Genomic DNA, 114,669 nt, shown 5'->3' with positions numbered 1-114,669 from the left:
TTACGTCAAGGCCACCGGAATCCGTCTGGTCACGGTCGACGTGCGCGAGCAGTTCCTGACCGCCCTCGAGGGCGTGAGCGATCCGGAGACCAAGCGCAAAATCATCGGCCGCGAGTTCATTCGCACCTTCGAGCAGGCCCAGGCCGAGCTCATCAAGGAAGCCGCCGAAACAGACGGCGATCCGATCGCCTTCCTCGTGCAGGGCACCCTGTACCCCGACGTCGTCGAATCCGGCGGCGGCAGCGGCACCGCGAACATCAAGAGCCACCACAACGTCGGCGGCCTGCCCGAAGACCTGCAGTTCGAACTGGTCGAACCGCTGCGCACCCTGTTCAAAGACGAGGTACGGGCCATCGGCGCCGAACTCGGCCTGCCGGCCGAAATCGTGCAGCGCCAGCCGTTCCCCGGCCCCGGCCTCGGAATTCGCATCGTCGGCTCGATCACCCAGGAACGCCTCGACCTGCTCCGTCAAGCGGATGCCATCGTGCGCGCCGAGCTGACCGCCGCCGGCCTCGACCGCGAGATCTGGCAGTGCCCGGTCGTGCTGCTCGCCGACGTGCGCTCGGTGGGCGTGCAGGGCGACGGCCGCACCTACGGCCACCCGATCGTGCTGCGCCCGGTGTCGAGCGAGGACGCCATGACCGCCGACTGGACCCGGCTGCCCTACGACCTGCTGGCCAAGATCTCGAACCGCATCACCAACGAGGTCGACGGGGTCAACCGCGTGGTGCTGGACGTCACGAGTAAGCCGCCGGGAACGATTGAGTGGGAGTGATCCCCAAGTAAAGAAGGGCCGGCTCTCGTGAGCCGGCCCTTCTTGTGTGCCCGGCACCGGCATCCGCTCGTGGCCGCGCCCGAAACGGGTGCGCGCTACGGTAACGGGCGTAGCGGCCACCCGTTTTGGGCGCGCTCATGCGTTTCTGGGGCGCTGGCCTACCGGGCGGCGGGCGGAACCGGCGGCCGACCCGACCGCGCGGCGCTCAGCGGGCGGGCCACGTCGCGGGCGACTTCGACCGGATGCGCGAAGGTCTCCGTGCCGACGGTGACGAGCGCGCCCTCGTGGAGCAGCATCATCCGCTTCGCCATGCACCAAAGCGGATGCCGTCACCCCCTCCTCGGCGCCCGAGGGGATCCCGGCCCACTGAGCAAAAATATGCAAAGTGCATCATAGTTGAGCTAATGTGCCTCCATGAGTTCTCTCTTGCAGATTAGAAATGTGCCCGATGATGCTCGTCGTGCGCTGAAAGCGCGGGCCGCTGATCGCGGTGAGTCACTGAACTCCTACCTGCTCGACCTCCTCGACCGAGAGGTGGCACGGCCGACCGTTGGTGAGGTGCTCGCTCGTGCGGCCCGACGGGCTGAGCGGGCAGAGGTATCGGCACTGGAGACGCTCGCGAGCGCCCGAACCGAGCGTTTGGGTCAGCTACAGGAGCGGCCGGGCGCGTGATCGTGGTGGATTGTGCTGCGGTGGTTGACGTATTGACCATCACCGCCGTCACCGATGCGCTTGACTGGGCAGATGACGCGCACACTCAGTCTTGCCCGCGAGATGGGGGAGCGGCCCGTGGCAGAACGCAGATCATGACCAGCCCTGACCTTGGCGACTGGCAGCCGAGCGACCCACGATTTAGCCGATCGGAAGTGTCGGGGGTCGTGGGACGTGGTGACGCGGTCTGGGAGCGCGCCGCCCGGGATGTGCTTCGGTGGCGGGTGAAGACCGCGAGCAGGTTTGCGGTGGACTCACCGGGTGCGGTGTCGCCCGGCGACCGGGTAATCGTCACGGCACGCCTGGTCCACCTGACCGTCGTCGAGCCGGTGGAGGTCGTGGTCGTCGTCGACGAGCCGGACCGGGTCGGGTTTGCCTATCGAACCCTGCCCGGGCATCCGGTCAGCGGTGAGGAGTCGTTCATCGTGCACCGCCATGGCGACGAAGTGCATCTCACCGTGCGCTCGCTCACGAGGGCGGCGCCGCAGCAACCGTGGCGAGCTCTCTACCCGCTGCTCAGAGTCGCGCAGCTGGTCGCGCGCAGGCGGTACTTGCGTTCGCTCCGTTGATCGAACGGGGCATCATGTCCAGGTCGTGCTTCGCTGTCGCCGAATCAGATACTCGTGAAACTTCGGTGCAGTGTATTCGTAGAGACCTTTTTGTAGCCGGTAAACCACACCCTGATCCGCCAGCCTGCCCATCAAGACGTTGACGTTGACGTTGCCCTGCTTGCGAGAGGTGACTTGGTGTATGTCGGCCGTCCGTAGCGGAGGATACTCGCACGCGCCGGCCAGCAGGAGAAGGTCCTGCTCGGCAGGCGTGAGCGCGTCAAGCCGGGGCGCATAAAAATCGTGGTCCAAGCGCCTGAATATCGCCTCGCGGAGCCCTTGAAGTAACTCCACGGTCAAGACGTTCGATGAGGAGTCGATCGCATCCTCCCAGAGCTCGGCACCCCACAACTGAACGAAATACGGATACCCTTCTACGTCGTCCAGTACGGCGCTCACGAGGTCCTCGGTGGCTACTTTGCCAGTGCCATCCAGCGGACGGAGGAACGCTTCACGGGTCTGGGCGCGCGTCAGGCGGCCAACTTCTTCACCGCGGAACATTCGCTCGCTGTAAGTGCGAGCCGGGAGAAGGTTCGCAATCAGGGTAGGCAGGCCGCAAAGCACGAGCGCGATTGGAACCTGCTGCTCCTGAAGCGAGTTGATAGCGGCAACGAGCAGTGAGAGCGGATGCTGCCCATCACGGTTTTTGTCGTCGACGAGTACTTGCGCTTCGTCGAGCATGAGGACAAACCCGCCCTTACCTGATTTCACGGCGATCCGGGCCGTTTCCAAAGGTCGGATGCAAGATGGGACTCCTTCGGATTAGCCGAACCGCCCAGAGATACGGTCACGTCCTCAAACGCGGTGGTCTCCGGCGGCATCTTCCGCGAGATCAAGCCCCGCGAGCGCCTGGTTTTCACCTGGGGCGAGCCGCACGGCGACCCGGATGACACTCCAATCGTCACGATCACCATCGAGCCCGTTGACAACGGCACAAGCATGACCTTCGATCTGCGCGGTGTCGACGGGTCCAAGGGCGATGGATTCTTCTACGACGGATGGCAGGACGTGCTCGATTCGCTCGGGCGCTACCTGAGCTAATCGCGCGTTGCCGCAGCGTTGATCCTCTGCAACAGCCCCACGAGGATCGATTGTTCCTCGATAGTGAGAATCGCGGTGATGGCTCGCTCGGTCTCGACGTGCGGGGCCAGGGCGGCATCGATGAGCCGCTTACCGGCATCCGTCAGCGCGACCAGAGTGCCGCGGCCATCGTCGGGGTTCGCCTCGCGGCTGACCAGACCTCGCGTCTGCAGTTTGTTCAGCCGTTGGGCCACCGCGCTCGTCGAGATCATCGCATCGCGGGCCAGCGCCGCCGGGGCGATCCGGTAGGGCGCACCACTCCGCAGCAGCGTGGCGAGCACGTCGAAAGAGGATGCGTCCAGGCCGTACCGCGTAAAGGTCGCGGCCAGGCGGGTCTCGATCGCCAGAGCGGTGCGGCTCAAGCGGCCGATGACGGCCATCGGGGAGACATCGAGGTCGGGCTTCTCGGTGCTCCACTGCTCAAGGATTCGATCAACCTGGTCTGCCATGGTTCCAGCCTAGCAATTGCTAAGCACTTAGCTATAATAGCTAAGTGCTTAGCAACCGATTCCTGCTGTTGGCGACCACAGCCCTTGCCCCCATTCTCTGGGGCACCACCTACCTGACGACGACGATGTTCCTGCCCGCCGATCGGCCCCTGCTCGCAGCATTCCTGCGCGCGTTCCCCGCAGGGCTGCTGCTGCTGATTCTCTGCCGCCGGTTACCGCACGGCGACTGGTGGTGGAAATCCTGGGTGCTCGGCGTGCTCAATATCGGGGCGTTCTTCGCCCTGCTCTTCATTGCGGCCTACCGGCTGCCCGGCGGAGTGGCCGCCATCGTCGGAGGTCTGCAACCGCTCGTGGTCGCAGTGCTCGCCAGTCGAGTAGTGCACGAGCGCCTGACCGGGCGCGTGCTGGCGGGCGGTGCGGCCGGAGCCTTCGGAGTGAGTCTCATCGTGCTCCAAGCGCAGGCGAGGCTTGACGCTATCGGAATTCTGGCCGCGGTCGGCGGCACGCTGTGCATGGCATCCGGGATCGTGCTCTCCAAGAAGTGGGGGCAGCCCGCGCCGCTGCTCGCGACAACTTCGTGGCAACTCATCGCCGGCGGACTCAGCCTCCTGCCCGTCCTGCTCCTGCTCGAGGGCCTCCCGACCACGCCGTTGACCGCGCCCAACCTCCTCGGCTACGCGTATCTCTCCGTGGTCGGCACCGCATTCGCCTACGTCGCCTGGTTCCACGGCATTGCGCGTCTGGCGGCGAGCACCATTGCCTTCCTCGGCCTGCTGAGCCCGGTCGTTGCGATCCTGCTCGGCTGGGCGATCGCCGGAGAGCACCTTGCCCCGATTCAGATAGCGGGAATCGTCATCGTTCTGGGCTCGATCTCGGCCGCCATCGTTGCCAGGGCCCCAAAGCCTGCCGGTCTTCCACGCAACCTCAGAGGGAGGGGGGTCAAGCGTGGCTCATCGTTCCTTCGGCCGGCTGATCTCGGTGCCGGCCGCGAGTCTGGCGGCATTCCACGAGAGCCCGTCGACAACGCCGGGATCGATGCCGGCGGGGGCGGTGAGCGCAGATTGCGCTTCCTGGAACCTGTGAATGGTGCTGTAGATGGTGGGCTCGATGACGTCTCTACGCAGCACTGACCACGATTGAGCCTCATTGACCAGCCGCTCGACCGTGATCTTACGGTGATCGAACACGTTGTCGATTGCCATCGCCAGATCCCAGTTGATCCGGCCACGCTGGAAGAGGTTCGGAACGGCGTCGTAAATTTGCGAGATGCTGGTGCCATCACTGTCGTGGATAAGTCCGACGTTCTTGGCGTGGGCATCATTGTTTCCAATGAGAACGTGAGAAACCAGTTGCCGCAACCATTGCGTCGTGGCAGTCGCTGATTCCCGGAAGGTTCCCGTCAACTCGGCGATGCGCAGTGCGCTCGGCCTGTTCTGGTTCATGGGCGACCGGGCATCCTGAAACTTCACGTCGGAGTCGCGCCAGTCCAGGCCCAGGGCTTGGGCGACATCCTCCTGATGTACGAGGGTAACGTTTCGGCCAGAGACCCGACGGTCGAATCGTTCGATAGCCAAGAACGTGGTCTGGCCCAGGGCTATTACCTCGCTGCTGAATTGAGAGAGCCCCATGTGCCGGGCGAGTTCATGGCTATAGAACTCGTTGTAGATTCCCCCGGGCCGGGCCGGGATTGCAGTTGCGGTTTGAGGATGTGCGTCGAGTGGGCTCGACCGTGAGGCTCGTGCCAATCGGAACCAAATCGCGCTGGTTGCCGTCCGGCGCATAGCCGCCGAAAAAGTTGGAGACCAAGGTGGCGTCTGGGCGAGTACCCGGAAGAGACGCGAACGATTCGGTCAGGGTGATCAAGCCAGGCCGGTAGTCGCTGTCCCAAGTGAAAATGATGCGGTGCTTGTCGTGCTGCCGGCCGCTCCGATAGGTTTCCACCACGCCGAGATAGTCCTCGTGGAGGAAGACGGACAGTGCGTTAGACATGATCGTCGGTCTTGTCACTGAGAGTGTATGAAATGGTGATGGTGATGCCGAGCGTGTTCAGGGCGCGAAAGAGCCGGGTGATATAGAGGTTGGGTCGTCCCTTCTCCAATTCCTGCAAATATTGGCGGGAGATGGCGAGGTCCTGAGCGAGGTCGTCTTGGCGGATGCCTCGGGACTCACGAACGGCCTTGATCACGGCGCCGAGGTCGCGGAATTTCGTCACCGCCACGGTATTCATTTCAGGCCTCTCGTTCGCGGGGCCGGTGGTAGCCCCTAGCTATGTAGGCATATTCTTGCATACATACATGGAAGAATAAGCTTGCATGCAGGTATGTACGGATATTCTTGCACCGGGTGGCCGCTTGTTTAGCCTTTGGGGGCCTTGATGTATTTGCGGATAGCGCGGATGACTACAAAAGCCAGCCCGAGGAGCACGATGGCGCTGCCGATGTAGCCTAACGTTGCGGTCATGCCGGTGGCTTCAAGCGGGAGCAACGCGTGCAGGTCTGTGAAACTCATTACTTAAGCCAACCACAGTGTGGCGTGCGTGGGGTACGAAAAAGCGCCCCCGTTCCGAAAGAACGAGGGCGCCTGATCAAGCGGATGCCGCTACTCGCGGGTGAGCACGAAGATGCGCAGCATCTCGACGTAGAGCCAGACGACGGTCATGATGATGCCGAAGGCTCCGGTCCAGCCGTACTTGCGCGGCAGACGGTTGTTGACACCCTTCTGGATGAAGTCGAAGTCGAGCACGAGCGAATACGCGGCCAGCAGCACAGCGAGAAGACCGATGAGGATGCCGAGCTTGATGTCGAAGCCGAGAATGCTGATGCTCGCACTGCGCATGCCGAAGGCCTGATCACTGCCGCCGAAAATCATCATTCCCACGTTGATCAGCGAGAACGCGGCGTAGCCGATCATGGCGATCAAGAAGATCTTGGTGGCCTTCTTCGAGGCGCGAATCTTGCCGCTCTTGAACAGTGCGAGCGTGACGCCGACCACGACGAGAGTGGCGAGAACCGCCTGCATCACGACGCCCCCATAGATGTCTTCAAAGACGCGGGAGATGCCACCGACAAACAAGCCCTGGGCCCCGGCGAAGGCGAGGATCAGCGGAGCCGACGGCTCCTTCTTGAAGGTGTTGACCAGACCGAGCACGAAGCCGGCGATGGCGCCCAGAATGAACAGGAACGGCAGCACCGGGGTGGCGACCCAGGAGATCATGGCAGCCACGAGCAGCAGCGCGAAGCCGAGGCCGGTCTTGGTGATGGTGTCTTCGTAGGTCATGCGTTCGGTGTCTTGTGAACCGGCGGCGGGCCGGTTGTACATCGACTGCAGATCGTTGTCAGAAAGGGCCTGCGACGACGCCACTGCGCCACGAGCGCCGAACGCTTCGTTGCGGGAGAAAGCGGGGTTGGAGGATGCCATGGGTTGCTGTACTCACAATCAGCTGATGGGTCATTCGGGTGCGCGCGGGCGAACCGACACGCAGCGCCTGGTGCGGCACTGCATTAAAGGTACCCGAGAGCGCATTCGAATGTGCTGGGGATCAGCCGATTTGCAGCAATTCAAGCCGTGATCTGGTACCCGTTTCGCTGCAGGCGGATGCCGGCCCCCAGCATCCGTTCTGCTGGCGCGGTTAGCCTGACACCATGCAACCGATCGTCATTGGCCACCGCGGGGCAAGCGGCCACCGGCCCGAACACACGCGCTCAGCTTTCAATTTGGCCTTCGCGCTCGGCGCCGACGCCGTCGAACCCGACCTGGTCGCCACCCGCGACGGCGTGCTCGTCATTCGCCACGAAAACGAAATCTCCGGCACAACGGATGTCGCCACTCGCGCCGAATTCGCCGCTCGCCGCGCCGAGAAAGTCGTTGACGGCAAGGCGATCACCGGCTGGTTCACCGAGGACTTCACCTGGGAGGAACTGCGCACCCTGCGCGCCCGGGAACGGCTGCCAGCCCTGCGACAGAGCAATACGACCTTCGACGGCCAGCGCCCGATTCTGCGCCTGCGCGACCTGTTCGACCTCGTCGACGCCGCGGCCGAGCAGAGCAACCGAACGCTCGGGATCGTCGCCGAGATCAAGCACGCCACCTATTTCGGCGGGCTCGACCTGCCGCTGCCCGAACTGTTCGCGGCCGAGGTCTCCGCGGCCGGCTGGAACACCGACCGGCTCACCGTAGAGAGCTTTGAACCGAGCGTACTCGCCCAGGTTCGGGCTCAGGGTGTGCGTGGCAAACGCGTCTTCCTGCTCGAAGACGAGGGGTACCCCGTCGACCAGGTCGCGGAGTACGGCGCCGGCGCGCTCAGCTACGCCGACCACCTCACGGCCGACGGCCTCGCGAGCCTCGCCGCTGGCCGCTCGGCTGGCGGGTCCCGCAGCAGTATGAACTCCAGTACCGCTACGAGTGATATCGGCGTCGATGGCATCAGCGTGCCCAAATCGCTCATCCTCGAAACGGATGCCGCGGGTGACGTGACCGGGGCGTCCGCTCTGGTGGACGACGCCCACGCTGCCGGGCTCGAGATCTACTGCTGGACCCTGCGGCCGGAAAACAAATTCCTGGCAAAATCCTTTCGCAGCGGCACCCGCAAGCGCGACTTCGGACACTGGCAGTCGGAGTTCCGCGTCATTCTCGGCTCCGGCATCGACGGGGTATTCGCCGACCACCCGGATCTGGCCGTGCACGTGCGCGACGCGTTCTGAGCGGCTGCCAGCGTCTCGTAATCCATGTGTTCCGACACGCGTAGGTTTCGAGACACCACAAACACGAATCGAATTGAAACGCGCGCGCTGCGCGGTGCTTTAGGGCTCAGAGTGGCCCGGGAGCCGCATCCGTTACGGGACGGTCGCGCACAATTGTCGCGTGCCGGGCGACGCGCGTTGAGGCTGGATGCGGGATCGCTCGGTGCCGCCCGAGACGGGTGCCCTGAGGAAAGATTGTGGAAACCCAGCGGACAGTCACCGACACCTGAGGAACCTGAGTTGGGTCTCAGAACTTCTCAGGTCGGAGTACCTCGACATCGCTCACGAAGAGGATCATGGCGTAGTCGTCGTAGTAATGCTCCTGAAAATGGGCGGCGATTTCTTCAGCCGTCGCTGCGTCGCACACCACCTCGATGCGGATGTTCCCATTCGTTTCCCAGCCGGCGTTGCGAGTACCACGACTCCCCTTGCCACGAGCGTCAGTGATGGTATACCCGTGGGCGTGAAGCCGATCGATATCCCGGACAAGAGTGCCTTCGAGGGCGGCTTCGGTGACAACGGTCAACAGCTTACGGGTATGGCTTTGCATCGGGTTCAACCTTTCGCGAACGTATGAGCCCACACGGCGAGCGCGTGGTACAGCGGGATCCCGATCAGGACATTGAACGGAAATGTTATCCCGAGCGCACCGGCCAGGGAAAGGGTGGGGTTGGCGTCGGGTACAGAGATGCGCATGGCTGCCGGTACCGCGATGTAGGACGCACTGGCCGCCAGAGTCGCCAAGATGGTCGTTCCTCCGATGGAGAGGCCCAAAGACAACCCCAGCCACGTTCCCACCAACGCCGAAAAAAGCGGCATTGCGATGGCAAAGACCACCAGAAATGGGCCGTGTCGGCGCAGGCTTCCCATCTGTGTGGCCATAATCAAGCCCATCTCCAGCAGAAAAAGAGCGAGAATTCCCTTGAAGAGATCCACGAATAACGGTTGGATGGACGACAGCCCGTCCGGGCCAGCTACCCAGCCGATGAGCAGTCCGCCCAGGAGCAGCACGATGCCTTTCCCCAGAAACACTTCATGGGCGATCGACTTCCACCGCGTCTCGCGCGAGATGCCTCGCGCGAGAACAATTCCCACCAGAATTGCTGGCACTTCCAGCAGCACCAGAAGCAGCGGCATGTGTTCTTCGAACGAGACCTGCTGGCTGCCGAGGTAGGCGACGGCCACGGCGTAGGTTCCCACGCTCACGGAACCGTAATGGGCGGCGATAGAGGCCGCATCCGCTCGCTTGAAACGGCCCAGATAGCGCAGCACCGGGAATGCGACCAGGGTGAGGCCAAAACCCATGGCCACCACGGCGAGCATCTGCGGCAACAGACTGGCGAAAGGCTGCCTGGCGAGTTCCACGCCGCCTTTGAGGCCAATGGCCAGCAGTAGCACGATGCTGACGAACTCGTAAATCGCCGCCGGAAGACGCAATTCTGAACGCAGGAGGCCGGCCACGGCTCCGAGCAGGAAGAAGAGAATGATGGGATCGATCACATTGTGGCTCTCTGATTTACTCTGCTCGAAGTGTGAAGAAGCGGCGCGACTCCATGGTGACCAACCCCGTCAATGCACGCTGACCAATACGTGCTAAGTATAGCGTGCATTGTGGAGCGTGTGTCGGCTATGGTGAGATGATGGCCGACTGGACCTTTCTTACTAATCACGCACACGTTTTGCTCTGCGTTTCTCAAGACCCCGGCATGCGATTGCGCGATATCGCAGTAGAAGTGGGGATCACCGAACGCGCCGCCCAGCGAATAATCGCCGAACTCGTCGCAGATGGCTATCTCACGCGTCAACGCGACGGGCGGCGCAACAGTTATCAGCTCTACCCAGACTTACCGCTTCGACATCCCTTGGAACGCCACCACCAAATTGGTGAGCTTCTCAGAGCCCTTGGATCCGTCGACCGTGAGTAGCCACCGCGGTCGAAACCGCCAGCCGCCTGCGGTGTGGCCCGGTCGACGAACAGTCTGTGCCAACAGCTCGTGCTCAGCAGGGCAGGTGAGTTGTGGTCTGCAATGATTCAGAGAATTCGGACTCGAGCTCCATCTACTCCGGTAAACGGGTCGCTCTGCTGACCCAGCATGGTAAGGAGCGCGTGGTCGGTCCTGTGTTGGAGCGGGAGCTTGGTTGCCGCGTCGAACACATCGTGGGCTACGACACGGATCTACTCGGTACTTTCACCCGCGATATCCCCCGCTCCGGCACGCAGCTTGAGGCAGCACGTAAGAAAGCGCGCGTGGGTATGGAATTGTCGGCATTACCCCTGGGCCTTGCCAGCGAGGGGTCGTTTGGTCAGGATCCGTTCATGGGGATGTTCCCCTGGAACGTTGAATTCCTGATCTGGATCGACCGTGAGCGCGAGTTGGAGGTCGTCGGCGTGGCGCAAGGCAAGGCGAATTTCTCCCACCTGCTGACGGCGGACTGGGCAGCCGCCGAAACGTTCGCCCGCAAATCGAGGTTCCCCGAACACCACGTGGTCGTACGCCCGGAAAGCGAGCACGACCCTCGCATCCGCAAGGGAATCGCCGCCTGGGCGGAACTGGAAATCACCTTTGCGTGGGCGCTGGCGCAATCGGAAAACGGCCACGTGTTTCTCGAAACGGACGTGCGCGCCCATGCCAATCCGACGCGTATGGAAAACATCCGTCTCGCGGCCGAAGACCTCGCACAGAAACTACGTTCCCTGTGTCCAGCCTGCGGCACCCCAGGTTTCTGGAAGGTAGAGCGGGTGGCAGGACTGCCCTGCAGCGACTGCTACGCGCCCACGAACGAGACCCGTGCTGAAACGCATGGATGCCTCATCTGCCCGCATCGCCACACTCGCGAGTTCACCGACCGAAGCTACGCCGACCCGCGTTTTTGCGACAACTGCAACCCGTGATGTTGCCCATGCCCTCGACACGCTGGTCGCGCACATGATGTGCGGCAGGCCAGCCACGAGAGCCGCATGGGTTTTCGGATCGATACCGTTCAGCTAAGCGTTTGAATGGTGATTTCTGGGGCGTGGAGGGGTTGCGGCCATTGGGCGTGGCGGAAGCGGCCAAAAGAAGAGGGAGATAGTCCTCCTCCGCGGTGATGTCGTCGACAAGCTCGACCTCGTCAACGTCTGCGCGGTGGGGTTCACGGTTGTCGGCCCTGCGATCATCCATCCAGTTGACTCGATCAGCAAACGTCGGGGCGTCGCTAAACTCCACAGCCCGACCCGCCCGCGTGTCAGGGGCCTCGCCTACACTGGAAATCGACATGATCACACCTCTTAACGCGGAATCCGCGCCCGCCACCGCCGGCCGCTCGGCCACGCCGATCATTCTTGATTCCAATGGGTATGCGGGCACCGGCAGCGCCCAGCAGAGCCCGCTGCTCGACGGGCTCAACCCGCAGCAGAAAGAAGCCGTCGAATACCGCGGCCAGGCGCTGCTCATCATCGCCGGCGCCGGGTCGGGCAAGACCAGCGTGCTCACCCGTCGGGTGGCGAGCCTGCTCGAAACGCGGGATGCCTGGCCGAGCCAGATTCTCGCGATCACGTTCACCAACAAGGCGGCCGCTGAAATGCGCGAGCGGGTGCGCGCCATCCTCGGCCAAGCGTCCGACGGAATGTGGATCAGCACCTTCCACTCCTCCTGCGTGCGCATTCTGCGCCGCGAAGCCGAGAAGATCGGTCTGTCGAGCACCTTCAGCATCTACGACTCGGCCGACAGCAAGGTCACGCTCAAGCGCATCATCAAGGGTCTCGACGCCGACACCTACGGCTTCACACCCGGGTCGGCGGGCGCCAAGATCTCCAAGCTCAAGAACGAACTCGCCGACGCCGATTCCTATGCCCGCAACGCGAACATGAGCGACCCGCAGGAGGTCATGTTCGTCGAGATTTTTCGGCAGTACTCCGCCCGGCTGCGTGCCGCAAGCGCGCTCGACTTCGACGACCTCATCGGTGAGACCGTCTACCTGTTTCGTGCGTTCCCTAAGGTCGCCGCGCTCTACCGGCGACGGTTTCGGCACCTGCTGGTCGACGAATACCAGGACACCAACCACGCCCAGTACGCCCTCGTGCACGAGCTCACCCGGCCGGTCACGGCCGAACTCGCTCAGGAGATGGAAGACGACGGTGTGCACGTGCGCAATTTGCGCGACGGCAGTGGCGCCATTCCCGGCGCCTCGCTCACCGTGGTCGGTGACTCCGACCAGTCCATCTACGCCTTCCGTGGCGCCGACACCCGCAATATCAGCGGCTTCGAGCGGGACTACCCCGGAGCGAAGGTGATTCTGCTCGAGCAGAACTACCGGTCGACTCAGAACATCCTCTCAGCGGCGAACGCCGTGATCGGCCACAACTTCGACCGTACCGACAAAAAATTGTGGAGCGCGGGCGGCGACGGCGAGAAAATCGTCGGTTTCACGGCGTATTCCGGGCACGACGAAGCCCAGTTCGTCTCCGACGAAATCCAGGTGCTGCACGCGGCCGGCATGGCCTACCGCGACATGGCCGTGTTCTACCGCACCAACGCGCAGACCCGAGCGCTCGAAGAAATCCTGGTGCGCTCGGCCACACCGTACCGGGTGGTCGGCGGCACCAAATTCTATGAGCGGGCCGAAATCAAGGATGCCCTGGCCTACCTCATCGCCGTCGCCAACCCGGTCGATGAACTCGCCCTGCGCCGCATTCTGAACACCCCCAAGCGCGGTATCGGCCCGGCCACCGAGACCGCACTGTCGAGCTTTGCCGACGATAACGAGCTCACCTTTCGGCAGGCGATGCGCAATTGCGCCGCACTGGGTCTCGGCCCGAAGGTGACCGGCACCATCCTCAAACTGGCCGAACTGCTCGATGCCGCCGCGCTCATGCTCGTGCCGACGTCGGTCACCGATGACGGCGTGCCGGTCGGCGGCTCCAACGTCTCCGACGTGCTCGAGTTTCTGCTGGGCGGCAGCGGACTGCTGGCCGTGCTGCGGGGCAGCCGTGACCCGCAAGACGAGGTGCGGGCCGAGAACATCGAGGAGCTCGTCGCCCAGACCAAGGACTTCAACAAGGAGAACCCCGACGGCGGTCTTGTCGACTTTCTCACCCAGGTGTCACTCGTGGCCGCCGCTGACGACCTCGACGACGCGTCGGGAACGGTGTCGTTGATGACGCTGCACACCGCGAAGGGCCTCGAATACGAGGCCGTGTTCCTCACCGGCGTTGAGGAGGGGCTGCTGCCGCATCAGATGTCGGCGAACGAGCCGGGCGGTCCCGCTGAAGAGCGCCGCCTGTTCTATGTGGGCATCACCCGCGCCCGCAAGCGGCTTTACCTCTCACTTGCCATGACCCGGGCCCAGTTCGGCGATATCAACGTGGCGATGCCGAGCCGCTACCTGCAGGAGATCCCGGCCGAGCTGATCGACTGGAAGCAGTCGCCGGGAATGGCCAACTCGCGCGGCGGCACCCAGCCGCGCGCTCTGAACGCGCGCCGCGATGGCGGCTTCGGTGGCTTTGGCAACTCTTTGACTAGTTCGAGCGACGGTTACGGCGGGCGCAGCAGTTACGGCACCAGCGCGAAGCCGGCCGGCCTGCCGCCGGGCAAGCCGAAGACGGAGTGGGCGAACAAGATCACCGGAACGGTGCGCGACAACGGCAGCCTCGAACTGGCGGCGGGCGACCGCATCCGCCACCACGACTTCGGCGAGGGCCGGGTCAACCAGGTCACCGGCGAAGGAACCAAGCGCATCGCGCACGTGCAGTTCGACACAGCGGGCGCCAAAAAGCTGTTGATCAAGATCGCTCCGATCGAAAAGATCTAGCGTGGAGCCCGCCAAGCCCGAAAGCTTGCGGCAGTGGGCGCGCTCCCTGCGCAGCTTCCAGTTCGAGGTCGCCACCCGGGCCGCGGTCGCCGCCGCGCTGCCGCTGAGCGTGCTCGTCCTCACCGGCCAGCTCGACTGGGCCGCCTACGCGGCGTTCGGCTCGATGACGGCGCTGTTCGGTCGCAACGAGCCCTATCGGGTGCGGCTGCGCACGGTCACCGTGGCGGGTGCTCTCATGCTCGCGATCATCACCTTCGCGCTGCTGCTGGCCCTGATCGACGCGCCCCTGATCGTGCTCACCGCCGGACTGGTCGTGGTGATTGCGGCTGGAATTCTGGTCGCGTCCACGGCGGGACTGTTTCCGGCCACTCCCATCTTCTTCGTCTTCGGTTACGCCGTGATCGCGCAACTGCCCACCCCCGGCACCGAGTTCTGGCCGCGACTGCTGGTGGCCGTGGCCTCGGCCGCGTTCGCCTGGCTGCTCACCATGTCGGGCTGGCTGCTGCGGCGGGTCGCCGGGCGGCACGAGCGCGACCTGTTCAAGAACCTGTTGCGCGGCGCGTTCGTTCGTCCCGGTGCGATCCGCGACCGTCAGGTGTGGGTCTCGATCGCCCAGAACGTGGCCGGCGCGCTCGCCGCCGGTTCGCTCGCGCTCGTGGCGGGCATCGGGCATCCGTATTGGGCCGTGGTCAGTGTCGTTGCGGTCTTGCCGCCGCCCGGCGCGAAGCACTCCGTCTCGCGGGCATTTCACCGCATGATCGGCACGACCCTGGGCGTCGTTGTGACCGCGCTCGTGCTGTTGCCGGGCCCGCCGGTCGCCGTGCTCATTCTGGTCGTCGCGCTCGGTCAGTTCGGTGCTGAGATTCTGATCGGCCGCCACTACGGCGCCGCCCTGCTGTTCGTGACCCCGCTCGCCCTCACCGTGGTGCACCTCACGAGCCCGGTGCCGGTGCCGGCGTTGCTCGTCGATCGCGTGTTGGAGACAGTACTCGGCAGCGTCGTCGCCCTGGTCATTGTGCTGCTCGTGCGCGCGCGGGCCCGGAGACGACCGGCGCTGCCGGGGTAGTCAATAACGGGGCTGTCGGCATCCGCTCAAAGCGACCGTCGCCCCCATTTACCCCGGGAAAATGAGGCATAGACGACACACAGACCGTTCACAGGTCATCGATAGCCCATCGATGGGCAGTGGCTCGATGCTCTACTCATGAGCCTCGACACGCGCACCACTCGCACCGGCCCGGCGCTGCTGCATCCTGCCTACAAAAAGCGGATGCGACTGGCCGACACCCTGCAGATCCTCTGCGTGGCGTCGGTCGCCATCGTCATCGCCATCTTTCTCGCCGACGGGGGAGCCGCCCGCTTTTCGACCCCGGCCGACGCGTTCACCTCGCTCGGAATTGTCGCGGGCCTGGTCGGCACCGACCTGCTGCTCGTGATGCTCGTGCTAGCCGCGCGCCTGCCTCCGGTCGACCGCGCCTTCGGGCACGATCAGGCGATGGCCGTGCACCAGTCGCTCGGCAAGCCCGCCCTTTACCTCATCCTCGGCCACGCCGTGCTGCTCATCACCGGTTACGCGCTCGCTGAAAATGTGAATGTATTCATCGAGACATGGAACATGTTCACAGGCCTGCCCGACATGCCGCTCGCCTTTCTCGGCCTCGCGCTCATGATCGGCGTCGTCGTGACCTCGCTCGTCGTGGTGCGCCGAAAGTTTCGCTACGAGGCCTGGCACGCTGTGCACCTGCTGGCCTACCTCTCGGTGCTCGTCGCCATTCCGCACCAGTTAAGCGTCGGTGGCCTGCTCAGCGAGGGTGCCATCGCCCGCTACTACTGGCTGGCCCTGTACGTTGCGGTCGCCGGAAGCATCGTCGTGTTTCGCTTCCTGCTGCCGGTCGTGCGCTCACTGCGGCACCAGCTTCGGGTGGCTTCGATCGAGCAGGTCGCACCCGGTGTGGTCTCGATCACCCTGACCGGACGAAAGCTGGAGCAGCTGCGCGCGACATCAGGACAGTTCTTCATTTGGCGGTTCTGGGCGCACGGACTCTGGTGGCAGGCGCACCCGTTTTCCCTGTCCGCAGCCCCGAGCGGGCGGGGCCTGCGCATCACCGTGCGCGGTCTCGGGGACGCCTCCCGGCAGCTGCCCCAATTGGCGCGCGGCACCCGGGTGAGCTTCGAAGGCCCGTATGGCCTGTTCACCGAAAACGCCCGCACGTCGCCGCGGGTCGTGCTGATCGCGGCCGGCATCGGCGTGGCCCCCATCCGCTCCCTGCTGGAAACCGTCTCGTTCGCGCCGGGCCACGCCACCGTGCTGCTCCGCTCGCACTCGGTCGGCGACACCTACCTGGTCGACGAACTGACGGACCTCTGCCGGGTGCGCGGCGCCCAGCTGCGCGTCATCGCCGGTAAACGACCCAAGGGAGTCAGCACCTGGCTGCCAGCGGATGCCGCCAAAGCCGGGATCACCCTGAAGAAGATCGTGCCGGAACTGACCAGCAGCGACATCTATATCTGCGGCCCCCGGCCGTGGACCGACGCCGTCGTGCGCGACGCCCGTTCCGGCGGGGTTCCCAAGAAGCAGATCCACTACGAAAGGTTCGACTGGTGAGAGCACGTGCAGTAGCCCTGGCCACCCTGGCCTCCGTCTCGATCGTCGGCATAGGCTGGCAGCTGGGCTCCCAGGCAATCGACGCCTCGCAGAGCCTGACCGCCTCCACCGGCGGCACCGCGACGGCTGCGACAGTGACCGCCACAACGGATGCCGCGGCGCAGGCCGCCGCCACCGCCAAGGCGGCCGCTGATGCCGCCACCGCCGCGGCGAACGCTGCCGCCACAGCCCAGGCTGCCGCGTCAGCCGCTGCCGCGTCAGCGGCCGCGCAGTCCGGAACCTTCACCGGCGCGGTGGTGCAGACCCAATTCGGCAACATGCAGGTGTCGGTGACCATCGCCAACGGCGCGATCACCGAGGTCACTCCGCTGCAGCTGACCAACCGCGGCGGCCGATCGGTCGCCATCAGCAACCAGGCCGCGCCGATTCTGCGATCCGAGGTGCTCGCCGCGCAGTCCGCGAACGTGCACAGCGTCAGCGGCGCCACCTACACGACCCAGGGCTACCTGCGGTCCCTGCAATCCGCCCTCGACACGGCGGGCTTTTAAACGTGGCCGCCATCGGATCCGATCACGAACGCACACTCGCCGGCTCGCCGGTGCGTCCCGCGCCCGTGCTGCCGCACGCGGTGGAGTTCGCCCGTGTGGCAGCCCGCACGGCCGCCCGCGCATCGGTCGATCGCACCTGGCCAGCGCTGACTTTCGAGACTATGGGCACGATGGTGAGCCTGCGGCTGGCCCATTCCGATGCGCACACAGTGGGGGAGAGCGCTCGGGTCGAAGCCGCAGAACTCGCCAAGGCGATGTTTCGGCGCTGGGATGAGCGGTTCAGCCTGTACCGGGACGACTCGGAGCTGAGCCGGATCGCCCGTGGGAACATCCGTTTGACGGATTCGAGTGCGAGTGTGCGGGACGCTTACGCGCTCGCGCTGACCTGGCGCGACCGCACCAATGGCGTGTTCACACCGCATCGCGCCGATGGTGTGATCGACCTCTCCGGGGTGGTGAAGGCGCTTGCGATAGCTGAGGCCGGTGCGGCGTTGACCTCTCGGGGCCTGCTCAACTGGTGCATCAATGCGGGCGGCGATGTTCTGGTCAGCGGCGAGCCGGAAGGTCGGTTTGAAGCATGGGAGTCCGGCGACGGCGCGATGTCGACCGGGCACCGGGTCGCCGCTCCGGCAGTGGTCACCGAGCATCCCGAGTGGGTCGTGGCGATTGTCAATCCGGCCGACCGCGGTGACGTGCTGGCCAGCGTGCCGCTGCGGCATCCGCTTCGCGCGGTAGCGACGTCGGGCAGCGCGGAACGCGGCGAACACATCTGGACGGCGCTGAACGGGAAGGTATCGCCGTTTCGTCAGGTGAGCGTGTTCGCCGCCGACATTGTCACGGCAGATGTGCTCGCGACGGCGATCGTGGCCGGCGGCGAAGCGACGCTGAACGAGATGACCGCGCGGTTCGCCATCGACGTGCTTGCCGTGCTGCGCGACGGCCAATTGCTCGCGACACCGGGGCTGCGCCGTGCCGAGTAGACCGGCCCGGACAGCTGGCTCGCCCTGCTTGAAGCCCCATGGGCGTGGGGTGCCGTGACTTGCGAAATATCCGCGCTCACGTCAAAGAGAGGCAGCTCATGGGCGACGCCAATGAGTTCTGGAGCGACGAGAACCGGCAAATCGACGATCTGGACCGTGATCTGGACCGGGAGAATGACGACCCGGATCTGGCGGGGCCGGATACGGATGACCGCAGTATCGACCTCGATCTTGCCCCCGACCTGTACCCTGACATCGACATCGACTTCGACAACGACGACAGCTACTGACCGTCAGTCCGTATCGGCACCGGCAATCACGTCAAGCGGATGCTCCAGCTCATCCTGCGGCAGGCGAAACAGGAGCGTCGCGGTCGGTCCTGGCTCCTGGCTCCTGGCTCCGAGAATACTCCCGGCCGCCCCTGCCGCCTATCGCGCAGCCATGTGAAGGAGCCGACGAGACCTCTGGGGTACGAGACGGCTGGGGTATCAGGCCGGGGCGGGCATCCGCTTGCGAGAAGTGCGACGTACCAGCGCGGCGATGGCGCGCCAGCCGAGCAGGAAGGCGCCGAGCACGATGGTCGTGACGATCGCGAAACTGAGCTGAACGCCCTGGCCGTCGGCCAGGCGCAGCAGGAGGCCGCCGGCCACCGTCGCGAGCCAGATGCCGAGGCCGGTCCAGACCACGCTGAGCGGGTGGCGCCAGGCGCGGAGCAACAGCCAGCCGATGATCAGACCGCCGAGGAACGGCCAGGCAGTCACGCCCAGGCCGGCCAGAGTCTCGCCGTGGCTCAGTCGACCGATCGCGGCGAACAACAGCACGAGGGCGGCGTCGAGCACACCCGCGGTGACGATGAATTGTCGAGACATGGTTTCAGCCTAGGTGCGCTAGACGTTGCCGCCGATCAGTGCACCGATGACATAGGTGACCGCGAGGGCGAGGATGCCGCCGATGACGATTCGGGCGATCGCGCGCGGCTTCGGGCTATTGCCGAGGTGCGCGCTGAGCCAACCGGTGATAACGAGGGCGATCAGCACCGCGACGAAGGTGGCCGCGATGCGCCATTCGGCCGGGGGCAGCAGTACGGCGAGCAGGGGGAGCGCCGCGCCGACGGTGAAGGCGATAGCGGATGCGTATGCTGCGTGCCAGGGATTGGAGACGTCCTGTTCGGTGATGTGCAGTTCAACCTCGAGGTGCGCGGCGAGGGCATCATGCTCGGTCAGTTCGACCGCGACCTGCTGGGCAGTCTGGGGCGACAGGCCCTTGGCCTGGTAGAAGCCGGCGAGTTCGGCGAGTTCCTCGTCGGGCTCGTTTTCAAGTTCCCAGGTTTCCTTCGCGATCAGGGCGCGTTCGGAGTCGCGCTGGCTGCTCACCGACACGTACTCCCCGAGCGCCATCGAGATCGCCCCGGCGAGCAGGCTCGCGACACCGGCGATGAGGATGACGTGGGAGTTCGTAGTCGCGGCGGCGACACCGACGACGAGGGCGGCGACAGAGACGATGCCGTCATTCGCGCCGAGAACTCCGGCGCGCAGCCAGTTCAACCGTGAGGCGAGGCCGGCGGCGTGTGGTTCCACCACGTGAGACAAATTGGTCATGAGTAAGGATAGGCAGGGTGTCGAGGCCTGGTCCAGCAAGGTGTGGCTAGCCTTGCGCGGGCGGTTGGCGTGGGCGGACGCGGATTCAGGGTGCGACCCGACGCCTGATTCACGCGATAGAGTTTCAGATGGTCGGTATGTCTTGATGTCGAGCTATTTTGCGGCAACGACTGCTGTCACCAACAATCTCAATTACCCATCATCATGTAGCGATCTACCGGCACCGGCAGGTGATCGCCACGACGCGGATTGGAAGAGCAGCGTGGACCTTTACGAATACCAAGCGAGAGACCTCTTTGAGGAATATGGTGTACCGGTTCTGCCGGGCATCATCGCCGACACCCCCGCCGAAGTGCGTGCAGCGGCCGAGAAGCTCGGCGGCGTTGTCGTCGTCAAAGCGCAGGTCAAGGTCGGCGGCCGCGGCAAGGCCGGCGGCGTCAAGGTAGCCAAGACTCCGGATGACGCCGAGGCCGCAGGCCAGGGCATCCTGGGCCTGGACATCAAGGGCCACACCGTGCACCGCGTCATGGTGGCGGGAGGCGCCCGCATCAAGCAGGAGTTCTACTTCTCCGTGCTGCTGGACCGGTCCAACCGCTCCTACCTGTCGCTCGCCAGCTACGAGGGTGGCGTTGAGATCGAAATTCTCGCCGTCGAGAAGCCCGAAGCGCTCGCCTACACGGCCGTCGACCCCGCGGTCGGCATCGACCTCGCCGTCGCGAAGCAGATCGCGATCGACGCAAAGTTCCCGGCCGAGCTCGTCGACAAGGTCGCGCCGGTCTTCGTCAAGCTCTACGACGTATTCAAGGGTGAAGACGCGACCCTGGTCGAGGTCAACCCACTCGTCCTCACCGAAGAGGGCGACATCATCGCCCTCGATGGCAAGGTCACGATCGACGAGAACGCCGATTTCCGTCACCCCAAGCACGCCCTCCTCGAGGACGCTGCCGCGGCTGACCCGCTCGAAGCCAAGGCAAAGGCCGCCGGCCTCAACTACGTCAAGCTCGACGGTGAAGTCGGTATCATCGGCAACGGCGCTGGACTCGTCATGTCAACCCTCGACGTTGTCGCCTACGCCGGCGAGAACTTCGGCAGTGTCAAGCCGGCCAACTTCCTCGACATCGGGGGCGGAGCATCCGCTGAGGTCATGGCTGCCGGCCTCGACGTCATTCTCGGTGACCCGCAGGTCAAGAGCGTGTTCGTCAATGTCTTCGGCGGCATCACCGCCTGTGACGCTGTCGCCAAGGGTATCGTGGGCGCGCTCGCCGAGCTCGGAAGCGCCGCCAACAAGCCGCTCGTGGTGCGCCTCGATGGCAACAACGTCGAGGAGGGTCGTCGTATCCTTGCCGAGGCGAACCACCCGCTCGTAACACTGGCCGCCACCATGGACGAGGGCGCCGCCAAGGCCGCCGAACTCGCCCACGCAGCGAAGTAAGGGACAACAATGTCAATCTTCCTCAACAAGGACTCCAAGGTCATCGTTCAGGGCATCACCGGAGGTGAGGGCACCAAGCACACCGCCCTCATGCTCAAAGCCGGTACCCAGGTCGTCGGTGGCGTCAACGCCCGCAAGGCCGGCAGCGTTGTCGTGCACGGCAACGTCGAACTCCCCGTCTTCGGCACGGTCAAGGAAGCCGTCGAGAAGACCGGCGCCGACGTGTCGATCATCTTCGTACCGCCGGTGTTCACCAAGGACGCCGTTATCGAAGCGATCGACGCCGAGATTCCGCTGCTCGTCATCATCACCGAGGGTGTCCCGGTGCAGGACTCGGCCGAGTTCTGGGCCTACGCCATCAAAAAGGGCAACAAGACCCGCATTATCGGCCCGAACTGCCCCGGCATCATCACGCCCGGTGAAGCACTCGTCGGCATCACCCCGGCCAACATCACCGTCAAGGGCCCGGTCGGACTCGTCTCCAAGTCGGGCACCCTGACCTACCAGATGATGTACGAACTGCGCGACCTCGGCTTCTCCACCGCGATCGGTATCGGTGGCGACCCCATCATCGGCACCACGCACATCGATGCCCTCGAGGCCTTCGAGAACGACCCGGAGACGCTCGCCATCGTCATGATCGGCGAAATCGGCGGCGACGCTGAAGAAAAGGCCGCCGAGTACATCAAGGCGCACGTCACGAAGCCGGTCATCGGCTACGTGGCCGGTTTCACCGCCCCCGAGGGAAAGACCATGGGCCACGCCGGCGCCATCGTCTCCGACGGAGCCGGAACCGCCCAGGGCAAGAAGGAGGCCCTCGAGGCCGCCGGAGTCAAGGTCGGCAAGACGCCGAGCGAGGCTGCGACCCTGCTGCGCGAGGCACTTGCCGCACTGTAAGTAGAACGTTTGAGGGGCTCGCCGGGTGACCGGCGGGCCCCTTTTTTTTGCCGGTGGGCGCGCATAACTGCGAAGATTTTGAGCGGATGCCCGGTGCCTGCCCCGAAACGACGCGGGAGTTCCCGCGTGTGCCAGACCGGGGCTGGGAATCTCCGCAGTTCTGCACGGACCAGGTGCGCACGGTGACTGGGCGTGGGCGCGTGCTGGCAGGCATTGTCACCGGGGCGATATAGGCTCACAACGGATGAACCGCATAACGACCGCCCTGCTCGCCGCTCTTGAGGCATTACTTGTTGTCGCCATCGGCATCGGCATCGCCATGGTGCCGCTCACCGTACTCTGGGCCGCCCACTTCGGCCTGTCCGTCGAATGGTTCGTGTTCTGGCGGGCCGCGGCCGATATCTGGCTGCTCGGCAACGGTGTCGACCTCATGGTGCAGCTCGGCCCGGACATGACGGCCGCGCTCGGCCTGGCGGGTGCCGACACCCCTTTTCTGGTCACCGTCGTGCCGCTCGGCTTCGCCATGCTCTCCGTGCTCATGGGCATGCACACCGGCCGTCGCGCCGCCGAAACCCCGCACCGCTGGACCGGCGTCGGTGTCGCCGTGGGCACCTACGCCGTCCTCGCCGCGCTGGTGACCCTGTCCGCCGTCTCGGAGACGGTCACGCCCAACCAACTGCAGGGGCTTCTGCTACCGACGCTCATCTATGCGGTCGGCGTTGTGGTCGGGGCGGAACTGGGGCGGCGCCAGACCGTGGAAGTGGCGGAGCGTCTGGATCCGGTGAGCCGGCGCATCCGCTCGTGGTATCGAAAGCTGCCGCAAACCACCCGCATCGTGATCGCCGGGTCCCTGCGCGGCGGAACCGCTGCCGCCGCGGGGGTGCTGATCGTGTCGGCCGCGACCGTGGCCGTGCTTATCGCTCTCAACTATGCGACCATCATCGGGCTGTACGAGGCGGTGCAGGCCGGGGTATTCGGCGGCGCCACGATCACCCTCGCGCAGCTCGCGCTCATTCCCAACCTCGTCATCTGGGCCGCAGCCTGGTTCATCGGCCCGGGAATCGCGATGGGAGTCGGCACCAGTGTCTCGCCGATCGGCACCGTGGTGGGCACCTTGCCCGGCCTGCCCATCTTCGGCGCGCTGCCGCAGGGCACGCCGGCCTACGGATTTATCGGGCTGCTCGTTCCGGTGTTGATCGGCTTCGCATTCGCCGTCGTGACCCGGCAACGGCTGGATCTCCCCGATGTGCCCGAGCGACGTGTGGCCGAACGAAGCGCGATCGAACACATTCTCACCGGCCTCGGCATGGGCGTGGTCGCCGGAGCGCTGCTCGGGCTGCTCGCCTGGTGGTCGGCCGGCGCGATGGGCCCCGGCCGCCTCGTCGAGGTCGGCCCGAATCCGCTGCTGGTCGGCGCGCTCGCCGCAGCCGAAATCGGTGTCGCTGCGGCCCTCGGCATGCTTGCCGGCCGGGTGCGAGTCCCGTCGGGGCTCCCGGTCAAACGGTAAGCTCAAACGGTGCTGTCTATTGTCGTGCTGATCTCCGGCGGAGGATCCAACCTGCGAGCCCTGCTCGAGGTGTCCGAAGACGCCGAATTTCCGGCGCGAGTCATCGCGATCGGCGCCGACCGCGACGCCGACGGGCTGGAGCTGGGGATCGAATTCGGAATCCCGGCCTTCTCCGTTCCCTTCTCGTCGTTTACAGACCGGGCGGCCTGGGGCGACGAACTGCTCGCCCAGATTCAGCAGTGGCAGCCCGACCTGGTCATACTCAGCGGCATGATGCGACTGCTGCCGCCGCGCGTCGTCGCCGCGCTGTCGCCGAACCTGATCAACACGCATCCGGCCTATCTGCCCGAATTTCCGGGCGCCCACGCCGTGCGTGACGCCCTCGCCGCCGGCGCCGTGCAGACCGGCGCGAGCATCATCGTCGTTGATAACGGCGTCGACGAGGGCCCCATTCTCGTCCAGGAACGCGTCGATATCGAGCCCGGCGACACCGAAACTTCCCTGCAGAATCGCATCAAGATCGTCGAACGACGCCTACTCATCCAGGCCGTGCTCGACATCGCAAACGGACATATGAACCTCAAGGAGAACTCCAAAGCATGAGTGGACACACCAACGCGCCCAGCACATACCGTAACCGGGACCAGATCACCATCGAGCGCGCACTCATCTCCGTGAGCGACAAGACCGGCCTGCTCGACCTGGCCGCCGCCCTCAAAGCGGATGGCGTCGAAATCGTTTCCACCGGATCCACCGCGGCCACGATCCGCGCCGCCGGCTACGACGTCACCGACGTGTCGGCCGTCACCGGGTTTCCGGAATCACTCGACGGCCGGGTCAAGACCCTGCACCCGGGCGTGCACGCCGGCATCCTCGCCGACCTGCGCCTCGAAACCCATGAAGCGCAGCTGGCCGAGCTCGGCATCAAGGCCTTCCAGCTCGTCGTCGTCAACCTGTATCCGTTCGTGGAAACCGCCCTGAGCGGTGCCGAACCGGCCGATGTGATCGAGCAGATCGACATCGGCGGACCGGCGCTCGTGCGAGCATCCGCTAAAAACCACGCCAACGTGGCGATCGTCGTCGACCCGGCCAGCTACGGTGAGATCATCGAGGCCGTCGCTGCTGGCGGTTCGACCCTCAAGCTGCGCCAGAAGCTCGCCTCGCTCGCCTTTGAGCACACCGCCGATTACGACCTGAGCGTGTCGGCCTGGTTCACCGAAAACGTGTACGACCAGTGGCAGGACGACGTCGAGGCGCTCGATGAGGACGTCGAGTTTGCGGCGGCGGCCGACGACGACGAGGACGAGGAGGAGGCGCCGTTCCCCGAGGGGCTCGGCATCGAGGTCACCCGCGAAGCAATTCTGCGCTACGGCGAGAACTCGCACCAGGCCGCCGCGCTCTACGTCGGCGAGGGTGGCCGCGGCATCGCCCAGGCCCGACAGCTGCACGGCAAGGAAATGTCGTACAACAATTACGTCGATGCGGATTCCGCGGTGCGGGCCGCCTTCGACTTCAGCGAGCCGGCCGTCGCGATCGTCAAGCACGCCAACCCGTGCGGAATCGCCATCGCCAAGCCCAACGCGCCGGACGGGATCGCTTCAGCCCACCTGCGTGCGCACGCCTGCGACCCGATCTCCGCGTTCGGCGGCGTGATCGCTGCGAACCGCGTCGTCACGATCGCCATGGCTGAAACGGTCAACGGAATCTTCACCGAGGTGCTCGTCGCCCCGGGATTCGAGCCGGCTGCGGTCGAGCTGCTCACCCAGAAGAAGAACATTCGCCTGCTCGAGCTGCCGGCCGACTACGAGCGTTCCTCGCTCGAACTGCACCAGATTTCGGGCGGGCTGCTCGTGCAGCAGACCGACAGCTTTGAAGAATTCAGCTCGGCCGGCTGGACCCTCGTGGCCGGCCCCGAAGTGGATGCCGCTACTCGCGCCGACCTGGAATTCGCGTGGAAGTCCTGCCGTTCCGTGAAGTCGAACGCCATTCTGCTCGCGCATGCCGGGGCATCCGTCGGGGTGGGAATGGGCCAGGTCAATCGGGTCGACTCCTGCCACCTCGCCGTGAGCCGCGCCGGCGAGCGGGCCGAAGGATCGGTCGCCGCCTCTGACGCATTCTTCCCCTTCGCTGACGGCCTTGAAGTTCTGCTCGCCGCCGGAATCAAGGCCGTCGTGCAGCCCGGCGGATCGGTGCGCGACCCCGAAGTCATCGCTGCAGCCACCGCGGCCGGCGTCTCGATGTACTTCACCGGAGAGCGCCACTTCTTCCACTAGATCGCGCGCAGAGCACCCTGAATCTCGCAGTCAGGGTGCTTTTTGCGTACCCGGGCCGCGCAGGTGTTCCCCCCGCAGCGCGTGCCAGTTATCCTGTTCGAGGCGGTGCCACATAACGGCGCCACCGCACTCGGCTCACAAGGCCCGACACAACGGAGTTTCCATGACCCTCACGCACCCAGCCGCCGCCCTCGATTCCCTCGCGCAGATTCCACTTTCCCACGAGAAAGTGCTGATCACGACGGGAGAACGCTCAGGACTCCTGATCACGGTTGCCGTTCATTCCACCCGGCTCGGCCAGGCCCTCGGCGGTGCGCGCCTGTGGCAGTACGCCACCTGGACCGACGCCGTAGCCGACGCTCTGCGCCTTTCTGCCGCCATGACCCTCAAGAACGCGGCCGCGGGCCTCAATCTCGGCGGCGGCAAATCGGTCATCTACTTGCCGCTCGGCACCGTGCTGACCGATGCCGAGAAGCGCCTGGCGATGCTCGATCTCGGCGACGCGATCGAGAGCCTGAACGGCGCGTACATGACCGCCGAAGACGTCGGCACGAGCGCCGAACTCATGGCGATCGTCGCCGAACGCACGAACCATGTCTGCGGGCTGCCCGCCGCGAGCGGCGGCGTCGGCGAACCGGCCGATGCAACGGCGGCCGGCGTCTACGCGAGCATCGAATCCACCCTGGAGGCGCTCTTCGGCAGCCGGGAGGTACGTGGCCGCCACCTCGTCATCTCCGGACTCGGCCAGGTTGGCGGACGCCTGGCCCGGGCCCTCGCCGCGGCCGGCGCCACGCTCACCGTCACGGATATCAACCCCGACAAGCACGCCCTGGCCGAAGAGCTCGGCGCGAGCTGGGTGTCGGTCGCTGACGCCCACCGCGTGCACGCCGACCTGTTCGTGCCGTGCGGCCTCGGCGGCGTGCTGACGTCCGGCGTTATCGCGGAGTTGAACGTGCTGGGTGTGTGCGGCGCCGCCAACAATCAGCTCGCGGTGCCTGCCGGAGCGGCCCAGCTGGACGCGCGGGGCATCCTCTGGGCACCGGATTTCGTCGTCAACGCCGGGGGAGTCGTCTACCTCGCCATGGCGAGCGAGCCGAACGCCGACCTCGGCCAGATCACGGCCCGCGTCGCTGCTATCGGCACCGTGCTGACGCAGATCTTCACGGATGCCCGCGCGAGCGAGATCACGACGCTCGCGGCCGCCGAGATGCTCGCCGCTGCACGCCTGCACGCCGCCCGGTAGCCTCGTCAGTCCCTGGGTGTTTTCAGGACTGCGCCCGAAACGGGTGGCCGCTACGCCGGTTACCGTAGCGGCTGCCGATATCGGGCGCGGCCACGGGCGCGGCGCGGTTTCCGGCCACGAACGGGCCTGCGGCCGGCGCCGCCGGCGACTACTCGCGCAGGTCGGCCGGGATGGTCGGTAGCACCCGCGCGGCAGCCCGGCGCTCCTTGAGCGTCGTGCGGGCAGCCTTGGCCAGCTCCGTGAGAATAGGAATGCCGGAGAGCAGAATGATGCCGATGATGAAGAACTCGGAGTACTTGGCGACGAATGCGAACTGGCCGAGGAAGTAACCGACCAGGGTGAGGCCGACGCCCCAGGCGAAGGCACCGATCGCGTTGTAGGTCACGAAGCTGCGGTAGCGCATCTTGCCGACGCCGGCAGCGACCGGCACGAAGGCCCGAAATATGGGCAGAAACCGGGCCAGAATGATCGACTTGCCGCCGTGCTTGGCGAAGAAGGCGTTGGTGCGCTCGACGTTCTTCGGGTTGAAGAATCGGTTCTTCTCCCGCGAAAAGACCGCTGGCCCCGCTTTTCGGCCGATGACATAGGCGAGCTGATCGCCGGCGAACGCTGCCACGAACACGACCAGACAGGTCACCCAGATCGGCAGCGGCACCACCCCGGTCGCGGTGAGTAACCCCACCGTGAACAGCAGCGAATCACCCGGCAGGAACGACAGTACGATGAAGCCGGTCTCGACGAACACAACCACGGCAACGCCCAGAAGCACGAACGATCCAAACGAATGGATCAGCCACTCAGAGTCGAGAAAATCGATTCCGAACAGGGTGGGCAGCATGAAGAATCCTTCCGGGACTCGCGATGGCACAGAAATTGGCATGCCCGCGATAGACGTTGCACCCAGACTACGGGACACCCACCTGTGAATTGCCGAGTGGGCGACGCGCGGCAAGCGGATGCTGCCGCACCAGAAAATCCTTGCCTTCCGCCCCCGGGTTCCCATATTCTGGAAGGCTGCCTGATCCGGGGGGCATGAGACACACATAACTTTCAGGCGCCCAGGAGGCAGACATGACAAAGACAGCACCGATCACGCTCGCACTGGTTGCGAACGACGGCGCTCACTTTGGCGCCGGTGCCCCGGTCCCCGCCGCAACTGCGTCCCTCGTCGACTAGCCACCTTCTCGTCGCGCTCGGCCTGGTGCCGACGCCTGCATCGATCTTGTCCCGTCAGCATCCACTCATCACCGCCGCTGGGCACCCCGCTGACGCGTTCGTAGCGCCGATAAGTGTCGTCGTTTGCAATTTTCCTGTCGCCGGTACTGTTTGGTCTGGCGACCACAGTCATTCGCTGCACCGCGCACTCTGAAATTCGGGGGCGCGGGGCGCAGCCGCATCATCATCAGGACTGGACCATGACCACCACCGTTCCACTCGTACCGCCGTCCGAAGCAGACGTCCCAGCAGGCCGGGCCAACACGTTCCGCAGCCTGCAACGGCTCTACCCCTACGCCAAGCCGGCCCTGCCGCGCATCTACCTCGGTATGGTCTCGGCACTGCTGGCCGGGCTCGTGGCCCTCGCCATTCCCCAGGTGCTGGCCGGGCTCGTCGACGGTCCACTGAGCCAGGTGGGGAGCGGCGGCAGCTCCTCACAAATTTGGACAGCGGTCTGGATTGTGCTCGGTCTCGGTGTGCTCGAGGCGATCATGATCGCCCTGCGCCGCTGGTTCGTGCTGACCCCCGGCACCCACATCGAGGCGCGCATGCGCAACCACCTCTATGCCCGGCTGCAGGACCTGCCGGTGAGTTTTCACGACCGCTGGCCGAGCGGCCAGCTGCTCTCGCGGGCCGTGAGCGACCTCAACCTCATTCGCCGCTGGGTGTCGTTCGGACTCGTGCTGCTCGTCGTCAACTTTCTCACCATCGTCGTCGGCGTCGCCATTCTGCTCTGGATGCACTGGCTGCTCGGCGTGATCTTCGTCGTCTGCTCCATTCCGATCTGGATCTACGGCTACGTCTTCGAGGAGAAGTACTCGGTGATCGCGCGCCGCAGCCAAGATCAGGCCGGCGACCTCGCGACCGCCGTCGAGGAGTCGGTGCACGGCATTCGCGTCCTGAAAGCGTTCGGGCGCGGCTCGTTCGCGCTGAAGAACTTCGCCTCGCAGGCCGAAAGTCTGCGCGGAACCGAGATCGAGAAAGCGCGCGCTATCGCCGGAATTTGGCTCTGGCTGCTGCTCGTTCCCGACGTCGCGTTCGCGCTCTGCCTCGTGACCGGCGTCTGGCTCACCAGCCAGGGCGACCTCAGCGGCGGCGAACTGCTGGCGTTCTTCGCCACCGCAACCGTGCTGCGGTTTCCGGTGGAGTCGATCGGGTTTCTGCTGTCGATGACCTTCGACTCGCGCACCGCAACCGACCGATTCTTTGACATTCTCGATACCCCGAACGAGATCACCGACCCCGACAAGCCGTCCACCCTGACCGCGCCGCTCGGCCGACTCGCCTTCGAGAACGTGCACTTTCGCTACCCGGATTCGCCGGAGCGCTTTCCCGACCTGCTCGACGGCATAGACCTCGTGCTCGAACCGGGGGAGACTATGGCGCTGGTCGGGCTCACCGGCTCCGGCAAGAGCACCCTGACCGCGCTCACGACCCGCCTGTACGACGTGACCGCGGGCGCTGTGACGCTCGACGGCGTCGACGTGAGGGCACTCAGTCGCGAGGAGTTGCGCAGCCACCTGGCCATGGCATTCGAGGATGCGACGTTGTTCTCGGCATCCGTGCGGGACAACGTTCTGCTCGGGCGTGCCGACCTGTCCGAAAACACTCCCGAAGCGGATGCCGCGCTCGCGCAGGCCCTGCAGATCGCGCAGGCCGGTTTCGTGCACGACCTGCCGCTCGGCGTGGACACCCTGGTCGGCGAGGAGGGCATGAGCCTGTCCGGCGGGCAACGGCAGCGCCTGGCGCTGGCGCGCGCGGTCGCGGCGCGGCCATCCGTTCTGATTTTGGATGACCCCCTGTCGGCGCTCGATGTGAACACCGAATCGCTCGTGGAGAACGCACTGCGCGAGGTACTCGTCGACACCACGGCGCTCATCGTGGCGCACCGTCCGTCGACGGTCATGCTCGCCGACCGGGTGGCGCTGCTCGAGAACGGCCGTATCACCGCGGTCGGCACGCACTCGGAGCTGCTGCGCACCAGCCCGCACTACACCTTCGTCATCTCCAGCCTCGAAGACGAAGAACGCAGAGAATCGAACCGAGCGGGAGGATCGCTGTGAGTGTCAGCGGCGTCAAGGGCGAGGAACGCCACGACTTCACCAAGGCCGAAAGCAAGCAGATTCGGGCTCGTTCGCTGCGGCTGCTTGGCTCGTTGCTGTTTCCGGTGCGCGCCAAGGTCGTGCTCGCCATTTTGGTCGTGGTCGTCTCGACCGCCGCGCAGGTGTCCGGCCCGGCGCTGATCGCCTTCGGCATCGACCGCGGCTTGCCCGCATTGCTCAAGCAAGACTGGATGCCGCTCGCCGCGACCGGCGCCATCTATCTCGTCGCCGGGGTTCTCGGCGCGCTGCTCATCGCCTGGTACACAGTGTTGAGCGCCCGGGTGAGCCAGGCCGTGCTGATCGACCTGCGCAAGCGGGTGTTCCTGCACACCCAGAAGCTCAGCCTGGAGTTTCACGAGTCGTACACCTCGGGCCGCATCATCTCGCGCCAGACCAGCGACCTCGACGCCATTCGGGAGCTGCTCGACTCCGGCATCAACCAGCTGGTACAGGGCATCCTCTATATGTCGTTCACCGCGATCGCGCTGGTGCTGCTCGACGGCACCAGCGGACTCGTGCTGCTCGGCGCGCTGCTGCCGCTGGTGATTCTCACCCGCTGGTTCCAGGTGCGCTCGCAGAGCCTGTTTCGACAGTCCCGGGTCGCCTCGGCGAGCCTGATCGTGACGTTCGTCGAGACCATGACCGGCATTCGCGCGGTGAAGGCGTTTCGCACCGAAAAGCACAACGAAACGGTGTTCGGCAAACTCGTCGAAAGCTACCGCATGGTCAACGCGCGCGTGATTCAGCTGTTCGGAGTGTTTGATCCGGGGCTCGTGCTGATCGGTAACGTGACGGTCGCTGTCGTGCTGCTCGTCGGCGGATTTCGGGTGGCCGATGGCCAGCTGGCCATCGGTGCGCTGCTCGCGACGCTGCTCTACACCCGCCGGTTCTTCGATCCGATGGAGGAGATGGCGATGTTCTACAACTCCTATCAGTCGGCCGCGGCGGCGCTCGAGAAGATCTCGGGTGTGCTCGAGGAGAGCCCGGGCGTGCCCGATCCGGTCGCCCCGGTCGACCTCTGGGAGGCTCGCGGGCGGGTGCGCTTCGACAATGTGCAGTTCGCTTACCAGGTCGATCGGGAGATTCTCCCGCACTTCGACCTCGACATTCCGGCCGGGCAGACCATCGCCCTGGTCGGATCGACCGGAGCCGGCAAATCCACCCTCGCCAAGTTGATGAGCCGCTTCTACGATCCAACGGATGGCCGGGTGCGGCTCGACGACGTCGACCTGCGCGACCTGCACCCCAAGGACCTGCGCCGGGCGATTGTTATGGTCACCCAGGAGGCCTACCTGTTCAGTGGTTCGGTCGCCGAGAATATCGCCATCGGCAAACCGGATGCTTCGGCGACAGAAATTCGCGCCGCAGCACGAGCCGTCGGTGCCCACGACTTCATCGAGAACCTGCCGAACGGGTACGACACCGACGTGAACAAGCGCGGCGGGCGGGTGTCAGCCGGGCAGCGTCAGCTGATCTCGTTTGCCCGGGCCTTTCTCGCGAACCCGGCGGTGCTCATCCTCGATGAGGCCACGTCGTCGCTCGACATTCCCAGCGAACGGCTCGTGCAGCAGGCGCTGCAGACTCTTCTGGCCGATCGCACGGCCGTGATCATCGCGCACCGGCTGTCGACGGTCGCGATCGCCGACCGGGTACTCGTGATGGAACACGGCCGCATCGTGGAAGACGGCACCCCGAACGACCTTATCTCGGGGACCGGCCGCTTCGCGACGATGCACGCCGCCTGGCGAGACTCCCTGGTGTAGCGGCTAGTCGGGCAGGGGGCCGAGTAGTTCGGGGGCACCGGCCGGGAGCGGATGCGGAGCGGGTTCCTTGAGCTCCACGAAAGTCGTGTGCGTGGCCGTTTCGCCGGTATTCGCCCCGGAATGCTCCTGGGCGGGGAGCCAGCGCGCGACGCCCTCCGGCAGATCGACGTCGATGAATCGGCCGCCGGAGGAGAGACGTCGACGGAATGCGGTCAGGGTGAACATGACGCTGTCGGGATGCCGATGCGGCGTCGATTCGTCGCCGGGTCGGTCCAGATATTCGAGGACGCGTACCCGCTCATTTTCGAAGATCACGCGATAGAACTGCGGGTTGGTGACGACCGGATCGCTCTGCATGCACGCACGTTAGCACCGCGCCAGCAGGGTGCACAAGAGCGGACCACACGGCTTCTTTTTGGATGCCCGAACGGCGATCGGACGGCGCTAACCACCGCCGAACCCGGATCTTGGAAGCGACTACGGCGTGCCGACCGCGGTTCGGTTCGACATCGCCACCCTGCGGCCGCAGGCGAGCAACGTCGCAACTGACCACCTCGACCCCGTGCTCGCGCGCGGCCTGTGGCTGATCAAGTGGCTGCTGGCCATTCCGTACCTGGTAGTACTCACGGTGCTCGCCGGCGGCATGTCAGCCGGAGCTTCTCCGTGGCTGGCGACGCGCAAAGAGGCAACGGCGGAACCACCGACGAGTACCCGCCGTTCCGGCTCGACCAGGGCCCGACCGAACCGGTCCCTGAACCCGTCGCGAAGCGGCTCTGAACCCGAGCCCCAATTGTGGGCGCTACACGCGCGGCGACCAGCGGGCGGCGGCGTAGTCGACGCGGTAGGCGGCATCCGCTTCGATGGTGCTGGCAGCGGCAGACCGCAGCAACGGCGTGTGCTCGGCCTCGTAGTGCGGCAGCGCCTGGGCCGCATGACCGATCGGCGGATGCCCGCCGGCGCGAATCACCCGCCACCAGGCCACGTCGGAACCGTAGCGGGCCATTACCTGGCCGACGGCACGGGCGGCGCGGGAACCGAGCTGCGCGGCCACGCCGCCGTAGGTCATCACCCGACCCGGCGGGATCGAATCGACCACGCCGAGCACCCGGGAGACGAAGTCCTCGGGCCCACTCACTAAAGAAATTAGAGCTGCAGGGAGCCGATGACCTCGCCGAACTGGGTTTCGCCGACATCGACGAAACCGAGCCGGTGGAAGAAGGCCTCCGGGCCGTCGGCGCCCGGCTCCCAGATGACGTTGACGTGGTCGAATCCGCGTTCACGGGCTTCGGCGGCGAGGGCTTCCGCGGCGAACTTGCCGACGCCCTGGCCCTGGGTCTCCGCGTTGACGTTGATGCGCCAGATGCAGGCGCGAAATTCTTCGTGCTCGGAGTTGGGGTCGAAATTGCCGTGGATGAAACCAGCGACGACGCCGTCGAGGAGCACTACGCGCTGCCACGAGGTAGCCGGGTTTATCACCGAGGCGGCCACCGAATAGGAGACCGGCGCGATGAACTGCTCCTGGCCCGGCTTCAGGCTCAGGTTATTGGCCGCAACGATGTTTCGTGCGGATAATTCTTCCAGCTTCAGCTCACCCATGTGTTCAGGCTAACGTGCGCCCGGGGCCGTCGGTAGTCGAGCGAACTTTTGGCATCGGCAATTCATCTGCAAATATATCTCGATGTCAAGATAGTTGCCGGCCTCTAGTAAGCTTGACGATGGTCGTGACGGCCACACTGAATAAAGAGGAGAATTTTTTGTCGAAGATTAAGGTTGAGGGAACAGTTGTCGAGCTCGATGGCGACGAGATGACCCGTATCATCTGGCACGCGATCAAGGAAACGCTCATTCACCCGTACCTCGATATCGACCTCGAGTACTACGACCTCTCCATTCAGAAGCGCGACGAAACCAACGACCAGATCACGATCGACGCAGCCCACGCCATTCAGAAGCACGGCGTCGGCGTGAAGTGCGCGACCATCACGCCCGACGAAGCGCGGGTTGAAGAATTCGGCCTCAAGAAGATGTGGCTCTCGCCGAACGGCACCATTCGCAACATCCTCGGCGGTACCATCTTCCGCGAGCCGATCGTCATCTCCAATATCCCGCGCCTCGTGCCGGGTTGGAACAAGCCGATCATCATCAGCCGTCACGCTTACGGTGACCAGTACAAGGCCACCAACTTTCGTTTCAAGGGCAAGGGCACGCTCAGCATGACCTTCACCCCGCAGGACGGCAGCGAGCCGTCGACCTTCGAGGTGTTCGAAGCTCCCGGCGACGGCGTCGCCATGGGCATGTACAACCTCGACTCGTCGATCACCGACTTCGCCCGGGCTACGCTCAGCTATGGCCTCGAGCGCAACGTGCCGGTGTTCCTCTCGACCAAGAACACCATCCTCAAGGCCTACGACGGCCGGTTCAAGGACATCTTCCAGGACATCTTCGACACCGAATTCAAGACGGCGTACGAAGCGGCCGGTCTCAGCTACGAGCACCGACTCATCGACGACATGGTCGCCTCGGCCATGAAGTGGGAGGGCGGCTACCTCTGGGCCTGCAAGAACTACGACGGCGACGTTCAGTCCGACACCGTCGCTCAGGGCTTCGGCTCGCTCGGCCTGATGACCAGCGTGCTCTCCACCCCCGACGGCAAGATCGTCGAGGCCGAGGCAGCCCACGGTACCGTCACGCGTCACTACCGCCAGCACCAGCTCGGCAAGCCCACCTCGACCAACCCGATCGCGTCGATCTACGCCTGGACCCGTGGCCTGTCCCACCGGGCGAAGCTCGACAATAACGCGGCCCTGGCTGAGTTCGCCCTGACCCTCGAAGACGTCGTTATCAAGACCGTCGAGAGCGGCAAGATGACCAAGGACCTCGCACTCCTGGTCGGCCCGGACCAGACGTACCAGACCACCGAGGAATTCCTCGCCTCGCTCGCTGAGAACCTGCAGACCCGCCTGGCGTAAACCGCACCAGCCCAAAGGACCTCGACCGTTTTCGGTCGGGGTCCTTTTGCGTACACGAGTGGATGCCGACCCGCTGCGGTACCCGAATCTGCGCCCTGGTGGTGAGCCGGCGGTGCGTCAGCCGGCGAGTACGCCGGTCGTTGCGGAAACGTCGGAGGTCGTGCAGAGCTGACCCAGACTCCCCCGCCTGCGGGACCTGGGGACTGCCCCTATCCGGGGGTCGCCGAGCGCGCTACGGTCACGAGCGAACTGTGCATCGGAACAGTTTTTGTTTCTGTTGTGGAACGAGACCACCTCGCACCCTTATCGGATTGGACACCCACGTGAGTTCTTTCTTCAGGCGCACGATGTCGTCGCCGGATGCTGCGCTGAAGCCAGCGTCAACATCTCGCACACGCCGCCGTGCCACAATCGCCGCCGCCGTCACCATTGCCCTGGTGGGCGCATCAACACTCGTCGGCGGGGCTCCGCCCGCGCTGGCAGCGCCAGCCGCAACCGGCCTCGCCGGAAGCATCGGCTCGCCCAGCGGGCAGCGGATGGACTTCACCGCGGGCCGTTACATTGTGACCCTGAGTGACGATGCTGTCGCCCTGTATCGCGGCGGAGTCAACGGGTTCTCGGCGACGATGCCGGGCCTGGGCGCCAAACTCGACGCGCAGAGTCGCTCGGCCGAAACCTACCGGGACTATCTGACTCGCCTGCAGAGTGAACTGGCGGCATCCGTTGACGCCACGGTGGGGGCGTCATACACGCTCGGGCTCAACGGCTTCTCGGCAGAGCTCAGCGGTAAGCAGGCGGCGGCGCTCGCCGCGAAGAAGAACGTGGTGTCGGTGGTTCCCGACACCCTCCTGCACATGACCGCCGAGTCGTCGACCGACTATCTGCGGTTGAGCGGCCCGACCGGGGTCTGGTCCAAGCTGGGTGGCCCGAGCAAAGCCGGCAAGGGCGTGGTGATCGGGGTGCTCGACTCGGGAATCGCGCCGGAAAACCCGTCATTCGCCGGCGACGCGCTCGGCACAACGCCCGGCGACGAGCCGTGGCTCGACGGTGACACGATCACCATGAACAAGGCCGACGGCAGCACCTTCACCGGCACCTGCCAGACCGGCGAGCAGTTCGCTGCGAGCGACTGCAGCACCAAGATCGTCAGTGCGCGGTACTACCTCGACGGGTTCGGCGCCGACCAGATCGGCACGGCCGCGACCGGCGAGTATGTCTCCCCGCGCGACGGCGACGGGCACGGTTCGCACACGGCGAGCACCGCCGGCGGCAACTTCGAGGTCGCCGCCAACGTCAACGGCGTCGACTTCGGTTCCATCTCGGGTGTCGCTCCGGCCGCCAAAATCGCGGCCTACAAGGTGTGCTGGTCAGGCCCCGATGCCACGACAGCGGATGATGACGGCTGCGCCGGCTCCGACATTCTGGCAGCCCTCGACCAGGCGATCGCCGATGGTGTCGACGTGATCAACTTCTCAATCGGCGGCAGCCCGGCTCAAACCACGTTCTCGCCGTTTGACCAAGCATTTCTGGGAGCTGCGGCGGCGGGAATCTTTGTGGCGGCATCCGCTGGAAACGCCGGCCCTGGCCCGTCGACCGTCGACAACGTCGCCCCGTGGATCACCACGGTCGCGGCGAGCACCATTCCGGCCTTCGAAGCCACGGCCACCCTTGGCAACGGGTCGGCCTACGCCGGAGCGTCGATCACCGTGGATCGTACGCCGGGAGCGACGCCGTTGTCGGGTTCCCTGGTGCGGGCTGATCTCGTGTCGGTCGGTGGTTTCGAGCCGGCCGACGCGCTGCTGTGCGCGCCGAACTCGCTCGATACGGCGAAGGTGGCCGGCGCGATCGTGTTCTGCGAGCGCGGCGTCTACGACCGGGTCGCCAAATCGGCCGAGGTATTGCGGGCCGGCGGCAGCGGAATGGTGCTGGTTAACCGCACCCCGCTCGACGTCGACCCGGACGAGCACTCGGTGCCGAGCATCCACCTGGATGCGCCAGCCTTCGACCCGATCTTCGCCTACTCGGCGACCGGCGGTGCGACGGTCACGTTCACTCCGGACAACACGACGGCCGAGCAGACTCCGGTGCCGCAGGTTGCCGGATTCTCCTCGCGTGGACCGTTGCTGGCCGACGGCGGTGACCTGCTCAAGCCCGATATCGCGGCCCCCGGCGTGGGAATTCTCGCCGACGGTGCCAACGCCGCCGGGGAGGACCCGACGTTCCAGTTCCTCTCGGGCACCTCGATGGCCAGCCCGCACATCGCCGGCCTGGCCGCGCTCTATCTCGGGGTGCGGCCGCTCGCGACGCCCGCCGAGATCAAGTCGGTCATGATGACGACCGCGCTGCACACCGTCGATTCCGACGGTGTGCGCGTGACCGACCCGTTCGCGCAGGGTGCCGGAGAAGTCACCCCGTCGGCAATGGACTTTCCGGGGTTGATCTACCAGAGTGGTCCGGCCGACTGGCTGGCCTACCTGCAGGGGATCGGGTTCGATGCCGGCGTTCCGCCGATAGACGCGAGCAACCTGAACCTGGCGTCGATCCAGATCGGTGCCCTCACGGCGCCGGAGACGATCACCCGCACGGTGACGGCCGTCCAGGTCGGCACCTACACCGCCACTCCGATCGAGATTGCCGGCATTGATGCGGTCGTTTCTCCAGCCGAGATGACGTTCACGAACGTCGGTGAGACGCAGAGCTACACGGTGACGTTCACCAGAACGGATGCCCCGCTCGACGTCTTCGCCACCGGCTCGCTGGACTGGGGCTACGGCGATGGCGGCTCGGGTGACCCTGGCGACTTCTTCTCCATCGTGCACAGCCCGATCGCGGTTCGTCCGGTCACCGTCATCGCCCCGACCGAGGTGGCTGGCGCCGGCGTGGACGGCACGGTCGATGTGACCGTCGCCCCCGGCGGGTCGGAGCCGGTAGCGCTGAACCTCAGCGGCCTGGCCAACGGGGTGCACCAGAACAACGCCGACGACCCGTCCAGCCCGCACACCGATGCGGGCACGACCGGCGACCAGTTCGCCTATGAGGTGGAGATTCAGGGCGACCGGCTGGCCCGGTTCGACCTGAACGCCGTGGATGATTCTTCCGACCTCGACCTGTTCGTGCTGCTGCTCGACGGCCCGGGTGGCAACCCGATCGCCGGCTGGCAGTCGGCCACCGGGTCCGCCGATGAGCATATCGACCTGAGCGACCCGGAGGCCGGCTTCTATCAGGTCATCGTGGACGTCTTCTCGGGCACGACCGCGTTTGACGTGAACACGTTTTCGGTTTCGTCTGGCGAGCCCACGAACGGGTTCGCGGCGACGCCGCCGACGATTCAGGGGCCGCAGGGTGTGCCAATCACGTACGCGCTGAGCTGGGCCGGCCTGGTGCCGAACACGCCGTATCTGGGCGTGGTCGACTATGGCGACAGCTCGGCGTCAACGGTTCTCGCCATCGCGGCGAGCGAAGGCAGCGAACCGGTACTGAACACGGTGGCGCCGAGCATTTCGGGCACGCCCGAGATTGGTTCGGTGCTGACGGCTGACCCCGGCCAGTGGACCACCGCGGGTTTGACCTTCGGTTTCCAGTGGCAGAGCGACGGCGTCGACATCGCCGGCGCGACCTCGGCGACGCTCAAGCCGACGGCGGCGCTCGCCGGAACGACACTGACCGTGCTGGTCACTGCGTCGGTGCCGGACGGGGCCAGCGCAACGGCGACCTCGGCCGGGGTCGTGCTGAAGTACGCCGCGAAGGTGGCGGTGAGCCTCAACCACCGAGCCGTGTTCTTCTCCAGTCGCGTCACCGCGTCGATCACGGTCACCAGCAAGGGTGAAGTCGGCGACACTGCCACCATCACGGTCGACACTCGCCGCTTCACGGTGGCGCTCGATGAGAACGGGCGCGGCAGCGTGACGCTGCCGAAGCTCAGCCGTGGCCTCTACAAGGTCGCCGGGCAATACGCCGGCAACGACCTGGTCGCGGCCGCGAAGAGCGCGTCGCGCTCGCTGCTGATCGTGCGGTAGCCGCCGCGGCAGTGGTGCCCGGTCCCTAACCGCACTCTGGACGGGGGCCGGGCCCGGTTTCATAAGGTGGGCCCGGCGACGTGGGGGCGACTGATCAAGCATCAGTCGCCCCCACTCGTGCTTCCGCGTTGCTCCCGCTCCGGTGCTTTCCGGGCCCGGGCCCGGAAACGGGGCCCATGATGGATCATGGGCCTGCTTCCCTAAGGTGGGCCCGGGCCGGGAACGGGTTGCGAGGCTGGGCAGTTTAGGCTGGAGGGATGCGACTGGCGGGATGGATGCGGGGGCGACTCCGGGCATCCGCTGTACCCGAACCGGGCGTCAGCCCGAAACCGCGGCTGAACCGCGACGTGATCGTGCTCGGCGTCATCGCCTTCTTCGTGATGGTGGGCTTCGGCGTCGTCGTGCCGGTGCTGCCGGTCTACGTGCAGAGCTTCGGTGTCGGCAACCTCGAGGTCGGCGCGGTCGTCTCGGCCTTCGCGCTCATGCGGTTCGTGTTCAGCCCCGCCTGTGGTCGCCTGATCGACTGGGCCGGGGAACGAACCGTGCTCGCCGTCGGAATCGGCATTGTCGCACTCTCCAGCGGACTGGTCGGGGCGGCCGACAGCTACCTGCAACTGTTGCTGCTGCGCGGGGCAGGCGGCATCGGCTCCGCCATGTTCTCCGTGTCGGCCATGACGCTGTTGCTGCGCACGGCCGAACCGGGCCGCCGGGCCCGCGCGATCGGCTTCTACCAGGGCGGATTCCTCATCGGTGGCATGGCCGGCCCGGCGATCGGCAGTCTGCTCGCGACCATCTCGCTGACCGCACCCTTCTTCTTCTACGCCGGAACCCTCACCGTGGCCGGCCTGGTCGGGCTGTTCCTGTTGCGCTCGGGCGGCCGGGGCAGCGCGCTGGCCGGCGCCGACGCATCCGCTGTGCGCACGCCGTTTCGCACCGTGCTGCGGGACGAGCGCTTTCGCGCGGCCTGCCTCGCGAATTTCGCTCAGGGCTGGACCTCGCTCGGGGTGCGCACCACCCTCATTCCACTGTTCGTGGTCGTCGTGCTTGGGGGGACGAGCTCGTGGACCGGGATCGCGTTGGCTGCCGCAGCCGTCGCTCAGGCGCTCGCTCTCGCGCCGGCTGCCCGCTTTGTCGACACCGTCGGCCGCAAACCGGCCATTATCGGGGCGTTCACTGTGGCCGGGCTCGCGATCGTTGCCATCTCGTTTGCGCCGAACATCTGGGTGCTCGGCGGTCTGCTCTGCGTCTACGGGGTCGCCGCCGCCTTCATGGGCACCGCTCCCGCCGCGGCGGTCGGCGATGCGGCCGGGGCGCACGGGGGCCGCCCGGTCTCGGTGTTCTCCATGTGCGCGGATGCCGGTGCGATCGTCGGTCCGCTGGTTGCCGGCCTGCTCGTCGACGCTTTTTCGTTCTCGGCCGGATTTGCCGTCGGCGCCGTGTTCCTGCTGATCGCCGCCGCCTATGCGCTGCGGATGCCGTCCGAGCGTCGCGTCGCCGCCTGAGTCCGATGGGGCGGCGTCAGCTCGGTCGCGCGCGTGGCTTATTCAGGACAGGCTAATGCCGTACGCCGAACTTCCGCATGATTGCGGGGCGCTCGCAGGGCGGCGGTGGCCGATTTCCCCAACTAGCCACAGGAAAGCGCGCGTGAGCGGTCGGGTTGGGAATACCGCGGCAAGTTCATGCGTTTGCATGAATATCAAACTCGCCAGGAGGACTTCATGACCGTACAGACCACCGGACTGCACCACGTCACCGCGATTGCCGGTGCCCCACAACGCAACATCGACTTCTACGTGACCGGGCTGGGACTTCGTCTTGTCAAGAAGACCGTCAACTTCGACGACCCGGGCACCTACCACCTGTACTACGGCGACGATTCCGGCCGGCCCGGCTCGCTGCTCACCTTCTTTCCCTGGACCGGCATTCGCAGCGGCCACACCGGCGCCGGCCAGTCGACCACGACCGCGTTCTCCGTTCCGGCCGGCAGCATCGGCTGGTGGAAGGACCATTTCGCCAAGCTCGGTGTGGAATCCGCCGTGACCGGGCGCTCGTCCCACGAGGAGCGGCTCTCGCTGCGCGACCCCGACGGGCTTCAGCTCGACCTGGTGGCATCCTCAACGGTGGATCCGCGCAATCCCTGGGATTCCGCATCCGTTCCCGCTGAATTCGCGGTGCGCGGGCAGCACTCGTCGGTGCTCACCGTCGCCGACCCGGCGAAGACCGTCCAGGTGCTCACGGACGACCTCGGCATGCATGTCATCTCTGAAACGGATGGCCGCACTCGCGTTGGTGCCGGTGATGGCGCGCCCGGAAACCTCGTCGACGTGCTCGCCGACCCCTCCGGAACCCCCGGCCTGACCGCCGGCGGCAGCGTGCACCACGTGGCCTTCCGGGTGCCGGACCGCGCCACCCAGGCCGAATGGCGTGAACAGCTCGCCGACCGCGGTTACGGCGTGACCGCTATCCTGGACCGCCAGTACTTCACGTCGATCTACTTTCGCGAACCCGGCGGCGTGTTGTTCGAACTCGCCACCGACACCCCCGGCTTCGACATCGACGAGCCGCTGCTCGAACTTGGTCGCTCGCTCAGGCTGCCGCCGTGGCTCGAGCCGAGCCGCGAGGCCATCGAGAACGCGGTCGCGCCGATCGTGCTGCCGCCCGAGAACAACCCGGGGGTAGTGGATGCTCCAGCGCCGGTCACTGCCTCGGTCACCGCCTCGGTCACCGAATGAGCGACGCGACGCCGCAGGCCGAGTGGCCGCACCTGTTTCGCCCGGGCTCGGACGACGCCCGCGTGCTGCTGATGTTGCACGGGACCGGGGGCAACGAGCAGGAGATCGCCGGGCTCGCCAGCGCGCTCGATCCCACCGCTGCGATCCTCGCCCCGCGCGGTCGGGTGCAGGAAAACGGCATGAATCGTTGGTTCCGGCGACTGTCCGAGGGTGTGTTCGACACCGCGGACGTGGCCCGACGCGCTGACGACCTCGCCGCGTTTCTGACCTGGGCGCGCGCCACCTACGCGCTCGGCGACCGGCCGATTGTTGCCGTCGGCTTTTCCAACGGCGCCAACATTGCCCTGGCGACGGCGCTTCTGCACCCGGCGGTGCTGCCTCGCGTGATTGCGTTCTCCGGCATGCATCCGCTCGCCCCCTCGCTCGACGCCGACCGCGGGATCGACGCGCGGGTCGCTGCCGGAGATCTGAGCGCATCCGCTGTGTTGCTACTGAATGGTCGAACCGACCCGATGGCTCCGCTCGGCAGTGTGCAGAAGCTCGCGACCATGCTCGAGGAGCGCGGTGCGCACGTGCAGGTGGAGCTGCGCCCCGGTGGCCACGGCATCACCGAATCGGATGTCGCCGCCGCGGTGGCCTGGCTGGCCTAGCCCGCGAGAGCGCAAAAAGTGCCCGTTTGACACGTTCAATCGGGCACTTTTTGCGCTCTCGCGCAACGGGTTAGCGCAGCTCTTTGCGGCCGGAGATGACGCCGCTGACCGTCGCGACGACGGCGAAGATCACCGTGATGATGGGGAAACCGAGATCCCACCAGGCGATGGCCGCCGCACCGAAGATGGCGATCTCGATGAAGGCCTTGCCGAACGGGTCGAGGCGGAATACCGCCTTGGGGGAGCGGAACAGCGCCCAGACCAAAATGGCGAAGGCGGGGGCGGCGAGTCCGACCAGCACCCCGGGCCAGGGGAGCGGCCAGGCGACGAAGCCCCAGATTCCGAGGCTGACGAAGGCGAAGAGTTCGAGCACGAACCGGAGCATGTCGTTGGGGCCGATCTTCGGCAGGTCGCGCGTATTTGTCACCCGTCAATCCTACCGATCCGTCGTGCCGTCGCTTTCCGGGCCCGGGCCCGGAAAGCGGGCCCACGATAGATCATGGGCCCCGGACCGTAAGGTGGGCCCGGGCCGCGCGAGGGTGCTGGGTGGTTCAGGCCGTGCCGGGCCTGGGCCCCGTCCCCTGCTACTTGAAGATGATCGTGCGGGCACCGTCGAGCAGCACCCGGTTCTCGGCGAACCACTTCACCGCCTGGGTCAGCGTGCGGCTCTCCTCGTCCTGCCCGATCGACACCAGCTCGGCCGGAGTGCGCGAGTGGTCTACGCGCACGACGTTTTGCTCGATGATCGGTCCTTCGTCGAGGTCGCCGGTCACGAAGTGTGCGGTCGCGCCGATGAGCTTGACGCCGCGGGCATGCGCCTGGCGGTACGGGTTGGCACCCTTGAAACCGGGCAGAAATGAGTGGTGAATGTTGATGGCGCGCCCGCCCAGCCGTGCGCACAGCTCCGGCGAGAGGATCTGCATGTAGCGGGCGAGCACGACGAGTTCGATATCGAGCTCGTCGACCGCCTCGATGACGCGAGTTTCAAAGTCGGCCTTGCTGGCCGCATCCGTTATGGGCAGTGATTCGAACGGCACGCCATAAAACCCGACCAGGTCGCGCAGGGTGCCGTGATTGCTCAGCACGAGCGGAATCTCCACCGGAAGCTGGCCGCCGCGCTGGCGAAACAGCAGATCGTTGACGCAGTGCCCGGCCGAGGATGCGAGCACGAGCGTGCGCAGCGGGCGCCCCACGACATCGATGATCGACGCCATCGCGTAGCGCTCGATCACCGGGGTCAGCGCCGCCTCGAGTTCGGGTCGGGTCACCGGGGACTGCACCTGGAGGCGGATGAAAAATCGTCCGGTGTCGGCGTTGGAGAATTGCTGGCTCTCCGAGATATTGCCGTGCGCCTGCACGATCGCGCCGGTGACGGCGTGCACGATTCCGGGCTGATCGGCACAGACCAGCGTGATTACCCAGTGATGCGGAGAAGTCATCCGACCAGAATACCGGGCCGGCGAGCGGATGCTGCTGACCGGCCGATCCCGCCGGCACCACGAGCGGATGCTGCTGACCTTCAGCCCCGGCCCGAGCGATCGAGTGTGCCCGAGCCATGCTCGATCCCGACGCGCTGGCTGCCTGCCCGCCCAGTTGACCCGCCAGCACCGTCCGGTACACTCGACGTGGTCGCGCTGAACAAGCCGGCCCCGGGCGCGCACGTCGGCGCGCAGCCGGCTCCGGTGCGAACGACCGGACGCCCGCCGAGCCACCAGTATGAGTGCATCCATGACCAATACCGCCAACATCTTTCTGCCCACCGTGCCGCGCACCCCTGCCGCGAAGGCCACGCAGCCGTTCCCCTGGGTCGGCCTGATCACCCTCGCCGCCGCCGTTTTTCTGTCGGTCACCTCCGAGATGCTGCCGACCGGCCTGCTGCCGGAGATGAGCGAGAGCCTGAACGTCACCGAGAGCCAGATTGGCCTGCTCGTGTCGTGGTTTGCGTTCACCGTCGTCGTCACGAGCGCGCCCGTAGCGATCCTGACCCGCCGGTTTCCGCGGCACGGACTCATCATCATCGTGCTCGTCATCTTCGCGCTCAGCAGCGTGCTCACCGCCATCGCGCCGACCTACGAGCTGGTCGTCGCGGCGCGGGTGCTCGGCGGCGTCGCCCACGGCCTGTTCTGGTCGGTGGTCGGTGCCTACGCCGCCCACCTCGTGCCCAAGGCGCAAATCGGCCGCGCCGTGTCGATCACCGTCGCCGGCGGAACGCTCGCCTTTGTCTTCGGTGTGCCGCTCGGCACCGCGGCCGGCCACCTGCTCGGTTGGCGCCTCTCCTTCGTCGCCCTCGGCGTGCTCATGCTGATCGGCGCCGCCCTGGTCTGGAAGTTCCTGCCCCCGGTCGCCCGGCATTCCACAAGCACGTCCACAACGGATGCCGCCGCATCCGCTCCCCAGGGCGGTCGCCGCGACGCAACCATTCCCGCTGTCGTGCTGATCTGCTTCATCACCGGCATCACCATGGTCGGCCACTACAGCTTCTACACCTACATCGCCCCGTTTCTGCTCGACGGTCTCGGCGTCGCCGCGAGCCAGCTGGCACCGCTGCTCTTCGCCTACGGTGTCGCCGGGGCGATCGGGCTGCTGCTCGTCGGCACCGTCTTCGGTCCGCGTCCGACGCTCGGCCTCGTGCTCGGTCTGGCGGCCAGCGCTGTGAGCGTCACCCTGCTCGCCCTGTTCAGTGCCACTCTGCCGGTCGCGCTCGCCGCTTTCGTGCTCTGGGGAATGGCCTTCGGAACCTTGCCACCGTTAATGCAGACCCGAATGCTGCACGCTGCGTCCCCGGAGATTCGCGACACCGCCTCCGCCTTCTATACCACCGCATTCAACGCTGGAATCGGTGGCGGCGCGCTGCTCGGCGCGGTGCTGATCGAGACCGTCGGGCTCGAGTTCGTGCCGCTGGTCTACGTGGGTTTGCTCGTCGTCGCGCTCGCGCTCGTGGTCGTCACCGACCTGGTCGGCCGCCGCCGCTCCTGACGTTTTCATCACTCTGACTTCGTCCAGGCCGGGCACCGCACCTGAGTCGACCGCTGCACGTTTGCGGCGCCGACGGCAGACCGTCCCATGTCGGCGGGTAGACTAGACCTTCACACCCCGACCTGACAAGCCTGGAGGCCGCATGGTTCAATTCCTCCTCGCGTTTGTCGTTCTCTCGGTGCTCACGCCGTGGCTCACCCGGCGCGTCGGCACCCGCGTCTTCTACCTGATCGCCCTGCTGCCGGCCGGAGCGTTCGCGTACACGCTCACCCAGACCGCCACGGTCACCGCGGGTGGGGCCGTGACCCAGTCCATTCCGTGGATTCCGCAGCTCGGCATCAGCCTCTCCTTTCGGGTCGACACCCTGGCCTGGCTGCTCGCCCTCGTGGTCACCGGCGTCGGCGCCCTCGTGCTGATCTATTGCGCGCGTTACTTCACCGACGACGAACCGAGTCTCGGCCGGTTCGCCGCGCTGCTGCTGGCCTTCGCCGGCACCATGTACGGCCTGGTCACCGCAGACGACCTGGTGATCATGTTCATGTTCTGGGAGATCACCAGCGTGCTCTCCTACCTGCTGATCGGGCATTACACCCATAAACGGGAGAGTCGCGGCGCTGCCCTGCAAGCCCTGATCGTGACGACTTTCGGCGGCCTAGTCATGCTCGTGGGCGTCGTGATGATCTCGGTCGCCTCCGGCACCACGAGCCTGGCCTATATCGTCGCCAATCCGGTGACCAGCACGATGGGTACCTGGGCGATTCTGCTCATCCTGGTTGGGGCGCTCTCCAAGAGTGCGCTCGTGCCGTTCCACTTCTGGCTGCCCGCAGCGATGGCCGCGCCCACCCCGGTCAGCGCCTATCTGCACGCCGCCGCGATGGTCAAGGCCGGCATCTACATCGTCGCCCGGCTCGCTCCCGGCTACGCCGACAGCGAGGGCTGGCTGCCGGTGCTGGTCACGCTTGGCGTCTGGACCATGGTCGTCGGGGCCTGGCGTGCGCTGCGCCAGTACGACCTCAAGCTGCTGCTCGCCTATGGCACGGTCAGCCAGCTCGGCTTTCTCATGATCGCGATCGGATTCAATACCCGCGACACCGCGCTCGCCGGGGCCGCCCTGCTGCTCGCGCACGCCCTCTACAAGGCCACCCTCTTTCTCGTCGTCGGCGTGATCGACCACCGCGCCGGCACCCGGGACTGGCGCAAACTGAGCGGCGTCGGCCGCAGCGCCCCGGCGCTCGCGCTGATCGCGCTCGTCGCCGTCGCGTCGATGGCCGGGCTGCCCCCCTTGTTCGGTTTCGTCGCCAAGGAAGCCGTCTTCACCTCGCTGCTAGACGCTGGCGTCGGGGGATCCGGCTGGGGCTACGCGGCCCTCATCGGCACGGCCGTTGGGTCCGTGCTGACGGTGGCCTACAGCATCCGTTTCTTCTGGGGTGCTTTTGGAACGCGCAGGGAACAGCCGGACACAGTGCTGCACGCGAGCCCGTGGGACACCCTGCTCGCCCCCGGCGTACTCACCGTCGCGACGATCGGACTCGGCCTGTTCGCCGCGCTGCTCGACCCGCTGCTCGCGCCCTACGCCGACACCGTGCCGGGCGCCGGCAGCATCACCGAACCGCCGTACCATCTCGCGCTCTGGCACGGGTTCGAGCCGGCGCTGTACGTCAGCGCTGTCGTTCTCATTCTGGGCGCGCTGTTGTTCCGCGCTCGCCGGGGGGTGGCCAGGTTGCAGGCGAAGGTGCCCGACGTTATCGACGCCGGCCGCGGCTATGGCAAGGCCATCCGCAGCGTCGACCGGGTCGCCGCCCGGGTCACCCACTTCGCCCAGCAGGGCGGGCTGCCGCAGTACCTCGGCACGATTCTCAGTGTGTTCGTGGTCGCCCTCGGCTTCGCAGCGTTCGTCAACCGTACCTGGCCCGAAACGATCGTGCTCTGGGACTATCCAGGCCAGGTATTGATTGCCCTGATCATGGCCATTTGCGCGGTGATGGCGGCTCGGGTCGGGCAACGGATGACCGCGGTCATCCTCGCCGGCGTCACCGGCTACGGCCTCGTCGCCCTGTTCGCCTTTCACGGTGCGCCCGACCTCGCCCTGACCCAGGCCCTGGTCGAATCGATCACCCTGGTGATCTTCGTGCTCGTGCTGCGCCGCCTGCCGGCGAACATCGCCCAGCACAACAAGCCAGTGCGCCGCAAACGCCGCCTGCTGATCGGCAGCCTGGTCGGCCTGGTCATGGGCACGATCGGTTTCATCGCGCTCGGCGCCCGCGACTTTGCGAGCATCGCCGGCGCCCTGCCACGGCTCTCGGTCGACGACGGGCACGGCGACAATATCGTCAACGTGATGCTCGTCGATATTCGTGCCTGGGACACCATGGGCGAGGTGTCCGTGCTCATCGTCGTCGCGACCGGCGTCGCGAGCCTGCTGTTCGTCTCCGGCCGCAACTCGGTCGTGCCGCGCCTGAAGGAATCCCGCAGCCTGCGCGCGGGCGCCAACCGGCGCCGCGTCGTCGCCGACCCGGAGCTGTCCAGCGAGGGGCACGCCGTCACCCGGCAGGCGTTCCTGCTCGCCGGGCGCAAGAACGACCCGCGCAACCGGTCGATCCTGATCGAAGTGCTCGTGCGATTGCTGTTCCACCCGGCCATGATCGTGTCGATCTACCTGCTCTTCGCCGGCCACAACCTGCCCGGTGGCGGCTTCGCTGGTGGGCTGCTCGCCGGCCTCGCCCTGGTGGCCCGCTACCTTGCCGGGGGGCGTTACGAACTCAGCGAAGCCGCACCGATCGACCCGGGCAAGATCCTCGGCCTCGGCGTCATCCTCGCCGTGGGCATGGCCGTCGTCTCGCTGTTCTTCGACGGGATCCCCCTCGAATCGGCCTACTTCACCGCCACAGTGCCCGTACTCGGCGACCTATCCTTTGGCACCTCGACCATCTTCGACATCGGCGTCTACCTCGTCGTGATCGGCCTCACCTACGACATTCTGCGCAGCCTCGGCAGCGAGATCGATCGGCAGAGCGAGAACGACGAAATCGGCCCGCGGCCCGCGCCCGATGACACGGCTGCCCCGGCCGAGCCCTCGACCGACACGGCTGCAGGGCTGAACATCCATCCCCTGCACGAGATCCCGAACGGAGGAGCCACCCGATGAGCGCCTCCCTCACCCTCGTCATCGTCATGGCCGTCATGTACGCGGCCGGCGTCTACGTCATGCTCGAACGCAGCCTGACCCGGGTGCTGATTGGATTTCTGCTGGTCGGCAACGCCACCAACCTGCTCATCTTCATCATGAGCGGACGCCCCGGCAGCTCGCCGATCGTCACCGGCACGAGCGTTCAGGACATGGTCGACCCGATTCCGCAGGTGCTCATGCTCACCGCGATCGTGATCAACTTCGGCATCACCGCGCTGCTGCTCGCCCTCATCTACCGGTCCTGGTGGCTAGCCCAGCTCGGCGACGAGGGCGACACCCTCACCGACGAGCACGCCACGGAAGGTGCCGCCGACGCCACCTTCCGTTCCTCCTCCGACGATGACGACGCCATCGCCGAGTCCATCGACGAGTTCGAGCGCGGCGACGGCGCCACCAGCGATGAAGACACGTCGAAAGCGGATGCTGCCGGCCGCGCCGGCGCATCCGCTTCAGACGAGAGGAACGCGCGATGACCGCTCTGGTTCCCCTGATCGTCTGCCTGCCGCTGCTCGGTGCGGGGGTCGCCCTGATGCTCGGCCAGCGCCGCCGCCTGCAGGTGCTCGTGAGCGTTCTCAGCCTCGGGGCGGCGACCGTAATGAGCGCCGTGCTGCTGGTCCTGGTCGACCGGCACGGACCGGCCGTGGTGCAGGTCGGCGGCTGGGACGCGCCGTGGGGCATCGTGCTCGTCGTCGACCGACTGTCGGCGATCATGCTGCTCATCTCGGCGCTCATGCTGCTCGGCGTGCTGCTGTTCGCCGTCGGCCAGGGCATCATCGACGGTGACCTCGAAACGCCGGTCTCGATCTTTCACCCGACCTACCTCGTGCTGGCCGCCGGCCTGTTCAACGCCTTCGTCGCCGGCGACCTGTTCACCATGTACGTCGGTTTCGAGATGCTGCTCTCGGCCAGCTATGTGCTGCTGACCCTTGGCGGTACGGGAGCGCGCATCCGGGTGGGTATCACCTACATCGTGGTGAGCCTGGTGTCGTCCCTGCTGTTCCTCAGCGCGATCGCCCTCATCTACGGCGCCACCGGCACGGTCACCCTCGCCCTCATCGCCGAGCGGATGCCCGATCTCCCCGCCGATATTCAGCTGATTCTCGGTCTGTTGCTGCTGATCGCCTTCGGGGTGAAGGCCGCGGTCTTTCCGATGTCGTTCTGGCTGCCGGACTCCTACCCGACCGCGCCCGCCCCGGTCACGGCGGTCTTCGCCGGGCTGCTCACCAAGGTCGGGGTGTACGCGATTCTGCGCACCCAGACGCTGTTCTTTCCCGACAAGCAGTTCTCGACGCCGCTCATGGTCGTCGCCGCGCTGACCCTGCTGGTGGGCATTTTGGGCGCGCTCGCTCAGGCCGATATCAAACGCCTGCTGTCGTTCACCCTGGTCAGCCACATCGGCTACATGCTGTTCGGGATCGCGATCGGCACCCCGCTCGCCATCGCCGCGACCATCTTCTACGTCGTGCACCACATCACCGTGCAGACGACCCTGTTTCTGGCCGCCGGGCTGATCGATCGGGTCGGCGGAACTACCTCGCTGTCGCGGCTCGGCGGGCTGCTGAAATCGTCGCCGCTGGTGGCCATTTTGTTCTTTCTCGGCGCGCTCAACCTCGGCGGAATCCCGCCGTTCTCCGGTTTTCTCGGCAAGATCGCCCTGTTCCAGGCCGGCACGATCGTGGCCGACCCGCGCATCTACGTGCTGATCGGGGTCGGCGCGCTCACCTCGCTGCTGACCCTCTACGCCCTTGCCCGGGCCTGGAACCTGGCGTTCTGGCGGCCGAAGAAACAGGTGAAGGACTACACCTCGTCAATGTCGGCGCAGCTCGTGGAAGACCCGCAGGACGCTGGGCTCGTGCTGAAGAAGACGATCTCGCCGCTCATGGTCGGCGCGACCACCTCCATGCTCGTGCTGACCCTGGGGCTGACGGTGTTCGCCGGGCCGATCTTCGCCCTCGCCACCCGAGCTGCTGCCAATATCAGCTCGCCGTCGACCTACATTGATGCCGTGTTCCCGAACGGTACCGGTTCAATCGAAGACAGCAACGTGGGCACCAACTTCGAGGGGGGTTCCCGATGACCACGCCGCGCGAACGGCGGGGCGCCGTCGGCAACCAGATTCCGCCGCTGATCGCCCTGATCGTGCTGTGGATGCTGCTCTGGGGCGAATTCTCCTGGCTCAATCTGCTCGTCGCGCTCGTCGTCGGCATCGTCGTTACCGTGGCGTTTTATCTGGTGCCGGTGCAGCTGAGTGGGCGGCTGCATCCGCTGCACACCGTCGTATTCTTCGTGCGACTGATCCTGGACATTGTGCGCGCCTCGATCGACGTGTCCTGGCTGGCCGTGAAGCCGCGGCTGGTCACGTCGAACGCCATTCTGGAGATTCGACTGCGCACCCGCAGCGACCTCATTCTCACCTGGACCGCCGTGGCCACGTCGATCGTTCCCGGCTCGATCGTGGTCGACATCGACCGGGAATCGTCGATCCTCTACCTGCACGTGCTCAATATGCAGAGCGCTCGCGATATCGAGAGTTTTCGCCGCCGGGTGCTGGACACCGAGCGACGCATCGTGCGCGGGTTCGGCTCAAGCGAAGACGTTGAACGGATGCGCGGGGTGCGGCCCGCAGATCGGCGCGCATCTCGCCTGAAGGGAACCTCATGATGTTGCAGATTGTGGCCGTCGTCGCGTCGATCATGTTCGCGGTCGGCGCGCTACTGGCCGTATACCGCATCGTCGTCGGCCCGAGCGTGCTGGACCGGGTCATCGCCTCCGATGTGCTGGTCGCGACGATCATTTGCGCCCTGGCCGCGGAGATGGCGCTCAACCGGCACACCGACACCCTGCCGGTGCTGCTCGTGCTGGCGCTGTTCGCGGTGCTCGGATCGCTCAGCGTCGCCCGCTTTCTGCCGGCCAGGGACAGCGCATGAGCGCCCTGTTGCACGACGTGCTGACGGCCATTCTGGTGCTCGCCGGCGCCGCGATGTGCCTCGCCGCCGGAATCGGGCTGATTCGCTTTCCCGACGTTCTGTCGCGCCTGCACGCCGCGACCAAGCCGCAGATCTTCGGGCTCATGGCCGTGACAGCGGATGTCGCGATCAACAATTTCTCGGTCGGCACCGTCACCCTCGTGGTCGCCATCGTGGTGTTTCAGGCGCTGACCGCGCCGATGGCCGCGCACCTCGTGGGTCGGGCCGCCTACGAGACCGAGCACCTGCGGCCCGACCTGCTCATCGTTGACGAGCTGCGCGATCGCCGCGCTGCCCGCTGACCCGGCCCGCTCGCCCCAGCGTGGCTCGCGGCACTCATTAGCGATCGTGGCAGCCCGAGCTAGCGGTGCCGGCGAGGCTGCCGAGTGCCGCGCGACCGGAGCCGCGCCGACCAGCGCCACGAAAAGACGCGCGCGGCGGCATCCGCTGATATGCTAGTCGAGTCGCAACTGGCGTAGCACGAAGATGGGTCACCATCGGGGAGCGACTGACACGGTTAGTGGCCGCACGCCTGGGCCGCAACATCCATATATAAGGAGAACTCCGTGCCTGATTCCGCCACCGTCTTGAAGTCGACCTTCAACGAACCGCTCTCGGTCGTTGACCCCGAGATCGCCGCCGTGCTCGAGCAGGAGCTCGGCCGCCAGCGCGACTACCTCGAAATGATCGCGAGCGAGAACTTCGTTCCGCGCGCCGTGCTGCAGTCGCAGGGCTCCGTGCTCACCAACAAGTACGCCGAGGGCTACCCGGGACGCCGCTACTACGGCGGCTGCGAGTACGTCGACGTCGCCGAGCAGCTCGCCATCGACCGGGCCAAGAGCCTGTTCGGAGCCGCCTACGCGAACGTGCAGCCGCACTCCGGCGCCACAGCGAACGCCGCAGTCCTCTCCGCCATCGCCACCCCCGGCGACACCATCCTCGGCCTCGAGCTGGCCCACGGCGGCCACCTCACCCACGGTATGAAGCTCAACTTCTCCGGCAAGCTGTACAACCCGGTCGCCTATGGAGTCGACCCGGAGACCTTCCGCGTCGACATGAATGTCGTGCGCGACAAGGCCCTCGAGAGCAAGCCGAAGGTCATTATCGCCGGCTGGTCGGCCTACCCGCGTCACCTCGACTTCGAAGCCTTCCGCGCCATCGCCGACGAGGTCGGCGCGCTGCTCTGGGTGGACATGGCCCATTTCGCCGGACTCGTCGCCGCCGGCCTGCACCCCTCGCCCGTGCCCTACGCCGACGTCGTGTCGAGCACCGTGCACAAGACCCTCGCCGGCCCGCGTTCGGGCTTCATCCTCTCCCGGGACATGACCCTGGCCAAGAAGCTCAATTCCAACGTGTTCCCCGGCCAGCAGGGCGGCCCGCTGATGCACGTGATCGCCGCCAAGGCGACCGCGTTCAAGCTCGCCGCAACGGCAGAGTTCAAGGAACGTCAGGAGCGCACCCTGCGCGGTGCCCGAATCCTCGCCGACCGTCTGACCGCTGACGACTCGCGCGAGCACGGCATCGACGTGCTCACCGGCGGAACCGACGTGCACCTCGTGCTCGCCGACCTACGCCACTCCGAGATCAACGGCCAGCAGGCCGAGGATGCCCTGCACGAGGTGGGCATCACGGTGAACCGCAACTCCGTTCCGTTCGACCCGCGCCCGCCGATGGTCACGTCGGGCCTGCGCATCGGCACGCCGGCCCTGGCCACCCGCGGATTCGGCGACGCCGAGTTCACCGAGGTTGCCGACGTCATTGCCGCGGCACTCAAGCCCGGCGCCGACATCGCCGCGCTCCGCACCCGCGTCGGAGCGCTCACGCAGGCGTTCCCGCTGTACTCCGGGCTGGAGCAGTAGCTCCTTCGAGAACGGATGCTGCCGGCCGGCCTGGCCGGCAGCATCCGTCTTCTCGTGCCTGCCTGCGAGTGACTCGCGCGATGTACCCCCGCCGCACCTTTGTCTGGGGCCTTGGCCCCGTCCCTGGGCCCAGGTTATAACCTGGGCCCGCGGACGGGGCCCGGGCTCCGACCGAGTGACCTGGACGACAGTACCGACCTGAACCACAACAGTAGGGAACCGCAAATGACGGCAATCACACTCGACGGCGTCAAGACCGCGTCTGATATCAAAGCTGAGCTTCGCGATCGCATCGTGGCCCTGCGCGCGCACGGTATCGTGCCCGGACTGGCCACCCTGCTGGTCGGCAATGATCCCGGCTCGGAGACCTACGTCGCCGGCAAGCACAGCGACTGCGCCGAGGTTGGCATCGAATCGATTCGCATCGACCTGCCCGGCTCGGCGACCAGTGCCGACGTGCGTGCCGCCATCAAGGATCTTAACAACAGCCGCGAGGTGACCGGCTACATCATTCAGCTGCCGCTTCCGGTCGGCCACAACGAGAACGCGATGCTCGAACTGATCGATCCGTCGAAGGATGCCGACGGCCTGCACCCGACCAACCTCGGGCGTTTGGTGCTCGGGATCGAGGGCGAACTGCGCTCCCCGCTGCCGTGCACCCCGGCCGGAATCGTCGAGCTGCTGCGCCGCTACGACGTGCCGATCGTGGGCAAGAAGGTCGTTGTGGTCGGTCGCGGCCTCACCGTCGGTCGCCCGCTTGGCCTGCTGTTCACCCGCAAGGGCCTCGACGCGACCGTCACCCTGACGCACTCGCGTACCGTCGACCTCGCCGGTGAGGTGCGCCGTGCTGATATCGTCGTGGCCGCAGTCGGAGTGCCGCACCTGATCCAGGCCGACTGGGTCAAGCCGGGCGCCGCCGTCCTGGACGTGGGAATCACCCGCGTGCACAACGAAGTCACCGGCAAAGGCCGCCTGACCGGTGACGTGCATCCCGATGTTGCCGCTGTCGCCGGGCACCTGTCGCCGAATCCGCGTGGCGTCGGCCCGATGACCCGCGCGATGCTGGTCTCGAACGTGGTCAAGGCCGCCGAACAGTCGCTGCTCGCGTAACTGCCGGGCTTGCTGCCTGAGCGGCTGGACGTACCTGCGGAGATCTTGCAAATGATGGCGGCGCTCGGCGCTGCGGCTAGGCGAGGGCGGTGCGGTGCAGCTCGGTGTGTTCCAAATAGTTCTGCGCATTGTGACGGATGCTGTCGATCTCGTCGTCGGTCAGCGGGCGTCGAACCTTGGCGGGAACGCCGGCCACGAGGGACCCAGGCGGCACCACGGTTCCGCCGAGCACGACGGCTCCGGCAGCGACGAGGGATCCGGTGCCGATGACGGCGCCGTTCAGAATGGTCGCGGCCATACCGACCAGCACGTTGTCTTCGATCGTGCAGCCGTGCAGCACGGCGCCGTGCCCGACCGAGACGCCGGTGCCGAGGGTGAGCGGAAAGTCGGTGTCGACGTGGCAGGAGACGTTGTCCTGCAGGTTCGAGCCGGCCCCGATCGTGATCGGCTCGAGCTCGGCGCGCAGCACGGAGTTGTACCACACGCTGGCCCGGTCGGCGAGGGTGACGTTGCCCACGATCACCGCGCCCGGAGCGACGAACGCGCTCTCGGCGATGCTCGGCGCCGGCGTGTTGGGCAGGACGATGATTCGGGCGGCGCTGTCAGCAGTCATACGCGCCAGCCTAGCCCGAGGCAGCGAGGCAGCGAGGCAGCGAGGCACCGAGGCACCGAGGCAGCGGGCAGCGGGCCAGCACGGGCCAGCGAGCCCGTGCGGTGAGCCGGCGACCGGCAGCGGCCCGCGCTCGTCGCAAGGCGCAGGCGGCCCGCCCCGGAATCGGGGAGGCCGATCGGGAGGGCCGCTGGCGGGCCGAGTTCGAGACCGAACTCGGCCCGTGGGATCAGATGCCCTGCGCCAGCCGATAGTAGGCCTGGTTCCAGCGCACCTCGCGGGTGAAGTCGCGCAGGGTGGTGGACTTGTCGATCACGAGGAGCTCCGTGCGCGCGATCTCGGCGAAGTCCTGGAAGGCGTCGATGCCGACGGCCGTCGACATGACGGTGTGGTGGGCGGCGCCGGCGGTTAGCCAGGCTGCGGCTGAGGTGGCGAAGTCGGGCTCCGGACGCCAGACGGCGCGGCCGACCGGGAGTTTCGGGAGTGCCTCGGTGGGCTCGACCACCTCGACGACGTTCGCGATGAGACGGAACCGGTCGCGCATGTCGCTCATCGCGACCACGACCGCGGGGCCGGGGGCAGCGTTGAAGACGAGGCGCACGGGATCCTCGCGGCCACCGATGCCGAGCGGGTGGATCTCGAGGGTCGGCTTCTCGGTCGCCAGCGCCGGGTTGACCTCGAGCATGTGGGCGCCGAGGATGAGTTCGGCCCCGGGGGTGAGGTCGTACGTGTAATCCTCCATGAGGCTCGCGCCGCCGGGAAGACCGGCGCCCATTACGTTGGCCACGCGCACGAGGATGGCCGTCTTCCAGTCGCCCTCCCCGGCGAAGCCGTAGCCCTGCTCCATCAGTCGTTGCACGGCGAGGCCGGGCAGCTGGCGGAGCGCGCCGAGGTCTTCGAAGCTCGTGGTGAAGGCGCTGAAGCCGCCGGCCTCGAGAAAGGACTTGAGCCCGATCTCGATCGCGGCGCCGTAGCGGAGCGACTCGTGGCGTTCGCCGCCGGTGCGCAATTCGGGAACGACGTCATAGCGCTCTTCATACTCGGCGATCAGGGCGGTGATCTCAGCATCCGTTGCCGCGTGCACTGCCTCGGCGAGTTCATTGACCGGCCAGGTGTTCACCTGCACCCCGAAGCGCAATTCGGCCTCGGTCTTGTCGCCCTCGGTGACGGCGACGAAGCGCATGTTGTCGCCGAACCGGGCGAGTTTCATGCTGCGGCTGGCCGCCCAGCCAGCGGCAGCGCGGGTCCAGGTGCCGATGGTGCCAGTCACGGCCGGGTTGGAGACGTGGCCGACGATGGTCTTGCGGGATACCCCGAGCCGGGTCTGGATGTAGCCGAACTCACGGTCGCCGTGGGCGGCCTGGTTGAGGTTCATGAAGTCGAAGTCGATCTCGCTCCAGGGCAGCTCCACGTTAGCCTGAGTGTGCAGGTGCAGCAGCGGTTTGGTCAGAGCGTCGAGCCCGGAGATCCACATCTTCGCGGGCGAGAAGGTGTGCATCCAGGCGATCAGGCCGATCACCGCGTCGTCGGAGTTCGCGTCGAGTGCCGCCCGGCGGATCGATTCGGAGTCCTTGAGCACCGGTTTCCACACGATTTTCACCGGGATATCGCTGCTCGCGCCGAGCGCGTCGGCGATGGCTCTGGACTGGTCGGCGACCTGCCGCAGCGTCTCCTCGCCGTAGAGGTTCTGGCTGCCGGTGAGAAACCAGACTTCTACGTGGTCGAGGGTCGTGGTGAGAGAAGGCATGGGTTGAGTGCTCCTTGTGCTGCTAGCGGTTGAAGTATGAGGTGATTGCGGCGTCGAGGCAGGTGGTCACGCCGCCGCGCCGGCGTCGCGTTTGAGGCCCTTGAGTCGGTGCATGACGTCGTTTGCGCCGCGGCCGAAGTAGTCGTGCAGCAGGGAATACTCGGCGAAGAGCTGGTCGTACGCCGTGGCCGACTCGGCATCGGGCGTGTACACGTTCTGGCTGAGCTTGCCCATGGCCTCGCCCGCCGCGCGCACGTCCGGATACGCGCCGGCGGCCACGGCGGCGTGGATGGCGGAGCCAAGTGCAGGCCCCTGCTCGCTGTCAATCGTGGAGATGGGCATCCGCAGAATGTCGCTGTAGGTCTGCATGAGGAACGCATTCTTGAGCAGTCCGCCGGCCACGATGAACTCGGTCACCGGCACTCCGCTGGCGTTGAAAGTTTCCACGATGGTGCGGGCGCCGAACGCCGTGGCTTCGAGCAGGGCGCGGTAGATCTCTTCCGGGCGGGTGGTTAGCGTCGTGCCGAGCACGAGGCCGGAGAGCTCATGGTCCACGAGCACCGAACGGTTGCCGCTGTGCCAGTCGAGGGCGATCAGGCCGTGCCCGCCGACCGGCTGGTCCTTGATCAGTTCGGTCAGATACTGGTGCACGCTCAGGCCCGCAGCTTCCGCCGCGGCAAAGTACCGTTCGGGAACCTGGTTGTTGACATACCAGGCGAAGATGTCGCCCACGCCGGACTGGCCGGCTTCGTACCCGTACAACCCGGAGACGATACCACCGTCAACGACGCCGCACATGCCGGGTACCTCGGCGAGTCGATCCGAATTCATGACGTGGCAGGTGCTCGTGCCCATAATGGCCACCATCTGGCCCGGGTTCACGGCGCGCGCGGCCGGTGCCGTGACGTGCGCATCGACGTTGCCGACGCTGACGTGAATACCCTCGGGTAGTCCCGTCCAGGCCGCGGCTTCGGCCGTGAGGGTGCCGGCGGATGCTCCCAGCTGGCCGATCTCGTGGCTCACCTTGTCGAGGGCGAACCGGGAAAAAGCCGGATTGAGCGCCCCGAGAAATTCCTCACTCGGGTACTCGCCGTCCTGCAGGATTCCCTTGTAGCCGGCGGTGCAGGCGTTGCGCACATACCGGCCGGTGAGCTGCCAGACGATCCAGTCCGCGGCCTCGACCCAGTGGTCCATGCGCTCGTACAACTCGGGATCTTCCTCGAGCAGCTGCAATCCCTTGGCGAATTCCCATTCGCTGGAGATAAGCCCACCATAGCGGGGCAGCCAGCTTTCGTCGCGCTCGAAAGCGAGATCGTTGATGCGGTCGGCCTGGGGCTGCGCAGAATGGTGCTTCCACAGCTTGACGTAGGCGTGCGGACGGTCGGCGTACTCCGGCAGCTCGTTGAGCGGGGTACCGTCGGTGATGACCGGAACCATCGTGCAGGCGGTGAAGTCGGTGCCGATGCCGATGACCCGGGCCGGGTCGATTCCCGCACTGGCTAGTGCTGCCGGAACGGCGCTCTTCAGCACGGCAACGTAGTCCCGGGGTACCTGCAGGGCCCACTCCGGTGGCAGCTTCGCGCCTGTGGCCGCGAGGGTGGTGTCCATAACCGCGTGGGGATAGTCGAGCACGGCCGAGCCGAGTTCGGCGCCGTCCGAGACGCGCACGACGACCGCGCGGCCGGATAGTGTTCCGTAATCGATGCCGATGACGTAGGACTCGGTCCCGGCTGGTGCGTCTGCACGCGATTGCTCTGCGGTCGTGCTCACTGATCGACTCCCTTGGCGGCATGCGGATGCGATCGGTCACGTGCGCGAGATACTCGCCGTCGATGACCGATCACGATTACTAAATGTTAGCGCACTATCACTTCCTGTCAATTGACAATTTCTACCCTGGTTTCGCTGGTCGACAATTGGTCAGAGGACTGTTCGGCTTGGTTTTCGAGCCCTTCTGACGCTATTCATGGTGCGCTAACATGGGGCGACCGGGGTTGTCGCCTCGGAGGGGAGGAGTCGCATGGCTAGGGAGCCTCGGCCGCGCGGTCCGAGCGTACGCATGATCGACGTTGCGAAACTCGCCGGGGTGTCACAACAAACCGTCTCCCGGGTCGTCAACGGGCACAGCAACGTGGGCGCCGAGGTGCGGGACCGCGTCGAACGGGCCATTGCGCAGTTGCGGTACAACCGCAATTGGGCCGCACGCGCCCTGGCCACGAACCGATCCATGAATCTGGGTGTGGTGTCCCATTCCCTTCCGGTGCACGGTTCCGCCCTGGTGCTCTTCGGTATTGCCGAAGAGGCGCGGCGCAACGGCTATGCGACCAGTCTGGTGACCATTCCCCGGGTCGATTCGGCCGGCATCCGTACCGCGCTCGATACGCTCGTCGCCGACGCGGTCGATGGGATCATCGTGCTCGCGCCGATGACGGCCGCCGCCCCGGTGTTGCGGGGGCTGGATCCCGAGGTGGCGATCGTACGGTTCGAGCAGGGTTCACCCGCGAGTTCGACGGCGGTGTCGATGGACGATGCGCTGGGAGCACAGCTGGCGACCCGGCACCTGCTCGATCTGGGGCACGACACGGTCTGGCACGTCGGCGGGCCACCCGGCTGGATGGCTTCGGAAGCACGGCGCGCCGGATGGCTGTCCGAACTCGCGCGGCGCCACCGAACGGTCAATCCCGAGTTCCGCACCGAGGATTGGACAGCCGATTCCGGCTACCGGGCCGGAGTGGCCATTGCCGAGGATCCCACGATCACCGCGGTCCTGGTGGCCAACGACGCGATGGCGCTCGGAGTCATCAAAGCCCTCACCGAACGAGGGATCGACGTGCCCGGCGACGTGAGCGTCGTCGGCTTCGACGACATGAGCGAGGCCCGCTATTTTCAACCTGGCCTCACGACCGTTCGGCTCGACTTCAACGAGGTCGGCCGGCTGGCGGTGGAGCGCGTGCTTCGACTGATGGGCGGCGAGCCCGCGGAGCTGATCCCGGTCATCCAGCCGGAACTGGTGGTGCGCGACAGCACCGCGGCGCCGGGTCAGCGCCGCGCTCGTTCCGCTAGTTGAGCGCACTGCCGTCGCGGGCGGCTCCATCGGCGGCGTGCACCACGAACAGGTCGGGGGTGGTGAAGCCGTGTGCGGCGAAGGCGGCGAGAACCGCGGCCTGTACGGCGGGCACGAGTTCGGTCGGAGTCAGGGCGATGGCCGCGCCGCCGAAACCGCCACCGGTCATGCGCGCACCGATCGCGCCGGCCGCCCGTGCGGTGACCACGGCGAGGTCGAGCTCCGGCGCTGAAATCTCGAAGTCGTCCCGCATCGACCGGTGCGAGGCATCGAGCAGATCGCCGATCGCGGCGCATCCGCTCACCCGCAGGGTCTGCACGGTGTCGAGTACGCGCTGATTCTCGGTGACGATGTGGCGCACCCGGCGAAAGGTTTCGTCGTCGAGCAGCGCCTGCGCTCGGGGTAGATCGTCGACGCTGAGGTCGCGCAGGGCGGGCACCCCCATGATGCGGGCGCCGGCCTCGCAGGACGCGCGGCGCGCGGCGTAACCGCCCGTTGCGTGCGAGTGGCTGACCCGGGTGTCGATGATCAGCAGTTCCAGGCCGGCCGGGTTGAGTCCGAGCGGGATAACCTCGGCCGCGAGGGTCCGGCAGTCCAGAAACACGGCCGCGTCGACCTGGCCGAGCAGTGACGCCGACTGGTCCATGATGCCGGTTGGGGCGCCCACGACGCGGTTCTCGGCGAGCTGCCCGACCCGGGCCAGGGTTGGCCGATCGAGGTTCAGTCCCCAGACATCGTTGAGGGCGACCGCGACGGCGCATTCGAGCGCGGCCGATGAGGAGAGTCCGGCCCCGACCGGCACATCGGAGTCGACATAGATGTCGAACCCCGGCAGGGCTGCGAGGTCGGCTCCGAATTGCCCCAGCGCCCAGGCCACACCGAGCGGGTAGGCCGACCAGCCGGTCAGGTTCTCGGGAACGAGTTCGTCGAGGGACACCGCGACGGTCTCGGCGGCGAAGGAACTGGCCACGCGAATGACCCGGTCGCTTTGCGTTGCCAGGGCAACGACGGTGCGCCGGTCGATGGCGAGCGGCAGCACGAATCCGTCGTTGTAATCGGTGTGCTCACCGATCAGATTCACTCGACCGGGCGCCGACCACAATCCCGTCGCGGTGCGATCGAAGCGGTTCGCAAAGTCGGCCTGGGCGGCGCGATCCAGGGCGTTGACGGTCACGAGGGTGTCCCCGCTGAAACGGCGGCGGAGTCGGCCTCGGCGGCACGCGCGACGGCCGCACGAATCGTGGTGGCGGCATCCTCTGGGGTGACGTCTCCGATCCAGGCACCCATCGCTGCCTCCGAGCCGGCCAGAAACTTGAGCTTGTCCTCGGCACGCCTGGGGCTGGTCAGCTGCAGCATCAGACGGATGTCCGCGCGATGCACCCGAACCGGCGCTTGATGCCAGGCGGCGATATAGGGAGTCGGGGTGGTGTAAATGGCGTCGATGCCGCGCAGCAGTCGACGGTACAACACGGCCAGCTCGTCGCGTTCGGCGAGGGTGGTCTCGGCAAAGTCGGGTACCTGGCGGTGCGGCAGCATGTGCACTTCGATGGGCCAGCGCGCGGCGAACGGCACGAACGCGGTCCAGTGTTCGCCGCAAAGAATCACCCGGTCGCTGGCCTGTTCGCTGGCCAGAATGTCGGTGAACAGGGTGGGCCCATAGCTCTCGAGCGAGTCGGCCAGGCGCTGCGTTCGGGGGGTGACATAGGGGTAGGAGTAGATCTGGCCGTGCGGATGCCGCAGGGTCACGCCGATCTGTTCCCCTCTATTCTCAAACGGGAATACCTGTTCGATGCCCGGCAGCTGCGACAGTACGTGGGTGCGTTCGGCCCAGGCTTCGATCACGGTTCGAGCTCTGGTTACCGACAGGCTCGCAAAGGATCCTTCATTTTCGGGGCTGAAGCAGACCACTTCGCAACGGCCAACGGACCGGCGGGTGCGACCGATGCCGATGCGGTCGAGATCGGCCAGATCGGCGGGGGCATCCGCTAATAGTGGACCAAAGGAGGGGGATTTGTTCTCAAACACTGCTACGTCGTAATTGCTCGGGATCTCCGACGCATTACCTGGCGACTGCGGCGCGAGCGGGTCTTGCGTGGCCGGCGGCAGGAACACCCGGTTTTGGCGGTTGGCGGCGATCGAGACCCACTCGCCGGTGAGCGGGTCCTGACGCATAGTCGCGGTGGTCGCGCGTTCGCTGGGCTCCCGCCGATCGGGGGCGCGATCGGGCGACAAGGTGGTGTCGGGGTCGTCGAAATAGATAAGGTCGCGACCGTCGGCCAGGGTGCTGGATTGCCGGGCAATGGTCTCGTCGGCGACAAAGTGGGGGAGGCGGGGCTCTGAGTTCGTCATGGCACTGCCACAATATCAAATTTGCGCAAGCGAAACCGTAATATTTCGCATTGAAAAGTAAAAGTAAGTAAGTGATACTGGGGGAATGATCGAGAACGACGAGACGCGCAGCCCGCTACCCGATCCACTTCCCGCACACGTTCGTCGGGAGCAAGCACAGCAACTCGTTGACGAACGCGGGTTTGTGCGGGTGAGCGAGCTGCGCAGCGCCTTTGGCATTTCCGGTGTGACCGCCAGGGCCGACCTCGATGCCCTCGAGCTTCAGGGCGGCGTGCGGCGCGTACACGGCGGAGCGGTGCCGGCCCAGTCCCCGGGTGCGGGTCAACGGGCCGAACGTGAGCCCTCGTTCGAGGAAGCGCTCGGAGCATCCGTTGTTCCCAAACAGCAGATTGCCCAGATCGCGGCTGCTCTCGTGCAGAGCGGGCAGAGCGTGATTCTTGACGTCGGCACGACAACCCACGCCATCGCCCGCGCCCTGGTTGCGCGAGAAGACCTGCACGACGTCGTTATCATCACCAGCGGGCTCAGCATCGCGCTCGAACTGGAACAGGCCATCCCCCGATTCACCGTGATCGTCACCGGCGGGTCGCTGCGCCCGCTCCAGCACTCCCTGGTCGATCCCCTCGCTGGCCTGATGCTGGGCCAGATCCACGCGGACCTGGCCTTTATCGGTTGCAACGGCGTCGATCTGGACGGTGGCGTGACCAACATCAACCTCCCAGAGGCGGGGGTCAAGGCGCTCATGCTCGCCGCGGCGGAGCGGGTGATCGTCGTGGCTGATCGTTCCAAGCTCGGCCAGGTGCACCTCGGTCGGGTCGGCCCGCTGAGCGCCTTCCACACCCTGATCACCGATGCCGCCGCCGACGAAGAAACGTTGAATGCGTTGCGCGAGGGCGGGCTCAGCGTTTTGCTCGCCCAAGCGGCGCAGCGCGCGGCCATAGGCTGAACGGATGCGCGCACCCACCGGAATCCAATATGACCTGACCCTGCAGACACCGAGCGGAACGGCCCGAGCGGTTGTGACCGAGGTAGCGGCCGGTCTGCGGGTATATTCCGTGAACGGCATAGACCTGGTCGAGACCTTCGACGAGTTCGTGCAGCCACCGATGGCAGCCGGAATCGTCCTCGTGCCCTGGCCCAACCGCATTCGTGACGGTCAGTGGACTCAGAACGGCATCAAACGTCAACTGGCGCTCACCGAGCCGACCCGGCAGAACGCCATCCACGGGCTGCTGCGCTTTGCCGCCTATCGTGAACTGTCCCGGCAGAGCGACTCGGTGACGCTCGGCGCCACCATCTTTCCCCAGTCGGGCTATCCGTTTCACCTCGAGACCGAGGTGACCTACGCCCTCACGGCCGACGGACTCAACGTCACGCACCGGCTGCAGAACGTCGGAGCCGAGCCGGCTCCGGTGGCCGTAGGGGCGCATCCGTATCTGAAAATCGGCGACGTCCCGACCGGCGAACTCGTTGTGCGCGTGGATGCCGCGACCCACCTCGACGTGGACGACCGCCTCAACCCGACCGGCGAGACCCCGGTCGACGACACCCGGTTTGACCTTCGCGCGGGCATCGCGGTCGGCGACCTCGATCTTGACGATGGGTTTGGCGGGGTTGGAAGTGCTGGCGAACACACCCTCACCGCAGCGGATGGCCGCCGGGTCACCCTCTGGGGCGACGAGAACATGCGCTACGTGCAGGTGTTCACGCCGCGCATCTTTCCGGTGAGCACCGCCGGCGCCGAGCCGATTCGCGGCCAGGCGATCGCCATCGAACCCATGACGGCACCCGCCGATGCCTTCAATTCCGGTGCGGGCCTGCACTGGCTGGAGCCGGGGGAGCAGTGGGTCGTGCGCTGGGGCATCCGTCATGCCGGGTTTGACCTGTCGGCCTAACGCCGCTCAGCCACGACGACGAGCTCGGCAAGCACTTGACGCACGGAGGCGCGGGCGAGTGCCTCCGGGCGGCTCAGGACATCGATCTGCCGGCCTACGCGCAGATCGCGAAACGGCACCAGCACCACACCGTCACCCTCGCGGGGCGCCATCGTGTACCGCGGCAGCAGCGCAATCGCCGCTCCGGTCGCCACGACCGAGGTCGCCACGAAGAACTCGTTGATGCGGTGCACGATGCGCAGCGGCTGTCCGGCCGCGGCGGCGACCACGTTCACCGCCTCGGCGAGCGGGAACCCGACGTGCCCGGTGACCCAGGGTTCCTGGCGAATATCGTCGACCGTCACGGACGCCCTTTCGGCGAGCGGATGCCCGACCGGCACGGCGACATCCAGCGGCTCGAACAGCAGCGGCGTGATTGCGACCGTGTTCGGCCAGTGCGGATCGTGCGGAACCCGGTGCGCAATGACCAGGTCGTAGTCGGCGACCAGGCCGGCAAAGCGTTCGCGCGGCACATCCTCGTCGCCGCAGACGACGGTCGAACCGCCCCGTTCCTGCAGGCGATTCAGCAGCGGGGCGAACCAGGCGAGGCCGGCACTGTGGAAGGCGCTCACGGTCACGGGCAGGCCGGCGTCGTTCTGAAACCGCGCGACGGCCTCATCGGCCCGGGCCATGGCCGTCGATACCTCGGCAGCCGCGCCCGCCAAAGCCACCCCGGCCGGGGTCAACCCGAGTACCCGACCGCGCTTTTCGGTGAGTGGAACGCCGGCTCGCCGCTGCAGTGCGGTGAGTTTCTGCGACACCGCCGACGACGAGACGTGCAGCGCCCGGGCCACCGCGGCGACACTTCCCCGCTCGCCGAGCTCCCGCAATACGGCCAGCTGACGCAATTCCATAAGATCAGGCTAAAGCATCCGTTCAAAAATTGGCACCTAGACTTAACGGATGCCTGCCAGCAGCATTGCCATATGACCACGACGCTGACCTACAGCCCAGACTCGGCGCGTTCTTTCGTGCGCGCGGCTGCTGACCCGTTCCGCTGCTCGCCACCAGCGTGCACCGGATGACTGGCACGCAGCTCCGGGGCAGACCGGCCCGCGGTACGCGCCTGCCGCACGCTCTCGGGCGGTACCGCGTCGACCTCGTGCTGCTGCTTGTGGCCGCGGTCTGGGGCGGCAGCTATCTGAGCGCGAAGGTGCTCACCGAGCAGGCGAGCGTGTCGGCCGTGCTCGCCCTGCGGTTTCTGGTGGCGGCTCTGGCCCTGCTGATCGTCTGGGTCGCGCGGCGCGAACGACTTCCAACGCGGCGAGCGCTCGGGCTCGGGCTGCTCCTCGGGGTGACGCAGGCGAGCATCCTCTGGCTGGAAACCCAGGGAGTCGCGTTCACTTCGGCCACGAATGCCGGGCTGATCATCAGCCTCACCATCATCGTCACGCCGGTGCTGGAGTCGGTCGCGGCCCGGCGCTGGCTGCCGCGTCCGTTCTTTGTGGCCGCGGTGCTCGCGGTCGTCGGCGTCGCCCTGCTGGTCTCGGGCAACGGATTCGCCGAGCCGAATGTGGGCGACTTGCTCATCTTGGCGGCGGCACTCGTGCGATCCCTGCACGTGACCATGATGGGCCACCTCACTCGCGGCCGGAGCGACAGCACGATCACCCTCACCCTGCTGCAGGCGCTCGTCGGCGCGGTCGTGTTCACGGCATTTGACGTTGCCGGGCTGGTCGCGGCGATTTCGACCTTTGATGTAGCCGCCTGGACCGGCGTGCTCTACCTGGGCCTGGCCTGCAGCGTGTTCGCGTTTCTGGCCCAGATGTGGGCGATTCGCCGCACCTCGGCGGCCAGGGCCAGCCTGCTCATGGGCACCGAACCGATCTGGGCCGTGCTCGTGGGAGTGTCGCTCGGCAGCGAAACGCTCGGCCTGGTGGGCGCTCTCGGGGCGATCCTCATCATTGCCGGAACCTTTTGGGGCCAGCGCATCGAGGCTGGTCACCGGATGAGTTTGAAGCGCGCCGGCTAGCGCTCGCGCACGCTCGACTCCGGCCGTAGGTCGAGGCGACGCAGCAGCTGCGCGTTGAGCGCGACGACCACGGTGGACACCGACATGAGCAGCGCGCCGATCTCCATCGGCAGCACGAACCCGATTGGCGCGAGCACTCCGGCGGCGAGCGGAACCGAGAGCAGGTTGTAGCCCGCCGCCCACCACAGGTTCTGCTTCATCTTGCGGTAGCTCGCCCGCGACAGCTCGATCACCGAGAGCACCGAGCGCGGGTCGTCGCTCGCCAGAATGACGCCGGCCGACGCGATTGCCACGTCGGTGCCGGCACCGATCGCGATACCGACATCGGCCTGGGCGAGCGCTGGAGCGTCGTTGACGCCGTCGCCGACCATCGCCACGCGGCGGCCCTCGTGCTGCAACTCGGCGACCTTGCGCGCCTTGTCCTCCGGGTGCACGCCCGCGAACACCCGGTCGATTCCGAGCTCAGCGGCCACCGACTGGGCCACCGCCTCGGCATCGCCAGTGATCATGACGACCTCGATGCCCTGCCGGTGCAGGGCGTCAACGGCTTGCCGTGATTCTTCGCGAATCTCGTCGGCGAGACCGATCGCACCGATGACTTCACCGTCCCGCAGCACGTGCAAAATGATCGCACCCTGACTCTGCCACGCGTCGGTCTCGGCCAGCCGCGCCGCCCCGTGCTCATCGAGCATATTCGGCCCGCCGACACCGATCCGACGCCCGTCGACCAGGCCGGTCACGCCGACCGCCGCGGCAGTCTGAAACTCGCTCGCACGCGGCACGGTCAGCCCGCGGCCCCGCGCCGCCGAGACAATGGCGCGGGCAAGCGGATGCTCACTGTCACCTTCAACCGCGGCCGCCCAGGCGAGCACCTCCTCCGCGGTGATCGGAACCGAAGCCGCGGCATCCGCTTGACGGACGGCGAGGTGGCTGACCGTGGGCTCGCCCTTGGTGAGCGTGCCGGTTTTGTCGAACAGCACCGAAGTGACCTGGCGCATGCTCTCGAGGGCGAGACGGTCCTTGATCAGCACGCCGCCCTTCGCGGCGCGTTCGGTGGCGATCGACACCACGAGCGGAATCGCCAGCCCGAGCGCGTGCGGGCAGGCGATCACGAGCACGGTGATGGTGCGCACCACGGCATCCTGCGGCTGGCCGAGCGCGGTCCACACGATCGCGGTGATCACTCCGGCGCCGAGCGCGAACCAGAACAGCCAGCCGGCTGCCCGATCGGCGATGCGCTGCGCCCGCGACGACGAGCCCTGCGCTTCGGAGACGAGTCGCTGGATTCCGGCCAGCGCGGTGTCATCGCCGACCGCGGTCACGCGCACCCGCAGGGCGGAATCGGTCGCGACCGTGCCCGCCACGACCTGGTTGCCGACAGTGCGTTGCACCGGGCGTGATTCGCCGGTGATCATGGACTCGTCGACGTCGGCCGTGCCCTCGGTGATCTCGCCGTCGGCCGGCACGCGCCCGCCGGGCCGCACCACGACGAGGTCGCCGAGCACCAGATCGCTCGGCGAGACCACCACAATGGCGTCGCCCTCAACTCGCTCTGCCTCATCCGGCAGCAGCGCGGCGAGCGATTCCAGGGCAGTGGTTGTCTGCGCGAGCGACCGCATCTCGATCCAGTGCCCGAGCAGCATGATCACGATCAGCAGGGCGAGTTCCCACCAGAAGTCGAGCTCGGAATCGATGAGGCCGAGGCTCGCGCCCCAGGACGCGAGGAACGCGACCGTGATCGCGAGGGCGATCAGCAGCATCATGCCGGGCTTGCGAGTTTTCAGCTCGGATACCGCCCCGGTCAGAAACGGCCGGCCGCCCCAGACGTACATGACGGTGCCGAGTACGGGGGAGATCCAGCTGACGCCCACCACGTTCGGCAGCGCGTAGCCGGCGAACATCGAAAACATGTGGCTGAATCCGACCACGGGCACAGCGAGCACGAGCATGGTCCAGAACAAGCGCCGAAACTGCCCGACGTGGTCACCGTGCCCGGCGTGGTTCATGGCGCCGTGGTCCATGGCGGAATGGTCCATCGCGGAGTGCTCGGGACTTGTGATTGTGCCGTGGTGCTCGTTGGGGTGCGTCATAGTTTCCTCGGTACTGAATCGATCGATACCCCCTTAGGGTATCCCTAAAGTTGTGCTCACGCATCCGCTGTGCGCGGCCTCACCGGGCCGTGAGTTTCGAGTCGTTGGATTGGTCAAATCGGGTCAAGACTCACAGTTCGCTGCACGAAACTCACGCTTCGGCGAGCGGATGCCGCGGCCAACCACGCCAGAACCCACGACCCGGGTTCGCCCCGAAGATTCCGTGGCACGCCGCATCCAAATGTGCGCACACCGCACCGCACAATCGGGCAGGCTTGACCCATGGCCCAGATCGAAACGGCACCACCCGTTGAATCCCCGCAGGACACCGCCCGCCGCACTGCGCTCACCAGCATGAAGCGGCTCGCCGGCGGGCTGCTCGTGCTCATGGCGCTCATCTTCACGGTCTCGTTCGCCCTGCAGGAACGCTACCCCTGGCTCGAATACGTGCGCGCCGCGGCCGAGGGCGGCATGGTCGGCGCCATCGCCGACTGGTTCGCCGTCACCGCCCTGTTTCGCTACCCGCTCGGCCTACGCATCCCACACACCAACATCATCGCCAACCGCAAGGACGAGATCGGTGCGAGCCTTGGCGAGTTCGTCGAGACCAACTTTCTCTCCGAGGCGGTTATCCGCGGCAAGCTCGAATCCGTGCACCCTTCCCGCCGCCTCGGCGCGTGGCTCAGTGACGAGAAAAACGCCGAAAAGCTCACCGACGAACTCGCTGTCGCCGGCCAGGGGCTGCTCAACCTGCTCGGCGACGACGCCGTCAAGAACCTCATCGAGTCCGTCGCCCGCGAACATTTGATCAAGCCCGAGTGGGGCCCGAGTCTCGGACGGGTGGGGGAACGCGTCATCACCAGTGGGCAGCAGCACGCGGCCGTCGACCTGCTCCTCGACCGCGCTGACGGCTGGCTGCGCGCCCACCCCCAGGCGTTTGGCCGCGTGGTGTCGCAGCGGCTGCCCACCTGGCTGCCCGGATTCGTCGACAAACTCGTCGACGACAAGGCCTACCGCGAGGTGCTCGCCTTCGTCGCGTCCGCCCGACAGGACCGGCAGCATCCGGTGCGAAAAGCCCTCGACGACTACCTCAGCGAGGTCATGCACGACCTGCAGTACGAGCCGGCCATGATCAACCGGGTCGAAACCCTCAAGGCCGAGGTGCTCGACAACGCCAAACTGCGCGAGTTCGCCGGCGACACCTGGGCGGCGGTCAAGGCCTCACTCACCGAGGCACTCCAGGACCCGGCCAGCCCGCTGCGGGGCGGCATCCGTTCGACGCTCGAAGACGTCGGCCGACGACTGACAACGGATGCCGCGCTCGGCTCCCGCATCGACCGCTGGCTCGCCGACACGGCCAGCTATGTCGTGGCCAACTATCGCCATGAGATCGCCGGGGTCATCACCGAAACCGTGGAGCGCTGGCCCGCCGCCGAGACCGCCGCGAAGATCGAATTACAGGTCGGCCGCGACCTGCAATTCATTCGCATCAACGGAACCGTCGTCGGCGCCCTCGCCGGCCTGGTTATTTTCACCCTCGCCCGGGCCGTGTCGCTGCTGTTTTAAGCGACTGGCGGCCCGGGTCTGGCGGAGACCCGCTACCGAGCGGCGGTGTATTCCGCTGCTGCGGCGCGCAGGCGGCCGTGAACGCCGCCGTAGGCTTGCGCGTCTTTCAGGATCCACTTGGGCAGCTTCGCCACCATCGTATAGTTGGGATCGCACACGTTTGCGGCCGGTGCGAGTCCCATTTGGCTGACCAACTGATAGGCATCCATCGTGTCTAGGCCGGTGAGGTCGGATGCCCAATTCACGAGGTCTTTCTGGCTGATCCGAAAGGCATCTTCCAGAGGCCGAGCCGACCCGGTGCTCATGATGAACTCGTCGTTCTCAAGCCGCGGCCAGGCCGAAGCGCCACCCTTGACCAGGTCGAGTGCGATGACGGAATTCATCGCTGACTCGAGGCCGGTTCCACAGACCTCACCCTCACCCTGGCGGGCGTGACCGTCACCGAGCGACAGCATCGCGCCGGCCACATTCACCGGAAGATACAGCGTCGTTCCGGCCCGCGCTTCCGGGGTATCCATGTTTCCGCCGTGGGTGGATGGGGTCACGACCAACCGCACCTCGCCGCTGGCGGGAGCAACGCCGACGGTGCCGTGCATGGGATCGAGCGGGAGAGCCAGCGTGTAATCCGAGTTCGTGGCACGAAAGGTGGCCGTCCAGGCATCCAAATCGATGTCGTAAAACCAGACCCGCTCCGGCAGCGGCTCGTGCAGCATCGCCGTCTCGTGCGTTGCGGAGAGCGCACCAAAGAGCGGGAAGGTGCTCGAAATCGCGTAGGAACGTGCCGGCACGATGGAGACAAAGTGCACGGCCAACAGGTCGCCGGGCTCAGCCCCGATCACCTCGATCGGACCGGAGACAGGATTGAGCTCGGAAAAAGGCACGATTTGGCTGGGAACGTCTGTGGGCGTCGTGACCCGTCCGCCGAAGCAGTCTTCCGTGCTCACCTCGACGATATCGCCGGGGCGAACGCTCAGCAGCGGCTCCCGACCCCCGAACACATAGGAATACTGTTCGGGGAGCGGAGCGAGCTTGTGTACAGCCATCGAGCTACCGCGCATCCGTCATCGCAAACTCCGTGGCCGTGCTGACCTTCATCCGGCCGGTCTTGTACAGCACGAAGGCGATGACGATTCCAATGATCAGCCAGGCCACGCCGACGACCTGCGCCGACACTCGCGCGTTGTAGAGCACAAAGGCGAGAACCACGAAGCCCAGTACAGGGAAGACCAGGTGCACGAACCAGCGCCGGGACTTCTGCCGCACGATGAACCACCACACCACCGACACGTTCAGCAGCAGGAATGCGGTCAGGGCGCCGAAGTTGACCAGGGCCGCGATCACGCCGAGGCCGTCGGGTAGGAGGGTCAGGAATAATCCGAGCACCAGCGAGATCCCGGCCACCAGAAATGTCGCGTTGACCGGCACGCTGTGCTTTTCGCTGACCTTCGCGAGGAATTTCGGCAGCTGGCGATCGCGCGCCATGGCGTACAGCAGGCGAGAGGTGGACGCCTGGGCAACGAGCGCATTGGCGAAACCCCAGGCGATGGCCGTCGAAGCAGCGGTCAGGATATACATGAACGGTCCACCGGCGACGGCGGCCGCTTCATAGAAGGCCACCCCGGCCGGGTCGCCATTGGCGATGAGCGCTGCGGGGTCTTCAACCAGCATCGAGGCCACCCAGGTCTGCACGACGAACAGGACACCCAGCAGGCACAGGGCCGCGATCATGGACCGACCGAGGGACTTGCTGCTTCCGCTGTTTTCCTCGGCCAGGGTGGAGATTCCATCGAAACCGAGGAAGGACAACACAGCAATGGATGCTGCGCCAAACAGCAGCGGGAGGGAGAAGGTGTCAGCGTTGTAGAACGCGTCGAAGCTGAAGCCCTGACCCTTGCCCTGCGAGACTGCGACGATGCCAACGACCAGGAAGATCGCCAGCACGAGGAGTTCGAGCACCAGCATGACCCGGATGACAACCGCGGCCAGGTGGATTCCGAGGTAGTTAATCACGGTGTTCAGTGCAACGAAGGCAATCAGCCACAGCCAGATGGGAACCTGGCTGATGATGCCATTCATCGCGATTGCCGCGACAAAGTACAACAGGGTCGGAATGAGGATGTAGTCGAGCAGGATCATCCAGCCGGCGATGAAGCCCGTTGGGCGGTTGATTCCGCGACCCGCGTAGGTGTAAACCGAACCGGCCATCGGAAAGGCCTGGGCCATCTGCGAGTAGGAATTCGCCGAGAACATCATTGCAACCAGGGCGATGATGTACGCGATCGGCGGCATTCCGCCCGAGTCGTGAAAGACGCCGCCGAAGATGGCGAATGGTGCGATGGGCACCATAAAGATGAGGCCGTAGATGATCAGGTCGCTGAACGTCAGCGTTCTCTTCAGCTCTTGCTTGTAACCAAATTGTTCAATACCCGCACTCGTTGTACTTGCAGAGGTGCCCGGGGTGGTGGAGCTGTTCACGCGTGTTCCTATCGTCATCGACAGCCGTCATTATTTCCATGTGGAAATTTTGTTTATGCTACACCTGACGCAGTGTTCTGACAACTTCTAGGTCGGTGCCGCTGGCCCGCGCCATGCTCATGGGCCGACGTCTGAGATCGATTCCTGCCTGGGCAAAATCCGACCGATTGGCGTCTGAAAAAAGCCGCTCGGCCACCTGGGTAGCGTTGTTTGTGGTGAGCAAGCCACTTTCACACATGGCGGCCAGCAGGTGCACGCCGTCGTAGCATCCTTCGGCGTAGGAGCCGGGCAGCGGTGCGGTCAGTCCAAACCGAGCGACGTACGACTCGAGCAATCGGCGGTGCCGGTCATCATCCTGCAGCAGAAATGTGGGCATTGCGGTGTAGAGCTCCCCGCTGCTGTCGCCGCCCGCCGCGACCAGACAGCTCTCGTCCAGAGCGGTACACAGTCGAACGAACGCCGTGCTGGCATCCAGCTCGGTGACCCCGCGATGAAATTCGATGCCATCGCGGCCGACTAGGGAGACCAAGATTGCATCGGCCCGTGCTCGCTGTGCGGCGGCCACGAGCTCCGCAACGTCGACGTGTCCCATCGGCACGAGTCGGTCCATGACGACGCGCTGCTGCAGATCGCGCAGGACGCGAGTGGCGGCAGCGTGTACCTGACGTGGCCAGACGTAATCATTGCCGATGAGGGCCCATCGTTCTACCCGCCGGTGTTTGGCGAGCCACGCAATCGGCTGACGCAGATGCTCGGCCGGGTCGCTGCCGAGAAATACCGATCCGGCCGTCGCTCGCCCAAACTCGTGCGGCGGCGTAAAGACATAGGGCACCCGATTGTTCACGCGTGCCTCGACGGCCACACGAATATTCGAAGTGTGTGTACCCACCAGCCCGTCGACGAGCCCGGCACCCACCAGTAGATCCACCTCGCGCGCGACGTCTTCCGGGGCTCTGCCGGCATCGACCAGGACGAGGTCGATGGTCGTTCCCGAGGCACGGCACGCTTCTTCGGCCGCCAGAACCGCGCAATTGATAATGGCTGGGCCGGCCACGCCCATCAGGCCCGACAACGGCGCGAGCAGTCCCAGCCGAAGTGTCTGCTGCGTAGGACCGCACAGGAAAACTTCACTGGAGAGCACTACTCTGACCTGGGGCGCCATCTGACCATTATCACGTAGCGGGAATCCCTGACCTTATTTTTCGCGAACATGGAGGAGCGCCATGGCCGAGCAGCTGGGGAGCGGGGCGCGTGCGCTAGGAATCGTGGCACCCCTGGCCGAGCTCGTCTGGGCCCTCGCTGGCCTGGAACGGCGCCTCACACTCGGACTCAGCGTTGCCCTGTCTGAAGAGAACACCACGATGGATCAGTGGCGAATTCTGGAAGCCTTGGACCGCCTCGACTCGCCGACCATGGGTGAGCTGGCGGAGGCGTCCGGCATGGCAAATGCGAGCCTGAGTCGAACGGTGGACTCACTGGAAGATTCGGCTTCGGCGTTCCGCCTGCCAACCGCGACCGACCGTAGACGCATTACCGTACATTTGTCGGATCGGGGCCGGCAGCGGCTCGCACGCATTCGTGAAATCGTCGCCGCGTGGGGGCAAACCATCGAACACCGGTTGGGAGCGGATGCCGTAACAGCCTTGGTCGAGGCTGCCGGCACTGCCGCGCGCGCGCTCGAAGACACCCCAAGAAAACCCTGATGGGGGTTTCGCCGCCAATTGGCTGCAAATCTGGGGCAAGATGATGGGATTTTATCCATTCGGGGCAGAATGAACTTTTGTCCTGTTCCGAAAGGCCCCCATGCACGACCTCGTCCGGTGGGCCCTTCGCCCGGTGATGCTCATTTGGACGGCATCCGCCGAACGGGCGGATCGCCACCTGCCTCGCCCGAGCGATGCCCCGCAGGCCCACGCCCCTGGTATCGACAGCGACCGCGTGCTGATCCTGGGCTGCGGTCCCGCGGTCGGCTGGGGGGTGCTCAGCCATCAGCTCGCCCTGCCCGGCTCGCTCGCCCGCGAACTCTCGGTACGCACCGGGCGCGGCGTCGACATCGACCTCCTGGCCAGCCGTACCATGACCGCCGAGAATGCGCTGACGGCGCTTGCGGACACCCGGCTCGGCCGTTTCGACGCGGTCGTCGTCATCCTCGGCCTCAACGAAGCGCTCGACCTGACCAGCGTCACCGAATGGCGCGACCGGTTGACCGCGCTGCTCCAGGAGCTGGAACGCGAGACGTCACGCAGTACCCAGATATTTCTGCTCGGGATTCCGCCCATCCACAGCATCGAGATCTTCCGACGTCCGCTCGTGCGCATCGCCGATTGCTCGGCCACCGACTTGAACGCGGTCACCGCACGGCTGGCCGCCGGGGCCCCGCGCACCACGTTCGTACCGTTCTCGCCGTCAGCGACGGTCGAAACCGACCGGCACCGCACCCCCGCCGACTACCGCGATTGGGCCGTGCTCCTGGCCGACGCCCTGGCCGACAGCCTCGACTCCGCGCGTGTCGGCATCGTGCGTCCCATCGATCCGCGTCAAACGGATGCAGCCGGCCAGGAACGCGCCCGGCAGGCGGCCGTTGATGGCCTGGCCATTCTCGATACCCCGCCAGAGGCCCGGTTCGACCAACTGGTTGTCCTGGCTCAGCGGCTCTTCGGCACCGAATCAGCGGTGATCAGTGTTATCGATCGCGACCGTCAGTGGCACAAGGCCCGGGTCGGGCTCGCCGCCACGGAGATTCCGCGCGCCGATTTCTTCTGTGCACGCACCATTGAGGGGACCGGTGCTCTTGTTGTCGAGGACGCGCGAACGGATGGCAGGTTCAGCGGCAGCCCGGTCGTGGTGGATGAGCCGCGCATCCGCTTTTATGCCGGGTTTCCCATCGAGTCGCCATCGGGGGAGCGCATCGGCGCGCTCTGCGTGTTCGACCCTCGACCGCGGAAGCTGGCCGAGGTCGACCAGGTGCTGTTGCGCGAGCTCGCGCTACTCGTGCAGCGTGAACTGCGGGTGCCGTCGGGTGCAGCCGAGGCTACCGCCGCGCGGTGAAATGGGCGGTGACCCCGCGGCGTCCCCGAGTCTCCAGTAGCCGACCAGCCCGCTCGTTGCGGAAATCGTAGTGGAGTAGCTCGCCCCGACGCGGAGCACACTGGTGCTGTTCGCCGTCGCCGTAGGTCGTCCCCGACAGTGCTGCCGTTCCGCGCTGCAGGGCGCGCTGGCCGACTCCCGAATCGGTATCGGTTCCGACGGCGAAACTGACGGCGACGGAGGTGCTGGTCGTTGCACCGGCCGGGGAGGTGACCGACCCGCCGCTCGGCGCGGTGTTATCGGATAGTCCAAATTTAGGCACGAAGTGAGCTGGCCGACAGGCCCACTGCTGGGTGCCTTCTTGTGCGCTAGTCAGGACTTTCGTCCCTAGCGCACGGTCGTTTTCGTGTCGCACACTGGCGTAGATTTCGAATCCTGCCGGGCGGGGGTTGAGCATGCAATTCGTGCCGGTCACGGCCCTGAGCTCGGGCTTTGTCCGGCCGTCTGGATCGAGTGGCCAGGTTGGTCGCGCCTCGGCTGGAGCCGCGCACTGTAAGCTCGCGGCGTGAGCGACTCCTTACGGCGCAGACTGCGCGCCCTGCCCGACTTTCCCGACCTGCTGCCCGCTTTCGATCCGTCCAGCGCACCGGCCGACCCGGTCGACCTGTTTCTGCAGTGGCTCGATCACGCGCTCGCCGCGGGCGTGCCGCAGCCGCACGCCTTCAGTCTCGCGACTTCGACCCCCGATGGCCGGGTGTCGTCGCGGATGCTCATTTTGAAGAACGTTGACGGCGGGGCCTGGCAGTTCGCGAGCACGCGCGGTTCCCGCAAGGGACGCGAGCTCGCCGCCAACCCGCACGCGGCGATGAACTTCTACTGGGCCGATCTGGGCCGGCAGGTGCGCGTGGTCGGTGCGGTTTCCCTGTTGTCGGCCGAGGCATCCGCTCAAGATTGGGAGGAACGTCCCGGGGCGGACGGTCGCGCCAACCCCGACTGGCAGCTCTACGCGCTGCACCCCACCGAGGTCGAATTCTGGCAGGCCAGCCCGGATCGCCGTCATATCCGTCACCGCTACGACCTCTGAAAGCCGCCCTAAGGCATCCGCTGGCCTCGTCGGTCTCGGTTGCGGTGGCTAATTCAGGACAGCCGGTCGCGCAGTCGTGGCTGGGCCAGCAATACAGCGGGCGTGAGTGTGCCGTGGCGGCGGATTTCCTGAAGTAGCCACCGAGCGGCCCACTAACCGCAGGTAAACGGGCGGCGGAAACACAAAATGCGCACCGAATCCAGCGGATTCAGTGCGCATTTGCCGCGCCACCTGCGCGATCATTGTGGGCCCCGTCGGGCTCGAACCGACGACCCAAGGAGTAGAATTATTTGGGTTCCGGGGGTTAGTTCGGGATGCCAGATGTTGCTCATTACTAGGCGAACACTGATTAGTTGCCCCTAGGTCTTGTCACCCATTGCCGGTGATTGTTCGGGATAGATTCGGGGTTTAGGTATGGTCCCTGGACGCAGAAACACCCCCGGTGCATTCAAGTCCGGGGGTGTTGCTGGTGTGGGCGCTGGCAGGTCTTAGCCGAAAGGGTGAGCTCGCTACCATCGTTCCCGCCTGCACACTCATTACAGGATCAGGCGGGGTGTCGTTGACGCCGGTCTAGGTGGCCTTGCGGCGGTAGGCGTTCAGGATGACGTGTTCTGCCAGGCTGAAGCCCTCGAAGACGGTTTTGCGCGTCTGGTAGTCGTCGACGGATATGGTGATGGTGCCGTCGGGGTTGTTCGACAGTCGGGCGGTCGCGGAGACGATAACGGCGGCAAGCGCTGTGTTCGGCTCGTTGGCTACGTCGAAGCCTTTGCCCCGGGTGTACGCCTTGACCATCTCGGTAACGACGACGACGTGACGCCCGGCCAGGGTGGCGAGCTCGAAGTCGTCACCCCGGCCCAGGTATTCGGCAACGTCGGTGCCGGTCACGGTCGCCACGGTTAGACCGTGATGCCGGTCAGCTTGACGATCGACTCGACGTTCAGCGGTGCGGCGTCGTAGCGGGCAGTCACGCGGATTGCCTGCTGGTCGTAGTCTCCGAACGTCTGGTCGAGGATCTTCACCGTCGGGGCCTGATCGCGGGCAACTGCAATCTGGGAGAAGTCGGCCAGCACTGCCTGTGTGGTCTTGGTGGTGGTGCCGACAACGGGAATCCGGTTGGTGATGATGACCGGCGAGCCGAACAGACGGAACACGCCGTCGACGGTCGGGTCGGGGGTCAGCACGTACTGATTCGAGCCGGTGGTCTGCTTGATCTTGCGGAGGGCCACGAACGTCTCCGGGCGAAGCATCCACTTCAGGGACGCCATGTTCACCCCGCCGGCCAGTGCCTTACCCCAGGCGTCGATCAGAGCGTCGAGGGTGACGGTGCCGACAGAGGCGACTTCCTGCGTGCCGACGTAGTTGAGGATACCCAGCGGGGTGGTGCCAGCGTCTCCGGTGCCGGCAATGAACGCATTGTCGAGCTTGGTGGCCACGTCACGCACCAGGCGGTCTTTGATCGCGGCTTCGAGGGAGACGACCGACTGCCGGGCCAGCTCGTTACTGAAGCGGGTGAGGGTCTTTACCGACTTGATCGTCGACGGCAGAAGCGTGATTTCGTCGAAGCTCACGTCGGCGTCGGTGATGAGTTCGTTTTCACCCTTCCAGTCGGGGCTGGTTGCTCCACCGAGTTTCGGGACGCGAACGGGGCTGCCGTCGGTGTCGAAGATGCGCGGGCCCGCTGCGAGAAACACGGATGCGTGCTCGAGGGGCTGGACCAGAATGGACTGGACCTGTTCGGCGGTGAGTTCTGCGGCGTTGGCGGTTGATACGGCCATGATGTTTTCCTAACGTGAGGGGTGAGTGTCACGTCGGAAGCCAGTTCCGCAACGCATAAGGGGCAGGTCGCCAGGACCCACCCCTCATTATACCCCTAGGGGTATCATTCTGCGTTATAAACCGCAGTTTCTAGGTCGCTCAATCCTTTTTCGAGTCGTTCGAGAGCTTTCGTCTGCTTCTTTAACTCGCTGACAATGTCGCGTAGCAGTTGGTCTGTCATGGCATCCCCCTATTTCGCGCCGGACCGGAGCAGCCCGGACAAGCTGAACGTATCAGCGATGACCGACGCACCCTGCCCGATATCGCCGGTGGGCTTGCGGTTGGCCAGGTGCGGCTTGGCGGTGAGTAGCGCGTCGACGGCGGCGGTCATGGCCTCGGGGTCGGTCAGGTGGGCATCGTCGAACGGGAGGTCGGTGGCATCGGCCAGACGCCCGCCGGCACGCACTAGCTCGAGGTGCAAGCGCTTGGCGAGGTCGTCGGACTGTCCCGCGCGCTGCCGGTACTTGGCATTCTCGTCGCGGAGCTTGACGACGTACTCACGCGGGAATGTTTCGGCTGTGTCGCCGGTCGTGTCGGTGGTCTGTGCATCGGTGTCGAGCTCGTCGACGGCCTCGATGTCGGTCTGGTCGGTGATGGTCATTAGCTGGTCCTTTCAATGGGGAAGCGGCGGGCGGTGGCGGTGGATTCGTCGTGCAGTCCGGTGATTGTGAAGACAACGCCGATCAGGGCGGGGTCGAGCGGGTTGGCGGTGACGGTTACGACGTCGTTGATCTTCACGGCGGCGCTGGTGACGACGGGCAGGGACAACACCAGGTCCTGCACGGTGATCGTCTGCCCGGCGGGTGTGGCGGTGCGAGCGGCGAGACTGGGACGCCGAATTCTGCCGGGTCCGCTATAGACCGTCACGACGGCGGTTTCGTATTGGCCAGTTGACTCGTTGAAGACGGGTTCACCGCCTCCCCGGGTGACCGTGCAGCGTGTGGTCATGAGCTTTTCGGCCTCACGACGCCCGGCCAGGACGTGCTGTTCGATGTTCACTTCTTGCGTCTCCTTGGTTCGACAGAATTGATCTTTTCCACCACGACGACGCGGTGCGTGCAGGCACATCCTTTGTGGTGCGGCATCGGCTGGTCTTTCGGCCAGACGCGGCCTTCACGCCACCACCACCGACAGAGCTGGCAGGGGTCGGAGTCCATTTGTCGGACGTACCCTTCGACGGCGGTGGACTGACTGATTCCGGTCGAGTAGGCATCCGTAGCGGCACCCAGCGGGGCGTTGCTGGCAAAGCGAATGAGGCGGGCGTCGATATCCTCCCCAGCCTCGAAGTCCACCAGCAACGTCTCAACGCCCCGCTGAAGCCTTGGCTGGTCGTACCCGCGCGGCAGTACTCCCAGAGGCGCGAACGTTTCCCCAGTGAGCCGGTAGAGTTCGGCAGACAACGACAGGTCTGCCAGCGCCACGGCCTTCCCGTTGGCCTGCAAGATCAGGGCGGCGGCGAGCTGCACGAACTGCGCCTTCGTGATCCTGCCCAGCCCGTACACGCGCCACGCCTCGAGTACCTGCGCATTGGTCGATTCGCGGAGCTTCGACAGGCTCGACTGGTAACTCAATCTGCCACCAGGAACGCGGACAGGTCAGCGCCCGACGCGGTGAGGGCTTCGGCGCGCTTGCCCTGCATGATCGTCGTGATCTGAGACGGGCTGTAACCCATCGGGTCGGCCAGCACGGCGACCAGGGGAACACCGATTCCGGCGAGCTTGGCGGCGGCGTCGGCTACCTGTGCCGGCGTGCGGGTATCGGGTGCCTTCCACAGCGTTTCGAAGTCGCGGCTGTTCTGCCCGTCCCGAACCTTCATTACCAGGTCGGCCACCTTGGCCCAGCGGCGACCCAGCGCGCGGTGTTTGCCAAAGATCGCGGCCACGAGAGACGCCTCAGCGCTACTGATCGCGTCGGCGCTCGGCGGCTGGTCACCGTTCAGTCCCAGGTAGTGCGGCGGCAGACCTGAGATAGCGCCGATTTGCTGCGTGAGGATCGCCACGATATCCCCGTAACCGTCGAGCCGGGCGCCGTCGAACTGCCCGAACTTGGTTTCGGAGTTTTCGGACTGCCAGACTCGGCTTGCTTCGGAGCTGAACGGGTTCACGGCGTTGCCGTCGGCGTCTTCCACGATCTCCATGCCGGTGACCCACCGACGCGGGCGGGCGAAGTATTCGGAGCTAACCAGCGCGTCGGACATGATCTTGTTGAGCCCGTCGGTGAGGTCGAGAATATCGGCCATTTCGGAGACTCCCTCGAAGTCGAGCAGCCGGCCAGAGTTGACCAGTGGCACGACGGGGACTTCACCCAGCGGGTTCGGGATGACTTCGACGACCTGCAAGGCGTTTTCTTTGCCGGCGTACTTCGTGATCTTGTCGGCCTCGAGCACGACGGCGTGGTGCGTGGTGCCGGCCAGCCACTTCTTCAGTACGGCGGTAACCTGCCCGGATGCCGGGTCGAAGATCGCCGTTACCTGTTTGGCCGACTCGACAGTGACGCGGGGCCCGTTCGGCCCTGCCCAGACGAACACGAACGACCGGCCGTAGACCAGCGCGTCGAGGTGCGCCAGGTGTGACTGTGCCTCGAGGTCGTTGGCCTGCCAGATGCGCCACAGGTCGGCGTCGGCGTTGTCGTCACCGATTGCCCTGAAGCCGGTCACCTGAAGGCGTTCAGCGATAGACCGAACGGCGAGCTTCGGGAAGTTGACCGACAGGACGCGGAGCTTGTTTCCCAGCGCCTCGGCAGACTTCGGGGACAGGAACGCGGCAGGCTGTGTGCCGGCGTAATAGCTATCGAGCTTGGCCAGTCCGCTCTGGGACTCGTCGAGCTTTGCGGTCAGTGTTTCCAGTAGTTCGCTCAAAACGAAACCACCCTTCTTTTCTTGGTGTTGTTGTGCCAGGCGGCACGGTCCCACGCGACGATTGCAGCGACTGCGGCGTCAATCTTGCGGGGTGAATTGCGCTTGTCCTTCGACACGATCGCGCCGATAGCTGTTTGCACGGCCACCGTCTGCGAGACGTGCAGGGACAGAGTTTTGTTGCCGTCGTGAGTCATCGTGTGATCCATGACGGCGGCGTAAAGTCGATCTGTTGCCGGTCCCATCCGGTTACGGAATCCGGTGTTGTACTCGACGACGCGACGTTCACCGTGGGTTTTACTCCACGCCTCAATCTCGGAGCGCCAGCCCCAGGGGTCACAGGCCAGCTCCACGACGTCGAACGTGTTGAACGCGTCGGTGACGGCCTGCGTAACCTCGGCGCGCGGCACACGCCAGCCCAAAGACTCGGGCTTATTCCACACGTTGATTGGGCTTATGAATCCATCCATCGTGCAGGCGATCAGCGCGGTCGAGTCGCCAGAGGCAGAGCCGTCGAAACCTAGAACGATTCGTTCCCCCGGCTGCAAGGTCCGGTCATCCTTGCGGGTGTCCCACATGCCGAACGGAAGCCAGGAATCCTGTGATCCTGCCCACTGCCCCAGCCGATACCGACGGAAAGCGGCCTCCCGGGTAGTGGCCTGTGTGGCTCGGAGCGCGTCGATCGAGAGGAAGTCACCCAGGGCAGGGTTGGCAATCTGCCATGCTGCCTCATCGTCGACCGCGCACCCTTCCGGCGCGGCCCACTCCCGAAACACAAACGCGGGGTCGGCCTGTTTGCGCCCGTACTTCACCAGGTCCCACATGACCGACTCTTGCGAGTCCGACGGCGTGCTAATCGCCAGCGTCAACGACTCGGCACGCTTGCCAGATGCCGACGTGACCGCCTCCCAGACGTCGCGGTCGACCACGTGCAGCTCGTCGACGATCATCAGCGTCGGGTCCCATCCCTGAAGCGCGGCTACCGTAGCCGGTAAGGCGTAGAACTCGCCCCCGTTCAACGGAGTCACGATCCGGTCCTTATAGACGTGCGCCCGATCCTGAAGCTCAGGGTTCAACTCGATCATCCGGCGCGCTGCCTTGTAGACATGCTGTGCCGTCTGCTCGCTCGACGCGACCACCAGAACCTGCGGGGCGTCGATCTCGTCAGCAAACAGACCATAGAGTGCCAGCAACGCGGCCAGCCCGGTCTTGCCGTTGCCTCGAGGGAGCGACAGAAGCGCCTGTCGTGGTCGCGGTTCTTCCATCGGATAGAGCGCAGCCACCGTCTCGAGCTGCCACGGCCTGAGCACGAAAGGCGTGCCCGAACCTTCACCCTTCGGCACCTTCAGAAACGCCTTGGCGAACGCGTCGATACGGTCCACACCACGCGCCGGAAAGGCATCCCAGGTCAACGGATCAGCGGTAATGGCCGACTTGGCCCCGGGCCTCACGCGTTTACCCCTACGTTGGGCGTATGACTACAAACGATCAGACCGCAGTTATCCAGGCCCAGCTCCGTAATGCAAAGGTGCTCATCACGAAGGCAAGACAGGACAGCACAGTCACCCACGAAACGAAGGACGCGCTCTTGAGCCTGCACACTGCCGTCCGTGCCATCGCACTTCACATCGGCGTTGAGGTCGAATAACCCACCTTCACGCGCTGCACCCGGGGGCCTCAAGATACCCCCTCGGGTACAGTGAGAATATTTGCCATCACCCGGGGGTCCTTACGGGTTCCGTTTAGGGTACCCGCCGCTGGTCCTGTGCCGTCCGGTGCGCCCTTTGCAGCATTACAGGCACGGCATAGCACGTCGACGTCTGCCAACGCCTTAGCGGGCCACCTGAGATGATCGCCTGTCAGGTCTTCCTTGGTGCCACACGTCGAGCACCAGGGCTGAAGCCTGCGAGCTCGAGCGCTGAGTCGTGCCCACGATGACGTGTAGCCGCGCTGCGTGGCGGTGAGCTTGTCTGGTTGCTGTCGACGATGCAGCCGGCACCGATACTCACCAGGTTCACCGCATACGACGCAGAGGGTCAACGTCATGCGCGATACACGATCATCTTGGTATCGCGCTCATGCTCGACAGGTTCGAGCGCGTCGTCGAGGGAGTTGAGCACTACCTCGAGCACGTCGCGGGCTTGGACCAGTGCCGCGCGGTTGGCCTTGGCACGGTCCTCATGCCGGCGGGCGTGAGTCTTCCAGTAGTTCGCTTCTTCTTCAGGGGTTCGAGTGGTCACGATGTTGTCCTTTCGTTATGCGCTCTTGGCAGGTCGGACATAGGGGCTACTTTCGAGGTTTAGGCGGTTGTTGATGTAGCTGCGGCCCTTAGCGGACAGGGTGAGATAGACGCCCGTGTCGATGACGTCATTGAGGTGGTCGTCGTCGCCGTGTTCAATCTCGGACCAGTACGACCGGATGCCTTCGTGAATAGCCAGGCTGCTTGATTTCTGCCATTGGCTGATCTCGTCCTCGTCGGGGCTCTCGAGGTGGACCAACTTGTAACAGTCCTCCATATAGGCGACCTGATCGGGCGTGGCGAACTTGTCATCACGATGAATGAAGGAAAGCGCGCGGTCATCGCTTGCGGTGACCTTTAGCACTTCATCTTCTTTATCTGGGTCTTCTTCACATGGGTCTTCTTTGTAGCTCTCACAGACCCCCGGGGTAGCTCTGTCAGATCCCCCCCCTAGCTCTGTGAGATCCCCCCCTTTGCAGATTGCAGGGTTACGGGCTGAGTGCACGGTGTAACGGTTGCTCAACTGCTGCTTGCCGCTCCACTGTGCTGTCCACGTGACGATGCCGACGGTCTGTAGTTCCTTCAGTGCTCGCTTGACCTGCGGGACCGAACAACGGGCTTCTATCGCCAGGGTCTTCTGTGAGGGCCAGCACACGTTTGTCTTGTCCGTGCGACCGACCAGGGCGACGTAGACCAGAAGTGCATAGGCGCTGATCTCGGTTTCACGCACGACCCAGTTGGGAATCATTCCGAACCCTTCCCGCGGTTTGACCGTCTCGGTCATACTCACGCCTTCCTTCTTGCCCAGACCAGAAACGAGTTACGGCCACTCGGAAACGGCGGCGGGCTGTTCGATCTGCTGTGCCTTCTCGAGGAGCTTTATTGCCAATCGGCGGGCGTCATCCGAGGACAGACGCGCGAGAACCTCGTCTTCGTCGCCGAGGAGGACGACCTGCTTCTCGGTGCCGGTGGTGCCGGTCGTGACGAACGCCATTAGAGGTTCACCATGCCGGCGACGTGGGCGACGTTGATTTTGGCGGGCGTGAGTCTGGCGAAGATTATTTCCCAGACTGCGACCCGGTTGGCTCGTAGGACAGAGGACACGAGTTCGCGCTCGGGGTCCGGGTGAGCGTCGAACCATGCCTGTGCATCACGCTCGTCGATCGCGTGCTGGTCGGTAACGATTACCGACCTGTCCTTGTCGGTGGTGGTCGGTACGCTGGTAATCTGGTTCACGATTGATCCCTTACTTGTGTGTTCGGTGTCGATTGCTCTGCCGTCGTTGCCCTGCCAGGCTGCGGCGGCTTTTTCTTTGCCCCGGGTCACTTAGACCGCCTTGGCAATCTGCGCGTCCAGAAATTCATCGACGCTGAGTTGTGTCCAACGCACGCGACCGCCGATCTTGAAGGCCTTGGGCATGTCGGTGCCGTCGCTGCGCCAGCGGTAAATCGTGGCGACGCTGAGGCCTAGCTGCTGGGCTACGTCGTTGACGTCGAGGTTGCGCCGCTGGCGGCTCGAGACGGTGGGGCTTGTAATGGTCATGATTCTCCAATCATCAGAAACTGCGTATTCTGCTTGTCCGCGATAATCATTTCTTACCGGCTGACTCGATCTTGCCTGAACATTCGGCACTTGTCAACTGTTGCTGATTGCGCGGGCATGCAATAATCAAAATATGCAGACTACAGACCAAGCGCGGGCCGAATGGAAAGCGTGGGAGAAAGCGACCACTGGGCAGACTGTTGACGTCGTGAATCGATTGCGAGAAGCGCAAGGGCTGACGATCAAGCAGCTCAGCGTGAAGCTTGCTTCATTCGGTTGGCCGGTCGATCTTGCGACGCTCAACGGAATCTTAGGGAGCAAGAAGCGCGCATCCCTCAGCGTCGGAGAGGTTTATGCACTGGCTCGGGCGCTCTCGACAACGCCCCTTTATCTCATGCTCGGATTCAGGGCTCAGGGTTCGATTGAGACGGGCCGGGTCTTCGACGACCTGCCGCTCAATAATGTCGACCTCATGCAATGGATGATGGGGTCTTCACCATTTGCGGACACGAAGTTCCTTAGCGAGGATATGCAGCGCGCCAGCGACGAAGAGAAGACTTACGTAAATACAGGTGGTGCCGTCTATGGGGTGTTTATCTATGGAAACGTCATGCGCGCGGTTCTGTGGCAAAACGCCCTGTTGGTCGAGTTGGCGCGTATCGAGGAAGTCGGCATCCGGCACGAGACATTGATTCGGCAGGCTCGAGAGAGGTTGGTGTCAGGTCTTGAAAGCATCCTCGCCATTCGTTTCGATTTCAATGAGCACGACCTAGCCCCGCTGCCCCCGCTGCCCGACGCCTTAGTGCCAATCGAAGCTGATATCGACTTGGACCTGAATGAGATAGACCTGCCAATTGACGGACTTGTGACGGATGACTTGGCGCGCGCGGCTCGGCCTGCGGTTCGACGTCTCATCGAGTCAGAAGAGGCGATGCAGGGCTTGAAGGATCAACGCGCTCGAGCCGGCAAGGGGTCCGGGCGTGTCCCGCCCGCGTAACCCTGTCGGGACTCACGGCGTCGTCAACGTGCAGGAGACGATGCCCGGCAAGTGGCGCGCGCGGACGCTGTACCGGTTCCAGGACGGCAAGCGGCGGCAGGTCGAGCGATTCGCTGAGTCCGAACCTAAGGCGAAGCACGCGCTGAAGGTGGCGCTAACGACAATCGAGACACCTTCCCACCTTGCGATTACGAAGCGGACCAAGCTTGCCGATCTGGCAGACGCCTATCTATTGCTGAAGGAAGAAACAGGCCGGGCCCCGCGCACGATATCGACCTACCGGCACAATGCCGACACCATAATCAAGCGGGGGATAGGTCAGCTCACGGTTGGTGAGGCGACCACGATGCGCCTACAGAGGTTCATAACCGACACGTCGATCAAGCACGGCCACGGCTCGGCTAAGGGCTGCCGGTCGGTGTTGTCGGGGATGCTGGCTCTTGCTGTGCGTAACGACGCGATTGCCACTAACCCCGTCGTCGGCATTGCGGGGATCGAGCGCAAGGCTTCCAGGGCGGCGACTGCACTGCCACTTGATCAGGTGCCGCGATTCTTGGCGACCATCCGCAGTGATACCGAAATGCAGCGGCTTGATCTGGTCGAGCTCTGGGAGTTCATGGCGCGGACCGGATGCCGTATCGGTGAGGCGTTGGCGCTGCGCCGTGACTTTGTGAACCTCGACGCGGCCACGGTGACGCTCGGCGCCAGCGTGTCGCGGGTGAAGGGCCAGGGGCTGATCTTGCGGGAGGCTGGCAAGACGGCGACGTCGGAGCGCACGATCGTCGTGCCGGCTGAGGTCGTGGCCATGTTGCGGGCCCGGTACGCGGTGCAGCCCGGCAACGATCTAGACCTTGTGTTTCCGTCGATGCTCGGCAAGCTGCGCGACACGTCGAACACCGAGTCGGATTGGCGCGACAATCGGGAGCGGCTGGGATACCCCGGCTTCACTTCCCACGGCTTCAGGAAGACGGTGGCCACGGCCCTCGACGCGGCGGGACTGTCGGCGCGGGACATTGCCGACTACCTCGGGCATAAGCATCCGTCGATGACCCAGGACGTCTACATGGCACGCAACACTCAGAGCGTGAAAGCGGCGGCGGCACTCTCGGCAATGTTCGGGGTAAGTTCGGGGTCATGAACCATCTAACTCGATTCATGCCCCGACTTCCGCGTCTTTACGCGGGTATAGTGGGCCCCGTCGGGCTCGAACCGACGACCCAAGGATTAAAAGTCCTTTGCTCTACCAACTGAGCTAGAGGCCCGTAGGTTCTAATCTACCGTGGATTCGCGCTCAGCTTTTCTGGGTAGCGTTGAGGGCAGCAAAAACCAGCCATCTAAACCCGAAGGAGAACCCGCCGTGGCCGACAACTTTCACAAGCCCACCCTGTTCTCCGGGAACAAATTCGAGGCGTTCCAGGGCGGCGATGACCCGGCGAACATCAGCCGCGTCGCGCACGAGACCGCGCAGGCCCTGCTCAACCGGGTGCGCAGCAACCCCGACCCGGCGACGGTCGAGCGCCTCGTCGCCTACACCGACGAAAACGGCATCGACGCGGTCGCCGAGCTGTGGTCGCGGGCCACACCCCGTAGTCTGCCCGGCGCACTCTGGCGCATCTACCTCGTCCGCATGCTGATTCGGCAGGACCCTGAGGGCTGTGCGTACCTGTACCAGCGGGGAACGGATGCTGCCGCCACGATCGATCCGCTCGTCGCGGGTGCCGCGGTGCCGACGGGTCCGGCCGAGATCATTGTGCTCGCCGATGAGATTCTGCGCGGCGTGTTCACGGGAGATTTCGCTGTGGCGCTCGATCGCGGCGCGGCGTACTGCCGGGTCACCGCACTCGGCGCCACGAGCATCGCCGACGACCTCGAGCTGACCGAGCCGCACCGCTCCTCGGAATTGACGACCCGAGCACTGCGGTTCTCCACGACCGCCGCCGAGTTCGCGGCCTGCGCGCGCCTCTGGCGCCGCGACTCCCTGGAGTAGTCCCCGCCCTTGTTTTTGCCGGGCCTGGGCCCGGAATGTGGGCCCATGATCTATCGTGGGCCCGCTTCCGTAGGGTGGGCCCGGAGGCCCGCCCCACGCAACCCGAAAATCCCCTGTGCGCCGACGGCGAACATTCGACGCCGGCCGCCCGGCTCGAATACACTGGAGTCTGGTCGGGCCGCAGTAATCCCGGGTTCCATTATTCGCCGCTTCGAGCGGCCTCGCGCCGAGAGGTGCTCTGCGGCCCGGCTTTCTGCATTCCAGCGGCGGGCGCGATGAGACCGGCCGCCGGCATCCGTTTCGAAGCTTATTTCGCGTATTGACCAATCTGTTAGCGACTTCGCACCGAACCCTAGTCATGGAACGGGACGAGACCTGACATGCTAGATCTCATGACTGCTGATTCCGCCGGAGATCTTGCATGGGCAGCCCCTGCCACCAAGGAGGAGCTGCTCGCTCGAGTAGCGCTCGGCGACCAATCGGCCTTCGGAGAGCTGTATGACCAGATCGCCCCGCGGGTGCTTGGCCTCGTCAAGCGTCTGCTCATCGACCACGCGCAGTCGGAGGAAGTGACCCAGGAGATTTTTCTGGAGATCTGGCAGTCGGCCACGCGGTACGAACCCACGCGTGGCGGGGCGAGTACCTGGATCCTCACCATGGCACACCGGCGAGCGGTCGACCGAATTCGGTCGTCGCAGGCCGGCCGTGACCGCGATACCAAAATCGGAATCCGTGACCTGGCCGTTGCCTACGATCACGTGGCCGAAACCGTTGAAGTACGAATCGAACATGAAAGGGTGGAGAAGGCGATGACTCGATTGACTCAGCTGCAGCGTCAGGCAGTGAGCCTGGCGTATTACGGCGGGTTCAGTCACAGCGAGGTCGCCGACATGCTCCACATCCCGTTGGGCACCGTGAAAACCCGGCTCCGCGACGGACTGATCCGCCTCCGCGACGAATTGGGCGTGGCATCATGACCGACCGCAACGAGCAGCACCCGGCCGACTTCGCCGGCGCCTACGCCCTGCACGCCCTCGACGCCGACGACACGGCCGCGTTCGAAGCGCACCTGGCCGAATCCGAGCGGGCCCGCATCGAGTCGGCCGAGTTGAACGACACCGCGGTGGCCCTCGGCCTCGCCGTGGCACCGGTCCAGCCCTCGAGCGCGCTCAAGGCCAACCTCATGTCGATGCTCGCGTCGACCCCGCAACTCGCGCCACTGCCGCGCGCCGCTGGCCCCGCCACAACGGATGCTGCCGCCTCCGCTTCCGAGACGACTGCCGTCGTTCCCCCGGTCACGTCCGGGACGGCACCGTCCGGGACGACTCCGGCCTCGCCCGCTACGCCGCCGTCCTCCGGCAGCGCACCCGTTGATGCACCCCGCCCACACCTTTCGTCGGCGACCGAGCGTGCCGAGGCGCGCTGGTTCAAGCGGCCGGCGCGGTACCTGCTGGCCGCTGCGGCGGCGGGAGCCCTGTTCGTCGGCGGATCCTTGTTCGGTCAGACCCTCAACAACTACCAATTTGAGTCGCAGCAGGCCGCCGGGCTCGCCCAGATAAACGCGGCCGATGACTCCCAGCGTGCCGCGACGACCACGGCCGCGGGGCAGGAAGCGACGCTGGTCTGGTCGAACACCCTCGGAATCTCCGCCGTGCTCGTTGACGACCTGCCCGCGCTGCCCAGCGATCAGGACTATCAACTCTGGTACATCAACGGTGACGGCCCGGCCTCGGCCGGAACCTTCGACTCGACCGGCGACGGCACCGCCTGGCGCGTGCTCGACGGCACCATGCACGCCGGCGATCAGGTCGGGATCACCGTCGAACCCAACGGTGGGTCCGACCAGCCCACGAGCACCCCGATCGTCGCGTTCCAGAGTTAGCGGTCTCGCCGCGGCCGCTCACCGCTGAGGGGTCGCAGAATGTCCTAATTCTGGCTTCCACAGGGCGATTTTCGTCCCCGCAGTGGGCAGCGGCCGGAGACGCGCCGCACGCGTCCTGATGAGCGCGAAGTAGGCTCGGGGCATGAGACTGCCCTTCACGCTGCTGATCGACCCCGTCCCCGCCGATTCACTGCAGAAGAACTTCGACGACACGTTCCACGAGATGGAATCCAGCGCCCCGGCCCTGCGGGTCGGCGAACTGAGCACGCAGCGTGGCGACGGAATCTTCGAGACCCTCGCCGTCGTCGACGGTCACCCGCAGGAGGTTGAGCCGCACATCAGTCGGCTGCGCAACTCCGCCCTCATCTGCGATCTCCCGGTTCCGAATGCCGAGCAGTGGCGCGCCGCGATCGCCTACGCTGTCGCACGCGTTCCGCAGCGCGGTGAGATCGCGCTCAAGTTCGTGCTCAGCCGCGGTGTCGAGCACGGCCCGGCACCGACCGCCTGGCTGCACGCGGTCGCCGCGGCGGACTTCAGCGCCGTGCGCGCGACCGGCGTGCGCGTCGTGACCCTCGACCGCGGCTACCCGCGTGGGGTCGCCGAGAAGGCGCCCTGGCTGCTGATGGGCGCCAAAACCCTCAGCTACGCGGTGAACATGGCCGCTATTCGCGAGGCCCACCGCCGCGGCGCCGACGACACCATCTTTCTCACCACCGACGGCTTCGTCATGGAAGGCCCGACCTCGAGCGTCGTGCTGCGCAGCAACGGTGCATACGTCACGCCCGCCCCGAGCGGCGCGATTCTGCACGGAACCACGCAGCAGAGCATGTTCGAGTATCTGAGCGGGCAGGGTGCTTCCGTCGAATACCGCGACGTCACGCTCGATGAACTTCGCCAAGCGGATGCCGCCTGGCTTGTCTCCAGCGTGCGCCTCGCCGTATCCGTGGTCGCCCTGGACGGCGAGCCGTTCCCGGCCGACCAGCCGGTGACCGACGCCCTGAACTCGTACCTGCTGGCGCGGACCGCGTAGGGCCAGCCGGGGCATCCGCTTGTCAGCAGAATTGCGACGGGCGGCGGCCTCGCCGGTGCCGCTGGGCCACTGGGCAAACCAACCGTGCGGGACTACATTGTGGACGCAGAAATGCGTTGCCCCTGAGCGGAAGGGGGGTCACGATGATGTCCAGCCTGCTGCCTGGATTGCGCGACCTGCGCACGCCCCGCACTGTCGGCTTTTTTTGGCTGACCAGTCTCTGGGTACTGTTCGGCTCCCAGATTCCCAGTTCGACCGCCGAGGCCGACGGTCTCGCGCACGAACTGTTCCGTCTGGCCGGCGCCTTCGATGCGCCCATTCTGCTCGCCGGCGGGACGGCGTAAGCCGGTCTCGGGAACCCGTGGACCGACGCGCGGGCCGGGCCGCGAGGGCATCAGCTCTGAAAGAGACCGCGAATTGGGGCAATCTGCCACTGCCGCTAGGCTCTGGGTGGACCGAGAGGGATAAATGAGAATTTCTGTCATTGGATGTGGCTACCTGGGCGCCGTACACGCGTCAGCTATGGCCGAATTGGGGCACGATGTTGTCGGAATCGACGTCGACGCCGCCAAGATCGCGCAACTTGCCATCGGCAAACCCCCGTTCTTTGAACCTGGACTTCCCGATGTTCTCACCTCGGCCATGAACAGTGGCCGTCTGCGTTTCAGTACCGATATAGCGGATGCCGCCGGCTCGCAGGTGCACTTCATCGCCGTCGGCACACCGCAGAAGCCCGGCAGCTACAGCGCCGACCTGCGTTATGTCGATGCGTCGATCGAGTCGCTCATTCCGCATCTAGCCGACGGCGATCTCGTCGTGGGCAAGAGCACCGTTCCGGTGGGAACCGCGGCCCGCCTGGCCGAGCTCATCGCCGCCGGTAGTGGCGCGTCGCTGGCCTGGAACCCGGAGTTTCTGCGCGAGGGATTCGCCGTGCAGGACACCATTAGCCCCGACCGCCTGGTCTACGGCGTCGCCCCGGGCGCGCCCGGCGAGCACGCGGTCGAGCTGCTCAACGAGATCTACGCCACGGCGCTCGCCGCCGACACCCCCCTGGTCATCACCGACTACGCCACGGCTGAGCTCGTCAAGGTCGCCGCGAACGCGTTTCTCGCGACCAAGATCAGCTTCATCAACGCCATGGCCGAGATCGCCGAGGTCACCGGTGCCGATGTCACCCAGCTGGCGGATGCCATCGGCTACGACGGCCGCATCGGCCGCCGTTTTCTCGGTGCCGGCGTCGGATTCGGCGGCGGCTGCCTGCCCAAGGACATTCGCGCCTTCACCGCCCGCGCCGAAGAGCTGGGTCGCGGCGAGTCCGTGGCTTTTCTCAAGGAGATCGACAAGATCAACCTGCGTCGCCGCCAGCGCGTCGTCGACCTGACCACCGAGTCCCTCGGCGACACGGTCTACAACGCCAAGGTCGCGGTGCTCGGACTGAGCTTCAAGCCGCACTCCGACGACGTGCGCGACTCGCCGGCACTCGACGTGGCCGTGCAGCTGCGCGGTCTGGGTGCCGAGGTGGTGGCGACCGACCCGGAGGCCATCGAGAACTCGCGGGCGCGGCATCCGCAGCTTACCTACGAGGAGTCCCTCGAAGACACACTGCGGGGAGCGGATGCTGTCGTGCTCGTTACCGAGTGGCCCGAGTTTCGACACCTCGACCCGGTCTGGGCGGGTTCGCTCGTGAAAACGAAAACCGTGATCGACGGCCGCAATGCGCTCGACCCCGCCGTCTGGCGTGCCGCCGGGTGGACCTATCACGGGCTCGGTCGGCCGTAGTACTTCGGACGGGGCCGGGCCCCGTGCAGAACACCCCGTGGGCGCGAGCGTAAACTCGACTGAATGTGGCTTCGGGGAGTACTCGTGGCGGCCCTCGCGGCCCTCGCAGCCTGGGGCGTGCACGCCGCCGCGCCCGCCTTCCCCCTGCTCACCGTGGCCGTGGTGCTCGGAATCATCGTCGGCCAGATCCCGGCCGCACGTCCCCTGCTCGCTGGAGTCCTCGCACCCGGCCTCGCGGTCGCTACCAAGCCGTTCATGCAGCTCGGAATCGTGCTCCTCGGCCTTAAGCTCAGCCTCGTCGACATCATGGCGCTCGGCTGGGTGACCATCGCCACCACCGTCGCGATTGTGCTCATCACCTTCGCCGGCACGCTCGGACTTGGCCGCTGGTTCGGCCTGCCCGGTCATCAGCCCCTGCTCATCGCCACCGGATTCAGCATCTGCGGCGCCTCCGCAATCGGGGCCATGAGCGGCGTCGTCAGGGCGAAAGACAAGGAGACCGCCACCCCGATCGCGCTGGTCACCCTGTGCGGAACTCTTGCGATCGCCGTGTTGCCGCTGTTGTGGCCTCCGCTTGGGCTCAGTGCGCTGCAATTCGGACACTGGGTCGGCGCCGGCGTGCACGACGTCGGCCAGGTCGTCGCGACCGCACAAATTGCCGGCTCGGCCGCCCTCGCCGTCGCCCTCGTCGTTAAACTCACCCGCGTGCTCATGCTCGCTCCGATCGTGGCCGTCGCGTCCATCATCGAGCGCCGCCGTCTCGGCGCGATCGAAGCGGATGCCGCCACTTCGGTCGACCCCGCTGCCGGTGACACTTGGGTGCCCGGCCCAGCCACCCGGAGCATCCGGTCGACGCGGCCACCGATCGTTCCGCTGTTCGTCGCGGGGTTCATCGTCGCGATGCTGGTGCGTACGCTGGTTCCGCTACCCGTCGAGGCGCTCGAGACCGCCGACCTGCTGCAAACCGCACTGCTGGCCATGGCGCTGTTTGCCCTCGGCGCGGCCGTCAATCTTGGCACGCTTCTGCGCACGGGCGGCCGTGCACTCGCCGTCGGGCTGCTCTCCTGGACCCTGATCGCTGTACTGGCCTTGGGTGCCGTGCAGCTTTCCTGACCAATCATGATTGAATTTGCTACTCCTGAGTCAGAAGCAAGCACTTAGGAGCGTACGCGTGGCTGAGATCGTCGTGGCCCGGAGCAAGCAGGCCGCGGGGGAGCTGGTGGCCACAGAAATTCGCCGGCTGATCGAGTCGAAGGCCGATTCTGTGCTGGGGCTCGCGACCGGGTCCACGCCCTTGCCGGTCTATGCGGCCCTCGCGGCGTCCTTCCGGGCGAACCCGCTCGTCGTTCACCGTGGCACCGACGACCGGGTCGATGCCGTTCACCCCGATGAACGCCAGATCAAGCCGCACCTGGGTGAGCACCGATTCGGCGTAGGCGCCGACCAGCTCGTAGGAGCGCGCGTGCACGACTCCGCCGGTCACCACGGTCCTGATCTGCGGTCGCATCGCGAGTTGCGCGGCAATATTGATCGCGTTCGTCACGACCGTGAGGTTGGCGTGCGGGCTGGCCTGCGCAATATCCGCGCGGGCACTGAGCACACCGGCAATCGCCGTGCTGGTCGTGCCGCCGCAGAGCCCGACAACGTCGCCGCGGGTCACGAGTGCGCTCGCCGCCCGGGCGATCTGCAGTTTTTCCGGCGCGTGACGCTCCTGCTTGTAGCGTGCCGGCAGGTCGTAGGCGACGGATTGCCCGATCGCATCGCCGCGCGTGCGGGTGAGTGGCTGCTATTCGGCGAGGGTGTCGAGGTCCCGGCGCGCGGTCGCGGCCGACACTCCGAGCTTGGTGATGATGTCATCGACCTCGACTTGTCCCGAATCGGCGAGCAGATCGAGCACGGCGGCGAGCCGTTCGGCGCGGTTCATGGTCGCTCGCTTTCGTGGGGGGCCGGATCGTCAAGAGACATGCGGGCGCCGGGCCCAAGCAGAAGGGTCATAAAAGGTTCGAATCTGATTGATACTGATCGAAAACTAGGCTTCTCAATCACTGTAGTTGCGCGGAGGAGGTGGGAGCCTCGTCGGCAGGGTGGGGCGGCTCGATGTGGCGTTCCTGTATGTACGTCGGTCTCACGCGCACGGGAGAGGTAGTGTCCGGCAGGTAAATAATTCGGCCGGGTTTGCCTCGGTAGCTGAGATTACGTCATAATCGCAGGACGTGCCCGGCCGACGGGTAAAAAGTCGCCGGGTGAAAACAGGTGCCAGTTCCGCAACCCGAGTCGGAGGCTACATGTCCGTTCAATCCACCCTGGAACGCCGGCAACCCGCGCCCGGACCTACCGGAACCGGCGGCAAGTCCGCCACCCGCACCTTTCGTGGTGACATCGAGGGCCTGCGCGCGATCGCCGTGATCGTCGTCATTTTCGATCACCTGCTCGGCTGGCCGTCCGGCGGATTCATCGGCGTCGACATCTTCTTTGTCATCTCGGGCTTTCTCATTACCAGCCTGCTGCTCAAGGAACACGCCCGCACCGGCCGCATCTCCCTCGTCGACTTCTACCGCCGCCGCATCCGCCGCATCCTGCCGGTATCGCTGCTCGTGCTCGTCGTCACCGTGGCGATCGGCTACCTGCTGCTGCCGAGTGCCCGCGCCCTCAGCACGCTCTGGGACGGTGTCTACTCGGCACTGTTCGTGGCCAACTGGCACTTTGCCTTCGTCGGTGCCGATTACCTGCAGGCCACCAATGCGGTCTCCCCGCTGCAGCACTACTGGTCGCTCGCCGTTGAGGAACAGTTCTACTTCGTCTGGCCGTTTCTGCTCATCGTCATCTTTGCCCTGGCCGGCCGCCGCACACTGAGCGCCCGCGCCCTGATCACGACCGTCGCCGTCAGCACCGGTGTCATCACCCTCGGCTTTCTGGCCTGGAGCTTCTTCGAAACCTCCACCAGCAGCGCCATCGCTTACTTCTCCACCGGCGCTCGCGCCTGGGAACTCGGCATCGGCGCCCTCCTCGCCGCCTCAGCCCCCGGCATCGCCAAACTGCCGGCGGCCCTCCGCCCCGTGCTGGCCTGGCTCGGCCTCGTCCTGATCGTGGCCAGCCTCGTGTTGATCAGCCGAGACTCGCCGTTCCCCGCGCCGTGGGGTCTGCTGCCCGTCGCGGGAAGCGCCCTCATTATCGCTGCCGGCATCGGATCCTCCGAACAGCGCCTGCTCTTTCCCCTCACCAATCCGGTGAGCCGCTACATCGGCAAGATCTCGTACTCCCTCTATCTCTGGCACTTTCCGGTGGTCATCCTGCTCGCCACCGTCTTCGCGACCAACTCGCCGCACTATCTGCTGCTTGCCCTTGTACTCATGGTCGCCCTCTCGATGTTCTCCTTCCACTTCGTCGAAGATCCCATTCGGCACTCGCTCTGGCTCGAAAGTTCGCAAACCCGTCAGCGAGAACGGATGCGCCGCCCCGCCACCCAGCACCGCTCCGGCCTCACCCCGGCCAAGGCCTGGATCGGCGCCCTCGTCGTCGTCACCCTGGTCATCGTCTCGGTCTCTTTTGTTGCGCTGAAGTCCCGCACGTCCGAAGCGTCCGCCGATGCCGCGCCGATCGGTGCAGACGCCAACCTGGGTGTGGAAGCTCCCGTCGAACCCGCCACCCTGCTGGCCACCCGGCAGGCCGCCATTACCTCGGCCCTGGCGAACACGGCCTGGCCCGAGGCGACGCCGGCGTTCGACGCCCTCAGTGACAACTCGGGCGCGCCGGAATGGGTCGACGACAACTGCCTCTCGGTGAGCGAGAAGAACGCCGCCGGCTGTGTCTATGGCGACCCGGCCGCGGCCAAGACCGCGGTTCTGCTCGGCGATTCCATGGCGATCAGCTACATGCCGGCCATCCGCGCCGCGCTCGAACCGCTCGGCTACAACGTGCGTTCGCTCACCATGTTCTCCTGCCCGGCCGTGAACATTTCGGTCGCGGCCAAGAGCGCCTCCGATGCGTCCGCCGCCAAGTGCGACGCCCACCACGCCTGGGTCTACGCCGAGGTCGCTCGCCTGTCGCCCGACCTCGTGCTCATGTCGAGCCTGGCCGGATCCATCGTGCGCCTCGCCAGCGGTAACGAGGGAGCCGATGCCCTCACGGAGTGGCAGACCGCGACGGCCGCCACGATTACCGCGCTGCAGGAGTCCACCGACCACGTCGCTGTGCTCTCACCGCCGCCGGCCAGCACCCCGTTCGCCGAGTGCAAGACCCTCACGAGTGCGCCGACGGACTGCATCTACAGCCCGTCGAACCTGTACCAGAAGGTGGTGACGGCCGAGCAGGCCGCGGTTGAGCAGCTGGGCGATTTCGCCCAGTATGTGAACGTCGTACCGTGGCTCTGCGTCGACGAGCGCTGCCCGGCCTTCATCGACAACACCCCGGTGTTCTTCGACGGCCAGCACTTCGTGCGCGAGGCGAGCACCCAGCTCGGCCCGCTGCTCGCCGAGGCATTGTTCCCGCCGGCCGCGTAGCCGCCCAAGGCGCTCGCGAGTGGATGCTGCCGGCCTGGCCGCCGCATCCGCTCGCCGCGGTCTCGTGGCGCGCGACCGCCCCCGATTTCGGCAGCCGCTACGGTAATCGCCGTAGCGCGCACCCAAATGGGGCGCGCGCATCCGCTCGGGCCGGGGCGCGGGCATCCGCTCGCTGCAGACTCGCCTCAGTGTTCGCGCGGCCGAAACTCCCGCGGCCAATCGCTCGCGCGAATGCGCTTGATCTCCTTGACCACGCCGATGGTTCCCCACTCGTCGAGGCCGAGCCGCGATAACGGTCGCAACTTCTCAATGAGTGGATGCCCGCCGTTCAACACCGCAGACGACACCGCGACGTGCGTCACCTCGCCGAACACTAGCGTGCAATCGCCCAGTTCGAGCGTGGAGTGCAGGCGGCACTCGATCGCCGCGGGGGACTCGGCCACCCGCATCGATGAAACGGTCAGGCTCGGTTCGCGGGTGAGCCCGGCGCGGTCGAACTCGCTCTCCGCCGGCCCAAAGTCGGTCCCGGTCGCATTCACTTCCTCGAACAGCGATTCCGGCGTGAAATTCACCACGAAGTCCCCGGTCTCAATGATATTGCGCACGGTGTCCTTGACACCCACCGAGGTGAATTGCACGATCGGCGGCGAAACGGATGCCACGGTGAAGAATGAATGCGGCGCCAGGTTGTCGACCCCGGCCGCCGAGCGGCTGGACACCCAGGCAATCGGCCGCGGAACCACGAGCGAGTTCAGCAGGCGGTAGAAGTCGCGGCGGGCAAGGTCTCGGGGATCGAAGTCAGTACGCACTCGCTCAGGCTAACAACTCGCCCCCATCCCCGGATCCGCTCACGCCGGCCGGCCTCCCACGATCGATAGAGTGGCCTGATGCCTATCCTTCCCCGCCTGGTGGCCTTCGACCTCGACGATACGCTCGCGCCGTCCAAGTCCGCGCTCGACCCGACCATGATCGACCTGCTGGTGCAGCTGCTCGGCGTCACCGAGGTTTGCGTCATCTCCGGAGGTCAGTTCGGCCAGTTCCAGGCGCAGATCATCGACAACCTGCCCTCGATCCGTCCCGATCTGCTCGCCCGGCTGCACCTCCTGCCCACCTGCGGCACCCAGTACTACCGCAGCGAGGCCCAGGGCTGGACGCAGGTCTACGCCGAAAACTTGAGCGACGAGCAAAAGACCCGGGCCCTCGATGCCGTCGAGCAGACCGCGCGCAGCCTCGGCTACTGGGAGAACGACACCTGGGGCCCCATCCTCGAAGACCGCGGCTCGCAGATCACCTTCTCCGCACTCGGCCAGGCCGCCCCGGTCGCCGCCAAGATCGCCTGGGACCCGACCGGGGAGAAGAAGAACACTCTGCGGGAGGCCGTGCAGGCACTGCTTCCCGACCTTGAAGTGCGTTCGGGGGGGTCGACATCCGTTGATATCACCCGGCAGGGCATCGACAAGGCCTATGGAATGAAGCGGCTGGCCACCCTTACCGGGGTCGATCTCGACGACATGCTGTTCGTCGGCGATCGCCTCGACGAGAATGGCAATGACTACCCGGTCAAGGTTCTCGGCGTCGAGTGTATCGCCGTCGAAGGCTGGCCCGACACCGTCACCCTGCTCGAAGATCTCATTCCCCGCTACGTCGCCGTCTGACCGCCCGGCAGCCCCCGGTACGCCGGCGCGCCGCCGCTAATTCAGGAAGACTGCTGCAGGCAGATGCCGAAATACCGCGGGTCGCCACCTCGGTCCCGGCAGATCTCCTGATTTAGCCACGGGGGCAACTCATCGACCGCGGTCACGAGGTCGGCAGTGCAGTAGCTTTACACGGCCTTTTTTGCTGCAGCGGCTCGTTTTGGCAGCCCCTGACCACCCCTGCAACCCGGCCCAAGATTCCATCCTGAGTTTTTCTCGTGTACATTTCGTCTGTGAAAGAGATACAGGCCCCCGAGAACCGTGAGTGGATCAACTTCGCCAAGGGAGCGGCGATCATCCTCGTCGTGCTCTACCATTCATCGCTGTTTCTCAATGATCTCGGACTGGCCGGCAGCACCCCGCGGCTGCGCCTGGTGCTCAGCTACTTTCCCATGCCGGTGTTCTTTTTCATCGCGGGTCTCACTGCCCGGCGCATGCTCACCTGGAACCTGCACGACCTGTGGCGGCGTCGACTGCTCACCCTGGTCTACTTGTACCTGCTCTGGTCGGTTATTCGCGTACTGTTCTACCTCGTCGTGCCGCACCTGCGGGGAACCGAACGTTCCCCCACCGACCTGCTCAATATCATTCTCCTGCCGGTCTGGCCGACCAGCAGCTACTGGTTCATCTGGGCCCTCGCCGTTTTCACCCTGCTCGCCTGGCTGCTACGGAAATTGCCGATCAGCGTGCAGATCACCCTCGCCGCACTGGTCGCCGCAGCGTCCACGACACCGAACCTGCTCGACCTCGACAATGTCGGCTGGGACCGAGTCGCCGCCAACTTCATCTTCTTCATCGTCGCGGTCTATTTTTCGCACACCGTGTACCGGCTGGCCGCGCGGGTGCGGGTCTGGCACGCCATCGTGCTGGTTGCCGCCTACCTCGGCCTCGCCGTGCTCCTCGTGCCGTTCCACCTCTCCCGCCTACCCGGCCTGATCCTGCTCGAAAGCGCCGTAGCCGTGGCTATGGGTATCGCCCTGGCCACCCTGCTGGTGCGCGTGAAATGGCTGAACTTCATGAACACGCTCGGCCAGTACAGCTTTCAGATCTACTTGCTGCACCTGTTTCTCGTGGCCACCGCCCTCGCCCTGCTCGCCCCGATCGCCGAGGCAGCCTGGCTGGAACGCGCGGCCAACGCCCTGCCGTTTCTGCTCGCCGCAATCGCGCTCGTCGGCTCGGTCTACCTCGCCAAGCTCCTGCGCCGGTTCTCTTTCCTCTGGGTCAGCCTGTTCCGCAAGCGGCAGGCCAAATCGGTCTCGCATCGCGCACGGTTGAACGGAGACCTGCTGTGAAGCCCGCCCGCGCGGCATCCGTTGGCCTGCTGGCCGTTGGTCTGCTCTTGAGCGGATGCTCCGCCGCGCCGACCACGCCCGACCGGTCTGCGCCGCCCGGCCCGGTCGTGGTGGAGCACGACCTGCAGTACGGCACGGCCAAGGGGCAGGACCTGATGCTGAACGCCTGTCTGCCCGAGGAGAAGACTCAGCGCACCCCGGCCGTTATTCTCATCCACGGCGGCGGATTCGACAGCGGCAGCAAAGATTTTGGCGGTATGACCGCCCTGTGTGAGGAGTTGGCCGGCAGCGGCGTGGCGGCGTTCGCGGTGGATTACCGGCTCGCCCCGAAATTCGCCTTTCCGGCGCAGGTGAACGATGTCACCGACGCGCTCGAGTGGCTGCGCGATCCGCAGCAGGTCAGGGAATTCAACATCGACCCCGAGCGCATCGGACTGCTCGGCAGCTCGGCCGGGGCGATCATCGCCTCGTCGATCGGCACCAACGGCTCCGGCAGCCTCACCGAGGGCGACCGGGTTGCCGCGGTCGTAGCGCTGTCGCCGGCGGTTGACCTCACCGAGACGGGCCTCAGGCTTGGTCGTCCCTCGAGGCTGGCCGTCGGGTCGATCCTGCAATACCTCGGTTGCGACGACTTCACCGATTGTCCCAACTCGCGTACAGCCTCGCCGCTGTACGCCGTCGACAAGACCGATCCACCGTTTTACCTCGCCATATCGAAAAATGAATTTGTTCCGGTGCAGCAAGCCGAGGCGATGGCGGACGCACTCACAGCCGTCGGCGTTCCCGTCACCCTCGACGTGAAACCCGGTGAACGACACGCTTTGGAGCTGCTCGACGAGGCAACCCGAGCGAGTATTCGTCAGTTTCTGATCGACAATCTCGTGAACTCCTCAACACGGACGGATTAAATCTTCACTACTGACGCTCCAAAAGTGAGGATTTTTATGCCACCATAGGTTTCTGTCGTCGTACACCCGAAGTACGACGCATTAATCACGCGGAGAGAAGCACGCATGGAACTGAAGCGTCTGGCTCGAATTCTACGAAAGCGATGGATTCTCATCGTGGCTTTCACCTTGTTGGGCGTCGTCGGTGGGGCCGCAGCCGCGTTGCTCACCCCCGTGCAATACCAGGCCTCGACCCGGGTCTTCGTAGCCGCGCAGATTCAGATCGGATCCACCCCCGGTGACCTGGTGCAGGGCAATAACTTTGTCGTGCAGAAGCTGCCCTACTACCTCGACGTGGCAACCAGCCCGCGCGTGCTCGACCCGGTGATCACGAGCCTGGGTCTCGACGAGACCGCCGCCAACCTGGCCGAGCGGGTCACCGCCACCACCCAGCCCGGTTCGGCCGTCATCGAAATCACCGCCCTCGCTTCGACAGCGGATGCCGCGCAGCAGCTCGCCGAGGCCGTGTCGGAAAGCTTCACCGACGTGGTCATCAACCAGCTGGAAACCCCAGCGGACGGCGGAGCCAGCCCGGTCACGGTCGGTGTCCTCGACCCTGCGGTGGTGCCGGACAACCCAGCGCTGCCCCAGCTCTACCTCAACCTCGCTGTCGGCCTGCTCATTGGACTGTTGGTCGGCCTGGTGACCGCATTCCTGATCGGACTGCTCGATCGTCGCATCTACAACCGTGACGACATCGAGCGCCTCACGGTGCTGCCAGTGCTCGGCGGCATCCCCCTTGAAGCGCACGCCAACCCGATCATCACCCCCGACGGTCCGGCCACCGCACGCGCCGAGGCATTCCGGGTGCTGCGCACGAACCTCGAGTTCGCCGACGCCGATACCAGCCGGCGCAGCCTGGTCGTGACGTCGTCCGTCACGGGTGAGGGCAAGACCACCACCCTGGTCAACCTTGCCATCGTACTCGCCGAGAGCGGCGCGACCGTCGCCGTGATCGACGCCGATCTGCGCACGCCCCGGCTGGCCGACTACCTCGGCCTTGACCCAGACCGCGGCCTGACCGATGTGCTGGTCGGGGATGTGCCGCTCAAGGATTCCTTGCAATCGTGGGGCACGCTGCATCCGCTCACCGTGCTCTCCTCCGGCAAGATCCCCACCAACCCGAGCGAACTGCTCGGTTCGACGGCCATGGGCACCGTGCTCGATGTGCTCAGCAGCAGCTACGACTACGTACTCATCGACGCCCCGCCGGTGCTCGCGGTCACCGACGCTGCTGTGCTCAGCCGCTGGACCGGTGGCACGGTTTTGGTGGTTGGCGCCAACCGGGTGCGTGAGGCCGAGTTGCTCGCCGCGTTCGACGCCCTCGAAGCCGTCGGCACGACGCCGCTCGGCGTCGTGCTTGCCATGGTCCCCACCCGCGGCCCCGACGCGCTCGTGCGTGACGGCGGATTCGCGGTCTCGCCGCGCCCGTCCCTGCGCCCGTCCCTGCGGCCGAGCCGATCCGCCGCCGCGACCGCGATCGATCGCGGCCCGACTCCGGTCGATAGCGACATTTCCTCGACAGACAACCCGACCCACACCCGCGTCACCTGGTAATTCAGCGACACCTGCTCAGCCGTACCAGTTCAGCTTCGCCGATCGACAACTCCACCGCCCGAATAGCGCACGTTCGATGACGCACGTTCGAAACCGTCCCACCCAGGCTTTACCCGAAGGGAGCCTCAGTGTCCGTGCACTCGTCGTACCCGCTCGATCCGCTGCCGCCCAAGCAACGGAAGCTTCTGCTCGTCGCCTCAACCGGCGGCCATCTCGCTCAGCTCGTTCGCCTCGCCCCCGGACTTGGCGCCTCGCCGAGCTCGCTCTGGGTCACCTTTGACTCCATGCAAAGCCGATCCCTGCTGGCCGGTCAGCGCCGCATCCACGTGCCCTATGTACGCCCGCGCGACTACCTCGGCATGATGCGCGCGGCCGGAATCGTCCGGCGGGTGCTCAAACACGAAACCTTCGACGGTGCTGTGAGCACGGGGGCCGGCCTGGCCGTGGCCGCGCTGCCCCAGGCCGCGATCAGCGGCGTGCCCAGCCTGTACATCGAGAGCGTCTCGCGAGTGGAAGGCCCCTCACTCAGCGGGCGGGTGCTCGCCGCCAGCCGGCTAGTCAGCGTGCGCACCCAGCACCCGGCCTGGGCGACGGAGCGGTGGAGAACATACCCGAGTGTGCTCTCCACGTACCATGCGCTGGTCAAACACGCGCCGGACCGCCCCAGCCTGTTCGTCACCCTCGGCACCATCGAGGGGTACCGGTTCGACTCCCTCGTCGATGCCGTGCTCGCGAGCGGCCTCGCCGACGACCGCACCGTCTGGCAGCTCGGTTTCACCACCGACCGGACCGACCTGCCCGGTCAGGTACACCAGATGATGCCGACCGCGATGTTCGTCGATGCTGCCCTCACGGCCGACGTCGTGATCACCCACGCCGGCGTTGGCACCTTCATGGGCCTGCTTGAGCTGGGGGTCTTCCCGGTGATCGTGACCCGCCGCAAGCACCGCGGCGAACACGTCGACGACCACCAGATGCAGATCGCCGAGCTCGCCGAATGCCTCGGAGTCGCTCGGGCCGTTGATGCGCCCGATCTGACGGCTGAGATTATCCGCTTCGCTGCCGGCCGCGCGATCGACACCGGCGTGAGCGTTTCGCTGACCACCGACCGATGAGCGCCACCGCACCAGGCGAGCGGATGCCGCGCGAAATTTTCGTGCCGGCCCGCGGACAGTACGACAACATTGGTGACATTCTGCTCCGCCGGCAGCTGCTCGACTGGTTGCGGCCCAACGGCCCGCTGCACATCTATGTCGGCGAAGCCCCCGATGGCTACGCGGAAGGACTCGGCCTGGCGCCGGACGATGTGCAGTACCGGTCCTTTCGTGCCTGGTACGCGGCGGCACTGCGCAGCGCCGCCCGCGGCCGGGCATCGTACGTGTTCAAGCCGGGAGAAATTCAGCTGACCCTGATCGGCATGAAGGAGCACCTCGCCATGCTGCCGGTGCTCGCGCTCGTGCGCGCTCGACATGGCCGGGTGGCCCGGGTGGGCGTGGGCAGCCGCAATTTTGCACCGCTGCCGCGCGCCCTGATGGGTCCGTCTATTGCGCTGTCCAATCTGTCGCTCTGGCGCGATGCCGCCACCGCCGGATATCTCGGGCAGGGCCGCATCATGCCCGACCTCGCCTTTGCGAGCGACGGTCGGGCAGAAAAGCGTGATCTGGCCGACGAGGTTCGCGACGTGCTGGTCGTATCCATGCGCTCCGATCTGGACTACCCGAGCGACGAGTGGCTCGCCGGGGTGCGAGCCGTGGCGGCCGACAATGGCCTCACGATCTGGTGCGTGACCCAGGTTCTGCGCGACGACGACAAGTGCGGCCAACTCGCCGCCGACCTCGACGGGCAGGCCCTGCGCTGGAACGGCACCGGCCACGACGAGCAGGAGCAGTGCCTGCGCGACCTCTACCGAAGGGCGGCGCTCGCCGTGAGCGACCGGCTGCACGTGCTTGTCGGCGCGCTCACCGAGGGAGCAGTTCCGGCCGCGCTCCTGGTCAGCGGACAGCCCAAAGGTGGTCGGGCGGACAAGATCGCCCGGCATTTTGCCGCGGCCGGTCTGCACGACGTGAGCATTGACAGCGCAGGACTCAGTGGCGCCCAGATCCGGGATCGGCTGCAGAACCTGCTCGGCCGGCGCGAGCCCATTTTGGCCGGCCTGGCCGAAGCGCAGGCCGAATTACAGACTGTGCGTCGCCTGCTCGACCAGGTGCTGAGCATCGAAAGTGTGCGGTGAGCATCAGCGAAGCGGACGATACCGAGCCGATCAACATAGCGGCACTCACGATCAACCCGCGAAACGCTGACCCGCTCAATACCACCCCGGTCGCCGCCCAGTGGCACGTATCCCGGCGCACGGCCGAACGTTTCATTGCCGTGCACGTTGGACGCAGCGGTGAGGTCGCCGGCGGCATGAGTCAGGTGGTCAATGGCTATTTGGCGCATTCCTTTGTCGACTTCGAGTTGCGTGTGGTGTCCTCGCGGGACGGCAGCGGCGGGCTGCGCGCGGCCGGGGTTGCAGCATCCGCTTTCTGGAAGCTGCTGCGGCTGGCCAACCCGGAGCGCACCGTCGTCGTTGCACACCTGTCCCAGGGCGGATCCTTCGCGCGGGAAGGCGCGCTGCTCGCCCTGGCCCACGCGCGTGGTTTCGCGACCGTGGCACAGCTGCACGGTAGTTCGTTTGCCGACTTCGCCCGCAAGCGCCCCGGTCTGGTGGGGAGCGTGCTGCGCTCCGCCGACGTGGTGCTGACCCTGTCGGTTGAATCGCACGCTGCGGCGGCGGAGTTCGTGCCGGGGGAGCGGGTCGTACTCGTGCCGAACGCCGTCGCCGCTGGTGCCGTGCGGCAGATCGAGAACCTCGTCGTGTTCGGCGGTGCGGTCAGCAAGCGCAAGGGCGTCGACATGCTCGTGGCGGCGTGGGAACGGCTCGCGCCGCAGCATCCGCTCTGGAAATTGGTCATTGCCGGGCCGATCGGCGACCAGCCTGCGCAGCCGCTGACTGGGGCGGAATTTGTCGGCCCGCTCAGCCATGCTGCCCTAATGGAGCTGCTCGAGCGCTCCGCGATCGCGGTGTTGCCCTCCCGCGACGAGGCGATGCCTATGTTCATTCTCGAGGCGATGGCGCGCACCAATTGTGTCGTGGCGACCAGCGTCGGTGGGGTGCCGGCCGTCCTGGCCGGTGGGGTCGGCATGCTCATGGAGCCCGGCGACGTCGACGCCCTCGAGGCGGCCCTGCACCGGGCGATGACGGATGCCCCCTGGCGCGCCAAAAAGGCGGATCTGGCCAGATCCGCCTTTGAGACTACCTATTCGGCTGCCGCGGTCTTTCCGTTGGTCGAGCGCAGCTGGACCACTGCACTCGAACGACGAAGCGACCGGGTGGCTAAGAGGTACAGGCCAGGTTCGAGAAACCGGACCCAGCAGCCGTGACGGTGTTGGAGCAGTAGACCTTGGTGCCGCTGGCACCCTTGCTGCCCTGTTCGTGGATGAAGAAGCCGAAGCCCGCGGCGTTGACCGGAACGGTGTTATCGAAGAACACGTTGCGCAGGCCCCAGCCGGCAACGCTTCCATTGACCGCGAAGCCGTGCATGGTGCTGTTGGCACCCTGGTTGTAGTAGATCTGCCAGTCGTTGCCCTTGACCTTGACCCATTCCTCGGCGCGCGGCATGGCGTTGGTGCCGTCAATGACGTTGTCGCGGATGATGCCGTTCGAGGTGCCTTCCTTGACCTCGATCGGCTGGGCGCCGGTGAGGCTGATGGTGTTGCCCATCAGGAGGGTGCGGTCGGTGCGGTCGGGCAGGCAGTCGGTCTGGGCGCACCAGTTGGCGTCTGAGGTCCCGATGTAGATGCCTTCACCGTAGAACGGGTCGCGCTTGCCGGTATTGCGAATGGTGTTGCCGACGACTTTGCTGTCGGTGGTGAAAGCCCGCAGGTGGATGCCTTCATAGCCGATGTTGTCAACCAGGGTGTCGGCGATGGTGACGTTCTTGCTGCGGATCACGCTGATGCCCTTGAGGCTGTTGGTGACGGTCATTCCGGCGACCACGAGGTTCGAGGAGTTGGAGATCTGGATGCCGTGGTTGTTCTGGATGCTGCCGACGTTGACCACGGCGGTGCGCGGTCCACAGACCCAGACCGGGTTGCTGGCTGTGCCGTTGACGGTCATGTTGATCTGGGCGTTGTAGGTGCCGGGGGCCATCTTGATGACGGTGCCGGGCTGTGCCTGGGCCGCGGCGGTCATGAGCTCCTTAGCGGTCGTCACGGTGACGGTCGCGGCCGGGCAGTCGGCGTAGCGATGGGTGCTGATCGGTGCCGGGGTGGGCGCGGTGCTCGGCACTGCCGACACGACGAAGGCGTCGACGATGCTGCTGGTTCCGGTGGAGCGGGCATCCTTCTGGCCGGTGCGGGATACCGTGATGGTGTGGGTGCCGGCGGAGAGGCTCGTCGTGCTGTAAGCAACCTGCTTATAGGCCGTGCTCGCGGAGTAGCCGTTGACCGCAGCGACGACCTGGCCGTCAATGGCGACGTTGCTCGTGCCGGAGCTGCTGGTCAGACGGGTGATGAAGGCAATGCTCGAACCCTGGAAGGTTAAGGAAGCGCTGCTCGAGGTGGTCGAGAACTTGACCGATCCGCCGGAGTCGTTGCTGGAGCCGGAGGTGCGCCAGGTGCCGGCGTACGTGACCTGCGCCGATTCGCTGTCGATGGTGGTCGAGCCGGTCGGGGCGTCCGTCGTGGCCGTCGTGGTCACCGGGACCGCGGTGGCGGTCGGGGTGGGCGCCGGCGCTGGCGCGGTTGCGGTTGCGGGGGACTTGGTGAGGAACGCGTCGACGATGCTGCTGGTTCCGGTGGATCGGGAATCCTTCTGGCCGGTGCGGCTGACCTTGATGGTGTGGGTCCCGCTGGAGAGGTTCGTGGTGCTGAACAGGCTCTGCTGGTACTTCGTCGTGGCGGAGTAGCCGTTGACCGTGGCGACCACCTTGCCGTCGATCGAGATATCGCTCGTGCCCGAGCTGCTGGTCATTCGGGTGATGAAGGCCACGGTCGAGCCCGTGAAGGTCAGTGAGGCGCTCGTTGCCGTTGTGGAGGCGAACTGCACCGATCCTCCGTTGTCGGAGGGTGAGCCCGTGGTGCGCCAGGTGCCGGCGTACTTGACCTCTGCGGAGGCGCTGTCGATCACCGTGGTGCCGGCGGGCGCTGTCGCGGCGGAGGCCGCTGCGGAGGCCGCTGCGGTGGGGATCATGGCGCTGAGCGGAACCAGCGCGGCGATGGCGACGGCGGCGATGGTGGCACGTCGGGTGAAGCGGGGGAACAACATAGTGGACCTTCCGGATGTTCATGGACTTGGTTGTTACGTCCGTGAACCCGAGGGTTTTCGACGCACATGATCTTCGTGATGCTCGGCGGTGATCGCCGTGCTCACGTCGTCAATTAGCGTCTGAACTGCTGCACGTTACCCGTGTGCAAATGGGTTTGTGGGCACGAATCAAGCGGATGCGAATGCCTCTCCTCGCGCGGGCGTGCGCGTGCGCTGCAGCGTCAGTCTCGGCGGTCGGCTGCTGCGAAACTGAGCGAGCCTCTTGATTTGGCCCTGACCAGTGCTAATGCCCATTGTGGGCTAAGTCACCGACTCGACGGGAAGGAGGCAGCGGGCTGTCCGACGTGCGGCACCCGTCATTCCTGTGAAAGTGCCTAGAGTGGTTTTTGAACCCTTGAGTTTCTGTCTCCCGGCCTTTTGTCTCCCGGACTTCTGTCGCACTGCTCGGCCACGCGGGTTTGCTGCTGGCGCGAGCAACTCAGCTCAGCGCGTGCAGCGTTCGGCCGCGCGCCGCAGCCGCTACCCGGTGCAGGGGAGGTTGGAGAAGCCCTCGGCCGCGCGGGTGACCGAGTTCGCGCACGAGACCTCGGTGTCGCTCGAGCCCTTGCGGCCCTTCTCGTGGATGAAGAAGGCGTATCCCCCGGCATTGACCGCACCGGAGTTGTCGGTGAAGGTATTGCGCAGGCCCCAGCCCGCGACACTGCCGTTGACCGCGAAGCCGTGCAGGGGGCTGTTGCTGCCCGTGTTTCCGACGATGGTCCAGTCGTTGCCCTTGACCTTGACCCATTCCTGAGCGTCCCGCATGCCGTTGGCGCCGTCGATGACGTTGTCGCGAATGACGCCGTTTGACGTGCCTTCTTTCACCTCGATCGGCTGGGCGCTGGTGCTGCTGATCGTGTTGCCCAGCACCCGGATGCGATCGGTACGATCCGGCCTGCAGTCGGTCTGCGCGCACCAGTTGTTCTCCGAGGTACCGATGTAAACGCCCTCGCCGAACTGCGCATCGCGCTGGCCGGTGCGTGAAATCGTGTTGCCCACGACGGTGCTGTCGGTCGTGAAATCACGCAAGTGGATGCCCTCGTAGCCGATGTTCTCGACGCGCGTGTCGGCAATCGTGACGTTGGTGCTGTGAACCACGCTGATGCCCTTGAGGCTGTTGGTGACGGTCATGCCGGCGATCACGAGGTTTGAGGAATTCTTGATCTGGATGCCGTGGTTGTCCTGAACGCTGCCGACATCGATGACGGCGTCACGCGGGCCGCAGACCCAGATCGGGTCGGCTGTCGTGCCGTTCGCGTGCATGTTGATCTGGTCCCGGTAGGTGCCGGGCGCCAGGTGGATGACGGTCCCGGGTCGGGCACGGTCGACGGCGGACATGAGCTCGGCGGCGTTGCTCACCGCCTCGGTTGCGGCCGGGCAGTCGGCGTAGCGGTGCACGCCGGACGGCGTCTGCACGAGCGGGAGAGCTGGGGCGGCGATCGGCGCCGGTGCTGGAGCGGAAGCGGCTCCGGGATTGACGACGAACGCGTCAATGATGCTGTTGGTACCGGTGGAGCGGGGGTCCTTCTTGCCGGTGCGGGTGATCATGATGGTATGGCTGCCGCTGCCGAGGCCCGTCGTGCTGAACGCGGTCTGCTTGTGTTGGGTGGTCGCGGAGTAACCGTTGACGATTGCGACGACCTTGCCGTCGATGGAAACCGTGCTCTTTCCGGAGCTCGTGGTGGTGCGTGTCACGTAGGCGACACTGGATCCCTCAAAGGTCATCGAGGCGCTGCCCGGGCTGAACTGAAACCGCACCGATCCGCCGCGGTCGGCGGCATTGCCGGTGGTGCGCCAGGTTCCGGAATAGTTGATCTTTGACGACTTGCTGTCGATCACGGTGCGTACGGTCGCGGCGGCCGCCACTTCACCGCCTGGAACAGGAATGGTGAGGGGAGCGAGCACCGCAATCGTGACAGCGAAGAGGGCGGCGACAGCGATCACGGCGTGGCGGGCGGACGTCGTGGGCCGGTGAGCGTGCGGTTTACTGTCAGTGGGCTGGCGAAAAAGGGGCACGGTGGACGTCCTCCGGAGAATCGGGTTCACGAATGGACAGCGGGTGCTGTACGCGTTCGAAGCGCTAGGTACGGTTCGAACGAGCTGATGTAGCGGTCGCACCGGCTGCGCGGGCGAGGGTCGGTTCGTCGACCTTGGCGATCCGGGCAGGAGTGTCGTGATTCCGCGTGATCTGAAGCAGCGTGTCGTTCTGACAGGTGCCTGGTGGCGGATGCTGGCCCGGTGGGTGCATGGTGCGTATTCAGTGTTCGATGACCGACAGCGTAGGGACTACTCGGATTGAACTATGGCACTGAGCCTATCGATCACCAAAGTCGAATCCGTTTCACTTTCCTGTGAAGGTGCCCCGAATGCCGCTGTCCCGCGTGACGAAATATCCCGGCGGGCGGATGCAGCGACTCTGCCGCGCCGTGAGTTCCACCGCGAAAAATCGTTCCAATCGGCACGAGGTTCACGGCTCGGTGGCTGAAATTCGCGGTTTGGCGAGTGGATGCCGCAGCGAGGCAGCTCAGGCGGTGCCCTGCTCGGCCGCGAGGCGCAGCACACGACGGTGCAGCCCAACGCTCACCTTGGCGGTGGCGGCCAGCGCGAGGCGCTTCCAATCGCGGCGGCGCGCGGCGAGCAGCACGAGCCGCCAGGTCAGCCGCGAGCGCAGTTCGGCGACGATCTCGTCGCGCTCCTCGGCGTCGTATGGACCGCTCAGAGCGTCTTTCAGCCCGGACAGCAGCACGTAGCGCAGTCGAAAATAGCCGTACGAGTTGGAGCCGATGATGCGGGTGTCGAGGGTGATCGCGGCAGTGGTGACGGCCTGCTCGACCAACAGCAGCGATTCAGCCCGGCGCGACCCGGAGCGGATGATCGACCCGCCGCGCACGACATAGAAGTAGAGCGTGTCGCTGATCGCGGCGACCCGATCGGACGCGGCGAGCAGCTGCGCGACCATGGCCAGATCGGAGTGCACCCGGGCCGGCGTGAACTCGATCTCGCTGGCGAGAGCACGTCGGAACAGCTTGTTCCAGAGATGCCCGGTGATGTCGCCGTCGAGCAGCAGCCCAAATGCCGCCGCACCGGTGATCGGCTGCGGCAGAGCGGGCGCGGCCAGGGCGCGCCGCTGGCCGGGATAGACGTACTCCGCGCCGCAGATCACCACGTCGGCGCCGGTCGACCGGGCCGCAGTCACGAGCTTGTCCAGCGCGGACTCGGCCCAATCATCGTCACAATCGACGAACCAGAGAAACTCACCCCGGCTTTCGGCGACCGCCCGGCTCCGGGCGAGCGCGACTCCGCCATTGCGTTCCTGCTGAAAGAAATGAACGGATGCGTGCGCGCCGGCCACCCGCGCACCGATCGCGGCCGTCGCATCCGTTGAGCCGTCGTCGACCACGATGATCTCGATGTTGGACAGAGTTTGGCGGAGCAGCCGGTCGATGGCACCTTCCAGAAACTCGGCGGCGTTGTAGGCCGGAACGATGACGCTCACGACCGGCCACTCGGTCGCGTCGGCCTCGCTCACTCGGTCAGCTTTCGAATCGAACGGGTTAACTCCAAAAGCGAAGCCCGGGCCTCGACCACGTGCCGCAGAATCGGTTCCCGGCGGCTGATCACATCGCGGGCGCGACGCTCGAGCGCCGCGGCGTCTGGCAGGGTCCAGTCGATCGTGGCGCCCTTGATGCCGACCGCATCGAGCGTGCGCGCCGCCTTGGAGTGTCCGCCCTCGGCGATCACGAGCGGCAGGGCGCCCTCGGTCAGTCCGATCACCGCCGCGTGCAGCCGGTCGGTCACCACGAGCAGCGACCGCTGGTAGACCGCCCGCAGCTTCACTTCCTGCTCGGCATGGTCCGGTCCATCCCAAACCAGCGCGGTTCCGCCGAGCTTGACGGCGAGTTCCTCGGCCAGCGGTCCGTCGCGTTCGATCTGGGAGACCGCGACGATCTGCAGCCCGAAGGCGCCGGCGAGGCCGCGCATGGCCTGAATCCACTCGGAGTCCGGGCGCCGCCCGTTGTAGCGCACCGACACGGCGAGCAGCGGCCGGTCGGGCGTCGACGCGAGCAGGTCGGCATCCGCTGCCCCGGTGGCAAAAGCCCAGTCGGGAGCGATGCGGCCGTGCCCCATCGCTGCCAGGCTATAGTCGTCGCGCCAGGCCACGAGGTCGCAGAGGCGCAGGGTCGCGGCCACCGGAATGCGCCACTTCGTGTTCTGCCGCACGCCGAACCCGGTGTGCACGGCGTGCCCGCCGCGCAGCCGATTGAGCGCGAGGTGCGGCGCAAGGCGCAGATAGCGCAGCGCGTAGGCGCGTTGCAGCTCCATTTCCCCGGCATTGAAGGCATAAACGGATGCTTCCCGCAGCGTCGACCGTGAAATCTCGCGTCGCCAGTCGGTGCTCGTGCGAAACAGCCGATCGGCGTCGTGCAGACCGAGTCCGCTCAGGTAGGAGTCAGCTCGGGATCCGACGAACACCTGCAGCTCGCCGGCCTCCCGCAGGGCGTCGAGGAAGGCCCGGCGCAGCACGGTGTCGCCGACATTGTCGATCTGGCCCATGGCCGAGGCAAAGATTCTCATGCGCGCTCCAGCGTCGAAATGAGCACTCGCTCCAGGTCGGCGCCGCTCGATTGCTCGGAGAAGCGGGCCAGCCACGGCTCGATGTGGTCGAGCGGGAGCTCGGCTGCGCGCAGAATGGCGTCCGCGAGGTCCGCGGGCCGCGCGGACAACGCGAGCTCGCCCGTGATACCGGGCACAATTGCATCCGCTACGCCGAGCGCCCCCGATACGGCCACCGAGGGATACCCGGCCGCGGCGGCCTCGACCAGTACGTTGCCGAAGCCCTCCCGGCTCGAGGTGAGCAGGGCCACGGCGTTGTCGCCGAACTCGTCGAACCAGGTCTCGACCCAGCCGCGGTGGTGAAAGATCACGTCGGCCTGTCGGGCTGCGGCCTGCACATCGCCAAGCAGCGGACCGCCGCCGAACGACACGACCTCGACAGCGACGCCCCGCCTGGCCAGTTCGGCCGCCGCCGCAATCGCCAGCAGCGGTCGCTTTTGTTCGACCAGCCGGCAAGCCAGCACGATCTGAATTCCGTTGGCCGTCCCGGGCCGCCGCGCCCCGCGCGCCACGATCGTAGCGGTGCCGGTCCGGTCGGCTCCGCTCTCGGTCACGGCTCCGTCTCCGGCAACGCGGGCGTGCACACTCGTCCGGCCCGGCCCGCGCGGTGTTCCGCGCAGCTTCGCAGTGGCCGGGTTGGCGACGACGGTGATGCGGTCTCCGCGCACGCCGAACGCCGAGACCAGCTCAGCGGCGACCGGATGCGAGATGGCGATGACATGGTCAGCCCACCGATATATCCGCTTGGCGATGCCGATCTTGACCCGGTGGGCGAGACTCGAGCCGGGCAGGCCGAGCGAGACCAGATTACGTTCGCTCACGAGCACCCGGGGTCGCACGCGCGCCGGCAGCAGCCGGGCCGCGGTCAGCAGCACGAGGTTGGGATACACCTGCAGGGCCACGGCGACATCGGGCTGCCAGTCGATCAGGCTGCGCCGCAGGGCCGCGGTCTTCGCGACATGCCCGTGCTGTCCGGCGAGAGATCGCCCCTCGACCCCCTCGGGAAGGTATCCCGGCTCCACATCGCCGGCGGTGAGCACAACACGTACCTCGTAGCCCTGGTCGGCGAGCCAGCCCATCCAGGTGCGCGCGACGAATTCCGCGCCCCCGCCGTGCAGCGACGGAATGACAAAGAGGATGCGGCGCAGCAGTGGGTGCGCCGGCTTCGGGTTCACCGGGGGAGGGGTGGTGTCGGGCGATGTGGGCTGGGTCATGCTCGGCCTTCTCTGTCGTCGCGTGGTCGCGAGAATGTGGGTCGGGATCGGGGCTGGTTAGATCGGGGTGGGTTGGCTCGGGCGCCGCTCGCAAGCCCGGTAAAATTGAGGGCGGCGAGGCGCTGCACCTCGGGCAGCTGGGCGGCCAGGCGGGCGCGGTACTCGCCTCGCTGGGCGAGGACCGCGCGCACGACGGGAACCATACGCTCGGCCAGGCCGACGCCCGGTTCTACGCACAGATCCTGCGTGCCGAACAGGCTCATCATGCCCGCGACCTTGCCCTGGGTGGACAGCGCGACGGCGGGAACCCGGTGGTACAGCGCCTGCACGGCGAGGTGCATGCGACCGGTCAGCACGATTGACGCCCCAGCACAGAGTCCGCGCACCTCGGCCGGCGTGAGCAGCCGGTTCACCAGAACCACCCGATCTTCAGCGCCGGCCCCCTGGGCGAACCGGTCGAACACCGCGCGGCAGGCGGCGGCATCGTCGCCGCTGTGCCGCACGACATGCGGCAGCAGCACCACCCGAAGCCCGGCCTCGAGCAGGGCGGTGATGATCACGGCGTACTCCGAGATCTGGTCGAAGCTGCGCCCGACCAGCGCGCTCGCGTTCACCACGGCGTAGGGCGTCGGCGCGGTGCCGAGGTATTCCGTGGCGGCGGTGGGCGAGCTTGTGCGCACCG

General features: G+C 65.9%; 109 protein-coding genes, 1 tRNA gene, 2 pseudogenes and 1 riboswitch (2 of these 113 running past the window's edge). Of the genes and pseudogenes, 62 read left to right on the top strand and 50 right to left on the bottom strand.

What is annotated here, in order from left to right; translation table 11 throughout:
• A protein-coding gene (guaA, locus tag E3T31_RS09000; RefSeq protein ID WP_134468433.1) for a glutamine-hydrolyzing GMP synthase crosses the window boundary here: on the top strand, positions 1-775 show its 3' end. Its footprint begins 830 nt before the window's first position; the window shows 775 of its 1,605 coding nt (coding positions 831-1,605); the start codon falls outside the window, past its left edge; it ends in the stop codon at positions 773-775.
• 158 nt (positions 776-933) lie between these two features.
• On the opposite strand, the gene E3T31_RS17765 is transcribed toward guaA, so the two are convergent.
• Positions 934-1,074, bottom strand: a complete 141-nt coding sequence (locus tag E3T31_RS17765) for a hypothetical protein (protein ID WP_166788448.1) — start codon at positions 1,072-1,074, stop codon at positions 934-936.
• Positions 1,075-1,189: 115 nt separating this feature from the next.
• On the opposite strand from E3T31_RS17765, the gene E3T31_RS08995 reads away from it, so the two are divergent.
• Complete coding sequence (locus tag E3T31_RS08995; protein WP_134468432.1) at positions 1,190-1,447, top strand: hypothetical protein; 258 nt, start codon at positions 1,190-1,192, stop codon at positions 1,445-1,447.
• Between the two features lie 134 nt (positions 1,448-1,581).
• Positions 1,582-2,055: a DUF1990 family protein gene (locus E3T31_RS08990; protein WP_134468431.1), complete on the top strand. Its 474-nt coding sequence runs from the start codon at positions 1,582-1,584 to the stop codon at positions 2,053-2,055.
• 12 nt (positions 2,056-2,067) lie between these two features.
• Here E3T31_RS08990 and E3T31_RS08985 read toward each other — a convergent pair whose 3' ends face one another.
• Positions 2,068-2,805 carry a hypothetical protein gene (locus E3T31_RS08985; RefSeq protein WP_134468430.1) on the bottom strand — a complete coding sequence of 246 codons (738 nt, stop codon included), beginning with the start codon at positions 2,803-2,805 and terminating at the stop codon, positions 2,068-2,070.
• A gap of 93 nt (positions 2,806-2,898) precedes the next feature.
• Between E3T31_RS08985 and E3T31_RS08980 the strand changes: the two genes are divergently transcribed.
• Complete coding sequence (locus E3T31_RS08980; RefSeq protein ID WP_134468429.1) at positions 2,899-3,135, top strand: SRPBCC family protein; 237 nt, start codon at positions 2,899-2,901, stop codon at positions 3,133-3,135.
• Here the strand turns inward: E3T31_RS08980 and E3T31_RS08975 are convergent.
• Positions 3,132-3,623, bottom strand: a complete 492-nt coding sequence (locus tag E3T31_RS08975; protein WP_134468428.1) for a MarR family winged helix-turn-helix transcriptional regulator — start codon at positions 3,621-3,623, stop codon at positions 3,132-3,134. The genes E3T31_RS08980 and E3T31_RS08975 overlap by 4 nt on opposite strands.
• Before the next feature lie 44 nt (positions 3,624-3,667).
• On the opposite strand from E3T31_RS08975, the gene E3T31_RS08970 reads away from it, so the two are divergent.
• A complete protein-coding gene (locus E3T31_RS08970) occupies positions 3,668-4,753 on the top strand; it encodes a DMT family transporter (protein ID WP_134468427.1) in 1,086 nt (361 codons plus the stop codon).
• Between the two features lie 81 nt (positions 4,754-4,834).
• On the opposite strand, the pseudogene E3T31_RS18690 reads toward E3T31_RS08970, so the two are convergent.
• From E3T31_RS18690 to E3T31_RS08955, 5 genes and pseudogenes are all read right to left on the bottom strand, one after another.
• Positions 4,835-5,251 (bottom strand): annotated as a pseudogene (locus tag E3T31_RS18690) (HipA domain-containing protein); the annotation flags it as partial.
• A 19-nt stretch (positions 5,252-5,270) separates the two neighbouring features.
• The gene (locus E3T31_RS17755) at positions 5,271-5,612 is read right to left on the bottom strand and encodes a hypothetical protein (protein WP_166788447.1); all 342 of its coding nucleotides are present in this window, start codon (positions 5,610-5,612) and stop codon (positions 5,271-5,273) included.
• The gene (locus E3T31_RS08960) at positions 5,605-5,850 is read right to left on the bottom strand and encodes a helix-turn-helix domain-containing protein (protein ID WP_134468425.1); all 246 of its coding nucleotides are present in this window, start codon (positions 5,848-5,850) and stop codon (positions 5,605-5,607) included. The genes E3T31_RS17755 and E3T31_RS08960 overlap by 8 nt, the downstream gene beginning before the upstream one ends.
• 128 nt (positions 5,851-5,978) lie before the next feature.
• Positions 5,979-6,131 (bottom strand): hypothetical protein, encoded by a 153-nt coding sequence (locus tag E3T31_RS17750; RefSeq protein ID WP_166788446.1) that lies wholly within the window; start codon positions 6,129-6,131, stop codon positions 5,979-5,981.
• 90 nt (positions 6,132-6,221) lie between these two features.
• Positions 6,222-7,040 (bottom strand): Bax inhibitor-1/YccA family protein, encoded by an 819-nt coding sequence (locus E3T31_RS08955; protein WP_134444745.1) that lies wholly within the window; start codon positions 7,038-7,040, stop codon positions 6,222-6,224.
• A 224-nt stretch (positions 7,041-7,264) separates the two neighbouring features.
• Between E3T31_RS08955 and E3T31_RS08950 the strand changes: the two genes are divergently transcribed.
• Positions 7,265-8,323 carry a glycerophosphodiester phosphodiesterase family protein gene (locus tag E3T31_RS08950; protein WP_134468424.1) on the top strand — a complete coding sequence of 353 codons (1,059 nt, stop codon included), beginning with the start codon at positions 7,265-7,267 and terminating at the stop codon, positions 8,321-8,323.
• A gap of 286 nt (positions 8,324-8,609) precedes the next feature.
• On the opposite strand, the gene E3T31_RS08945 is transcribed toward E3T31_RS08950, so the two are convergent.
• Together E3T31_RS08945 and E3T31_RS08940 are read right to left on the bottom strand one after the other, a co-directional pair.
• Positions 8,610-8,912, bottom strand: a complete 303-nt coding sequence (locus E3T31_RS08945; RefSeq protein WP_134468423.1) for a transcriptional regulator — start codon at positions 8,910-8,912, stop codon at positions 8,610-8,612.
• Between the two features lie 5 nt (positions 8,913-8,917).
• The gene (locus E3T31_RS08940; protein ID WP_134468422.1) at positions 8,918-9,862 is read right to left on the bottom strand and encodes a sodium-dependent bicarbonate transport family permease; all 945 of its coding nucleotides are present in this window, start codon (positions 9,860-9,862) and stop codon (positions 8,918-8,920) included.
• A gap of 140 nt (positions 9,863-10,002) precedes the next feature.
• Here E3T31_RS08940 and E3T31_RS08935 point away from each other — a divergent pair, with 140 nt between their 5' ends.
• The 8 genes from E3T31_RS08935 (at position 10,003) to E3T31_RS08900 (ending at position 18,575) form a co-directional block, all read left to right on the top strand.
• Complete coding sequence (locus E3T31_RS08935; protein ID WP_134468421.1) at positions 10,003-10,287, top strand: helix-turn-helix domain-containing protein; 285 nt, start codon at positions 10,003-10,005, stop codon at positions 10,285-10,287.
• 92 nt (positions 10,288-10,379) lie between these two features.
• Positions 10,380-11,255 carry a DUF6671 family protein gene (locus E3T31_RS08930; RefSeq protein WP_134468420.1) on the top strand — a complete coding sequence of 292 codons (876 nt, stop codon included), beginning with the start codon at positions 10,380-10,382 and terminating at the stop codon, positions 11,253-11,255.
• Positions 11,256-11,617: 362 nt separating this feature from the next.
• Positions 11,618-14,152: an ATP-dependent helicase gene (locus E3T31_RS08925; protein WP_241977791.1), complete on the top strand. Its 2,535-nt coding sequence runs from the start codon at positions 11,618-11,620 to the stop codon at positions 14,150-14,152.
• 1 nt (position 14,153) lies between these two features.
• Positions 14,154-15,218, top strand: a complete 1,065-nt coding sequence (locus tag E3T31_RS08920) for an FUSC family protein (protein WP_241977789.1) — start codon at positions 14,154-14,156, stop codon at positions 15,216-15,218.
• 138 nt (positions 15,219-15,356) lie between these two features.
• The gene (locus tag E3T31_RS08915) at positions 15,357-16,757 is read left to right on the top strand and encodes a ferric reductase-like transmembrane domain-containing protein (protein WP_241977787.1); all 1,401 of its coding nucleotides are present in this window, start codon (positions 15,357-15,359) and stop codon (positions 16,755-16,757) included.
• A complete protein-coding gene (locus E3T31_RS08910) occupies positions 16,754-17,305 on the top strand; it encodes an FMN-binding protein (RefSeq protein WP_241977785.1) in 552 nt (183 codons plus the stop codon). The genes E3T31_RS08915 and E3T31_RS08910 overlap by 4 nt, the downstream gene beginning before the upstream one ends.
• A 2-nt stretch (positions 17,306-17,307) precedes the next feature.
• On the top strand, positions 17,308-18,285 hold the full coding sequence (locus E3T31_RS08905) for an FAD:protein FMN transferase (protein WP_241977783.1): 978 nt from the start codon (positions 17,308-17,310) through the stop codon (positions 18,283-18,285).
• Between the two features lie 98 nt (positions 18,286-18,383).
• Positions 18,384-18,575, top strand: coding sequence for a hypothetical protein (locus E3T31_RS08900; RefSeq protein ID WP_134468419.1), 192 nt, complete (start codon positions 18,384-18,386; stop codon positions 18,573-18,575).
• 198 nt (positions 18,576-18,773) lie between these two features.
• Here the strand turns inward: E3T31_RS08900 and E3T31_RS08895 are convergent, their stop codons facing one another.
• Together E3T31_RS08895 and E3T31_RS08890 are read right to left on the bottom strand one after the other, a co-directional pair.
• A complete protein-coding gene (locus E3T31_RS08895; protein WP_134468418.1) occupies positions 18,774-19,154 on the bottom strand; it encodes a DUF3054 domain-containing protein in 381 nt (126 codons plus the stop codon).
• An 18-nt stretch (positions 19,155-19,172) separates the two neighbouring features.
• Positions 19,173-19,883: a VIT family protein gene (locus tag E3T31_RS08890; protein ID WP_134468417.1), complete on the bottom strand. Its 711-nt coding sequence runs from the start codon at positions 19,881-19,883 to the stop codon at positions 19,173-19,175.
• A gap of 262 nt (positions 19,884-20,145) precedes the next feature.
• Here E3T31_RS08890 and sucC point away from each other — a divergent pair, with 262 nt between their 5' ends.
• From sucC to E3T31_RS08860, 6 genes are all read left to right on the top strand, one after another.
• Positions 20,146-21,315 carry an ADP-forming succinate--CoA ligase subunit beta gene (sucC, locus tag E3T31_RS08885; protein WP_134468416.1) on the top strand — a complete coding sequence of 390 codons (1,170 nt, stop codon included), beginning with the start codon at positions 20,146-20,148 and terminating at the stop codon, positions 21,313-21,315.
• 9 nt (positions 21,316-21,324) lie between these two features.
• Positions 21,325-22,212 (top strand): succinate--CoA ligase subunit alpha, encoded by an 888-nt coding sequence (gene sucD / locus E3T31_RS08880; RefSeq protein WP_134468415.1) that lies wholly within the window; start codon positions 21,325-21,327, stop codon positions 22,210-22,212.
• Between the two features lie 244 nt (positions 22,213-22,456).
• Positions 22,457-23,719 (top strand): DUF6350 family protein, encoded by a 1,263-nt coding sequence (locus tag E3T31_RS08875; RefSeq protein ID WP_134468414.1) that lies wholly within the window; start codon positions 22,457-22,459, stop codon positions 23,717-23,719.
• A 9-nt stretch (positions 23,720-23,728) separates the two neighbouring features.
• On the top strand, positions 23,729-24,322 hold the full coding sequence (gene purN / locus E3T31_RS08870; protein WP_134468413.1) for a phosphoribosylglycinamide formyltransferase: 594 nt from the start codon (positions 23,729-23,731) through the stop codon (positions 24,320-24,322).
• The gene (gene purH / locus E3T31_RS08865; RefSeq protein ID WP_134468412.1) at positions 24,319-25,992 is read left to right on the top strand and encodes a bifunctional phosphoribosylaminoimidazolecarboxamide formyltransferase/IMP cyclohydrolase; all 1,674 of its coding nucleotides are present in this window, start codon (positions 24,319-24,321) and stop codon (positions 25,990-25,992) included. The genes purN and purH overlap by 4 nt, the downstream gene beginning before the upstream one ends.
• A 163-nt stretch (positions 25,993-26,155) precedes the next feature.
• Positions 26,156-27,235 (top strand): Glu/Leu/Phe/Val dehydrogenase dimerization domain-containing protein, encoded by a 1,080-nt coding sequence (locus E3T31_RS08860; RefSeq protein ID WP_134468411.1) that lies wholly within the window; start codon positions 26,156-26,158, stop codon positions 27,233-27,235.
• 148 nt (positions 27,236-27,383) lie between these two features.
• Here E3T31_RS08860 and E3T31_RS08855 read toward each other — a convergent pair whose 3' ends face one another.
• Positions 27,384-28,073 (bottom strand): DedA family protein, encoded by a 690-nt coding sequence (locus E3T31_RS08855; RefSeq protein ID WP_092449610.1) that lies wholly within the window; start codon positions 28,071-28,073, stop codon positions 27,384-27,386.
• A 577-nt stretch (positions 28,074-28,650) separates the two neighbouring features.
• Between E3T31_RS08855 and E3T31_RS08850 the strand changes: the two genes are divergently transcribed.
• Together E3T31_RS08850 and E3T31_RS08845 are read left to right on the top strand one after the other, a co-directional pair.
• Entirely contained in the window at positions 28,651-30,513 is a 1,863-nt protein-coding gene (locus E3T31_RS08850) for an ABC transporter ATP-binding protein (protein WP_134468410.1), read from the top strand.
• On the top strand, positions 30,510-32,315 hold the full coding sequence (locus E3T31_RS08845) for an ABC transporter ATP-binding protein (protein WP_134468409.1): 1,806 nt from the start codon (positions 30,510-30,512) through the stop codon (positions 32,313-32,315). The genes E3T31_RS08850 and E3T31_RS08845 overlap by 4 nt, the downstream gene beginning before the upstream one ends.
• A 3-nt stretch (positions 32,316-32,318) precedes the next feature.
• On the opposite strand, the gene E3T31_RS08840 is transcribed toward E3T31_RS08845, so the two are convergent.
• The 3 genes from E3T31_RS08840 to E3T31_RS08830 all read right to left on the bottom strand — a co-directional run bounded on the left by E3T31_RS08840 (position 32,319) and on the right by E3T31_RS08830 (position 33,911).
• Positions 32,319-32,672, bottom strand: coding sequence for a cytoplasmic protein (locus E3T31_RS08840; protein WP_134468408.1), 354 nt, complete (start codon positions 32,670-32,672; stop codon positions 32,319-32,321).
• Positions 32,673-33,114: 442 nt separating this feature from the next.
• On the bottom strand, positions 33,115-33,450 hold the full coding sequence (locus E3T31_RS08835) for an MGMT family protein (protein WP_370304406.1): 336 nt from the start codon (positions 33,448-33,450) through the stop codon (positions 33,115-33,117).
• 8 nt (positions 33,451-33,458) lie between these two features.
• Entirely contained in the window at positions 33,459-33,911 is a 453-nt protein-coding gene (locus E3T31_RS08830) for a GNAT family N-acetyltransferase (RefSeq protein ID WP_134441051.1), read from the bottom strand.
• Positions 33,912-34,069: 158 nt separating this feature from the next.
• On the opposite strand from E3T31_RS08830, the gene E3T31_RS08825 reads away from it, so the two are divergent.
• The 5 genes from E3T31_RS08825 to E3T31_RS08805 all read left to right on the top strand — a co-directional run bounded on the left by E3T31_RS08825 (position 34,070) and on the right by E3T31_RS08805 (position 42,682).
• A complete protein-coding gene (locus E3T31_RS08825; protein ID WP_092449622.1) occupies positions 34,070-35,284 on the top strand; it encodes an NADP-dependent isocitrate dehydrogenase in 1,215 nt (404 codons plus the stop codon).
• Between the two features lie 323 nt (positions 35,285-35,607).
• Positions 35,608-39,300: a S8 family serine peptidase gene (locus E3T31_RS08820; RefSeq protein WP_241977781.1), complete on the top strand. Its 3,693-nt coding sequence runs from the start codon at positions 35,608-35,610 to the stop codon at positions 39,298-39,300.
• Positions 39,301-39,557: 257 nt separating this feature from the next.
• Positions 39,558-40,802, top strand: a complete 1,245-nt coding sequence (locus E3T31_RS08815; protein ID WP_241977780.1) for an MFS transporter — start codon at positions 39,558-39,560, stop codon at positions 40,800-40,802.
• Positions 40,803-41,018: 216 nt separating this feature from the next.
• On the top strand, positions 41,019-42,032 hold the full coding sequence (locus tag E3T31_RS08810; protein ID WP_134468406.1) for a ring-cleaving dioxygenase: 1,014 nt from the start codon (positions 41,019-41,021) through the stop codon (positions 42,030-42,032).
• Complete coding sequence (locus E3T31_RS08805; protein WP_134468405.1) at positions 42,029-42,682, top strand: alpha/beta hydrolase; 654 nt, start codon at positions 42,029-42,031, stop codon at positions 42,680-42,682. The genes E3T31_RS08810 and E3T31_RS08805 overlap by 4 nt, the downstream gene beginning before the upstream one ends.
• Positions 42,683-42,752: 70 nt before the next feature.
• On the opposite strand, the gene E3T31_RS08800 is transcribed toward E3T31_RS08805, so the two are convergent.
• Together E3T31_RS08800 and purU are read right to left on the bottom strand one after the other, a co-directional pair.
• Positions 42,753-43,109: a YrdB family protein gene (locus E3T31_RS08800; RefSeq protein ID WP_241977778.1), complete on the bottom strand. Its 357-nt coding sequence runs from the start codon at positions 43,107-43,109 to the stop codon at positions 42,753-42,755.
• A gap of 157 nt (positions 43,110-43,266) precedes the next feature.
• Positions 43,267-44,121, bottom strand: a complete 855-nt coding sequence (gene purU, locus E3T31_RS08795; RefSeq protein WP_134468404.1) for a formyltetrahydrofolate deformylase — start codon at positions 44,119-44,121, stop codon at positions 43,267-43,269.
• Between the two features lie 289 nt (positions 44,122-44,410).
• On the opposite strand from purU, the gene E3T31_RS08790 reads away from it, so the two are divergent.
• From E3T31_RS08790 to E3T31_RS08750, 9 genes are all read left to right on the top strand, one after another.
• Positions 44,411-45,658, top strand: coding sequence for an MFS transporter (locus E3T31_RS08790; protein ID WP_134468403.1), 1,248 nt, complete (start codon positions 44,411-44,413; stop codon positions 45,656-45,658).
• A gap of 142 nt (positions 45,659-45,800) precedes the next feature.
• Complete coding sequence (locus E3T31_RS08785; protein WP_134468402.1) at positions 45,801-48,803, top strand: Na+/H+ antiporter subunit A; 3,003 nt, start codon at positions 45,801-45,803, stop codon at positions 48,801-48,803.
• Positions 48,800-49,318, top strand: a complete 519-nt coding sequence (locus tag E3T31_RS08780; RefSeq protein WP_134468401.1) for a sodium:proton antiporter — start codon at positions 48,800-48,802, stop codon at positions 49,316-49,318. The genes E3T31_RS08785 and E3T31_RS08780 overlap by 4 nt, the downstream gene beginning before the upstream one ends.
• Entirely contained in the window at positions 49,315-50,922 is a 1,608-nt protein-coding gene (locus E3T31_RS08775) for a Na+/H+ antiporter subunit D (protein ID WP_134468400.1), read from the top strand. The genes E3T31_RS08780 and E3T31_RS08775 overlap by 4 nt, the downstream gene beginning before the upstream one ends.
• The gene (locus E3T31_RS08770) at positions 50,919-51,506 is read left to right on the top strand and encodes a Na+/H+ antiporter subunit E (protein WP_104132257.1); all 588 of its coding nucleotides are present in this window, start codon (positions 50,919-50,921) and stop codon (positions 51,504-51,506) included. Before E3T31_RS08775 ends, E3T31_RS08770 begins: the two co-directional genes overlap by 4 nt.
• Positions 51,503-51,772, top strand: a complete 270-nt coding sequence (locus tag E3T31_RS08765; protein ID WP_233195173.1) for a monovalent cation/H+ antiporter complex subunit F — start codon at positions 51,503-51,505, stop codon at positions 51,770-51,772. Before E3T31_RS08770 ends, E3T31_RS08765 begins: the two co-directional genes overlap by 4 nt.
• Positions 51,769-52,113: a monovalent cation/H(+) antiporter subunit G gene (gene mnhG, locus E3T31_RS08760; RefSeq protein WP_092449645.1), complete on the top strand. Its 345-nt coding sequence runs from the start codon at positions 51,769-51,771 to the stop codon at positions 52,111-52,113. The genes E3T31_RS08765 and mnhG overlap by 4 nt, the downstream gene beginning before the upstream one ends.
• A 154-nt stretch (positions 52,114-52,267) precedes the next feature.
• Positions 52,268-52,356, top strand: a riboswitch (ZMP/ZTP riboswitch).
• Between the two features lie 21 nt (positions 52,357-52,377).
• The gene (gene glyA / locus E3T31_RS08755; protein ID WP_304993883.1) at positions 52,378-53,670 is read left to right on the top strand and encodes a serine hydroxymethyltransferase; all 1,293 of its coding nucleotides are present in this window, start codon (positions 52,378-52,380) and stop codon (positions 53,668-53,670) included.
• Positions 53,671-53,895: 225 nt separating this feature from the next.
• Positions 53,896-54,780, top strand: coding sequence for a bifunctional methylenetetrahydrofolate dehydrogenase/methenyltetrahydrofolate cyclohydrolase (locus E3T31_RS08750; protein ID WP_134468399.1), 885 nt, complete (start codon positions 53,896-53,898; stop codon positions 54,778-54,780).
• A gap of 76 nt (positions 54,781-54,856) precedes the next feature.
• Here the strand turns inward: E3T31_RS08750 and E3T31_RS08745 are convergent, their stop codons facing one another.
• The 3 genes from E3T31_RS08745 to araB form a co-directional block, all read right to left on the bottom strand.
• Positions 54,857-55,393, bottom strand: coding sequence for a gamma carbonic anhydrase family protein (locus tag E3T31_RS08745; protein ID WP_134468398.1), 537 nt, complete (start codon positions 55,391-55,393; stop codon positions 54,857-54,859).
• 226 nt (positions 55,394-55,619) lie between these two features.
• The gene (araA, locus tag E3T31_RS08740; RefSeq protein ID WP_134468397.1) at positions 55,620-57,137 is read right to left on the bottom strand and encodes an L-arabinose isomerase; all 1,518 of its coding nucleotides are present in this window, start codon (positions 57,135-57,137) and stop codon (positions 55,620-55,622) included.
• A 66-nt stretch (positions 57,138-57,203) separates the two neighbouring features.
• Complete coding sequence (gene araB, locus E3T31_RS08735) at positions 57,204-58,907, bottom strand: ribulokinase (RefSeq protein ID WP_134468396.1); 1,704 nt, start codon at positions 58,905-58,907, stop codon at positions 57,204-57,206.
• Positions 58,908-59,157: 250 nt separating this feature from the next.
• On the opposite strand from araB, the gene E3T31_RS08730 reads away from it, so the two are divergent.
• Complete coding sequence (locus tag E3T31_RS08730; protein ID WP_241977776.1) at positions 59,158-60,204, top strand: LacI family DNA-binding transcriptional regulator; 1,047 nt, start codon at positions 59,158-59,160, stop codon at positions 60,202-60,204.
• On the opposite strand, the gene galK is transcribed toward E3T31_RS08730, so the two are convergent.
• Complete coding sequence (galK, locus tag E3T31_RS08725; RefSeq protein ID WP_370304403.1) at positions 60,197-61,375, bottom strand: galactokinase; 1,179 nt, start codon at positions 61,373-61,375, stop codon at positions 60,197-60,199. The two genes, E3T31_RS08730 and galK, sit on opposite strands and share 8 nt — an antisense overlap.
• Complete coding sequence (gene galT, locus E3T31_RS08720) at positions 61,372-62,550, bottom strand: galactose-1-phosphate uridylyltransferase (protein ID WP_134468395.1); 1,179 nt, start codon at positions 62,548-62,550, stop codon at positions 61,372-61,374. Before galT ends, galK begins: the two co-directional genes overlap by 4 nt.
• An 85-nt stretch (positions 62,551-62,635) precedes the next feature.
• Here galT and E3T31_RS08715 point away from each other — a divergent pair, with 85 nt between their 5' ends.
• Both E3T31_RS08715 and E3T31_RS08710 read left to right on the top strand, forming a co-directional pair.
• The gene (locus E3T31_RS08715; RefSeq protein WP_134468394.1) at positions 62,636-63,496 is read left to right on the top strand and encodes a DeoR/GlpR family DNA-binding transcription regulator; all 861 of its coding nucleotides are present in this window, start codon (positions 62,636-62,638) and stop codon (positions 63,494-63,496) included.
• A gap of 4 nt (positions 63,497-63,500) precedes the next feature.
• Entirely contained in the window at positions 63,501-64,445 is a 945-nt protein-coding gene (locus tag E3T31_RS08710; protein WP_134468393.1) for an aldose 1-epimerase family protein, read from the top strand.
• Here the strand turns inward: E3T31_RS08710 and E3T31_RS08705 are convergent.
• Positions 64,442-65,338, bottom strand: coding sequence for a LysR family transcriptional regulator (locus E3T31_RS08705; protein WP_134468392.1), 897 nt, complete (start codon positions 65,336-65,338; stop codon positions 64,442-64,444). The genes E3T31_RS08710 and E3T31_RS08705 overlap by 4 nt on opposite strands.
• 167 nt (positions 65,339-65,505) lie before the next feature.
• Between E3T31_RS08705 and E3T31_RS08700 the strand changes: the two genes are divergently transcribed.
• Positions 65,506-66,456, top strand: coding sequence for a DMT family transporter (locus E3T31_RS08700; RefSeq protein WP_134468391.1), 951 nt, complete (start codon positions 65,506-65,508; stop codon positions 66,454-66,456).
• Here E3T31_RS08700 and E3T31_RS08695 read toward each other — a convergent pair.
• On the bottom strand, positions 66,453-68,546 hold the full coding sequence (locus E3T31_RS08695; protein WP_134468390.1) for a heavy metal translocating P-type ATPase: 2,094 nt from the start codon (positions 68,544-68,546) through the stop codon (positions 66,453-66,455). The genes E3T31_RS08700 and E3T31_RS08695 overlap by 4 nt on opposite strands.
• Positions 68,547-68,828: 282 nt before the next feature.
• Here E3T31_RS08695 and E3T31_RS08690 point away from each other — a divergent pair, with 282 nt between their 5' ends.
• Entirely contained in the window at positions 68,829-70,112 is a 1,284-nt protein-coding gene (locus tag E3T31_RS08690; protein WP_134468389.1) for a DUF445 domain-containing protein, read from the top strand.
• A gap of 32 nt (positions 70,113-70,144) precedes the next feature.
• Here the strand turns inward: E3T31_RS08690 and E3T31_RS08685 are convergent, their stop codons facing one another.
• The 3 genes from E3T31_RS08685 to E3T31_RS08675 are packed head-to-tail and all read right to left on the bottom strand — an operon-like array spanning position 70,145 to position 73,749.
• Entirely contained in the window at positions 70,145-71,155 is a 1,011-nt protein-coding gene (locus E3T31_RS08685) for an acetamidase/formamidase family protein (protein ID WP_134468388.1), read from the bottom strand.
• A gap of 4 nt (positions 71,156-71,159) precedes the next feature.
• The gene (locus tag E3T31_RS08680) at positions 71,160-72,587 is read right to left on the bottom strand and encodes an APC family permease (protein ID WP_241977774.1); all 1,428 of its coding nucleotides are present in this window, start codon (positions 72,585-72,587) and stop codon (positions 71,160-71,162) included.
• Between the two features lie 58 nt (positions 72,588-72,645).
• Entirely contained in the window at positions 72,646-73,749 is a 1,104-nt protein-coding gene (locus E3T31_RS08675) for an ABC transporter substrate-binding protein (RefSeq protein ID WP_134468386.1), read from the bottom strand.
• Between the two features lie 61 nt (positions 73,750-73,810).
• Between E3T31_RS08675 and E3T31_RS08670 the strand changes: the two genes are divergently transcribed.
• Both E3T31_RS08670 and E3T31_RS08665 read left to right on the top strand, forming a co-directional pair.
• On the top strand, positions 73,811-74,290 hold the full coding sequence (locus tag E3T31_RS08670; RefSeq protein WP_134468385.1) for a MarR family transcriptional regulator: 480 nt from the start codon (positions 73,811-73,813) through the stop codon (positions 74,288-74,290).
• Between the two features lie 100 nt (positions 74,291-74,390).
• Positions 74,391-75,635 (top strand): GAF domain-containing protein, encoded by a 1,245-nt coding sequence (locus E3T31_RS08665; protein ID WP_134468384.1) that lies wholly within the window; start codon positions 74,391-74,393, stop codon positions 75,633-75,635.
• On the opposite strand, the gene E3T31_RS08660 is transcribed toward E3T31_RS08665, so the two are convergent.
• The gene (locus E3T31_RS08660) at positions 75,619-75,936 is read right to left on the bottom strand and encodes a hypothetical protein (protein WP_134468383.1); all 318 of its coding nucleotides are present in this window, start codon (positions 75,934-75,936) and stop codon (positions 75,619-75,621) included. The genes E3T31_RS08665 and E3T31_RS08660 overlap by 17 nt on opposite strands.
• Before the next feature lie 243 nt (positions 75,937-76,179).
• Between E3T31_RS08660 and E3T31_RS08655 the strand changes: the two genes are divergently transcribed.
• Positions 76,180-76,698, top strand: a complete 519-nt coding sequence (locus E3T31_RS08655; protein ID WP_134468382.1) for a pyridoxal 5'-phosphate synthase — start codon at positions 76,180-76,182, stop codon at positions 76,696-76,698.
• Between the two features lie 570 nt (positions 76,699-77,268).
• Here E3T31_RS08655 and E3T31_RS08650 read toward each other — a convergent pair.
• From E3T31_RS08650 to E3T31_RS08620, 7 genes are all read right to left on the bottom strand, one after another.
• Positions 77,269-77,592, bottom strand: coding sequence for a hypothetical protein (locus E3T31_RS08650; protein ID WP_134468381.1), 324 nt, complete (start codon positions 77,590-77,592; stop codon positions 77,269-77,271).
• A 2-nt stretch (positions 77,593-77,594) separates the two neighbouring features.
• Positions 77,595-78,473, bottom strand: a complete 879-nt coding sequence (locus tag E3T31_RS08645) for a phage major capsid protein (protein ID WP_134468380.1) — start codon at positions 78,471-78,473, stop codon at positions 77,595-77,597.
• Between the two features lie 230 nt (positions 78,474-78,703).
• Positions 78,704-79,114, bottom strand: a complete 411-nt coding sequence (locus E3T31_RS08640; protein WP_134468379.1) for a hypothetical protein — start codon at positions 79,112-79,114, stop codon at positions 78,704-78,706.
• Entirely contained in the window at positions 79,114-79,512 is a 399-nt protein-coding gene (locus E3T31_RS08635) for a DUF6093 family protein (protein ID WP_134468378.1), read from the bottom strand. Before E3T31_RS08635 ends, E3T31_RS08640 begins: the two co-directional genes overlap by 1 nt.
• Complete coding sequence (locus E3T31_RS08630) at positions 79,509-80,084, bottom strand: hypothetical protein (RefSeq protein ID WP_134468377.1); 576 nt, start codon at positions 80,082-80,084, stop codon at positions 79,509-79,511. Before E3T31_RS08630 ends, E3T31_RS08635 begins: the two co-directional genes overlap by 4 nt.
• Complete coding sequence (locus E3T31_RS08625) at positions 80,081-81,370, bottom strand: phage portal protein (protein WP_166788445.1); 1,290 nt, start codon at positions 81,368-81,370, stop codon at positions 80,081-80,083. The genes E3T31_RS08630 and E3T31_RS08625 overlap by 4 nt, the downstream gene beginning before the upstream one ends.
• Positions 81,367-82,818 carry a terminase large subunit domain-containing protein gene (locus tag E3T31_RS08620; RefSeq protein WP_134468375.1) on the bottom strand — a complete coding sequence of 484 codons (1,452 nt, stop codon included), beginning with the start codon at positions 82,816-82,818 and terminating at the stop codon, positions 81,367-81,369. The genes E3T31_RS08625 and E3T31_RS08620 overlap by 4 nt, the downstream gene beginning before the upstream one ends.
• Positions 82,819-82,841: 23 nt before the next feature.
• On the opposite strand from E3T31_RS08620, the gene E3T31_RS17745 reads away from it, so the two are divergent.
• Positions 82,842-83,015 (top strand): hypothetical protein, encoded by a 174-nt coding sequence (locus E3T31_RS17745; protein WP_166788444.1) that lies wholly within the window; start codon positions 82,842-82,844, stop codon positions 83,013-83,015.
• 394 nt (positions 83,016-83,409) lie between these two features.
• On the opposite strand, the gene E3T31_RS08615 is transcribed toward E3T31_RS17745, so the two are convergent.
• The 5 genes from E3T31_RS08615 to E3T31_RS08600 form a co-directional block, all read right to left on the bottom strand.
• Positions 83,410-83,607: a hypothetical protein gene (locus tag E3T31_RS08615; protein ID WP_134468374.1), complete on the bottom strand. Its 198-nt coding sequence runs from the start codon at positions 83,605-83,607 to the stop codon at positions 83,410-83,412.
• Between the two features lie 15 nt (positions 83,608-83,622).
• Positions 83,623-84,390 (bottom strand): helix-turn-helix domain-containing protein, encoded by a 768-nt coding sequence (locus tag E3T31_RS08610; RefSeq protein WP_134468373.1) that lies wholly within the window; start codon positions 84,388-84,390, stop codon positions 83,623-83,625.
• Between the two features lie 36 nt (positions 84,391-84,426).
• Positions 84,427-84,600, bottom strand: coding sequence for a hypothetical protein (locus tag E3T31_RS17740; protein ID WP_166788443.1), 174 nt, complete (start codon positions 84,598-84,600; stop codon positions 84,427-84,429).
• A complete protein-coding gene (locus tag E3T31_RS08605) occupies positions 84,600-84,842 on the bottom strand; it encodes a hypothetical protein (RefSeq protein ID WP_134468372.1) in 243 nt (80 codons plus the stop codon). Before E3T31_RS08605 ends, E3T31_RS17740 begins: the two co-directional genes overlap by 1 nt.
• 90 nt (positions 84,843-84,932) lie before the next feature.
• Positions 84,933-85,148: an AlpA family transcriptional regulator gene (locus E3T31_RS08600; protein WP_134468371.1), complete on the bottom strand. Its 216-nt coding sequence runs from the start codon at positions 85,146-85,148 to the stop codon at positions 84,933-84,935.
• A gap of 133 nt (positions 85,149-85,281) precedes the next feature.
• Between E3T31_RS08600 and E3T31_RS08595 the strand changes: the two genes are divergently transcribed.
• Complete coding sequence (locus E3T31_RS08595) at positions 85,282-86,145, top strand: helix-turn-helix transcriptional regulator (RefSeq protein ID WP_134468370.1); 864 nt, start codon at positions 85,282-85,284, stop codon at positions 86,143-86,145.
• The gene (xerC, locus tag E3T31_RS08590) at positions 86,129-87,283 is read left to right on the top strand and encodes a tyrosine recombinase XerC (protein ID WP_134468369.1); all 1,155 of its coding nucleotides are present in this window, start codon (positions 86,129-86,131) and stop codon (positions 87,281-87,283) included. Before E3T31_RS08595 ends, xerC begins: the two co-directional genes overlap by 17 nt.
• Before the next feature lie 51 nt (positions 87,284-87,334).
• On the opposite strand, the gene E3T31_RS08585 is transcribed toward xerC, so the two are convergent.
• A tRNA-Lys gene (locus E3T31_RS08585) sits at positions 87,335-87,407 on the bottom strand.
• 95 nt (positions 87,408-87,502) lie between these two features.
• On the opposite strand from E3T31_RS08585, the gene E3T31_RS08580 reads away from it, so the two are divergent.
• The 7 genes from E3T31_RS08580 (at position 87,503) to E3T31_RS08550 (ending at position 93,936) form a co-directional block, all read left to right on the top strand.
• Positions 87,503-88,132 (top strand): DNA-directed RNA polymerase subunit beta, encoded by a 630-nt coding sequence (locus E3T31_RS08580; RefSeq protein ID WP_134468368.1) that lies wholly within the window; start codon positions 87,503-87,505, stop codon positions 88,130-88,132.
• A 392-nt stretch (positions 88,133-88,524) separates the two neighbouring features.
• A complete protein-coding gene (locus E3T31_RS08575; RefSeq protein WP_241977773.1) occupies positions 88,525-89,109 on the top strand; it encodes a sigma-70 family RNA polymerase sigma factor in 585 nt (194 codons plus the stop codon).
• Positions 89,106-90,014, top strand: a complete 909-nt coding sequence (locus E3T31_RS08570; RefSeq protein WP_134468366.1) for an anti-sigma factor — start codon at positions 89,106-89,108, stop codon at positions 90,012-90,014. Before E3T31_RS08575 ends, E3T31_RS08570 begins: the two co-directional genes overlap by 4 nt.
• 142 nt (positions 90,015-90,156) lie before the next feature.
• On the top strand, positions 90,157-91,044 hold the full coding sequence (locus E3T31_RS08565; protein ID WP_092449686.1) for an aminodeoxychorismate lyase: 888 nt from the start codon (positions 90,157-90,159) through the stop codon (positions 91,042-91,044).
• Between the two features lie 143 nt (positions 91,045-91,187).
• On the top strand, positions 91,188-91,388 hold the full coding sequence (locus E3T31_RS08560; protein ID WP_134468365.1) for a hypothetical protein: 201 nt from the start codon (positions 91,188-91,190) through the stop codon (positions 91,386-91,388).
• Positions 91,389-91,512: 124 nt separating this feature from the next.
• Positions 91,513-92,823: a UDP-glucose/GDP-mannose dehydrogenase family protein gene (locus E3T31_RS08555; protein ID WP_134468364.1), complete on the top strand. Its 1,311-nt coding sequence runs from the start codon at positions 91,513-91,515 to the stop codon at positions 92,821-92,823.
• A 63-nt stretch (positions 92,824-92,886) separates the two neighbouring features.
• Complete coding sequence (locus E3T31_RS08550; RefSeq protein ID WP_134468363.1) at positions 92,887-93,936, top strand: YeiH family protein; 1,050 nt, start codon at positions 92,887-92,889, stop codon at positions 93,934-93,936.
• A 226-nt stretch (positions 93,937-94,162) separates the two neighbouring features.
• Here E3T31_RS08550 and E3T31_RS08545 read toward each other — a convergent pair.
• Positions 94,163-94,747 (bottom strand): annotated as a pseudogene (locus tag E3T31_RS08545) (DeoR/GlpR family DNA-binding transcription regulator); the annotation flags it as partial.
• A 361-nt stretch (positions 94,748-95,108) separates the two neighbouring features.
• Here E3T31_RS08545 and E3T31_RS08540 point away from each other — a divergent pair.
• Positions 95,109-97,322 carry an acyltransferase family protein gene (locus tag E3T31_RS08540; protein ID WP_134468362.1) on the top strand — a complete coding sequence of 738 codons (2,214 nt, stop codon included), beginning with the start codon at positions 95,109-95,111 and terminating at the stop codon, positions 97,320-97,322.
• Positions 97,323-97,507: 185 nt separating this feature from the next.
• Here the strand turns inward: E3T31_RS08540 and E3T31_RS08535 are convergent, their stop codons facing one another.
• Positions 97,508-98,131: a flavin reductase family protein gene (locus tag E3T31_RS08535; RefSeq protein ID WP_134468361.1), complete on the bottom strand. Its 624-nt coding sequence runs from the start codon at positions 98,129-98,131 to the stop codon at positions 97,508-97,510.
• A gap of 78 nt (positions 98,132-98,209) precedes the next feature.
• Here E3T31_RS08535 and E3T31_RS08530 point away from each other — a divergent pair, with 78 nt between their 5' ends.
• From E3T31_RS08530 to E3T31_RS08500, 7 genes are all read left to right on the top strand, one after another.
• Positions 98,210-98,977: an HAD-IIB family hydrolase gene (locus tag E3T31_RS08530; RefSeq protein WP_134468360.1), complete on the top strand. Its 768-nt coding sequence runs from the start codon at positions 98,210-98,212 to the stop codon at positions 98,975-98,977.
• Between the two features lie 272 nt (positions 98,978-99,249).
• The gene (locus E3T31_RS08525; protein ID WP_166788442.1) at positions 99,250-100,308 is read left to right on the top strand and encodes an acyltransferase family protein; all 1,059 of its coding nucleotides are present in this window, start codon (positions 99,250-99,252) and stop codon (positions 100,306-100,308) included.
• A complete protein-coding gene (locus E3T31_RS08520; protein WP_134468358.1) occupies positions 100,305-101,216 on the top strand; it encodes an alpha/beta hydrolase in 912 nt (303 codons plus the stop codon). The genes E3T31_RS08525 and E3T31_RS08520 overlap by 4 nt, the downstream gene beginning before the upstream one ends.
• Before the next feature lie 105 nt (positions 101,217-101,321).
• Entirely contained in the window at positions 101,322-102,812 is a 1,491-nt protein-coding gene (locus E3T31_RS08515) for a polysaccharide biosynthesis tyrosine autokinase (protein WP_134468357.1), read from the top strand.
• A 128-nt stretch (positions 102,813-102,940) separates the two neighbouring features.
• Positions 102,941-103,927: a glycosyltransferase gene (locus tag E3T31_RS08510; protein ID WP_198416999.1), complete on the top strand. Its 987-nt coding sequence runs from the start codon at positions 102,941-102,943 to the stop codon at positions 103,925-103,927.
• Entirely contained in the window at positions 103,924-105,042 is a 1,119-nt protein-coding gene (locus E3T31_RS08505) for a polysaccharide pyruvyl transferase family protein (protein WP_134468356.1), read from the top strand. Before E3T31_RS08510 ends, E3T31_RS08505 begins: the two co-directional genes overlap by 4 nt.
• Positions 105,039-106,235 carry a glycosyltransferase family 4 protein gene (locus E3T31_RS08500; RefSeq protein WP_134468355.1) on the top strand — a complete coding sequence of 399 codons (1,197 nt, stop codon included), beginning with the start codon at positions 105,039-105,041 and terminating at the stop codon, positions 106,233-106,235. The genes E3T31_RS08505 and E3T31_RS08500 overlap by 4 nt, the downstream gene beginning before the upstream one ends.
• Here E3T31_RS08500 and E3T31_RS08495 read toward each other — a convergent pair.
• The 6 genes from E3T31_RS08495 to E3T31_RS17735 all read right to left on the bottom strand — a co-directional run.
• On the bottom strand, positions 106,189-108,120 hold the full coding sequence (locus tag E3T31_RS08495) for a right-handed parallel beta-helix repeat-containing protein (protein WP_134468354.1): 1,932 nt from the start codon (positions 108,118-108,120) through the stop codon (positions 106,189-106,191). The genes E3T31_RS08500 and E3T31_RS08495 overlap by 47 nt on opposite strands.
• Positions 108,121-108,639: 519 nt before the next feature.
• On the bottom strand, positions 108,640-110,175 hold the full coding sequence (locus tag E3T31_RS08490; protein WP_134468353.1) for a right-handed parallel beta-helix repeat-containing protein: 1,536 nt from the start codon (positions 110,173-110,175) through the stop codon (positions 108,640-108,642).
• Between the two features lie 508 nt (positions 110,176-110,683).
• Entirely contained in the window at positions 110,684-111,688 is a 1,005-nt protein-coding gene (locus E3T31_RS08485) for a glycosyltransferase (RefSeq protein ID WP_166788441.1), read from the bottom strand.
• Positions 111,685-112,734 (bottom strand): polysaccharide pyruvyl transferase family protein, encoded by a 1,050-nt coding sequence (locus tag E3T31_RS08480; protein WP_134468351.1) that lies wholly within the window; start codon positions 112,732-112,734, stop codon positions 111,685-111,687. Before E3T31_RS08480 ends, E3T31_RS08485 begins: the two co-directional genes overlap by 4 nt.
• Positions 112,731-113,987 (bottom strand): glycosyltransferase, encoded by a 1,257-nt coding sequence (locus tag E3T31_RS08475; RefSeq protein WP_134468350.1) that lies wholly within the window; start codon positions 113,985-113,987, stop codon positions 112,731-112,733. Before E3T31_RS08475 ends, E3T31_RS08480 begins: the two co-directional genes overlap by 4 nt.
• Positions 113,984-114,669, bottom strand: partial view of an oligosaccharide flippase family protein gene (locus tag E3T31_RS17735; RefSeq protein ID WP_206750312.1) — the 3' portion only. Its footprint extends 2,260 nt past the window's final position; the window shows 686 of its 2,946 coding nt (coding positions 2,261-2,946); its start codon lies off the right edge, out of view; it ends in the stop codon at positions 113,984-113,986. Before E3T31_RS17735 ends, E3T31_RS08475 begins: the two co-directional genes overlap by 4 nt.

The organism is Cryobacterium sp. TMS1-13-1 (assembly GCF_004403125.1).
In the GTDB taxonomy this organism is placed as follows: domain Bacteria; phylum Actinomycetota; class Actinomycetes; order Actinomycetales; family Microbacteriaceae; genus Cryobacterium; species Cryobacterium levicorallinum.
This window is presented reverse-complemented; position numbering and strand designations above follow the sequence as displayed.

Coding starts and splice junctions, on each gene's coding strand:
- E3T31_RS17765 (WP_166788448.1), bottom strand. CDS start 1,074: ATGATGCTGCTCCACGAGGGCGCGCTCGTCACCGTCGGCACGGAGACC.
- E3T31_RS08995 (WP_134468432.1), top strand. CDS start 1,190: ATGAGTTCTCTCTTGCAGATTAGAAATGTGCCCGATGATGCTCGTCGT.
- E3T31_RS08990 (WP_134468431.1), top strand. CDS start 1,582: ATGACCAGCCCTGACCTTGGCGACTGGCAGCCGAGCGACCCACGATTT.
- E3T31_RS08975 (WP_134468428.1), bottom strand. CDS start 3,623: ATGGCAGACCAGGTTGATCGAATCCTTGAGCAGTGGAGCACCGAGAAG.
- E3T31_RS17755 (WP_166788447.1), bottom strand. CDS start 5,612: ATGTCTAACGCACTGTCCGTCTTCCTCCACGAGGACTATCTCGGCGTG.
- E3T31_RS08960 (WP_134468425.1), bottom strand. CDS start 5,850: ATGAATACCGTGGCGGTGACGAAATTCCGCGACCTCGGCGCCGTGATC.
- E3T31_RS17750 (WP_166788446.1), bottom strand. CDS start 6,131: ATGAGTTTCACAGACCTGCACGCGTTGCTCCCGCTTGAAGCCACCGGC.
- E3T31_RS08955 (WP_134444745.1), bottom strand. CDS start 7,040: ATGGCATCCTCCAACCCCGCTTTCTCCCGCAACGAAGCGTTCGGCGCT.
- E3T31_RS08950 (WP_134468424.1), top strand. CDS start 7,265: ATGCAACCGATCGTCATTGGCCACCGCGGGGCAAGCGGCCACCGGCCC.
- E3T31_RS08945 (WP_134468423.1), bottom strand. CDS start 8,912: ATGCAAAGCCATACCCGTAAGCTGTTGACCGTTGTCACCGAAGCCGCC.
- E3T31_RS08935 (WP_134468421.1), top strand. CDS start 10,003: ATGGCCGACTGGACCTTTCTTACTAATCACGCACACGTTTTGCTCTGC.
- E3T31_RS08925 (WP_241977791.1), top strand. CDS start 11,618: ATGATCACACCTCTTAACGCGGAATCCGCGCCCGCCACCGCCGGCCGC.
- E3T31_RS08915 (WP_241977787.1), top strand. CDS start 15,357: ATGAGCCTCGACACGCGCACCACTCGCACCGGCCCGGCGCTGCTGCAT.
- E3T31_RS08900 (WP_134468419.1), top strand. CDS start 18,384: ATGGGCGACGCCAATGAGTTCTGGAGCGACGAGAACCGGCAAATCGAC.
- E3T31_RS08895 (WP_134468418.1), bottom strand. CDS start 19,154: ATGTCTCGACAATTCATCGTCACCGCGGGTGTGCTCGACGCCGCCCTC.
- E3T31_RS08890 (WP_134468417.1), bottom strand. CDS start 19,883: ATGACCAATTTGTCTCACGTGGTGGAACCACACGCCGCCGGCCTCGCC.
- sucD (WP_134468415.1), top strand. CDS start 21,325: ATGTCAATCTTCCTCAACAAGGACTCCAAGGTCATCGTTCAGGGCATC.
- E3T31_RS08875 (WP_134468414.1), top strand. CDS start 22,457: ATGAACCGCATAACGACCGCCCTGCTCGCCGCTCTTGAGGCATTACTT.
- purH (WP_134468412.1), top strand. CDS start 24,319: ATGAGTGGACACACCAACGCGCCCAGCACATACCGTAACCGGGACCAG.
- E3T31_RS08860 (WP_134468411.1), top strand. CDS start 26,156: ATGACCCTCACGCACCCAGCCGCCGCCCTCGATTCCCTCGCGCAGATT.
- E3T31_RS08855 (WP_092449610.1), bottom strand. CDS start 28,073: ATGCTGCCCACCCTGTTCGGAATCGATTTTCTCGACTCTGAGTGGCTG.
- E3T31_RS08850 (WP_134468410.1), top strand. CDS start 28,651: ATGACCACCACCGTTCCACTCGTACCGCCGTCCGAAGCAGACGTCCCA.
- E3T31_RS08840 (WP_134468408.1), bottom strand. CDS start 32,672: ATGCAGAGCGATCCGGTCGTCACCAACCCGCAGTTCTATCGCGTGATC.
- E3T31_RS08830 (WP_134441051.1), bottom strand. CDS start 33,911: ATGGGTGAGCTGAAGCTGGAAGAATTATCCGCACGAAACATCGTTGCG.
- E3T31_RS08815 (WP_241977780.1), top strand. CDS start 39,558: ATGCGACTGGCGGGATGGATGCGGGGGCGACTCCGGGCATCCGCTGTA.
- E3T31_RS08810 (WP_134468406.1), top strand. CDS start 41,019: ATGACCGTACAGACCACCGGACTGCACCACGTCACCGCGATTGCCGGT.
- E3T31_RS08805 (WP_134468405.1), top strand. CDS start 42,029: ATGAGCGACGCGACGCCGCAGGCCGAGTGGCCGCACCTGTTTCGCCCG.
- purU (WP_134468404.1), bottom strand. CDS start 44,121: ATGACTTCTCCGCATCACTGGGTAATCACGCTGGTCTGTGCCGATCAG.
- E3T31_RS08790 (WP_134468403.1), top strand. CDS start 44,411: ATGACCAATACCGCCAACATCTTTCTGCCCACCGTGCCGCGCACCCCT.
- E3T31_RS08785 (WP_134468402.1), top strand. CDS start 45,801: ATGGTTCAATTCCTCCTCGCGTTTGTCGTTCTCTCGGTGCTCACGCCG.
- E3T31_RS08780 (WP_134468401.1), top strand. CDS start 48,800: ATGAGCGCCTCCCTCACCCTCGTCATCGTCATGGCCGTCATGTACGCG.
- E3T31_RS08775 (WP_134468400.1), top strand. CDS start 49,315: ATGACCGCTCTGGTTCCCCTGATCGTCTGCCTGCCGCTGCTCGGTGCG.
- E3T31_RS08770 (WP_104132257.1), top strand. CDS start 50,919: ATGACCACGCCGCGCGAACGGCGGGGCGCCGTCGGCAACCAGATTCCG.
- E3T31_RS08765 (WP_233195173.1), top strand. CDS start 51,503: ATGATGTTGCAGATTGTGGCCGTCGTCGCGTCGATCATGTTCGCGGTC.
- mnhG (WP_092449645.1), top strand. CDS start 51,769: ATGAGCGCCCTGTTGCACGACGTGCTGACGGCCATTCTGGTGCTCGCC.
- E3T31_RS08750 (WP_134468399.1), top strand. CDS start 53,896: ATGACGGCAATCACACTCGACGGCGTCAAGACCGCGTCTGATATCAAA.
- E3T31_RS08745 (WP_134468398.1), bottom strand. CDS start 55,393: ATGACTGCTGACAGCGCCGCCCGAATCATCGTCCTGCCCAACACGCCG.
- araA (WP_134468397.1), bottom strand. CDS start 57,137: ATGCCTTCTCTCACCACGACCCTCGACCACGTAGAAGTCTGGTTTCTC.
- E3T31_RS08730 (WP_241977776.1), top strand. CDS start 59,158: ATGGCTAGGGAGCCTCGGCCGCGCGGTCCGAGCGTACGCATGATCGAC.
- galT (WP_134468395.1), bottom strand. CDS start 62,550: ATGACGAACTCAGAGCCCCGCCTCCCCCACTTTGTCGCCGACGAGACC.
- E3T31_RS08715 (WP_134468394.1), top strand. CDS start 62,636: ATGATCGAGAACGACGAGACGCGCAGCCCGCTACCCGATCCACTTCCC.
- E3T31_RS08710 (WP_134468393.1), top strand. CDS start 63,501: ATGCGCGCACCCACCGGAATCCAATATGACCTGACCCTGCAGACACCG.
- E3T31_RS08705 (WP_134468392.1), bottom strand. CDS start 65,338: ATGGAATTGCGTCAGCTGGCCGTATTGCGGGAGCTCGGCGAGCGGGGA.
- E3T31_RS08700 (WP_134468391.1), top strand. CDS start 65,506: ATGACTGGCACGCAGCTCCGGGGCAGACCGGCCCGCGGTACGCGCCTG.
- E3T31_RS08695 (WP_134468390.1), bottom strand. CDS start 68,546: ATGACGCACCCCAACGAGCACCACGGCACAATCACAAGTCCCGAGCAC.
- E3T31_RS08690 (WP_134468389.1), top strand. CDS start 68,829: ATGGCCCAGATCGAAACGGCACCACCCGTTGAATCCCCGCAGGACACC.
- E3T31_RS08685 (WP_134468388.1), bottom strand. CDS start 71,155: ATGGCTGTACACAAGCTCGCTCCGCTCCCCGAACAGTATTCCTATGTG.
- E3T31_RS08675 (WP_134468386.1), bottom strand. CDS start 73,749: ATGGCGCCCCAGGTCAGAGTAGTGCTCTCCAGTGAAGTTTTCCTGTGC.
- E3T31_RS08670 (WP_134468385.1), top strand. CDS start 73,811: ATGGCCGAGCAGCTGGGGAGCGGGGCGCGTGCGCTAGGAATCGTGGCA.
- E3T31_RS08665 (WP_134468384.1), top strand. CDS start 74,391: ATGCACGACCTCGTCCGGTGGGCCCTTCGCCCGGTGATGCTCATTTGG.
- E3T31_RS08645 (WP_134468380.1), bottom strand. CDS start 78,473: ATGGCCGTATCAACCGCCAACGCCGCAGAACTCACCGCCGAACAGGTC.
- E3T31_RS08640 (WP_134468379.1), bottom strand. CDS start 79,114: ATGACCATCACCGACCAGACCGACATCGAGGCCGTCGACGAGCTCGAC.
- E3T31_RS17745 (WP_166788444.1), top strand. CDS start 82,842: ATGACTACAAACGATCAGACCGCAGTTATCCAGGCCCAGCTCCGTAAT.
- E3T31_RS08610 (WP_134468373.1), bottom strand. CDS start 84,390: ATGACCGAGACGGTCAAACCGCGGGAAGGGTTCGGAATGATTCCCAAC.
- E3T31_RS17740 (WP_166788443.1), bottom strand. CDS start 84,600: ATGGCGTTCGTCACGACCGGCACCACCGGCACCGAGAAGCAGGTCGTC.
- E3T31_RS08600 (WP_134468371.1), bottom strand. CDS start 85,148: ATGACCATTACAAGCCCCACCGTCTCGAGCCGCCAGCGGCGCAACCTC.
- E3T31_RS08595 (WP_134468370.1), top strand. CDS start 85,282: ATGCAGACTACAGACCAAGCGCGGGCCGAATGGAAAGCGTGGGAGAAA.
- E3T31_RS08575 (WP_241977773.1), top strand. CDS start 88,525: ATGACTGCTGATTCCGCCGGAGATCTTGCATGGGCAGCCCCTGCCACC.
- E3T31_RS08570 (WP_134468366.1), top strand. CDS start 89,106: ATGACCGACCGCAACGAGCAGCACCCGGCCGACTTCGCCGGCGCCTAC.
- E3T31_RS08565 (WP_092449686.1), top strand. CDS start 90,157: ATGAGACTGCCCTTCACGCTGCTGATCGACCCCGTCCCCGCCGATTCA.
- E3T31_RS08560 (WP_134468365.1), top strand. CDS start 91,188: ATGATGTCCAGCCTGCTGCCTGGATTGCGCGACCTGCGCACGCCCCGC.
- E3T31_RS08555 (WP_134468364.1), top strand. CDS start 91,513: ATGAGAATTTCTGTCATTGGATGTGGCTACCTGGGCGCCGTACACGCG.
- E3T31_RS08550 (WP_134468363.1), top strand. CDS start 92,887: ATGTGGCTTCGGGGAGTACTCGTGGCGGCCCTCGCGGCCCTCGCAGCC.
- E3T31_RS08540 (WP_134468362.1), top strand. CDS start 95,109: ATGTCCGTTCAATCCACCCTGGAACGCCGGCAACCCGCGCCCGGACCT.
- E3T31_RS08530 (WP_134468360.1), top strand. CDS start 98,210: ATGCCTATCCTTCCCCGCCTGGTGGCCTTCGACCTCGACGATACGCTC.
- E3T31_RS08515 (WP_134468357.1), top strand. CDS start 101,322: ATGGAACTGAAGCGTCTGGCTCGAATTCTACGAAAGCGATGGATTCTC.
- E3T31_RS08505 (WP_134468356.1), top strand. CDS start 103,924: ATGAGCGCCACCGCACCAGGCGAGCGGATGCCGCGCGAAATTTTCGTG.
- E3T31_RS08495 (WP_134468354.1), bottom strand. CDS start 108,120: ATGTTGTTCCCCCGCTTCACCCGACGTGCCACCATCGCCGCCGTCGCC.
- E3T31_RS08480 (WP_134468351.1), bottom strand. CDS start 112,734: ATGAGAATCTTTGCCTCGGCCATGGGCCAGATCGACAATGTCGGCGAC.
- E3T31_RS08475 (WP_134468350.1), bottom strand. CDS start 113,987: ATGACCCAGCCCACATCGCCCGACACCACCCCTCCCCCGGTGAACCCG.